Annotated in this window: 104 protein-coding genes, 1 other RNA gene and 1 pseudogene (2 of these 106 only partly in view); 32 read left to right on the top strand and 74 right to left on the bottom strand. The window is 53.8% G+C overall.

Annotated features, from left to right (window positions below; genetic code table 11):
• Positions 1–754, top strand: partial view of an EAL domain-containing protein gene (locus tag G7090_RS05395; RefSeq protein ID WP_166181745.1) — the final stretch only. It extends 815 nt beyond the left edge of the window; the window shows 754 of its 1,569 coding nt (coding positions 816–1,569); its start codon lies off the left edge, out of view; its stop codon occupies positions 752–754.
• Positions 755–786: 32 nt separating this feature from the next.
• Here G7090_RS05395 and G7090_RS05390 read toward each other — a convergent pair whose 3' ends face one another.
• The 6 genes from G7090_RS05390 to G7090_RS05365 form a co-directional block, all read right to left on the bottom strand.
• Positions 787–1,140, bottom strand: coding sequence for a DUF1428 domain-containing protein (locus tag G7090_RS05390; protein WP_106992177.1), 354 nt, complete (start codon positions 1,138–1,140; stop codon positions 787–789).
• Positions 1,141–1,199: 59 nt separating this feature from the next.
• Positions 1,200–4,286: a beta-galactosidase gene (locus G7090_RS05385; RefSeq protein WP_166181744.1), complete on the bottom strand. Its 3,087-nt coding sequence runs from the start codon at positions 4,284–4,286 to the stop codon at positions 1,200–1,202.
• Between the two features lie 104 nt (positions 4,287–4,390).
• A complete protein-coding gene (locus tag G7090_RS05380; protein WP_166181743.1) occupies positions 4,391–5,464 on the bottom strand; it encodes a LacI family DNA-binding transcriptional regulator in 1,074 nt (357 codons plus the stop codon).
• A 116-nt stretch (positions 5,465–5,580) separates the two neighbouring features.
• Entirely contained in the window at positions 5,581–6,840 is a 1,260-nt protein-coding gene (locus G7090_RS05375; protein WP_371811807.1) for an amino acid permease, read from the bottom strand.
• 383 nt (positions 6,841–7,223) lie between these two features.
• The gene (locus G7090_RS05370) at positions 7,224–10,190 is read right to left on the bottom strand and encodes an autotransporter outer membrane beta-barrel domain-containing protein (RefSeq protein WP_166181742.1); all 2,967 of its coding nucleotides are present in this window, start codon (positions 10,188–10,190) and stop codon (positions 7,224–7,226) included.
• Positions 10,191–10,671: 481 nt separating this feature from the next.
• Complete coding sequence (locus G7090_RS05365; RefSeq protein ID WP_166181741.1) at positions 10,672–11,280, bottom strand: YitT family protein; 609 nt, start codon at positions 11,278–11,280, stop codon at positions 10,672–10,674.
• Between the two features lie 84 nt (positions 11,281–11,364).
• On the opposite strand from G7090_RS05365, the gene G7090_RS05360 reads away from it, so the two are divergent.
• A complete protein-coding gene (locus tag G7090_RS05360; RefSeq protein WP_166181740.1) occupies positions 11,365–12,786 on the top strand; it encodes a PLP-dependent aminotransferase family protein in 1,422 nt (473 codons plus the stop codon).
• A 126-nt stretch (positions 12,787–12,912) separates the two neighbouring features.
• On the opposite strand, the gene G7090_RS05355 is transcribed toward G7090_RS05360, so the two are convergent.
• The 3 genes from G7090_RS05355 to ffs form a co-directional block, all read right to left on the bottom strand.
• Positions 12,913–13,131 carry a hypothetical protein gene (locus G7090_RS05355; RefSeq protein WP_032616855.1) on the bottom strand — a complete coding sequence of 73 codons (219 nt, stop codon included), beginning with the start codon at positions 13,129–13,131 and terminating at the stop codon, positions 12,913–12,915.
• Positions 13,128–13,379, bottom strand: a complete 252-nt coding sequence (locus G7090_RS05350) for a hypothetical protein (RefSeq protein ID WP_142488453.1) — start codon at positions 13,377–13,379, stop codon at positions 13,128–13,130. Before G7090_RS05350 ends, G7090_RS05355 begins: the two co-directional genes overlap by 4 nt.
• Positions 13,380–13,684: 305 nt before the next feature.
• Positions 13,685–13,781: signal recognition particle sRNA small type (gene ffs, locus G7090_RS05345), an RNA gene on the bottom strand.
• A gap of 176 nt (positions 13,782–13,957) precedes the next feature.
• Here ffs and G7090_RS05340 point away from each other — a divergent pair.
• Positions 13,958–14,272: pseudogene (locus tag G7090_RS05340) on the top strand (MGMT family protein); the annotation flags it as partial.
• 33 nt (positions 14,273–14,305) lie between these two features.
• Here G7090_RS05340 and G7090_RS05335 read toward each other — a convergent pair.
• The gene (locus G7090_RS05335) at positions 14,306–14,875 is read right to left on the bottom strand and encodes a YbaY family lipoprotein (RefSeq protein WP_106992170.1); all 570 of its coding nucleotides are present in this window, start codon (positions 14,873–14,875) and stop codon (positions 14,306–14,308) included.
• Positions 14,876–15,083: 208 nt separating this feature from the next.
• Here G7090_RS05335 and tesB point away from each other — a divergent pair, with 208 nt between their 5' ends.
• Positions 15,084–15,944, top strand: coding sequence for an acyl-CoA thioesterase II (gene tesB / locus G7090_RS05330; RefSeq protein ID WP_166181739.1), 861 nt, complete (start codon positions 15,084–15,086; stop codon positions 15,942–15,944).
• Between the two features lie 97 nt (positions 15,945–16,041).
• Here tesB and amtB read toward each other — a convergent pair whose 3' ends face one another.
• The 5 genes from amtB to G7090_RS05305 all read right to left on the bottom strand — a co-directional run bounded on the left by amtB (position 16,042) and on the right by G7090_RS05305 (position 21,941).
• Positions 16,042–17,328 carry an ammonium transporter AmtB gene (amtB, locus tag G7090_RS05325; RefSeq protein ID WP_166181738.1) on the bottom strand — a complete coding sequence of 429 codons (1,287 nt, stop codon included), beginning with the start codon at positions 17,326–17,328 and terminating at the stop codon, positions 16,042–16,044.
• Between the two features lie 33 nt (positions 17,329–17,361).
• Positions 17,362–17,700, bottom strand: coding sequence for a P-II family nitrogen regulator (gene glnK / locus G7090_RS05320; protein ID WP_032616849.1), 339 nt, complete (start codon positions 17,698–17,700; stop codon positions 17,362–17,364).
• A 196-nt stretch (positions 17,701–17,896) separates the two neighbouring features.
• Positions 17,897–19,675: a SmdB family multidrug efflux ABC transporter permease/ATP-binding protein gene (locus G7090_RS05315; protein WP_166181737.1), complete on the bottom strand. Its 1,779-nt coding sequence runs from the start codon at positions 19,673–19,675 to the stop codon at positions 17,897–17,899.
• Positions 19,668–21,440 carry a SmdA family multidrug ABC transporter permease/ATP-binding protein gene (locus tag G7090_RS05310; RefSeq protein WP_166181736.1) on the bottom strand — a complete coding sequence of 591 codons (1,773 nt, stop codon included), beginning with the start codon at positions 21,438–21,440 and terminating at the stop codon, positions 19,668–19,670. The genes G7090_RS05315 and G7090_RS05310 overlap by 8 nt, the downstream gene beginning before the upstream one ends.
• A gap of 42 nt (positions 21,441–21,482) precedes the next feature.
• Complete coding sequence (locus tag G7090_RS05305; RefSeq protein ID WP_106992153.1) at positions 21,483–21,941, bottom strand: Lrp/AsnC family transcriptional regulator; 459 nt, start codon at positions 21,939–21,941, stop codon at positions 21,483–21,485.
• A 116-nt stretch (positions 21,942–22,057) separates the two neighbouring features.
• Between G7090_RS05305 and G7090_RS05300 the strand changes: the two genes are divergently transcribed.
• Positions 22,058–23,104, top strand: coding sequence for a PLP-dependent cysteine synthase family protein (locus G7090_RS05300; protein ID WP_166181735.1), 1,047 nt, complete (start codon positions 22,058–22,060; stop codon positions 23,102–23,104).
• Between the two features lie 40 nt (positions 23,105–23,144).
• Here the strand turns inward: G7090_RS05300 and cof are convergent, their stop codons facing one another.
• A complete protein-coding gene (gene cof, locus G7090_RS05295) occupies positions 23,145–23,963 on the bottom strand; it encodes an HMP-PP phosphatase (RefSeq protein ID WP_106992151.1) in 819 nt (272 codons plus the stop codon).
• 101 nt (positions 23,964–24,064) lie between these two features.
• Here cof and G7090_RS05290 point away from each other — a divergent pair, with 101 nt between their 5' ends.
• Positions 24,065–25,765: an SgrR family transcriptional regulator gene (locus G7090_RS05290; protein WP_166181734.1), complete on the top strand. Its 1,701-nt coding sequence runs from the start codon at positions 24,065–24,067 to the stop codon at positions 25,763–25,765.
• 66 nt (positions 25,766–25,831) lie between these two features.
• Positions 25,832–26,527 (top strand): 7-cyano-7-deazaguanine synthase QueC, encoded by a 696-nt coding sequence (gene queC, locus G7090_RS05285; RefSeq protein ID WP_166181733.1) that lies wholly within the window; start codon positions 25,832–25,834, stop codon positions 26,525–26,527.
• Between the two features lie 54 nt (positions 26,528–26,581).
• On the opposite strand, the gene G7090_RS05280 is transcribed toward queC, so the two are convergent.
• The 9 genes from G7090_RS05280 to bolA all read right to left on the bottom strand — a co-directional run bounded on the left by G7090_RS05280 (position 26,582) and on the right by bolA (position 36,923).
• On the bottom strand, positions 26,582–26,980 hold the full coding sequence (locus G7090_RS05280; protein WP_166181732.1) for a YbgC/FadM family acyl-CoA thioesterase: 399 nt from the start codon (positions 26,978–26,980) through the stop codon (positions 26,582–26,584).
• Positions 26,981–27,076: 96 nt separating this feature from the next.
• Positions 27,077–27,436, bottom strand: a complete 360-nt coding sequence (locus tag G7090_RS05275; protein WP_166181731.1) for a helix-hairpin-helix domain-containing protein — start codon at positions 27,434–27,436, stop codon at positions 27,077–27,079.
• 148 nt (positions 27,437–27,584) lie between these two features.
• Entirely contained in the window at positions 27,585–29,456 is a 1,872-nt protein-coding gene (gene ppiD, locus G7090_RS05270; RefSeq protein ID WP_166181730.1) for a peptidylprolyl isomerase, read from the bottom strand.
• 211 nt (positions 29,457–29,667) lie between these two features.
• The gene (gene hupB, locus G7090_RS05265) at positions 29,668–29,940 is read right to left on the bottom strand and encodes a nucleoid-associated protein HU-beta (protein ID WP_002444653.1); all 273 of its coding nucleotides are present in this window, start codon (positions 29,938–29,940) and stop codon (positions 29,668–29,670) included.
• A 210-nt stretch (positions 29,941–30,150) separates the two neighbouring features.
• The gene (gene lon, locus G7090_RS05260; RefSeq protein WP_106992145.1) at positions 30,151–32,505 is read right to left on the bottom strand and encodes an endopeptidase La; all 2,355 of its coding nucleotides are present in this window, start codon (positions 32,503–32,505) and stop codon (positions 30,151–30,153) included.
• 184 nt (positions 32,506–32,689) lie between these two features.
• Positions 32,690–33,964 carry an ATP-dependent protease ATP-binding subunit ClpX gene (gene clpX, locus G7090_RS05255; RefSeq protein WP_032616836.1) on the bottom strand — a complete coding sequence of 425 codons (1,275 nt, stop codon included), beginning with the start codon at positions 33,962–33,964 and terminating at the stop codon, positions 32,690–32,692.
• Positions 33,965–34,091: 127 nt separating this feature from the next.
• The gene (gene clpP / locus G7090_RS05250) at positions 34,092–34,715 is read right to left on the bottom strand and encodes an ATP-dependent Clp endopeptidase proteolytic subunit ClpP (protein ID WP_032616835.1); all 624 of its coding nucleotides are present in this window, start codon (positions 34,713–34,715) and stop codon (positions 34,092–34,094) included.
• Between the two features lie 260 nt (positions 34,716–34,975).
• Positions 34,976–36,274, bottom strand: coding sequence for a trigger factor (gene tig, locus G7090_RS05245; protein ID WP_106992144.1), 1,299 nt, complete (start codon positions 36,272–36,274; stop codon positions 34,976–34,978).
• A 331-nt stretch (positions 36,275–36,605) separates the two neighbouring features.
• Positions 36,606–36,923 carry a transcriptional regulator BolA gene (gene bolA, locus G7090_RS05240; RefSeq protein WP_039032378.1) on the bottom strand — a complete coding sequence of 106 codons (318 nt, stop codon included), beginning with the start codon at positions 36,921–36,923 and terminating at the stop codon, positions 36,606–36,608.
• Between the two features lie 304 nt (positions 36,924–37,227).
• Between bolA and G7090_RS05235 the strand changes: the two genes are divergently transcribed.
• From G7090_RS05235 to G7090_RS05200, 8 genes are all read left to right on the top strand, one after another.
• Entirely contained in the window at positions 37,228–37,806 is a 579-nt protein-coding gene (locus G7090_RS05235; protein WP_106992143.1) for a lipoprotein, read from the top strand.
• Between the two features lie 45 nt (positions 37,807–37,851).
• Positions 37,852–39,327, top strand: a complete 1,476-nt coding sequence (gene ampG, locus G7090_RS05230; RefSeq protein WP_166181729.1) for a muropeptide MFS transporter AmpG — start codon at positions 37,852–37,854, stop codon at positions 39,325–39,327.
• A 476-nt stretch (positions 39,328–39,803) separates the two neighbouring features.
• Positions 39,804–40,751 (top strand): cytochrome o ubiquinol oxidase subunit II, encoded by a 948-nt coding sequence (gene cyoA, locus G7090_RS05225; protein ID WP_106992141.1) that lies wholly within the window; start codon positions 39,804–39,806, stop codon positions 40,749–40,751.
• A gap of 16 nt (positions 40,752–40,767) precedes the next feature.
• Positions 40,768–42,759, top strand: a complete 1,992-nt coding sequence (gene cyoB / locus G7090_RS05220) for a cytochrome o ubiquinol oxidase subunit I (RefSeq protein ID WP_166181728.1) — start codon at positions 40,768–40,770, stop codon at positions 42,757–42,759.
• On the top strand, positions 42,749–43,363 hold the full coding sequence (locus G7090_RS05215; RefSeq protein ID WP_032616828.1) for a cytochrome o ubiquinol oxidase subunit III: 615 nt from the start codon (positions 42,749–42,751) through the stop codon (positions 43,361–43,363). The genes cyoB and G7090_RS05215 overlap by 11 nt, the downstream gene beginning before the upstream one ends.
• A complete protein-coding gene (locus G7090_RS05210; RefSeq protein ID WP_106992139.1) occupies positions 43,363–43,689 on the top strand; it encodes a cytochrome o ubiquinol oxidase subunit IV in 327 nt (108 codons plus the stop codon). Before G7090_RS05215 ends, G7090_RS05210 begins: the two co-directional genes overlap by 1 nt.
• 11 nt (positions 43,690–43,700) lie before the next feature.
• Entirely contained in the window at positions 43,701–44,588 is an 888-nt protein-coding gene (gene cyoE, locus G7090_RS05205; RefSeq protein WP_106992138.1) for a heme o synthase, read from the top strand.
• 366 nt (positions 44,589–44,954) lie between these two features.
• Complete coding sequence (locus G7090_RS05200) at positions 44,955–45,281, top strand: hypothetical protein (RefSeq protein ID WP_166181727.1); 327 nt, start codon at positions 44,955–44,957, stop codon at positions 45,279–45,281.
• A 236-nt stretch (positions 45,282–45,517) separates the two neighbouring features.
• Here G7090_RS05200 and G7090_RS05195 read toward each other — a convergent pair whose 3' ends face one another.
• From G7090_RS05195 to G7090_RS05115, 17 genes are all read right to left on the bottom strand, one after another.
• Positions 45,518–46,519, bottom strand: a complete 1,002-nt coding sequence (locus G7090_RS05195; RefSeq protein ID WP_166181726.1) for a hypothetical protein — start codon at positions 46,517–46,519, stop codon at positions 45,518–45,520.
• A 7-nt stretch (positions 46,520–46,526) separates the two neighbouring features.
• Positions 46,527–47,462, bottom strand: coding sequence for an ACP S-malonyltransferase (locus tag G7090_RS05190; protein ID WP_166181725.1), 936 nt, complete (start codon positions 47,460–47,462; stop codon positions 46,527–46,529).
• A gap of 10 nt (positions 47,463–47,472) precedes the next feature.
• Positions 47,473–48,834: a hypothetical protein gene (locus G7090_RS05185; RefSeq protein ID WP_166185092.1), complete on the bottom strand. Its 1,362-nt coding sequence runs from the start codon at positions 48,832–48,834 to the stop codon at positions 47,473–47,475.
• Between the two features lie 23 nt (positions 48,835–48,857).
• Positions 48,858–49,604, bottom strand: coding sequence for an outer membrane lipoprotein-sorting protein (locus G7090_RS05180; RefSeq protein WP_242685376.1), 747 nt, complete (start codon positions 49,602–49,604; stop codon positions 48,858–48,860).
• Positions 49,605–49,655: 51 nt separating this feature from the next.
• A complete protein-coding gene (locus G7090_RS05175) occupies positions 49,656–50,900 on the bottom strand; it encodes an ABC transporter permease (RefSeq protein WP_371811832.1) in 1,245 nt (414 codons plus the stop codon).
• Positions 50,901–50,966: 66 nt separating this feature from the next.
• A complete protein-coding gene (locus tag G7090_RS05170) occupies positions 50,967–51,617 on the bottom strand; it encodes a hypothetical protein (protein WP_166181722.1) in 651 nt (216 codons plus the stop codon).
• 31 nt (positions 51,618–51,648) lie between these two features.
• Complete coding sequence (locus tag G7090_RS05165) at positions 51,649–52,308, bottom strand: ABC transporter ATP-binding protein (protein WP_166181721.1); 660 nt, start codon at positions 52,306–52,308, stop codon at positions 51,649–51,651.
• An 18-nt stretch (positions 52,309–52,326) separates the two neighbouring features.
• Entirely contained in the window at positions 52,327–53,295 is a 969-nt protein-coding gene (locus G7090_RS05160) for an ATP-binding protein (RefSeq protein ID WP_166181720.1), read from the bottom strand.
• 7 nt (positions 53,296–53,302) lie between these two features.
• Positions 53,303–54,517, bottom strand: a complete 1,215-nt coding sequence (locus G7090_RS05155) for a beta-ketoacyl synthase N-terminal-like domain-containing protein (RefSeq protein WP_166181719.1) — start codon at positions 54,515–54,517, stop codon at positions 53,303–53,305.
• 4 nt (positions 54,518–54,521) lie between these two features.
• Positions 54,522–57,080, bottom strand: a complete 2,559-nt coding sequence (locus G7090_RS05150) for a beta-ketoacyl-[acyl-carrier-protein] synthase family protein (protein ID WP_166185089.1) — start codon at positions 57,078–57,080, stop codon at positions 54,522–54,524.
• Positions 57,081–57,178: 98 nt separating this feature from the next.
• Positions 57,179–58,339 (bottom strand): aminomethyltransferase family protein, encoded by a 1,161-nt coding sequence (locus tag G7090_RS05145; protein WP_166181718.1) that lies wholly within the window; start codon positions 58,337–58,339, stop codon positions 57,179–57,181.
• Between the two features lie 36 nt (positions 58,340–58,375).
• Positions 58,376–58,657 (bottom strand): acyl carrier protein, encoded by a 282-nt coding sequence (locus G7090_RS05140; RefSeq protein WP_166181717.1) that lies wholly within the window; start codon positions 58,655–58,657, stop codon positions 58,376–58,378.
• A 21-nt stretch (positions 58,658–58,678) separates the two neighbouring features.
• Entirely contained in the window at positions 58,679–59,227 is a 549-nt protein-coding gene (locus tag G7090_RS05135; protein WP_166181716.1) for a 3-hydroxyacyl-ACP dehydratase FabZ family protein, read from the bottom strand.
• Between the two features lie 3 nt (positions 59,228–59,230).
• Entirely contained in the window at positions 59,231–59,986 is a 756-nt protein-coding gene (locus tag G7090_RS05130) for an SDR family NAD(P)-dependent oxidoreductase (RefSeq protein WP_166181715.1), read from the bottom strand.
• A 19-nt stretch (positions 59,987–60,005) separates the two neighbouring features.
• Positions 60,006–60,374, bottom strand: coding sequence for a holo-ACP synthase (acpS, locus tag G7090_RS05125; protein ID WP_166185086.1), 369 nt, complete (start codon positions 60,372–60,374; stop codon positions 60,006–60,008).
• A gap of 19 nt (positions 60,375–60,393) precedes the next feature.
• Positions 60,394–62,040: a ShlB/FhaC/HecB family hemolysin secretion/activation protein gene (locus G7090_RS05120; protein WP_166181714.1), complete on the bottom strand. Its 1,647-nt coding sequence runs from the start codon at positions 62,038–62,040 to the stop codon at positions 60,394–60,396.
• 57 nt (positions 62,041–62,097) lie between these two features.
• Positions 62,098–64,761 carry a filamentous hemagglutinin N-terminal domain-containing protein gene (locus G7090_RS05115; RefSeq protein ID WP_166181713.1) on the bottom strand — a complete coding sequence of 888 codons (2,664 nt, stop codon included), beginning with the start codon at positions 64,759–64,761 and terminating at the stop codon, positions 62,098–62,100.
• 891 nt (positions 64,762–65,652) lie between these two features.
• Between G7090_RS05115 and G7090_RS05110 the strand changes: the two genes are divergently transcribed.
• Together G7090_RS05110 and G7090_RS05105 are read left to right on the top strand one after the other, a co-directional pair.
• On the top strand, positions 65,653–65,985 hold the full coding sequence (locus G7090_RS05110; RefSeq protein ID WP_166181712.1) for a hypothetical protein: 333 nt from the start codon (positions 65,653–65,655) through the stop codon (positions 65,983–65,985).
• 183 nt (positions 65,986–66,168) lie between these two features.
• Positions 66,169–67,530: an MFS transporter gene (locus tag G7090_RS05105; protein WP_166181711.1), complete on the top strand. Its 1,362-nt coding sequence runs from the start codon at positions 66,169–66,171 to the stop codon at positions 67,528–67,530.
• Positions 67,531–67,559: 29 nt separating this feature from the next.
• Here G7090_RS05105 and G7090_RS05100 read toward each other — a convergent pair whose 3' ends face one another.
• The gene (locus G7090_RS05100) at positions 67,560–68,051 is read right to left on the bottom strand and encodes a YajQ family cyclic di-GMP-binding protein (protein ID WP_106992136.1); all 492 of its coding nucleotides are present in this window, start codon (positions 68,049–68,051) and stop codon (positions 67,560–67,562) included.
• 129 nt (positions 68,052–68,180) lie between these two features.
• On the opposite strand from G7090_RS05100, the gene panE reads away from it, so the two are divergent.
• Both panE and yajL read left to right on the top strand, forming a co-directional pair.
• Positions 68,181–69,092 carry a 2-dehydropantoate 2-reductase gene (panE, locus tag G7090_RS05095; protein ID WP_166181710.1) on the top strand — a complete coding sequence of 304 codons (912 nt, stop codon included), beginning with the start codon at positions 68,181–68,183 and terminating at the stop codon, positions 69,090–69,092.
• On the top strand, positions 69,055–69,648 hold the full coding sequence (gene yajL, locus G7090_RS05090) for a protein deglycase YajL (RefSeq protein WP_166181709.1): 594 nt from the start codon (positions 69,055–69,057) through the stop codon (positions 69,646–69,648). Before panE ends, yajL begins: the two co-directional genes overlap by 38 nt.
• A gap of 95 nt (positions 69,649–69,743) precedes the next feature.
• On the opposite strand, the gene thiI is transcribed toward yajL, so the two are convergent.
• A complete protein-coding gene (gene thiI, locus G7090_RS05085; protein ID WP_166181708.1) occupies positions 69,744–71,192 on the bottom strand; it encodes a tRNA uracil 4-sulfurtransferase ThiI in 1,449 nt (482 codons plus the stop codon).
• 192 nt (positions 71,193–71,384) lie between these two features.
• Here thiI and xseB point away from each other — a divergent pair, with 192 nt between their 5' ends.
• The 4 genes from xseB (at position 71,385) to G7090_RS05065 (ending at position 75,454) form a co-directional block, all read left to right on the top strand.
• Positions 71,385–71,627 (top strand): exodeoxyribonuclease VII small subunit, encoded by a 243-nt coding sequence (xseB, locus tag G7090_RS05080; protein ID WP_032616819.1) that lies wholly within the window; start codon positions 71,385–71,387, stop codon positions 71,625–71,627.
• The gene (ispA, locus tag G7090_RS05075; protein ID WP_142488423.1) at positions 71,628–72,527 is read left to right on the top strand and encodes a (2E,6E)-farnesyl diphosphate synthase; all 900 of its coding nucleotides are present in this window, start codon (positions 71,628–71,630) and stop codon (positions 72,525–72,527) included.
• A gap of 24 nt (positions 72,528–72,551) precedes the next feature.
• Positions 72,552–74,414: a 1-deoxy-D-xylulose-5-phosphate synthase gene (dxs, locus tag G7090_RS05070; protein ID WP_106992132.1), complete on the top strand. Its 1,863-nt coding sequence runs from the start codon at positions 72,552–72,554 to the stop codon at positions 74,412–74,414.
• Between the two features lie 65 nt (positions 74,415–74,479).
• Positions 74,480–75,454, top strand: coding sequence for an aldo/keto reductase (locus G7090_RS05065; protein ID WP_106992131.1), 975 nt, complete (start codon positions 74,480–74,482; stop codon positions 75,452–75,454).
• 106 nt (positions 75,455–75,560) lie between these two features.
• Here the strand turns inward: G7090_RS05065 and thiL are convergent, their stop codons facing one another.
• The 5 genes from thiL to nrdR form a co-directional block, all read right to left on the bottom strand.
• The gene (gene thiL, locus G7090_RS05060; RefSeq protein ID WP_166181707.1) at positions 75,561–76,532 is read right to left on the bottom strand and encodes a thiamine-phosphate kinase; all 972 of its coding nucleotides are present in this window, start codon (positions 76,530–76,532) and stop codon (positions 75,561–75,563) included.
• Positions 76,533–76,610: 78 nt separating this feature from the next.
• Complete coding sequence (nusB, locus tag G7090_RS05055; RefSeq protein WP_106992129.1) at positions 76,611–77,030, bottom strand: transcription antitermination factor NusB; 420 nt, start codon at positions 77,028–77,030, stop codon at positions 76,611–76,613.
• A gap of 21 nt (positions 77,031–77,051) precedes the next feature.
• Complete coding sequence (ribE, locus tag G7090_RS05050) at positions 77,052–77,522, bottom strand: 6,7-dimethyl-8-ribityllumazine synthase (RefSeq protein WP_039032362.1); 471 nt, start codon at positions 77,520–77,522, stop codon at positions 77,052–77,054.
• 90 nt (positions 77,523–77,612) lie between these two features.
• The gene (gene ribD, locus G7090_RS05045) at positions 77,613–78,716 is read right to left on the bottom strand and encodes a bifunctional diaminohydroxyphosphoribosylaminopyrimidine deaminase/5-amino-6-(5-phosphoribosylamino)uracil reductase RibD (protein ID WP_166181706.1); all 1,104 of its coding nucleotides are present in this window, start codon (positions 78,714–78,716) and stop codon (positions 77,613–77,615) included.
• Positions 78,717–78,720: 4 nt separating this feature from the next.
• The gene (nrdR, locus tag G7090_RS05040; RefSeq protein ID WP_032616812.1) at positions 78,721–79,170 is read right to left on the bottom strand and encodes a transcriptional regulator NrdR; all 450 of its coding nucleotides are present in this window, start codon (positions 79,168–79,170) and stop codon (positions 78,721–78,723) included.
• A gap of 153 nt (positions 79,171–79,323) precedes the next feature.
• Here nrdR and G7090_RS05035 point away from each other — a divergent pair, with 153 nt between their 5' ends.
• Both G7090_RS05035 and G7090_RS05030 read left to right on the top strand, forming a co-directional pair.
• The gene (locus tag G7090_RS05035; RefSeq protein ID WP_166181705.1) at positions 79,324–79,863 is read left to right on the top strand and encodes a DUF3251 domain-containing protein; all 540 of its coding nucleotides are present in this window, start codon (positions 79,324–79,326) and stop codon (positions 79,861–79,863) included.
• Between the two features lie 259 nt (positions 79,864–80,122).
• Positions 80,123–81,007, top strand: coding sequence for a nucleoside-specific channel-forming protein Tsx (locus G7090_RS05030; RefSeq protein WP_106992126.1), 885 nt, complete (start codon positions 80,123–80,125; stop codon positions 81,005–81,007).
• Between the two features lie 157 nt (positions 81,008–81,164).
• Here G7090_RS05030 and G7090_RS05025 read toward each other — a convergent pair whose 3' ends face one another.
• The 7 genes from G7090_RS05025 to queA form a co-directional block, all read right to left on the bottom strand.
• Positions 81,165–81,845, bottom strand: coding sequence for a YafY family protein (locus tag G7090_RS05025; protein ID WP_166181704.1), 681 nt, complete (start codon positions 81,843–81,845; stop codon positions 81,165–81,167).
• A 25-nt stretch (positions 81,846–81,870) separates the two neighbouring features.
• Complete coding sequence (locus G7090_RS05020; RefSeq protein WP_106992124.1) at positions 81,871–82,236, bottom strand: VOC family protein; 366 nt, start codon at positions 82,234–82,236, stop codon at positions 81,871–81,873.
• Positions 82,237–82,377: 141 nt separating this feature from the next.
• Complete coding sequence (gene secF, locus G7090_RS05015) at positions 82,378–83,349, bottom strand: protein translocase subunit SecF (RefSeq protein ID WP_106992123.1); 972 nt, start codon at positions 83,347–83,349, stop codon at positions 82,378–82,380.
• A gap of 10 nt (positions 83,350–83,359) precedes the next feature.
• Positions 83,360–85,207 (bottom strand): protein translocase subunit SecD, encoded by a 1,848-nt coding sequence (gene secD, locus G7090_RS05010; protein WP_106992122.1) that lies wholly within the window; start codon positions 85,205–85,207, stop codon positions 83,360–83,362.
• A 25-nt stretch (positions 85,208–85,232) separates the two neighbouring features.
• Positions 85,233–85,565: a preprotein translocase subunit YajC gene (gene yajC, locus G7090_RS05005; protein WP_032616800.1), complete on the bottom strand. Its 333-nt coding sequence runs from the start codon at positions 85,563–85,565 to the stop codon at positions 85,233–85,235.
• Between the two features lie 22 nt (positions 85,566–85,587).
• Positions 85,588–86,715 (bottom strand): tRNA guanosine(34) transglycosylase Tgt, encoded by a 1,128-nt coding sequence (gene tgt, locus G7090_RS05000; protein WP_106992120.1) that lies wholly within the window; start codon positions 86,713–86,715, stop codon positions 85,588–85,590.
• A 53-nt stretch (positions 86,716–86,768) separates the two neighbouring features.
• Positions 86,769–87,839, bottom strand: coding sequence for a tRNA preQ1(34) S-adenosylmethionine ribosyltransferase-isomerase QueA (queA, locus tag G7090_RS04995; protein ID WP_166181703.1), 1,071 nt, complete (start codon positions 87,837–87,839; stop codon positions 86,769–86,771).
• A 91-nt stretch (positions 87,840–87,930) separates the two neighbouring features.
• Between queA and acpH the strand changes: the two genes are divergently transcribed.
• Positions 87,931–88,512 carry an ACP phosphodiesterase gene (gene acpH / locus G7090_RS04990; RefSeq protein WP_166181702.1) on the top strand — a complete coding sequence of 194 codons (582 nt, stop codon included), beginning with the start codon at positions 87,931–87,933 and terminating at the stop codon, positions 88,510–88,512.
• Between the two features lie 127 nt (positions 88,513–88,639).
• Entirely contained in the window at positions 88,640–89,242 is a 603-nt protein-coding gene (locus G7090_RS04985; RefSeq protein ID WP_106992117.1) for a peroxiredoxin C, read from the top strand.
• A 43-nt stretch (positions 89,243–89,285) separates the two neighbouring features.
• On the opposite strand, the gene G7090_RS04980 is transcribed toward G7090_RS04985, so the two are convergent.
• The 7 genes from G7090_RS04980 to phoB form a co-directional block, all read right to left on the bottom strand.
• The gene (locus G7090_RS04980) at positions 89,286–90,671 is read right to left on the bottom strand and encodes a DUF3999 family protein (RefSeq protein WP_166181701.1); all 1,386 of its coding nucleotides are present in this window, start codon (positions 90,669–90,671) and stop codon (positions 89,286–89,288) included.
• Positions 90,668–93,283 (bottom strand): DUF2339 domain-containing protein, encoded by a 2,616-nt coding sequence (locus tag G7090_RS04975; RefSeq protein WP_166181700.1) that lies wholly within the window; start codon positions 93,281–93,283, stop codon positions 90,668–90,670. The genes G7090_RS04980 and G7090_RS04975 overlap by 4 nt, the downstream gene beginning before the upstream one ends.
• A gap of 91 nt (positions 93,284–93,374) precedes the next feature.
• The gene (gene malZ / locus G7090_RS04970) at positions 93,375–95,192 is read right to left on the bottom strand and encodes a maltodextrin glucosidase (protein ID WP_166181699.1); all 1,818 of its coding nucleotides are present in this window, start codon (positions 95,190–95,192) and stop codon (positions 93,375–93,377) included.
• Between the two features lie 131 nt (positions 95,193–95,323).
• Positions 95,324–96,697, bottom strand: a complete 1,374-nt coding sequence (gene proY / locus G7090_RS04965) for a proline-specific permease ProY (RefSeq protein ID WP_106992113.1) — start codon at positions 96,695–96,697, stop codon at positions 95,324–95,326.
• A gap of 80 nt (positions 96,698–96,777) precedes the next feature.
• Entirely contained in the window at positions 96,778–98,097 is a 1,320-nt protein-coding gene (gene brnQ, locus G7090_RS04960) for a branched-chain amino acid transporter carrier protein BrnQ (protein ID WP_106992112.1), read from the bottom strand.
• Positions 98,098–98,506: 409 nt separating this feature from the next.
• Positions 98,507–99,802: a phosphate regulon sensor histidine kinase PhoR gene (gene phoR / locus G7090_RS04955; RefSeq protein WP_166181698.1), complete on the bottom strand. Its 1,296-nt coding sequence runs from the start codon at positions 99,800–99,802 to the stop codon at positions 98,507–98,509.
• 21 nt (positions 99,803–99,823) lie between these two features.
• Positions 99,824–100,513, bottom strand: a complete 690-nt coding sequence (gene phoB, locus G7090_RS04950; RefSeq protein WP_032616792.1) for a phosphate response regulator transcription factor PhoB — start codon at positions 100,511–100,513, stop codon at positions 99,824–99,826.
• A gap of 194 nt (positions 100,514–100,707) precedes the next feature.
• Here phoB and sbcD point away from each other — a divergent pair, with 194 nt between their 5' ends.
• Together sbcD and sbcC are read left to right on the top strand one after the other, a co-directional pair.
• Positions 100,708–101,913 carry an exonuclease subunit SbcD gene (gene sbcD / locus G7090_RS04945; RefSeq protein WP_166181697.1) on the top strand — a complete coding sequence of 402 codons (1,206 nt, stop codon included), beginning with the start codon at positions 100,708–100,710 and terminating at the stop codon, positions 101,911–101,913.
• Positions 101,910–105,041, top strand: coding sequence for an exonuclease subunit SbcC (gene sbcC / locus G7090_RS04940; protein ID WP_166181696.1), 3,132 nt, complete (start codon positions 101,910–101,912; stop codon positions 105,039–105,041). The genes sbcD and sbcC overlap by 4 nt, the downstream gene beginning before the upstream one ends.
• Before the next feature lie 91 nt (positions 105,042–105,132).
• On the opposite strand, the gene mak is transcribed toward sbcC, so the two are convergent.
• Positions 105,133–106,038 (bottom strand): fructokinase, encoded by a 906-nt coding sequence (mak, locus tag G7090_RS04935; RefSeq protein ID WP_166181695.1) that lies wholly within the window; start codon positions 106,036–106,038, stop codon positions 105,133–105,135.
• A gap of 124 nt (positions 106,039–106,162) precedes the next feature.
• Here mak and rdgC point away from each other — a divergent pair, with 124 nt between their 5' ends.
• Entirely contained in the window at positions 106,163–107,074 is a 912-nt protein-coding gene (gene rdgC, locus G7090_RS04930; RefSeq protein WP_106992793.1) for a recombination-associated protein RdgC, read from the top strand.
• A 57-nt stretch (positions 107,075–107,131) separates the two neighbouring features.
• Here the strand turns inward: rdgC and ppnP are convergent, their stop codons facing one another.
• The 5 genes from ppnP to G7090_RS04905 all read right to left on the bottom strand — a co-directional run bounded on the left by ppnP (position 107,132) and on the right by G7090_RS04905 (position 109,903).
• Positions 107,132–107,416 carry a pyrimidine/purine nucleoside phosphorylase gene (gene ppnP, locus G7090_RS04925; RefSeq protein WP_106992107.1) on the bottom strand — a complete coding sequence of 95 codons (285 nt, stop codon included), beginning with the start codon at positions 107,414–107,416 and terminating at the stop codon, positions 107,132–107,134.
• A gap of 72 nt (positions 107,417–107,488) precedes the next feature.
• Complete coding sequence (locus G7090_RS04920) at positions 107,489–108,166, bottom strand: AroM family protein (RefSeq protein ID WP_166181694.1); 678 nt, start codon at positions 108,164–108,166, stop codon at positions 107,489–107,491.
• A 243-nt stretch (positions 108,167–108,409) separates the two neighbouring features.
• Positions 108,410–108,601 carry a protein YaiA gene (yaiA, locus tag G7090_RS04915; RefSeq protein ID WP_106992105.1) on the bottom strand — a complete coding sequence of 64 codons (192 nt, stop codon included), beginning with the start codon at positions 108,599–108,601 and terminating at the stop codon, positions 108,410–108,412.
• A gap of 46 nt (positions 108,602–108,647) precedes the next feature.
• A complete protein-coding gene (aroL, locus tag G7090_RS04910) occupies positions 108,648–109,172 on the bottom strand; it encodes a shikimate kinase AroL (protein WP_106992104.1) in 525 nt (174 codons plus the stop codon).
• Positions 109,173–109,444: 272 nt separating this feature from the next.
• Entirely contained in the window at positions 109,445–109,903 is a 459-nt protein-coding gene (locus tag G7090_RS04905; RefSeq protein WP_166181693.1) for a YaiI/YqxD family protein, read from the bottom strand.
• Between the two features lie 86 nt (positions 109,904–109,989).
• On the opposite strand from G7090_RS04905, the gene proC reads away from it, so the two are divergent.
• Positions 109,990–110,799: a pyrroline-5-carboxylate reductase gene (proC, locus tag G7090_RS04900; RefSeq protein ID WP_106992102.1), complete on the top strand. Its 810-nt coding sequence runs from the start codon at positions 109,990–109,992 to the stop codon at positions 110,797–110,799.
• A 14-nt stretch (positions 110,800–110,813) separates the two neighbouring features.
• Here proC and adrA read toward each other — a convergent pair whose 3' ends face one another.
• The 5 genes from adrA to G7090_RS04875 form a co-directional block, all read right to left on the bottom strand.
• Positions 110,814–111,929, bottom strand: coding sequence for a diguanylate cyclase AdrA (gene adrA / locus G7090_RS04895; RefSeq protein WP_166181692.1), 1,116 nt, complete (start codon positions 111,927–111,929; stop codon positions 110,814–110,816).
• Positions 111,930–112,019: 90 nt separating this feature from the next.
• Positions 112,020–112,340, bottom strand: a complete 321-nt coding sequence (gene psiF / locus G7090_RS04890) for a phosphate starvation-inducible protein PsiF (RefSeq protein WP_106992101.1) — start codon at positions 112,338–112,340, stop codon at positions 112,020–112,022.
• Between the two features lie 315 nt (positions 112,341–112,655).
• Positions 112,656–112,916 (bottom strand): anti-adapter protein IraP, encoded by a 261-nt coding sequence (iraP, locus tag G7090_RS04885; RefSeq protein ID WP_106992100.1) that lies wholly within the window; start codon positions 112,914–112,916, stop codon positions 112,656–112,658.
• A gap of 238 nt (positions 112,917–113,154) precedes the next feature.
• Positions 113,155–114,378: a multidrug efflux MFS transporter gene (locus G7090_RS04880; RefSeq protein ID WP_166181691.1), complete on the bottom strand. Its 1,224-nt coding sequence runs from the start codon at positions 114,376–114,378 to the stop codon at positions 113,155–113,157.
• Positions 114,379–114,511: 133 nt separating this feature from the next.
• Entirely contained in the window at positions 114,512–115,231 is a 720-nt protein-coding gene (locus G7090_RS04875; protein ID WP_166181690.1) for an extensin family protein, read from the bottom strand.
• Positions 115,232–115,337: 106 nt separating this feature from the next.
• On the opposite strand from G7090_RS04875, the gene ddlA reads away from it, so the two are divergent.
• Positions 115,338–115,343: the 5' end (the start) of a D-alanine--D-alanine ligase gene (ddlA, locus tag G7090_RS04870; protein WP_166181689.1), read on the top strand. Its footprint extends 1,095 nt past the window's final position; the window shows 6 of its 1,101 coding nt (coding positions 1–6); the start codon lies at positions 115,338–115,340; its stop codon lies off the right edge, out of view.

The following is a 115,343-nucleotide window of genomic DNA, read 5'->3' as shown; positions in this document are numbered from 1 at the left end:
GCATCGCCTGCTGGACGCCATCAGTGCCAGAGAGTTTCAGGTTCATTTCCAGCCGATTGTCACACTCAACAGCGGCAAGCTGACCGGGGCGGAAGCGCTCGCCCGCTGGCCTCAGCCGGACGGCAGCTATCTCTCTCCCGATATTTTCGTCTCCCTGGCTGAGCAGACTGGCCTGATGAATCAGCTGACCACGCTGATTATCGAAAAAGTGTTTGAGGAGATGGGGGAGTGGCTGCGCCAGCATCCGGACCAGCATATTTCGATTAACCTTGCCCCGGCGGATTTGATCTCGGGGACGGTGCCTCCGCTGCTGAGCCGTCTTCTGAATCAGTGGCAGATCCCGCCCTCGCAGATTGCGCTGGAGCTTACCGAGCGTGGATTTGCCGATCCCACCGTCAGTGCCCCGGCCATTGCCGGCTTCCGGCGCGCAGGACACTCTGTCTATATTGACGATTTCGGCACCGGATATTCCAGCCTCAGCTATCTGCAGGATCTGGACGTCGACACCCTGAAAATCGATAAGTCATTCGTGGACGCGCTGGAGTACAAAAACGTGACGCCGCATATCATTGAGATGGCCCGATCGCTCAATCTGGCGATGGTGGCGGAAGGGATTGAAACCGAAGGCCAACTGACATGGTTGCGCCGCCACGGGGTGCAGTACGGTCAGGGCTGGTTTTACAGTAAAGCGCTGCCGAAAGAGGCCTTTATTCAATGGGCGGAAAATAATCTCGACCCGGAATCACACGCATAGTACCCGGCGGTGCGTGCCGCCGGGCACCAGGCTTACTCGTCCAACAGCGGCGAGAAACCGCCATAAATCATCCGTTTACCGTCAAACGGCATCGATTCGCCAAATTCTTTCATTCTGGGATCGTTCATCATCTTCTGATTCGCCTCGTCGCGAACCGCTTTGGAAGGGTATTCGATCCAGCTGAAGACCACTTCTTCGTTCTCTTCCGCCTTCACCGCCAGGCGGAAGTCCGTTAATTTGCCGTCGGGTACGTCATCGGCCCAACACTCTACGATGCGAAGCGCGCCAAACTCTTTGAACAGCGGCGCGGCTTTCGCTGCCAGCTCGCGATAAGCCTCCTTATTATTCGCGGGAACGGCAACCACAAAACCATCGACATACTTCATCAGATAAACCTCCGAAGTGAATGTGCGGCCACATGGTGTGACCGCATCAGCGATTAAGTTTAGTTCTGTTGCCAGCTAAAGGTGTAACGCACCTTTTTCCCCTGCAGGATAAACTCCGGCGACACGCTGGGGCTCCAGGAGTCGTCGCCCCCGACGCCCATATGAAACGCATCCAGGCTCAGCCAGCAGCCGGGCTCTTCCCGTAACAGATGGTGATGGGAGGTCTCGCGCAGCTGCGTCTGGCTGTAACGACTCACCCCAAAGTGGAAGCCGCCGTCCAGCTGATGCCGCCCCAGCGTCAGCTGGCGGGTGTTGCAGCGCAGGCCGTTTTCGGTCGGGAAAATATAAGGGGTATGTAGTGCCGCCAGCGGCAGCTCCCAGCGTCCCTGGCGGGCGGCAAGCTTGCGGTCCGGGTAGTTCTCATATGGCCCAAGCCCGTGCCAGATCACGCTCTGCGGCGCCTGCGCCAGCTGACAGCTCAGCCCGATACGCGCGGGCTCCGGCATGTCGCTCGCCACCTGCACCTCAACATCGCCATGCAGCACGCCATGGCTGTCGATGCGCCAGCATTTGCGGCTCAGGAACAGCACCTGATTGTCATGCTCCCAGGCGTGTAGAGTAGCGATCGTCACCGCCTGCGCCAGTTGCTCGCCAGTGCACTCCAGCAGACGTGGTTTAAGGCTGTACATCCCCGCCGCCTTCCAGCGCTCCACCCAGGCATTGGGATCGATGCGGGTCGCTTCGCTGACGCCGATATCATTATCCAGCGGGGCGCGGGTAAAGTTGTCGGTCAGCGGGGCGAGCAGCGTCGCCTCCCCTTCCCGCCACCACTGAGTCAGATCGCCGCTGGCGCAATCAAACTGCCAGCGCTGCTGCTGATGGGTCACCACCAGCGCGTCATCTTCACGGGTGAACTGAGGTGCGACCCCTTCAGCTTTCGGCGGTACGATCGTTAACGGGGCGGGAAGCGACCACTGATCCCAGGCGCAAAGATGATTTTCTTCCGACCACGGTGTGGCCGCGGGCTGGAATACCTCAACATTCAGCCACAGCTCGCCCGGTGCCGCCGCCCACTGCGGAAGCGCGATCTCCAGTCGTTGCGTACCTTGCGCCGGGATAGTGAGTGCCACCACCTCAGAGGCCAGCACCTCGCCCTCCCGCACCACCGACCAGCGCAGCTGCTCGTTGTCGGTCTCGCGGAAGAGATAATCACTCTGCACCTCCACCACCAGCGGCGAGCGGCTGACCAGGGTAAAAGTGAAGAATTGCTGGGCGCGCTGGGCCTCATACAGGGCCGGATGCGGGGTGCGGTCCGGGAAGACCAGCCCGTTCAGACAGAACTGGCGGTCATTAGGTTTATCGCCAAAATCGCCGCCGTAGGCCCAGAACGGGTTGCCCTGTTCGTCATGCTTCGTCAGGGCCTGGTCCACCCAGTCCCAGACGAAACCGCCCTGCAGGCGAGGATGCTTGCGGAAGGCCTCCCAGTATTTGGCGAACCCGCCAAAACTGTTGCCCATCGCATGGGCGTATTCGCAGAGGATCAGCGGACGCGTCTCATCCGGCATGCCGATCCACTTTTTAAGGGACCATTTCGGTACCGCCGGGAAGGGCTGATCCTGATCGACGCGGGCATACATCGGACAGACGATGTCGGTGGCCGCGGTGTTGGCTCCGCCGCCCTCATACTGCACCGGGCGGGTGGGATCCGTCGCCTTTACCCAATGGTATAGAGCATCATGGTTAGCACCGTGGCCGGACTCATTGCCCAGGGACCAGATAATGATCGATGGGTGATTGCGATCGCGTTGCACCATGCGGGTAACGCGTTCGCTCATGGCCGGCAGCCAGCGGGGATCGTCCGCCAGCCGGCTCATCGGCACCATGCCGTGGGTTTCGATGTTGGCCTCATCCACCACGTACAGCCCGTAGCGATCGCACAGGCGATACCAGAGCGGGTGGTTAGGATAGTGCGAGCAACGCACGGCGTTGAAGTTGTGCTGCTTCATCAGCTCGATGTCGCGGCGCATGGTAGCTTCGTCCATCACCTGCCCGTGCTCAGGGTGATGTTCATGGCGGTTAACCCCCCGGATCAGCAATGGTTTGCCGTTGAGCTTCAGCAGCCCGTTGCTGATTTCCACCCGGCGGAAACCGACGTCGCAGGCTTCAACGTCCAGCACCTGGCCCTGCCCGTTGCGCAGCACGAGGGTTAACCGGTAGAGGGCGGGGATTTCCGCGCTCCACAGGGTGGGTTGATCCACCTTGAGGGAGACATTGACCCGCTCCTGCCAATGGCCGCGCTCGTCGACAATGGCCGAGCCCGGCGTGCCGGTGGCGCTGGCGATACACTCCCCTGCCCGCCACAGATTGACGTTGACCTCGCAGTCCGCGTAGTCGGCTCCGCCGAGGGTCAGCCCCAGCTGGAGCTGGGCCCGGTCATAGTCGGCGTTTAGCTCAGTGACAACATGATAATCGGCAATATGGGTGTCAGCTTTGTGCAGCAGGGTGACGTCGCGGAAGATGCCGCTCATCCGCCACATGTCCTGATCTTCCAGATAGCTGCCGTCGCACCAGCGAAGCACCATCACCGCCAGGCGGTTGCTGCCCGGACGCAGGAACGAGGAAACATCAAACTCCGCGGGCAGACGGCTGTCCTGGGAGTAGCCGACCCACTGCCCGTTGCACCACAGATAAAACGCCGAGTTGACGCCCTCAAACACCAGCCGCGTCTGCCCGCTTTCCAGCCAGCTTTCATCCATATCGAATGTGAGCGAGTAACAACCGGTGGGGTTTTCGGCCGGAACAAATGGCGGATTGACCGGGATCGGATAGGTGACGTTGGTGTAGATCGGGGTATCAAAGCCCTGCATCTGCCAGTTGGAGGGAACGGGCATTACCACCGCATCCGCGCAGTCCTCCTGCGTCCAGCTATCGGGAACCTGCTCGGGCGCAGTAAAATAGCTGAACTGCCAGTCGCCGTTTAGCGAGCGGACGGAAGAGGAACTTCCCTCCTCCCGCGCGGACTGCTCGTCACGCCAGCCGCTGAGCGGCGCATGGGCAGGGAGGCGATTCCATTGGGTGACACCGGGATTTTCCCAGTCACGACGCGTAATAAGAGTGCTGAGAGTCAGCGGAGCAGGATGGGACATAATTACCTCTTTGCGAAGCGCTCACAATTTTCAATTACAATGCCCTGTCAGGATAACAGGGTAAAGCGGGAGAGCGTGATGAAGCGATGGCGATCACAAAAGCGTTAACGGCGCGCCAGCTGTTCGGCCAGTATAGCCAGAGATTTTAGCTGCTGGGCCAGATCGTCACTGCCCTGCGGGAGCCCTTCCCGGGCGGTGGAATGTCGCTCGACCAGGGTAACAGGGAGACGGGTTTGCGCAGGAGCCTGCCCGGTATTGCCCTGCTGCGCCAGCAGCCACTCAACGCTGCGCAGCCCTGCCTCGCGAAACGCCTGACGAACGGTGGTCAGCGGCGGGGTAAACCAGGCGCTGTCAGTGGTATCGTCAAACCCCACCACCGAGAGCTGGCCCGGCACGGCAATGCCCTTTTCGGCGCAGGCGCGCATCACGCCGAGCGCCATCTGATCGTTCGCCACCAGGATCGCCTGCGGAAGCGTAGCCCCGGCCAGCAGCTGATGGCCTTTCTCGTAACCCGAGGCCGCACTCCAGTCGCCCTGAGCGAGGGCAAAGGGTTCAACGCCCGCCGCCTCCAGAGTCGACAGCCAGCCCGCAAGACGGGCCCGCGCCGAAACGGAACTTTGCGGCCCGCCGAGCAGAGCGATCCGCTGATGCCCCAGCGCGAGCAGATGCTGCGCACCGAGGGTTGCCCCCTGTTCGGCATCGAACACCAGGCTGTGCACCCGGGCGCCAGGCGAGACATCAAGAAACAGCACTGGTACCGGAACGGCCTGCGCCTGCAGGCTTTCGGCCTGCTCGTCCTCCAGCGGCACGTTAACCAGCAACCCCTCCACGCGCTGGGCGAGCAGCTCCTGTACCGCCGCCAGACACTGCTGAGGATGTTCGACCATCGAGATCAATACGCTTGCTCCGCACTCGCCTGCGCGGGTCTTGACCGCAGAGGCAATCTGCGAGGGGGCATGCAGGGCCAGATCGGTAGTGATCAGCCCCAGGGTGCGGGTACGTTTGCCGGCCAGCTGCTGGGCTCCGCGGTTGGGAACATAGTGCAACTCGGCCATCGCCTGCAGCACTTTTTCCCGGGTCCGGGCGGACACATGCGCCGCGTCATTGATGACCCGCGAGACGGTTTGATAGGAAACGCCCGCCAGGCGGGCAACATCGTAAAGGGTTATGGCTTTCATGCGCGTCGCGTTGCAGTGACTGATGCGCGTATTCTGTCATAACCCACTGTGTAAAACAGCATCCGCAGCGCGACCCTCCTCTCTGGGATAGCGTCCACCGCTGCACGGTCCCGTAATCAGAACATGGAATAGATAAGTGCGGAAACGGTGAGCAGCCCGCCCAGTATGACCGTTATCGTCGCCATGCCCCGCAAATTATGCAGTTCATCACGCGTGTAAATCAGATACGCAGGGATCAGGAAAAGGAAGATCGCGATAAGCGGACCGCATACGGTTTCAATCAAATTTATTACATCGGGGTTAACATAAACGACAGCAAAGGATACGGCAAACATGGGAACAAACGCGATAAGCTGACTTTTTGTCTTGTCCGCTCCGGTTAAGCTGGCAGTCAAATCAGTGAACGTTTCAGCTACCGGGAGGCTAATACCCAGGAAGGATTTGGTCATACCCAGAACGGCAATTAAAGGCGCGACAAAGAAAACGATCCCTGATCCACTGTTCCCATCCATTACCGATAAGACGTTGAGATTCTGCGCTTTCGCCGAGACGAAAGTTTCCTGCGGCGTGCTTAAGACGCAGCTCAATACAAAGAAAATAATACTGAAGAATATCAGCCCATAAGCCAGGCGTACTACCCTGACCGATTTTTCTTCGCCGCCATTACCTTTCTCGCGGTAGTGGGCTGCCAGAGGCGAAATCATCGGCGTCGAGCAAAACGCAAAGGTGATCAGGGGCAGAGTGAGCCAAAGATTTTTTATCGTTTCACCAGTCGGGGCATTATTTGTGGCTTTAAGCGCATCCGTGATGTTTGTGAGATGCCAGCCGGGTATCTGAATGGCCGCAATAGCCACGATGGTCAGGGCGAATGGCAGTGCGAGCGCGCTCAGTATATTGACCACTTTTTCCCGGCCTTTGCTCAGCACCAGGAACAGGCACGTCAGCACGATAAACGTCAGCAAGGCACGATTCACCTGTGCGAAGTGAAAATGGACGGTGAACAGATTGTCGAGGGCATTAACAAGTGAGATTGCATACACCAGGGTGACGGGAAAATGCGCCAGGCAGAAATAGGCCCGAATCGCCTGCTGTCCTCTGGCACCAAAAAAAGTACCAAACATCGGCAAAGATTTATCCGCCGTAGTATGGTCGCGCATAAAGACACGACAGATAAGAACGTGCGGCACCATAGAAAGCGGAAACGCCAGCACCAGAAGCATAAATAACACCAGAGGTCCGCGCGTACCGATTTCCACCGGCAGGAATAACGTCCCCGCGCCCACCGTGGCACCGTATATTCCCAGCATCCAGACGGTATCTTTCAGGGTCCATCGCGTTCGGGATAATGCTGAATCCTGTACTAAATGAATAGTCATACTTACACCTTAAATGAAAATGAGTCAGAAACGGGACAGGCAACAGTGAAACTCCTGGGCTCCACAAATAAAAAATCCATTAAAATCATTGCGGTGCATGCATAAAATGAGAGATATTCTTCTGGTTAGCTAAAAATGCTATCAATCGTTCAGAACAGGATCAAGTTATAATTTGGGAAGGGGTATTGTTAGCGGCATTTATTTAACAAGAGGTTAATACCCTTTGTGAAACTGTAAAATTAAAAGTGTTGGATGTTATAAATTTAAATATAAAAGCGAAGGCGCACCTACACTTTTTATTACATTAACCTCACGAGACGCCCTGATGAAATTAAACGGCACCATGGAAACCATGATGCCGTTGGGATAATTTCTCTACCACATTAAAAATGGTATTTGATTCCCAGTGAACCCCGACTTTCACTGTACTTGTTATGTCCGACCTGATGGCCGGCATCAACCCACAGGGACAGCCGATCGTTCATCTGACCTTCAACACCCAGGCGCGCTTCAAGAAGATTTTCGCTCCCCATCATGGCATTCTGTTCGCCGTTCATCCTGACGCCAAACGCGCGGGTATTATGTATCCAGTTGGTTTCGACGTACGGCTTAACCTTGTTCGACATCCCTTTTTCAGGCCTGGCCTCCATCCAGGCGCGAATCCCCAGTTGAGTCATCACATTCCCGTCCCCAGTACTGCTGACACGGGTACCCTGTTCTTCCTTCACATCGTCGGCTTTGACGTTCATCAACACGGCCTGCCCTCGAGGCTCCAGCCAGTAGCTAAAGTTTTCTGATCGACCAACCGGCAGTGAATAACCCGCTTCCAGCGAGGCGGTAACGCCGCGGGAATGGTATTTTTCAGTACGCATTACGTGGCCGGAGACTTCATTGTCGAACCAGTTATAAAGCATCCAGCCATCTAACCAGGCCCCGGTGCGTGTGGCCTCGTCGGCAAACCAGGTCGCGTAGAGCCCAGCGCTATAGCCATTGACTTTACCCCGTGAGGTGTAGCCGGTAACCTGTGACCGCGACTTGCTGTTGCTACTGCTGTAGCCTGTCATCAGGCCCAGTCGCATACTGTCCTGCCCCGTAGTGCTCCAGCGTGCGACGTCTCCTCCAAGCAACAGAGTATAGTTATTGCTGCGGCTGATAAGCTGTCCGCCCCCCTCCTCGAAACGCGTGTGCGAGGCGTTATTACGCATCCACATTGTGGTGTCGTGGCGATCGCCAGTGACGGGATCAACCCAGGTTTGCTCGCCCTGACGGTCATGAAGACGCGTCATAAAGAGCGTGTTAGCCGCAGCGATGTTGGCGATATAGCTACCGCTCTCAGGGCGATAGACTTTTGTGTAATCGTAGCTTCCGGCACTCCCGATACTGTTTCCGGCCTCCTCTTCGGCAGGCACATCAGCGGGTTGCTCGGGCGTAGCATTATTGCCCGTGTTAATGGATTCATCGCCAGGTACGGCTGCCCCCTCTTCACCTCCGTCAACGGCTTCTGCCGGCGGCGTCACCGGTGTTGCCGGGGTATCCCCAGAACCAGATTCGTTTACCTCTGTCTCCGTCCCGGAGGCAGGCGGCTCGGCTTCTTCGGTTGCGATATCATTCACGCTGTTACTCAGATACCAGTTATTGCCCTTCTGAACCAGAGCGTAGTCGTAAAGGCCAATCCCAACGCGACGATCCAGAGCGAACTGTCCGCTTGACGTACCACCCACCGAAATCAATTCGATGCCCCTATCTGTGTGGTCACCGTGGCCGTAAATGTTATTGAACTTCACGCTGGTTTTACCGCTGGTATCGCCGTTAACAATCATCCGGTCTCCCGGTGAGTCATTATCGCTGTTAAGGGTGACATTCATCACCAGCGTGCCGCCATTACCACTGTAGTTACCGTCTATCGTCAGGGTTTTAAACTGTGATGAGGAGGTGTTCAAAAAGTTAATTTGACCATCGTTAAGTGCCAGGCTGGAGAGGGTCGAACTGCCGGTCATATCCCAAAGGCTGTTTGCCCCGTTCAGTGCGAGATTGACGCTGCCGCCATGAAGGGTAGATACCGTACTGTACAGATATGAGTTATCCGCGGTGCGTAAATCTATAGCGCCGTTATCGGCGATGATATTTCCCCAGGCCGTTAAGATTTGATCCCGCATCGTTATGCGACCGCCGTCCCGGGCAAGAAAGGTGGTCGCGATATCTGCATTACGCAAATCACCCAGCGTCACGCTGCCGTTCAAATCAATGGTGCTGTTGCCCTCTGCGCCGATATAGATTGCAGAGGAGGGTTTTTCAGACGTGTTGTCGATGGCCGCCGTAAAGGCACCGTCAACCACAATGCGGGAAGTCGCATCCGCCACGTTATTTTGCGACATCAGAAAACGGTCGGTATCGTTAACAGCGGCATCGCTGTACATCGTTATCCAGCTGTCGCTCAACTGTACGAGGGCGCCGTCGCTGGCAACAACACCCGTCACACCCTTTTCGCCCCCCTCATAGCGGTATAACGTTACGGCGGTTCCGCCCTGTAAAGCGATATTTGCCCGCTCACCGCTGGCAGAAACTGCGGTTAATGTGCCATTACCCGATACGGTAAGATCGGTATAATCGCTCGCGCTTATAATGCCATTATCTGCGACCATCCCGTTAATAGCGGCATTAGTGCTTTCGCTATTGATGACAATGGATGACTTATTAAAAGCAATATTCTGTCCTACCGCCTGAATGCCGGTCGCATCTCCACTTGTCACAACATTAAGTCCGAGATCACCCAGTCGCACGTTGACATCCTGTTCAGTATTACAGGATGTGCCCGTACTGCATGCGGCTAATACTCCTACCGCATTACCGGAAAAGTTATTAAGCGTCAGCCGGGTGAGCCCGGAAAAGTCAATAAAGGAGCCTGTAACATTATCGGCTGGGGCAATAGTATTAATGCCATACATTTTTGCCATAGCGCTACCGTAATTTTCGTCACTCCCGATAATATCTATATCACGTGCAGTTATTGTGCCGCCGCCTTCTACAGTAAGGATATTCGCACTATTAAAGGAATTAACGGTGGAGCCCTCACCGAGATCGATAGTAGACCCTTGGGTATAAACAATATATCTGGCTAAGGTGGAGGAGATATCACTGCTGTCAATCGTTACACTACTATTCACTTTGATGTCGCCATCATTGACTTTAATTGTTGACGCCGGGGCAGTAACCGACTGATTGAGAGACCAAATTGCCGAGACTCTTTCCTCATCGGAAATTTCCATCTCAGTTGCAAAAACCGAAAAGGGTAAGAGTGAGCAAGATATCATCGCCGCGAGAGGTTTTTTACGAAAATCAACGTAACGCATCTACTTTATCCATATAGTATTGTGAAACCTTCCCCTGCAATTAAATAAATCCACAGGCTTTTATCACAAAATTTAAATTTACCATCATCAAGAGTTTATTAAGCACTCATGGCGCTTCATTGCTTTTATTTTTAAGGAACTCGCCGTCTTAAACCTGACTGCTTTAATGCTCTCCTTAAGCAATGAATTATAACCATAGATGCTGTGTGGTCTTTCGCAAGCTCGACTATCGTAAATTCGTGTACACTGTTTTCAATTGAAGTGATGTACTAAAAACTTTTTACAACTAATAATGAGTTGTCGTATAAATTATGTGAATTTATGAATGAGGAAATCACTGCCAATCTGTTTTTAGTTTCAACCTAAAAAAACAGAAAAAGCCCGGACATTTTTAATGTTCCGGGCTGGCTGAGTTTTCAATATTATTACTACAGCGGCGCTCTATTATTCTGCTGAGATCCGAAAAGACGCGGTCGCAATATCAGACAACGCGCTCAGGCTGTGGAACTAACGTACGCGGCTTCTGACGAAACCACGGCAGACAGATCTGGATCAGCGGGCCGATGCTTAAGGCATACAGTACGGTCCCCACGCCAAATGTGCCTCCCAGCACCCAGCCCAACAGCAGGACTGAAACCTCAATCGCCGTACGCACGCTGCGAACTGACCAGCCGGTACGAGCATTGATCCCGGTCATCAGGCCATCGCGCGGCCCGGCGCCAAACCCGGCCCCGATGTACATCCCGGTCGCCAGCGCATTGACGATCACCGCGCTGATCAGCAACAGGCTGCGTGCCACCAGGGAGTCGATAACCGGGATAAACGTCAGCGCGACATCGGCAGCCAGGCCAATGACAATCACGTTACTGATGGTGCCGAGACCTGGGCGCAGTCGCAGCGGGATCCACAGCATCAGCACCAGCACGCCGGTGAGGATGATGACGGTGCCAATATCCATTTCCAGCAGTTTTGCCACTCCAATATGGAAGACATTCCACGGATCGGCGCCCAAATCCGATCGTATAAACATCGCCGTTGACAGCCCATACAGGCTTAATCCGACGTAAAGCTGAAGTAATCGACGTAACATGATCTTTCTCCGGTTAGCTATGCTTTCATCATTACCTGAAATGGCACTATGATTAATGTCCAGTTTTGAAAAAGTGGACTGCTTATGTCATCGCGTCGATTTGGAAGCCAGTCATTAGTTCGCCTGTTGGGCCACTGGCAGCAGGAGACCTCCCGTACCCCGCTGTGGCGTCAGCTTGCCGATGCGCTACGCCTGCTGATCCTCGACGGCAGGCTGGCGCTGGATACACGCCTGCCGGGCGAGCGCGAACTGGCCTTAACCCTGGAGGTGAGCCGTACCACCGTCAGCAGCGCCCTTGCGCATCTGCGTGATGAAGGCTACCTCGAAAGCCGCCATGGCAGCGGGTCGCGAGTGATCCTGCCCGACAGCCGTACGCCCCCCACCCGCGCCAACGCCAGTGCGGCACTGGATCTCTCTACCGCCGCCCTGGGTGCCGGGCCAGAGATCCATCAGGCCTATACCCACGCCCTGACCGCCATGACGCCGCATCTGACGCAAACCGGCTACGATCAGCTGGGGTTGCTGGCGCTACGTGAGGCCATCGCCGCGCGCTACACCGCACGCAGTCTGCCTACCCGGGCGGAAGAGGTGATGGTGGTTAACGGTGCGGTCAGCGGGCTGGCGCTGGTGCTGCGGATGTTCACCGGACCCGGCGATCGAGTGGTGGTAGATCACCCCACCTACCCGCTGGCTATCGCCGCCATTCAGGGGGCTTCCTGCCGGCCGGTCGGCGTATCGCTGCCGGAGACCGGGTGGGATATTGACGGTTTTGCCGCTACCCTCGCCCAGACCGCGCCGCGCCTGGCGTACCTGATGCCCGACTTTCACAATCCCACCGGCCGCTGCATGAACGCGGGCAGCCGGGAGGCTATCGCCGCCATTGCCGCCCGGGCCCGTACCACGCTGGTGGTGGATGAAACCATGGTTGATCTCTGGTTCGATGCCCCCCCGCCGCCGCCGCTGGCCTCTTTCTGCCCGAACGGGAATGTCATTACTCTCGGCTCGGCGGGAAAAAGTTTCTGGGGAGGCCTGCGTCTGGGCTGGGTTCGTGCTCCGGCGCGCACCATCGCGACGCTGGCACAAACCCGCGATACGCTCGATCTCGGCTCGCCGCTGCTGGAGCAGTTGGCCACCCTGTGGTTGATTGAAAATGGCGACGCATTTTTACCCGCCCGGCGGCAGATGCTGCGCGAGCGACGGGATCGCTGTGGGGTGTTACTGCGGGAACACTTCCCGGAGTGGCGTTTCCAGATGCCGGAGGGTGGGCTCTCCTACTGGGTGGAGCTGCCGGATATGCTGGCAACCCAGCTGGCCACCCGCGCCGAAGCGGCTGGTATTCATCTGGGAACCGGGACGCGCTTTGGCCTTTCTGGTGCCTTTGACCGCTATCTGCGGATGCCCTTTTCGCTGGAGCCAGCGGAGCTGGAAAGTGCGCTGATGCGGATCAAGCCACTGTGGCTGGCGCTGAATAAAAGCGGGCAATCATTCAAACGGCCCCTTGTATAACGTCTGCAACAGCAATAGTTATTACCGGAAAAAAGTGAGCGAGCGCACAAATAACCACGCCGACGAGGTGATTTAAAAATGTCTGACTGTAATCGTTACAGTCAGACATTTTCAGCAGGGAAGAAGTCAGTGCTGAGCAGGGATAGGAAAACCTTTCAGGGAAATAACAAAACTATCGCCTTCTTTCTTTATTTTCGCGCCGGTATCACACCAGTCAGACGCAATTCGAAAGAACTCATCACTGCCAACATCCCAGCCCAGGCGGACATGTTTGACATAGCCAGAGCGCAGAAGCGTGCAGGCTTCCGAGTAGCTGCTGGCGGTTGATTGCTGATGTTGTTTCATTTTTTCTTCTTCAGAATTTTTCTTAATGCTTTGATTTCTTTAGGAGTAAAAGGTGCTACGTTCTCTTCTTCCGTATGTTGATTGTCGATATCCTCTTCCGTTACTCCCGCCTCGTCTGCTACAGCAAAGGCCATTTGCAGCAGTTTCTCTGTGGTAACGCTAAGATTCTCATTATTCACTTCTGCGTAATGACGAAGCTTCTCTTTCAGCGCTTCGTCAATTTTTACATTCAGCACGGCAGTGGTCATGGTGGCTACATCCTTGACATCAATTTATTAAATTAATACACGAAGTTATCATTATTATCCAGATATATATTGCCTGCTTATATATCATAAAAATGTCACACTTACCCTGCACGCCATTTATGACAGAATAATGACAACCACATTTCAGTATGATGACAATTAAGAAAATAAACAGGCTGGCTGAGAAATATATAATGTACTTACTGTTGCTATGGGTAAAAGCGTCGACGTCGGGCTGATGGCCTGAGAAAGCTGAATGCGGAGTGGATACGAGAAGTTTTGCCGAAAGCAGAAATGGGTGGGGGCCCTGCCAGCTACATCCCGGCACACACGTCGTCTGCCCTGGCTGCTTCCTTCCGGACCTGACCTGGTGAACAGAGTAGCGTTGCGGGAGAACCAACAGGGCCCCCATTGAGAGCGTTGTTAACCAACGCGCTGGCGCATTATCACTGTACCAGATAGCAATTGCAAGTTAACCGCGTCCGGGTGATGTTTTATTGCGCAAAGCGTTTACAGAGTGCACGTTTTCTTCCTGTCTTGCCGGGTAATCTCTATCATGCTCTCAACACAGGAGCACAAAAATGGACGAACACGACGCTTTTCCCCAGCGGGTCTGGCAGATAGTAGCCTCGATTCCCGAAGGTACCGTCACCACTTATGGCGAAGTGGCACGACTGGCGGGTTCTCCGCGCGCAGCACGGCAGGTAGGTGGTGTGCTTAAGCGGTTGCCGGAAGGAAGCACCCTGCCCTGGCATCGGGTGGTGAACCGCCACGGCGCGATCTCCTTAACCGGCCCCGATTTACAGCGTCAACGTCAGGCGCTGCTCAGCGAAGGGGTTCAGGTATCAGGCAGTGGGCAGATTGATTTGCAGGCGTACCGCTGGCGGTATTAAAAAGCCCCTCTCAGGCGAGAGGGGCTGGAGAGATTAAAGCTGAGTAGGCGCCGGGGTGGCCGTAGACGGGCTCACCTGAGTTGGCGAGGTGGAAGGTACGGTAGTTGGCGCACCGCCACCAGGCTGCAACGGCAGCGAGGTCTGCTGCACAGGCACCAGGACCAGATCGGCTTTAGTACCACCCTGATTGATTACCGGTTTCACGATGTCAGTCATCAGCACAACTTTATCGTTAATGGTGATCGCGGCACTCAGCAGGATCCGCGCGTTAGGCTGCACATCCGCCGGGTTAAACGGCAGTTCAAACTTGAACGGGGCCTGTTTACCTTCGGTACGGGTCGCCCGCTGTGCTAACACTTTAGATGGCGAGTCAGCCAGCGAAGCATCAGACAGGGTGACGGTTAATACCGCATCTGGCGGCAGAGCCACTTTCTGACGGATCCAGATGGTCCCGGAAACATTAGGCTGCTGAATAGTTGGCTGCGTCGCCACGCCAGCAGTATTTGGGTTTGGCGCTGGCGTCTGGATGTCTGCACTTTTATCCGCGCAGGCAGAAAGAGCAACCGCTACCGCTAAACCACTTAACACGTGCACGAGTTTCATTGAGTTCTCCTTATCATCAATGCACCAGCGGGATCGATACCGCCAGATGAGTGGTTAATACCAGGTTAACGAGAGTAAGTGTGGCACACATCAATTATTTATGCCTGGAATCTCCCTGTTATTCAGATTATTGCACCCATCGGACCACTTCCAATTCTGCGTTATACTCTGCCTATCTTTCGCCACGGCGTTTTAATTGAGGACGACTATGAGTCAGGCACTAGACAATCTGCTGACATTATTAAACCTGGAAAAAATTGAAGAAGGACTCTTTCGGGGACAAAGCGAAGATCTGGGCTTGCGCCAGGTATTCGGCGGTCAGGTTGTAGGGCAGGCCCTCTACGCAGCTAAAGAGACAGTACCTGCAGAACGCTTTGTGCACTCCTTTCACAGCTACTTTTTGCGCCCTGGCGACAGCCAGAAACCGATCGTTTATGACGTGGAGGTTCTGCGCGACGGCAACAGCTTCAGCGCCCGCCGCGTGGCGGCAGTGCAGAACGGCAAGCCGATCTTCTATATGACCGCGTCGTTCCAGGCCCCGGAGCCGGGCTATGAGCATCAGAAGACAATGCCCCCTGCCCCGGCGCCGGACGAATTAAAGTCTGAAACGGACATTGCCCGTGCGCTGGCGCATCTGCTGCCCCCGCAGGTTAAAGAGAAGTTTCTCTGCGACAAGCCGCTGGAGATCCGCCCGGTCGAGTTCCATAACCCGATGAAGGGCCATACCGCCGAACCGGCGCGTCAGGTCTGGATCCGCGCCAATGGCACAGTGCCGGAAGATTTCCGGGTCCATCAGTATCTGCTGGGTTACGCGTCCGATTTCAACTTCCTGCCGGTTGCCCTGCAGCCGCACGGTGTGGGCTTCCTCGAGAAAGGGATGCAGGTTGCCACTATCGATCATTCGATGTGGTTCCACCGTCCGTTTGATATGAACGACTGGCTGCTGTACAGCGTGGAGAGCACCTCGGCTTCAAGCGCGCGCGGGTTTGTTCGCGGTGAGTTCTATACCCAGGATGGGGTGCTGGTGGCGTCGACGGTGCAGGAAGGGGTGATGCGCAACCGGGGATAATGGATCGTGCGGTCTGATGCCCTCACCCTGACCCTCTCCCACGGGGAGAGGGAACAAACACTAAAAACGGCAACCAAGGTTGCCGTTTTGCTGTTTATCAGGCGTTATACGCATTCTCGCCGTGGCTGTTGACGTCCAGACCTTCGCGCTCCTGCTCTTCCGGTACGCGCAGACCCACCGTCATATCTGCCAGTTTGTAGCCGATAAAGGCCACTACACCCGACCAGACCACCGTGAGGCCGATACTTTCCAGCTGCACCAGCACCTGATGACCCATGGTCACGCCTTCTGCGTAGCCGACACCGCCCAGTGAGGTAGAGGCGAAGAAGCCAGTCATAAGGCAGCCAACGATGCCGCACACGCCGTGCACGCCAAACACATCACAAGGATCGTCCACACGCAGAACACGTTTCAGCGCAGTGACGCCCCACAGACCCGCCAGGCCCGCCACGATACCGATGATCAGCGCACCGCCAACACCGACAAAACCACAGGCCGGGGTGATGCCAACCAGACCGGCAATGGCTCCGGAACAGGCACCCAGCAGGGAAGGTTTACCGCGTACTGCCCACTCGCCAAAGATCCACGAGAGGATTGCGCCCGCCGTGGCCACAACGGTGTTCACGAAGGCCAGCGCCGCGATTTCGTTTGCTGCACTGGCAGAACCGGCGTTAAAACCAAACCAGCCGAAGTAGAGGATCGCGGTGCCGGTAAAGACCATCGGCAGGTTGTGCGGTTTGAAGGCTTCTTTGCCAAAACCGACGCGTTTGCCGATCAGGTATGCCCCCACCAGACCCGCCACTGCGGCGTTAATGTGCACCACGGTGCCGCCGGCAAAGTCCAGTGCGCCATGGGAGGCCAGCAGACCGCCACCCCAGACCATATGCGCCACCGGCACATAGGAGAGCGTCAGCCATACCACCACGAAGATCAGCACCGCGGAGAAGCGAATACGTTCCGCCAGCGCCCCGACAATCAGCCCAACGGTGATACAGGCGAACGAGCCCTGGAACGCGACGTGGATGTACTGATAGAAGCTGCCCATTACCGCGGTCAGCTCGATATTTTTCAGCATCGCCCAGTTAAAGCTGCCGAAGAAGGCGTTGCCCTCCCCGAAGGCCAGCGAGTAGCCGTAGACCACCCACAGAACGCACACCAGCGCGAAGGTGACCGTCACCTGGGTGAGCATGGAGAGAACGTTTTTACCGCGGATCAGGCCGCCGTAAAACAGCGCAATCCCCGGAATGGTCATAAACAGCACCAGCGCGGTGCAAATCATCATAAAGGCGTTATCGGCTTTGTCTGCCACCGCCGGTGCAGCCATTGCCAGCCCCGGCAGCAGTGCCAGAGACCCCAGACCTGCTTTGAGTGTTGTTGTGTTCATTTTCTCGATCCCTATCACTGTGTGCCTGATGTTTTACAGTGCCGCTTCGTCAGCTTCGCCGGTACGAATGCGAATAACGCGCTGCAGCTCAGCAACGAAAATTTTGCCGTCGCCAATTTTGCCGGTGTAGGCTGCTTTACTAATCACGTCGATAACCTCATCCAACTGATCGTCGGCGATCGCCACGTCAATCTTCACTTTTGGCAGGAAGTTGACGCTGTATTCGGCGCCCCGGTACAGCTCCGCATGACCCTTCTGTCGCCCAAAGCCTTTCACCTCGGTGACGGTCAATCCCTGAATACCCATTGAAGAGAGTGCTTCACGCACGTCTTCGAGCTTGAATGGTTTGATGACCACGGTAACCAGCTTCATATATCCCTCCAGTCAGAATTCGGTAATGGCTCGCGAACTGATTAGGTATTGCAAGGGATGTGCCAGAATTGAAAAAGGAGGAAGGACGAGGCGTGACGACGTGATGGCGAAAAAAAACGCACCATGACAGTGCATGATGCGTTTCATTTTTGCACCAACCGATTCAGCGGCTGGCAGGTTGCTTAATTTTAGTGCATCAGGCGCTGAGCGACTCATCCCGCGAGCTGGCGGCCAGCTCTTCACCGGCCAGCTGCAGTTGATACATCTGCCAGTAACGCCCTTTCGCCTCAAGCAGTTGCTTGTGGGTGCCGCGCTCTACCGCCTGGCCACGATGAAGCACCAGAATGGTATCTGCCTCGACAATGGTCGACAGACGGTGGGCAATCACCACCAGGGTGGTCTGTTCACGCACCGCGGCCAGCGCCTGCTGGATCGCCTGTTCGGTGCCGGAGTCGATGCTGGCCGTGGCCTCATCAAGGATCAGCACCTGCGGCGTATCAATCAGCACCCGGGCCAGGGCCAGGAGCTGTTTTTGCCCGACGGAGAGGTTATTCCCCTGCTCGCCCAACCGGGTGTGAATGTTGTCGTGCAGGCCGCGCGCCAGCTCTGCCAGCTGCACTTTCTCCAGCACCTCCCACACTTGCTCCTCGCTGAACGGTCGCCCAAGCGTGACGTTAGCGAAGAAGGTGTCGGCCAGCACCACCGGATCCTGTTGCACCATCGCCACCCCTTTACGCAGCACGGCGTGGCTCAGGGTCGTGAGAGGACGTCCGTCGAGACGAATTTCCCCTTCGGTAAGCGGGTAGTAGCCCATCAGCAGGCTGGCGAGGGTACTTTTACCGCTGCCGGTATGGCCCACCAGGGCGACAAAACTCCGGGATGGCACCTTCAGATCGATATCCTGCAACACCAGCCGATCGTCGCGATAGGCAAAGGAGACATGATCAAATTCAATGGTGCCGCTTTGCAGGTCGCGATCGTCATCGCCGTAGGCCTGACGCGGCCGATCCATCAGCTCAAAGACGCGTTCACCGGCGACCACCGCCTGCTGCAGCATCGACTGCTGAGTGGTGAGCTCAATCAGGGGTTCGTTTAGACGGCCCAGATAGCTGATAAAGGCGTACAGCACCCCGACCTCAATAGTACCGCCTGCGGCGAAACCAAACTGCATCAGCAATCCGCACAGCACCAGCGCCGAGAACAGGCTGAGCAGCGGACGCAGAAGAAAACCGTCCAGCCGCAGGGTCTGCATGCGGGCCATATAGTGCGAGCGGCTGGCTTCGCCCATCCGCTCGCCAAAGCGCTCCTGCTGGCGGAACTGCTGGATGACGCTCATGCCGTTGATGACTTCGTTAAAGCCGTCGTTGATATCCGCCAGATAGGCGCGCACGCGACGGACAATCGGCGTGCTGTAACGCTGGTAGATCAGCATAACAATCATTACCGCCGGGAAGATGGCCATCGCCACCAGCGCCATGCGCCACTCGAGGCTGAACATCGCCACCAGCATGGCGCCGACCAGCGCGGCGCTGCGCAGCACCGTGGCCACCACCGTGACATAGAGATCGCGGATCACTTCCGTATCGTTGGTGACGCGGGAGATGATCTGCCCGACGGGCTGGGTATCGAACGCGCTCAGCGGCTGGCGCAGGGCGGCATCCATCACGTCGGTCCGCAACTGCTGTACCACCCCGACGGCGGCCTGGTTAAACAGCAGCGACTGGGCGTAGTGCAGCCCGGCCGCCAGCAGCTGCAGGCCGATATAGGCCACCGCCAGCCCGGCCACCAGACCGAGCGGGAGATAGTTTTTCGCCACCATGTTGTCAATGAAATAGCTGATCAGCAGCGGGCCGGTCACTTCGGCAATGGCCGCAATCCACAGCAACACCACAGCCAGCGAGAGCGGTTTGCGCCACGGCGAGCCATACGCCAGCAGGCGTTTAAGGGTCGGCCACAGCTGGGAAAAACTACGCATCGGCGGCCTCCTCATTCATATCCGGCACGTCATCCAGCGCCGCTTCCAGTTGTTGATAGCGATACATATCGCGATACCATCCCGGCTGGTCCGCCAGTTGGTCATGCTGCCCGCGCTGGGCAATATGCCCGTGCTGCATCACCAGAATTTCGTTCGCCTCGGTCAGGGCCGACAGACGATGGGCGCTGATGATCACCGTGCGCCCTTCTCCCCACTGTCGCAGGTTATGCAGGATCTGGTGTTCAGTGCGACCATCGACGGCGGACAGGGCATCGTCGAGGAGCAGGATTTCGGCATTGAGCAGCAGCGCGCGGGCAATAGAAATACGCTGCTTCTGCCCGCCCGAGAGCATCACCCCGCGCTCCCCCACTTCGGTTTCATAGCCCTGGGGCAGGCGCAGGATATCATCATGCACGCTGGCGAGACGGGCAACGTGCTCGATCGCTTCCCGGGTGGCTTGCGGGCAACCCAGCGCAATATTATTGGCGACGGTGTCGGAGAAGAGGAACGGCGTCTGACTCACCACCGCCAGCCGGCTGCGCCAGCTATCCAGCTGCAGCCGGGTCAGGGGGATGTCATGGAAGCGGATCTCGCCCTGGTCAATATCAAAGTGGCGCTGGATCAGCGACAGAATGGTGCTCTTTCCGGCGCCCGTTGGGCCGCAGATGCCCAGCATCTGCCCGGGTTGCAGCCTGAAGCTGACGTTTTCGAGGATCACCTGCTCGGTGTGCGGATAGGTAAAGGCGCGGACGGCGACATTCAGCTCACCGCGGCCCGGCGGCACCGGCTCGCTGCCGTCATTCACCACCGGCGCCTCGGCAAGCATGGCGCGGATCCGGGTGTAGGCCGCACTGCCGCGCTCGACGATATTAAACATCCAGGCCAGAGCCAGCATCGGCCAGATCATCAGCCCCAGATACATGGCAAAGCTGGTCAGCTGGCCGAGGGTCAGCGAGCCGTTAATCACCATCCAGCTGCCGCCGCCGATAGCCAGTAGGTTGGCGGTGCCGATGGCGATATAAATGGTGGGATCGAAGCGGGCGTCGATGCGGGCGACGCGCAGGTTTTTGGCCCCGGTATCGGCGGCATCGGCGGCAAACAGCGCCGACTGGCGATCTTCCAGGCCGAAGGCTTTGATCATCCGGATACTGGTCAGGCTCTCCTGGGTACGGTCGTTGAGCGAGGAGAAGGCCGCCTGCGCCAGCTTGAAGCGTTCATGCAGCTGGTCGCCGTAGCGTTTGATCGCCAACGCCATAATCGGCATCGGCAGCAGGGCCAGCAGCGTCAGCTGCCAGCTGATTTGGGTGGACATCACAATCAGCACCGCGCAGCCCATCACCAGCGAATCCACCAGGGTCAGCACCCCTTCCCCGGCGGCAAAGACCACGCGATCCACATCGTTGGTGGCACGGGCGATCAGGTCCCCGGTGCGATGGCGGAGATAAAATTCCGGATGCTGGCGGCTAAGCTGGCGGTAAAAATCTTCCCGCAGCTCCACTGCCAGCTGGTAGGAGGCCCCGAACAGCAGCACGCGCCAGACATAGCGCAGCAGATAGACCACCACCGCCGTCAGCACCAGCGTGCCGATCCACATCATCACCCGTGCGGTGGTGTAATGCTGTTCCGTAACGCCGTCCACGACATAGCCCACCACTTTCGGCGGGATGAGCTGCAGAACGGCAATGATAATAAGCAGAGCCACTGCACCGAGATAGCGTTGCCACTCCCGGCGAAAGTACCAGCTTAACTGAGCAAATAATCGCACGCGGTCTTTTCCTGAGGATCGTATTCCGGCCAGGCCGGGAAGTTATTCAATGGGTAAGGCGGTGGTGTATTTAATCTGTTCCATCGCAAAGCTGGAGGTGACATTCGACAGACCTGGCACGCTGTTGACCAGCCGTTTGTAGAAATCATCATAGCGTTTCATGTCCGCCACCTGAACGCGCATCAGGTAGTCGTATTCGCCCGCCATGCGCCAGAAACCCAGCACTTCCGGCATTTCCGATACCACGCTGACGAATCCACAGTACCAGTCGCTGCTGTGATGCTGCGTTTTTATCAGAACAAAGGCCGTCAATCCAAGCCCCAGTTTTTCGGGATCGAGCAGCGCCACGCGTCCCAGCAGGATGCCTTCATCTTCGAGTCGCTTGAGGCGTTTCCAGCAGGGCGTGGTGGTCAGATTAACGGCATCCGCCAGTGCCTGCAAAGAGAGGGTGCAGTCGCTTTGCAGTAAGGACAGCAGCTTACGGTCAATTTTATCTAGCATACCCACCCCCGCAGAGAAAATTTTTCTCCTTACATTCTATTTTAAAGGTCAGATAGCAACAATTTTTTCTGTGCTTTTCGCTATGCTGGGCACAAAATGACAAACGGATTACCGCGATGAATAGCACCTGGGTTAAAAACGCCATCAGTGAAATTAACGCCGATTATCAGCGCTCGGCGGATACACACCTTATTCGCCTGACTCTCCCGGGTTTTGCCGGGATTCAGCTCTATCTGAAAGACGAAAGCACCCACCCGACCGGCAGCCTGAAGCACCGTCTGGCGCGCTCGCTGTTCCTGTATGGGCTGTGTAACGGCTGGATCAATGAAGGCACCACCATCATCGAATCGTCCTCCGGCTCAACCGCCGTCTCTGAGGCCTATTTTGCTCGCCTGCTCGGTCTGCCGTTTATCGCCGTGATGCCCTCCTGCACGGCGAAACGCAAAATCGAACAGATCGAATTTTACGGCGGACGCTGCCATTTCGTCGAAAGCGCCTGCGAAATTTATGCCGCTTCCGAGATGCTGGCCCGGGAGCTAAACGGTCACTATATGGACCAGTTTACCTTCGCGGAGCGGGCAACGGACTGGCGCGGCAATAACAACATTGCCGACAGTATTTTCCGTCAGATGCAAAATGAGCCCCATCCGGTGCCGGCCCATATCGTAATGAGCGCCGGGACCGGCGGCACCTCGGCTACCATTGGCCGCTATATTCGCTGCCAGGGGTACGATACCCGCCTGATGGTGGTGGATCCGCAGAACTCGGTGTTTCTCGATTACTGGCAGCAGCGCGACCCCGCCCTGCGCAGCCCGGTAGGCAGTAAAATAGAAGGGATTGGCCGTCCGCGCGTCGAGCCGTCGTTTATTCCTGACGTGGTGGACGAGATGCTCCGGGTACCGGATGCCGCCAGCGTCGCCACTGCCCACTGGCTGGGAACCCAGCTGGGTCGTAAGGTCGGGGCCTCTACCGGGACCAATATGTGGGGCGCATTGCAGCTGGCCACACGGATGCGTGACGCCGGGGAAACAGGCTCGATCGTTACCTTGCTGTGCGACAGCGGCGAGCGCTATCTGGACACCTACTACAACGCGGAGTGGGTGAAAGCCAACATTGGTGACGTGACGCCGTGGCTGGCGGAGATTGCCCGGCTGGTAAAATAAAAAAAGCCAGACTGTCGTCTGGCTTGCTGGAAGGGTCTCACTATTCGGGGGAATAAGGAAGATCAGGTGTATCCAGCCAATGGGTTAAAAAGTGGGACACGGCCTCGTTGCGGCAGTGTCCGATAACCGGTAAATGCGAGAGCTCAGCGATCAGCTGCGGCATCGCATTGCCCATGATCAGGCCGCGGCCTACGCTGCCCAGCATCTCGCGATCGTTCATCGCATCGCCAAACGCCATACACTCCTGCATCGTTAAGCCCAGATGATCGCTCAGCACCGCCAGGGCGGAACCTTTGTTGCACCCGACCGGCAGCACTTCGAGGCAATCTATTGCCGAGAAGGTCAGGTGCGCGCGGTTGCCCAGCGCCTCGTTAAGCTGAATGCGCAGGCGGCAGAGATCGTCGTGATCGCTGCAGAAACAGATTTTGGTCACCGCGTGCGCCGGAATACGGCGCAGATCGGTCAGTTGATACTGGAAGCCGCTGTAGACGTGCGCGTCCAGCAGCGCCGGGATCGGTTTACCGGTCAGCCAGCCAGTATCATTAAACACGTGAATGCTGGCCTGGGTATCCCAGGTGGTATGCAGCACCTGCTCCGCCACGTCCGGCGCCAAATCCTGACGATAGAGCACCTCGCCTTCCAGGGAGTGAATGCGCGTCCCGTTGCCGGTAATCAAAAACGCATCGAGGGCAAGCGCGCCCATCAGGTGGCGCATCTCCAGCACATGCCGTCCGGTGGCGAAGGTGAGCGTAATGTCGCGCTCATGCAGTCGCTTAAGCGTGCTCAGCGTCTTGTCGCCTAAACGGTGGTCCGGCATTAACAAGGTGCCGTCCATATCAAATGCAGCCAGCCGCGCCATGGGAACTCCGAAAATGTGAGGAGGTTAACTTGTGCATCAGTATTGCGTGATATATACGGAAGTAATACTGAATAGATGGAAATTATTGTTCCGGGTTTACTATGCGCCAGCTTAATCGACTTAATCAGTACCAGAGACTGTGGCAGCCCTCAGCTGGTGCGCCGCAGCAGGTGAGCGTGGCCGAACTGGCCAGCCGCTGTTTTTGCAGCGAACGACATGTGCGCACGCTTTTGCGTCAGGCCCAGGAGGCGGGCTGGCTGAGCTGGCAGGCACAGTCCGGGCGCGGTAAGCGCGGCGAGCTGCGCTTTCACGTCACGCCAGAATCGCTGCGCAATACGATGATGGAGCAGGCGCTCAAAAACGGCCAGCAGCACAACGCGCTGGAACTGGCCCAGCTGGCACCCCAGGCGCTGCGTGCCCTGCTGCATCCTTTTCTCGGCGGGCAGTGGCAGAACAATACCCCGACGCTGCGCATTCCCTATTACCGGCCCCTCGATCCGCTCCATCCGGGCTTTTTGCCCGGCCGCGCCGAGCAGCATCTGGTCGGGCAGATCTTTTCCGGCCTGACGCGGTTCAGCGACACCAGCAGCGAGCCGGGCGGCGATCTGGCGCATCACTGGGAGATCTCAGCCGACGGGCTGCGCTGGCACTTCTATATTCGCTCCACGCTGCACTGGCATAACGGGGACAAAGTCGAGGCGGCTCAGCTCCAGAGCCAGCTGGCGCGGCTGCTCACCCTGCCCGCGCTGCGCAAACTGTTTAACAGCGTGAATCAAATTGCGGTGACCCACCCGCAGTGCCTGACCTTTGTGTTACATCAGCCGGATTACTGGCTGGCGCACCGTCTGGCAAGCTATTGCAGTCGTCTTGCTCACCCTGAACAGCCCCTGACGGGGAGCGGACCGTTTCGGCTGGCGATATACGACGCGGATCTGGTCCGGCTCGAGAGCCACGAGCAGTATCATCTGGGCCATCCGCTGCTGAAAGCCATCGAATACTGGATCACCCCCCAGCTTTTTGACCAGGATTTAGGCACCAGCTGCCGCCATCCGGTGCAGATCGCCATTGGCGAGCCGGAAGAACTCGCCAGCCTGCGGCTGGTCAGTAACAGCATCAGCCTCGGCTTTTGCTATCTCACGCTGAAGCAGAGCGGCAGGTTAAGCGAGGCCCAGGCCCGCAGGCTGATCGACATCATTCATCACACCTCGCTGCTGCATACCCTGCCGCTGGACGAGAATCTCATCACCCCGACTCAGGAGTTGCTCCCGGGATGGTCTATCCCCCGGTGGCCGCAGGCGCAGACTATCGCGCTGCCGGAGACGCTGACCCTGATCTATCACCTGCCGGTAGAGTTACACACCATGGCGGAACAGCTTAAACGCTACCTGGCCCACGAAGGCTGCCAGCTGACGGTGATTTTTCATGACGCGAAAACCTGGGATGGCTGCACCGCCCTGGCGGAGGCCGATATCATGATGGGCGACAGGTTGATTGGTGAGGCACCGGAATACACCCTGGAGCAGTGGTTACGCTGCGATGCGCTCTGGCCGTATCTGCTCAGCGCCCCGCAGTTTGCGCACCTGATGGCGACCCTGGATGCGGTTCAGATTCAACCCGACGCCGCGGCGCGCCATCTGGCATTAAAAGAGGTGTTCGCACAATTAATGGAGCGTGCTGTCCTGACGCCGCTGTTCAACTATCAGTATCAAATCAGCGCCCCGCCGGGGGTGAACGGCATCCGCCTGAATCCGCGCGGCTGGTTTGATTTTACCGAGGCCTGGCTGCCCGCCCCGAAAACGTGAAGAAGCTGGTCGCCGTCACGGGCAGACGTTACCATACGTTTTTATCCGTCAAAGTTGGGAAGATTAATGAAACGTGCCGTTGTCGTGTTCAGTGGAGGCCAGGACTCCACCACCTGTCTGGTTCAGGCTCTGCAGCAATATGATGAAGTCCATTGCGTGACTTTTGACTATGGTCAGCGCCATAGCGAAGAGATTGAGGTCGCGCAGAAACTGGCGGTGAAACTCGGCGCACGGGCGCATAAGGTTCTGGATGTCACCCTGCTGAATGAACTGGCGGTGAGCAGCCTCACCCGCGACAGTATTCCGGTGCCGGACTACGAACCGGACGCCGAGGGGATCCCGAATACCTTCGTGCCGGGACGTAATATCCTCTTCCTGACCCTGACCGCCATCTATGCTTACCAGGTCAAAGCCGAGGCGATCATTACCGGCGTGTGCGAAACCGACTTCTCCGGCTACCCGGACTGTCGCGACGAGTTTGTGAAAGCCCTCAACCATGCAGTGAGTCTGGGGATGGCCAAAGATATCCGCTTCGAAACGCCGCTTATGTGGCTCGATAAAGCCGAAACCTGGGCACTGGCTGACTACTGGGGCAAGCTGGATCTGGTGCGTAACGAAACGCTGACCTGCTACAACGGCATTCAGGGCGATGGCTGCGGTCAGTGCGCCGCCTGTAATCTGCGTGCCAACGGCCTGAATCATTATCTGTCGGATAAAGTCGGGGTGATGGCGGCTCTGAAAAAGAAAACCGGTCTTAATTAATCCGGGCCAGCCTGCCGGGTGAAGGATCTGCTTCGCCCGGCATCAAAAGCGGGCTTATGTTATTAACAGCTCCAGCTTCTCACGCAGTTCCCCTTCCAGCGGCAGCGCTTTCTGCGTTTTCAAATCGATGCAGACAAAGGTAATTAACGCATCTGCCACCACCTGCCCTTCCGGTTCCAGCGTCACCACCTGACTTAATATCCCACTTTTGCCGTTTAGCTGCTGAAGCTGGCTGTTGACGGTGAGAAGATCGCTGAGCACCGCAGGACGGCGATAGTTAATGTTGATATTCGCCACCACAAAGGCGATACGCCGCTCGGTCATCCACTGAAAGCTGTCGCTGTTTTCCAGCCCTTCCCAGCGCGCCTCTTCGAGAAACTCGAGATAACGTGCGTTATTAACGTGTTGATAAACATCAAGGTGATAACCGCGTACTTTGATTTGGGTCTGCATAGCGCAATAGCCTTCAGGGTTGTTATTTGTAAGAGTCAGAGGTCATAACTGGTATGACCTCTTTATCCTGGCAAATTTTTGCCACTGTGCAAGTTATTACAGCGTCAGATACGCAAGATTCCGCTCCACCAGCGCACCGCCCATACCGGGGACCTGCTTGAGATCGTCGAGGGTTTTAAACGGGCCGTACTCTTCCCGGTAGCTGACAATTGCCTGGGCTTTCTTCAGCCCCACGCCGTTCATCACCCGCGCCAGTTCCTCCGCCGGGGCGGAATTAATGCTGATCCGCCCCTTCTCCGCTTCCGCCGCTTTCGACTGCTGGGGTGGGGGCGGTGCATCAGCCTTGCCTTGTGCGACCTGCGTTTTGGCGGCTGGTGTCGCCGCCAGCGCGCAGTGGCTCATCCCGGCAGACATAAGGGCAAGCGTAATAAAGAGGGCTTTGATTCCATGTTTCATGCTGTTTTCTCCTTGTTTGTTGACAGCCCACTCACCATAAACGGGCCGCTTTTCCGGAACAAACAGCAGATTGCAGAAATGGAAAAGGCCGCGAAAGCGGCCTTTTGGTGTTGCAGTACGTTGCTCAGATTTGCGAGCAGCGCCGTAATTACTGCTGGGTCATGATATCGCCCAGCTTAATTTTGGCTTCTTTACGCAGGTTGCTCATCAGGGCTTCGAAGGCAATTTGCGCATTGTTCTGGGTGATTCCCTGAACCATCGCTTGCTTCTGCGCTTCTGGCATGGTGCCCGCTTTCACTTCGTCCAGCGCCAGAACCACCACGTTGCCCTGCATATCGTTGGCGATACCGAAGCTCGGCTTGTCTTTTGCCGGCAGGCTCAGACCAAATGCCGCCTGGCTGATCGGATCCTGACCAGTACGGCTCAGGGTCCTGGCCTCACCAAAGCTCAGGCCAGCCGCTTTCAGCGCCTCGTCACCTTTACCCGCTTTCAGCTCAGCCAGCAGCTTCTCAGCATCCAGCTTCGCCTGTTGCACGGCTTTATTATGTTTCACCAGCGCAGCGATCTGATCTTTCACCTCGTCCAGCGGCTTGATCGACTCTGGCTTGTGCTCAGCCACGCGCAGAACAAAGGCGCGGTCGCCGTCGACGGTGATGATGTCAGAGTTGCTGCCCGGGGTGCCGTTTTCGCCCACCAGACCACCGTTGAAGATAGCATCCGCAACCGGTTTGAAGTTCAGCTCTTCCGGCAGATTGTCACGACCAAACCAGCCGGTAGTGACCGCTTTCGCACCTGCTGCCTGCTCTGCGCCTGCCAGTGATTCGTTATCATTGCTGGCCGCGTCGCTTACCTTCTGCTGCAACGCATAGAAGCCATCCAGCGCTTTCTCCTGCTTCACTTTCGCCGCGATGTCATCACGGACGTCAGCCAGCGGTTTGGTGGTCGCAGGGGTGATATCATCCAGACGCACAACCAGGAAACCAACAGAGGATTTGATCACTCCAGAAAGTTGACCTTTCTCTTTCAGGCCGGCATTTTTCAGCTCGTCCGGCGTGGTGCCCTCTTCCAGCCAGCCCATGTCACCGCCATTTTTGGCAGAGATGATGTCGGTGGATTTCGCTTTCGCGACCGTGGCGAAGTCAGTGCCCTTGTTCAACTCATCCAGCGCCGCTTTGGCGTCGGCTTCAGTTTTGGTCTGAATGACGCTGAAACGGTTACGCTGTGGCTGAGTGAACTGATCCTGATGCTGATCGTAGTAAGTCTGGATCTCGGCATCGGAAGCGTTTTCCTGCATCGCCGCTGCATCCAGCTTGATGTAGCTCACGCGGAACTGCTCCGGGGCGGTGAAGTTATTTTTGTTCTGCTCGTAGTAGCTTTTCACCTCTTCGTCGCTCGCCTGCTGTTTAGCAGCCAGGGCGTTAACGTCGAAGGTGGCTTCGCGCACGACGCGCTGCTGAGAAACCAGCGTTGCTAGTTCATCCGCTTCGCCTTTGAGCATGAAGTCGGTGCCCACTACGGCGTTGATCAGCTGCTGAGTGGTCAGCTGGTTACGCAGCGCCTGAGCATATTGATCCGGCGTCATCCCCATCTGATTCACGATCGCGTTATAGCGGGTGTTATCGAATTTGCCGTCATTCTGGAAAGCCGGGGTGGAGAAAATGGCTTTCTTGACCTGATCGTCGCTGATGCTCAGACCGATCTCACGGGCGTACTGATCCAGCAGCGCTTCGTCGATAAGACGGTTCAGCGTCTGCTGACGCAGGTTTTTCATGTACCCTTCATTCGCCGCCAGTTCAGAGAACTGTTCGCCCAGCTGTTGCTGCATGCGGTTACGTTCACCGGCAAATGCATTTTCAAACTGCCCACGGCTGATTTCCTGGTCGTTCACTTTTGCGGCGTAGTTTGCACTACCGCCAATCAGGTATCCGCTCACGCCGGTCAAAATGAACGACACGATAATGATACCGAAAATAATCTTGAGCACGAGACTGTTAGCAGCCGTGCGTAAGCTGTCCATCATGGTGTAACCACACTCCGCTGTAGGTGACTGGTGACCTGACGCTGGCGGAAATCCTGACCGCAGCGCATAAAGACGTATTGTGACAAGAAACCGGGGCGATTGTCAGCCCACAACTCGCATAAACTCACATAAATCAGGCCTGGACAAACAAAAAAGGCACATCAAATGATGCGCCCTTGTACTTTTCAACTTCCCTGAAGTAAGAAAGCGATCAGTTTACTGCGTCTTTCAGCGCTTTGCCGGCGCGGAAGCCCGGAACTTTAGCAGCAGCGATGGTGATCTCTTTACCGGTCTGAGGGTTGCGGCCAGTACGGGCAGCACGCTCTTTAACAGCAAAAGTACCAAAACCTACCAGCGCCACGTCGTCCCCAGCCTGCAGAGATTCGGTAACAGAAGCAATCAAAGCATCTAACGCACGTCCAGCCGCAGCTTTGGAGATGTCAGCACCCGCAGCAATTTTGTCAATCAGTTGAGATTTATTCACTCTTCTCTTCCTCTCTTTATAATTTATATCGCGTCTGAATCCTTCACAACGCGACCGCGCAGCAGTTATATCAGGCCTGCCATGACCTTACAACACCCGTTGTTGATGGCTGGCCCAATCAGCAATCTAAATTAGCTATACAAAAAAAGGCTGGCAAGCCCGAAATCGCTCACCAGCCTTGTTTTTATTGACGCTCTTTGCGCGAGGTCACTATTTTGCGGTCACAACCTGCATTCCGTAAGGCTCATTCTGCAGTGCAAGGGTCAGAACTTCCTCAATTCGTTTCACCGGATGAATATCCAGATCGGCGATAACGTTATCCGGAATCTCTTCCAGATCGCGCTTGTTCTCATACGGGATGAGGACCGTTTTAATGCCGCCACGGTGTGCAGCCAGCAGTTTTTCTTTCAAACCGCCAATCGGCAGAACCTGGCCACGCAGGGTGATTTCACCGGTCATCGCCACATCAGCACGCACCGGGTTGCCGGTCAGGCAGGAGACCAGGGCGCTACACATCGCGATACCCGCGCTTGGACCATCTTTCGGCGTTGCCCCTTCCGGCACGTGAACGTGAATGTCGCGTTTTTCGTAAAAGTCCGGATTGATACCCAGTTTTTCCGCACGCGCGCGCACCACGGTCAGCGCAGCCTGAATGGACTCCTGCATCACTTCACCCAGCGAGCCGGTGTAGGTCAGCTTACCTTTACCCGGTACGCAGGCGGTTTCAATGGTCAGCAGATCGCCACCCACTTCCGTCCACGCCAGACCAGTTACCTGACCGACGCGGTTTTCGCTGTCCGCACGGCCATAGTCGTAACGCTGAACCCCGAGATATTCGTGCAGATTGTCGCCATTAATTTCAATGTGCTTCAGCGTCTTGTCGAGCAGCAGCTGTTTCACCGCCTTACGACACAGCTTGGAGATTTCGCGCTCCAGGCTACGCACGCCCGCTTCACGGGTGTAGTAACGAATAATGCCGATGATCGCACTGTCATCAACGGTCAATTCGCTCTCTTTCAGTGCGTTACGTTCAATCTGCTTCGACAGCAGGTGACGACGGGCAATGTTCAGTTTTTCGTCTTCGGTGTAGCCAGAAAGACGGATCACTTCCATACGATCCAGCAGCGGGGCCGGGATGTTCATGGAGTTGGAGGTAGCCACGAACATCACATCGCTGAGGTCGTAGTCCACTTCCAGGTAGTGATCGCTGAACGCCACGTTCTGCTCTGGATCCAGCACTTCAAGCAGGGCTGAAGCCGGATCGCCACGCATGTCGGACGACATTTTGTCGATCTCATCCAGCAGGAACAGTGGGTTTTTAACCCCTACTTTTGCCATTTTCTGGATCAATTTGCCCGGCATGGAACCGATATAGGTTCGACGGTGACCGCGGATTTCCGCTTCGTCACGCACGCCGCCCAGCGCCATACGGATGTACTTACGTCCGGTCGCTTTGGCAATGGACTGGCCCAGAGAGGTCTTACCCACCCCCGGCGGCCCGACCAGGCACAGAATTGGGCCCTTGAGCTTATTAACACGGCTCTGAACCGCGAGATACTCAAGGATGCGGTCTTTGACGCGTTCCAGGCCGTAGTGGTCGGTATCCAGGATCTCCTGGGCCTGACGCAGGTCTTTTTTGACCTTGCTGCGGGCATTCCAGGGAACCTGAACCATCCACTCGATATAGCCGCGAACCACCGTCGCTTCCGCCGACATCGGAGACATCATTTTCAGCTTCTGCAGTTCTGCTTCGGCCTTCTCTTTTGCCTCTTTTGGCATTTTCGCCGCGTCGATCTTGCGCTTCAGCGCTTCGTTTTCGTCCGGCGCGTCGTCCATCTCACCGAGCTCTTTCTGGATGGCTTTCATTTGCTCATTCAGGTAGTACTCACGCTGAGATTTCTCCATCTGCTTTTTCACGCGGTTGCGAATGCGTTTCTCAACCTGCAGCAGATCGATTTCAGACTCCATCATCGCCATCAGATATTCCAGACGTTCGTTAACGTCGGACATCTCCAGCACGGACTGTTTGTCAGCCAGCTTCAGCGGCATGTGCGCAGCGATGGTGTCAGCCAGACGTGCAGGATCGTCGATGCTGTTCAGCGACGTCAGCACTTCTGGTGGGATTTTTTTGTTCAGCTTGATATAGCCTTCAAACTGACTGATCGCGGTGCGAACCAGCACCTCCTGCTCACGCTCGTCAAGCTGAGGCGAGTCCAGGTATTCGGCTTTTGCTGCGAAGTGTTCGCCATCATCAGATAGCGTGGTAATACGCGCACGCTGCAGCCCCTCGACCAGCACCTTCACGGTGCCATCAGGCAGCTTCAGCATTTGTAAAATAGAGGCCACGGTCCCGACGGTGAAAAGATCGTTTACACCCGGCTCATCCGTTGATGCTTCTTTCTGCGCAACCAGCATGATTTTTTTATCATGATCCATGGCGGCTTCAAGGCAACGGATAGATTTTTCCCGCCCTACAAATAAGGGTATGACCATGTGCGGATAAACCACCACATCGCGCAACGGCAATACGGGGATTTCAATGCGTTCAGAACGCTCAGGATTCATAGAGCTCTCTCTTAGTTTAGTGTCCGCCAGGTAATCAGGTTGCAGGACTGTGCTTCATGCAACCATTAACATGTAATCCAGTATATGGGGATGATTCCCACACATTCAACGCCATGTTTACGGAAAAATAAAAGGGGGGATTAAATCCCCCCTTTTTGATTAACTGCTTGTATGCTCTGGCGAATTATTCGCCAGAGGCCTGCTGGGCTTCCGGCGTGCCGTAAATCAGCAGCGGCTTGCTTTGACCAGCAATGACGGACTCGTCGATAACCACTTTTTCGACCTCTTCCATTGAAGGAAGATCGTACATGGTATCGAGCAGGGCAGCTTCAACGATTGAACGCAGACCACGTGCACCGGTTTTACGTGCCATTGCTTTTTTAGCAATCGCATCCAGCGCTTCATCGCGGAACTCCAGCTCAACGCCTTCCAGATTGAACAACGCCTGGTACTGCTTGGTCAGGGCATTTTTCGGCTCTTTCAGGATCTGAATCAGCGCGTCTTCACTCAGTTCTGTCAGGGTGGCGACAACCGGCAGACGACCAATGAACTCAGGGATCAGACCAAACTTGATCAGATCTTCTGGCTCAACCTGGGTCAGCAGTTCGCCCTCTTTCGCTTTTTCAGACTTCGCCTTCACCGTCGCGCCAAAGCCAATACCCGAGCCGGTTTCAACGCGGTTAGCAATGACTTTATCCAGGCCAGCAAACGCACCGCCACAGATAAACAGGATCTTGGACGTATCAACCTGCAGGAACTCCTGCTGAGGATGCTTACGACCGCCCTGAGGTGGAACAGCGGCAACCGTCCCTTCGATAAGTTTCAGCAATGCCTGCTGCACGCCTTCACCGGACACGTCACGGGTGATCGACGGGTTATCGGATTTACGCGAGATTTTGTCGATCTCATCGATATACACGATACCGCGCTGGGCTTTCTGAACGTCGTAATCGCACTTCTGCAGCAGTTTCTGGATGATGTTTTCCACATCCTCACCCACATAACCGGCTTCGGTCAGGGTGGTGGCATCCGCCATGGTAAACGGAACATCCAGCAGACGCGCCAGGGTTTCTGCCAGCAGAGTTTTACCGGAACCGGTTGGGCCGATCAGCAAAATGTTACTTTTGCCCAGCTCAACGCCGTTGCTGTTATCCCCGTTACGCAGACGTTTGTAGTGGTTGTACACCGCCACTGCCAGCACTTTCTTCGCCTGTTCCTGGCCGATGACGTAGTCATCAAGATGATGACGGATTTCATGCGGCGTAGGTAACGCGCTGCGCTCACGGTGTGGTGCGACTTCTTTAATCTCTTCGCGGATGATGTCGTTACATAAGTCGACACATTCGTCGCAGATATACACGGATGGCCCGGCAATCAGTTTGCGCACTTCATGCTGGCTTTTGCCGCAAAAAGAGCAATAAAGCAGTTTGCCCGATCCATCTTTGCGTTTATCTGTCATGAGTCAAAACCTCTTTTTAAGTTCTTTGTGCCGCACATGACGACGCAAATGCCATTCTCAGACGCAGGCTGCTGATTAGCAAAATGCCGCCCTACCATAGTATAGCGGCACACCCGCGCCGTGGGCATCAATTACGGTGGGTCAAAATGGAGTCGACTAAGCCGTACTCTACTGCCTCTGGTGCGGACAGGAAGCGATCGCGCTCGGTATCACGCTCGATCTGCTCTAATGATTGACCCGTATGATGAGCCATAAGTTCATTCATGCGCCCTTTTACCTTCAGGATTTCACGGGCATGAATTTCAATGTCTGTTGCCTGGCCCTGGTACCCGCCCAGCGGCTGGTGAATCATTACGCGCGAGTTCGGCAGGCAGAAACGCTTACCTTTCGCCCCTGCGGTCAGCAGGAATGCGCCCATCGATGCTGCCTGGCCCATACAAATGGTGCTTACATCAGGCTTGATGAACTGCATGGTATCGTAAATGGACATCCCGGCAGTGATCACGCCACCTGGGGAGTTGATGTACAGGTAAATGTCTTTTTCCGGGTTTTCCGCTTCCAGAAACAGCATCTGCGCTACGATCAGGTTCGCCATGTGGTCTTCCACCTGGCCGGTCATGAAGATAACGCGTTCTTTAAGCAGACGGGAGTAGATATCAAAAGAACGTTCACCTCGAGAGGTTTGTTCAATAACCATTGGCACCAGCGCCATATGGGGTGCAAAGTTATCTCGTTCGCCACTGTATGACATTTCCGTCTCCTGGATAAAAAATGAAAATACCTGCTGTACTGATTGTAACCTTGTGGACGGATTATCAGCCAGTCTCTTTAATACTGCTTCCCCACTAATGGGGGCGGCTCAGCCCTATTTCAAGCATAACAATCTTTTGTTTTAACGCTAACACTGAAAAGGCGTTTTATCACGCTTTGGGATTTATAACCGTGATAAAAAAAACCCGCCGCCGGGAGGCAACGGGTTTTTTGCTCAAACTTTAAACGAAGCAGGCAGAATTAAGCCTGTTGGTTCATCAGTTCGTTGAAAGAAGTGGCTTTTTCAGACACTTTCGCTTTGGCCAGAACGGCTTCAACAGCCTGCTCTTCCAGAGCCACGTTGCGCATGTTTTCCATCAGCTCTTTGTTGCTGCCGTAGAAAGCAACCACTTCTGACGGATCTTCATAGGCAGAAGCCATCTCTTCGATCAGGCCTTTAACACGCTCTTCGTCAGCTTTCAGCTCGTGGGTACGAATCACTTCGCCCAGCAGCAGACCAACAACAACGCGGCGTTTAGCCTGCTCTTCGAACAGCTCACGTGGCAGTTCCAGAGCTTGTTTCTCGTTGCCACCGAAACGCTGTGCAGCCTGGCGACGCAGAACGTCGATTTCGCTGTCGATCAGGGCCGCAGGGATTTCGATTTCGTTCGCTTTAACCAGACCGTCGATCGCCTGAGACTTAACGCGGTTACGCACGGCGCCTTTCAGCTCGCGTTCCATGTTTTTACGCACTTCTGCACGCAGACCTTCAACAGAACCATCTTCAACGCCGAAACGTTTGATGAAATCTGCAGTCAGTTCTGGCAGTTCGCGGTCTTCAACTTTCTTCAGGGTAATCGCGAATTTCGCTGCTTTACCTTTCAGGTTTTCAGCGTGGTACTCTTCCGGGAAGGTCACGTCGATAGTGAACTCTTCGCCTGCGCTGTGGCCTTTGATACCGTCTTCAAAGCCTGGGATCATACGACCCTGGCCCATTGCCAGTACGAAGTCAGAGGCTTTGCCGCCTTCGAACTCTTCGCCGTCTACTGAGCCGGAGAAGTCGATGGTGACGCGGTCTTCTGCATCAGCAGCGCCGTCTTTGTCTTTCCAGGTCGCCTGCTGCTTACGCAGGGTGTCCAGCATGCCGTCAACGTCGGCTTCAGTCACTTCAACGACTGGTTTTTCAACTTCGATCGCGTCCAGACCCTTCAGCTCAACTTCAGGGTAAACTTCGAACTCTACCGCGTAGGTGAAGTCTTCGCCCATTTTGTATTCGCCCGGAACATAGGTCGGGGAACCGGCTGGGTTGATTTTTTCTTTGATGATCGCGTCAACGAAGTTGCGGCTCATCAGGTCACCCAGCACGTCCTGGCGAACAGAAGCGCCATAACGCTGAGCAACGACATTCATCGGTACTTTTCCCTTGCGGAAGCCGTCAATACGGACTTTCTTTGCTACGTTGACCAGCTCGCTTTTTACAGCGTTTTCGATGCTGTCAGCAGCGATTGTAATCGTTACACGGCGGCCAAGGCCTTGAGTGGTTTCAACTGAAACTTGCATCTTGTTACCTCAAAAAAATCACAGTGCTCGGTCAACTCTGAATTTGCCTCGCAATACCGGGATGCTCTCTTAGCAGATTCACATTCCCTGTCGCCAGAATCATCCCGAAGACATTCATATTAAGACGCGGCATTATAGCGGCATCACTTTAGTGAGTCGAGAACGGTTGGCGCATGTTGCTGCGGCTTTTTTCACAATTTCAGGCTATTTTCGGCCTTAAAATCGCGCCACCGGCTCAAAACCCGGACAAAACAAAACGGCCCGCAGGCCGTTTTGACGTAATCTTTATGCAACATACTGGAAAAGCTCCCGCTGTTGCAAACAGGATTTATTACGCGATCGTCCCGGCCCCGCGGCACGGTGGCGAGGCGAAAATCGTATCCTGCAGTCCCTTCCACTCTTTGATCGTATACGTGTGTAATGCCAGCGCATGGACCGTGGTTGAGAGCTCTTCCGTCAGGGTTCCGTAAATCATACGGTGACGATTGAGAAAACGCTCACCAGCGAAACGATCGCTGACCAGCACCACTTTGAAGTGGCTCTCAGAGCCTGCCGGTACGTTATGACGATAGCTTTCGTCGACGACTTCGAGGAACACAGGTTCAAACGCCGCCCTTAACTTATCTTCAATCTGTTCACGTATCATCATGAAATTACTCCTCCGACAACGCTGAGATGTCACCCATCCCTTTAAATGTTAGCCGCTTTTACCGCTTGCATAACAAGAAGACAACAAAAATTTAGCTTTCATCTGATTTTCTCATTCAAGCGTATGAAGTCCTATAAGGGGGGAGTCGTTTTGTCGGTCGAATAACGGAAAAGCGTTTCAGGTGGTCAGTTTTCAGACAAGGCGATGAATTTACATGCGTTGACCACTTCCCCTTGCCGTTGGCGATGTTATGATGGCGGCAATTTTTTTCTATATATGCTTACGATTCGCTGAGAGCCTGAACATGTTAAAAAAACTCCTTTTCCCTATGGTCGCCCTGTTTATGCTGGCCGGCTGTGCAACCCCGCCTACCACCATTGATGTTTCTCCGAAGATCACTCTGCCACAGCAGGATCCAAGCCTGATGGGCGTCACCGTGAGCATTAACGGCGCGGATCAGCGTAAAGACCAGGCGCTGGCGAAAGTGACCCGTGATAACCAGCTGGTGACCCTCACTGCTTCACGCGATCTGCGCTTCCTGCTGCAGGAAGTGCTAGAGAAACAAATGACTTCCCGCGGTTACATGGTTGGCCCAAGCGGTGCGGTTGATCTGCAGATTATCGTCAATAACCTGTACGCTGACGTTTCTCAGGGCAATGTGCGCTACAACATCGCGACCAAAGCCGATATCGCCATCATCGCCACCGCGAAGAACGGCAATAAGATGAACAAGAACTACCGCGCAAGCTACTCTGTTGAAGGTGCCTTCCAGGCCACCAACAAGAATATCGCTAATGCCGTCAACAGCGTGCTGACCGACACCATCGCCGATATGGCGCAGGACACCAGCATTCACGACTTCATCAAGCAGAACGCACGTTAATCCTGCCTGCTGACCCGACCTCCGGTCGGGTCAGTTTGCCTGCTCATGTCCAGTCAATACTTACGTATTTTCCAGCAACCTAAATCAGCTATCCTGCTGATCCTCGGTTTCGCCTCCGGTTTACCCCTTGCCCTGACATCCGGCACGCTACAGGCGTGGATGACCGTAGAGAATATCGATCTTAAAACTATCGGTTTCTTCTCGTTGGTGGGCCAGGCCTATGTCTTTAAGTTCTTGTGGTCGCCGATGATGGACCGCTACACCCCGCCATTCCTCGGCAGGCGTCGTGGCTGGTTGCTGATGACCCAGGCATTGCTGATGCTGGCGATTGCCGCCATGGGCTTCCTCGAACCTGGATCGCAGCTGCGCTGGATGGCTGCGCTGGCGGTGGTGATTGCCTTCTGTTCAGCATCCCAGGATATCGTTTTTGATGCCTGGAAAACCGACGTTCTCTCTGCCGAAGAGCGTGGCACCGGGGCTGCGATAAGCGTTCTGGGCTACCGTCTGGGAATGCTGGTTTCCGGCGGGCTGGCCTTATGGCTGGCGGATCGTTACCTCGGCTGGCAGGGCATGTACTGGCTGATGGCCGCGCTGCTCATTCCCTGCATGATCGCCACCTTCCTCGCCCCGGAACCGAGCGATGTTATCCCGGTTCCTCGCTCCCTCGAACAGGCGGTTGCCGAACCGCTGCGCGACTTCTTTGGCCGTAACAATGCCTGGCTCATTCTGCTGCTGATTGTGCTGTATAAGCTCGGGGATGCGTTTGCCATGAGCCTGACCACCACCTTTTTGATCCGCGGCGTGGGCTTCGATGCCGGCGAAGTAGGGGTGGTAAATAAGACGCTGGGGCTGATTGCCACCATTATCGGCGCGCTGTATGGCGGCGTGCTGATGCAGCGCTTAAGCCTGTTCCGCGCGCTGCTGATCTTCGGCATTTTGCAGGGGATTTCTAACGCCGGTTACTGGCTGCTCTCGATTACCGATAAACAGATGCTCAGCATGGCGGCGGCGGTGTTCTTTGAAAACCTGTGCGGCGGGATGGGAACGGCTGCGTTTGTCGCGCTGCTGATGACCCTGTGCAACAAATCCTTCTCCGCGACACAGTTTGCCCTGCTCTCTGCGCTCTCGGCCGTGGGCCGGGTCTATGTCGGCCCTATCGCTGGCTGGTTTGTGGAAGTGCACGGGTGGGCTGAGTTTTATCTCTTCTCGGTCTTTGCGGCCATTCCGGGATTGCTGCTGCTATTAATATGTCGCCGCTCGCTGGAATATACCCAGCAGACAGAACATTTTATGGTCAGGACGCATTTCCCGTCGGCCTATCGCTTCGCATTAAGAATATTGCTGGCGGGATGTGTGATGCTGGCCCTGTGGCTGGTGGTCCTGATCGTTAACGCCACGACCACTCTCGCCCTTCCGTTTGCCCTGCTGCTGCTGGACATCGGTGCGCTGCTGGCGCTGACCGGGATCCTGACAGGGGGTCTCCTCGACTACCTGGCTATGCGTGAGAGCCAAAAGGTGTAAAACCATAAAAAAAGGTTATTTTACGTTGTAATCACCCTGGTAAATTATAACGGCGAATAAATTCGTTCCCGCAAAATAATATTTGTTGTTTCGTGCCTCTTAGAATTTCGGAAATTATTGGAACAAGGAACAGAGGATATTTTTCGTTAACCGATTCAGCAAACGAAACATTAATTTTACGTTTTTTAGTTGTCTCTTTATTGATAATTATTTGTTAATGATTTGTGTTTTTTTAGCAATGGTTATACCAATTGCCCTTTTTACCCTCCCTACAGAGTCTGTTTCGTTATAAAGCCCATCTGGCGGTGCTTGCGTCTGAAAAACGGCTATAATTTGCAACATCTGTGACTTCCCTGGCAGAACCCGGTAACACGTTCCTGACACAGGTCTAATGATGTTTACAGTAATGTAACCTTCCCGTAAAATGCCCCCACACTTTAAACGCCACCAGGTCCCCGTGGAATTGAGGTCGTTAAATGACACTTAGGAAATACAATAAATGTTTGGGATGGTTGTCGTTATTTGCAGGCACTGTTTTACTCAGTGGCTGTGATTCTGCGCTGCTAGACCCCAAAGGACAGATTGGACTGGAGCAACGTTCGCTCATTCTGACGGCTTTCGGCCTGATGATGATCGTCGTGATTCCCGCCATCTTGATGGCTGTTGGTTTCGCCTGGAAGTATCGTGCGAGCAACAAAGATGCGAAGTATAGCCCTAACTGGTCACACTCCAATAAAGTGGAAGCTGTGGTCTGGACGGTGCCGATTCTGATCATCCTGTTCCTTGCCGTACTGACATGGAAAACCACTCACGCGCTCGAACCTGCAAAACCGCTTGTTCACGATGAGAAACCGATTACGATCGAAGTCGTCTCCATGGACTGGAAATGGTTCTTCATCTACCCGGAACAGGGCATTGCTACCGTAAACGAAATCGCCTTCCCGGCGAACGTCCCGGTGCAGTTCAAAGTAACGTCTAACTCCGTGATGAACTCCTTCTTTATCCCGCGTCTGGGCAGCCAGATTTACGCGATGGCCGGTATGCAGACCAACCTGCACCTGATCGCGAATGAAGCAGGCACCTATGATGGTATCTCCGCCAGCTACAGTGGCCCGGGCTTCTCTGGTATGAAGTTCAAAGCCATTGCCACTCCGGACCGTGCCGCTTTCGACCAGTGGGTTGCTAAAGCGAAACAGTCTCCGAACACCATGTCTGACATGGCTACGTTCGACAAAGTGGCAACACCTAGCGAATACAACAAGGTGGAGTACTTCTCTAACGTGAAACCGAATTTGTTCAAAGACGTTATTGGCAAATTTATGGACCACGGCAAGAGCATGGACGTGACCCAACCTGAAGGTGAGCATAGCTCGCACGAAGGGATGGAAGGCATGGACATGAGCCACGCGGAAACCTCTCACTAAGGGGCCGAGGAAGAAAATGTTCGGAAAATTAACACTGGATGCAGTGCCGTACCATGAGCCGATTATCATGGTTACGATTGCTGCCATTGTCATTGGTGGCGCAGCCTTAGTTGGCTTAATCACTTACTTCGGTAAGTGGAGCTATCTGTGGAATGAGTGGCTGACTTCGGTTGACCACAAAAAACTCGGTATCATGTACTGCATCGTCGGTATCGTCATGTTAATTCGTGGCTTTGCTGATGCAATCATGATGCGTAGCCAGCAGGCGCTTGCCTCCGCTGGCGAAGCAGGCTTCCTGCCGCCGCACCACTACGACCAGATCTTTACCGCGCACGGCGTGATTATGATCTTCTTCGTGGCGATGCCGCTGGTTATCGGTCTGATGAACGTTGTCGTTCCGCTGCAAATCGGCGCGCGCGACGTTGCGTATCCGTTCCTGAACAACCTGAGCTTCTGGTTCACGGTTGTCGGTGTGATTCTGGTTAACCTCTCTCTGGGCGTAGGTGAATTCGCACAGACTGGTTGGCTGGCTTACCCACCGCTTTCGGGAATTGAGTACAGTCCTGGCGTAGGTGTTGATTACTGGATCTGGGCGCTACAGCTCTCCGGTGTCGGTACTACCCTGACCGGTATTAACTTCTTCGTGACCATCCTGAAGATGCGTGCACCAGGTATGACGATGTTCAAGATGCCAGTATTTACCTGGGCATCTCTGTGCGCCAACATCCTGATTATCGCGTCATTCCCAATTCTGACTGTCACCGTCGCGCTGCTGACCCTGGATCGCTATCTGGGCACCCATTTCTTCACCAATGATATGGGCGGCAACATGATGATGTACATCAACCTGATTTGGGCATGGGGTCACCCTGAAGTGTACATCCTGGTTCTGCCGGTCTTCGGTGTGTTCTCCGAAATCGCAGCGACCTTCTCACGTAAGCGTCTGTTTGGTTACACCTCGCTGGTGTGGGCAACCGTGTGTATTACCGTCCTGTCGTTCATCGTCTGGCTGCACCACTTCTTCACTATGGGTGCAGGCGCAAACGTAAACGCCTTCTTCGGTATCACCACCATGATTATCGCGATCCCAACCGGGGTTAAGATCTTCAACTGGTTGTTCACCATGTACCAGGGCCGTATCCAGTTCCACTCAGCCATGCTGTGGACCATCGGCTTCATCGTCACCTTCTCCGTAGGTGGGATGACCGGCGTACTGCTGGCTGTACCGGGCGCTGACTTTGTACTGCACAACAGCCTGTTCCTGATTGCGCACTTCCATAACGTTATCATCGGCGGCGTCGTCTTCGGCTGCTTCGCTGGCGTAACCTACTGGTGGCCAAAAGCGTTCGGCTTCACGCTGAACGAAAAATGGGGTAAACGCGCGTTCTGGTTCTGGATCATCGGCTTCTTCGTGGCATTTATGCCGCTGTACGTGCTGGGCTTCATGGGTATGACCCGTCGTCTGAGCCAGCAGATCGATCCGCAGTTCCACCCAATGCTGATGGTTGCAGCGGTGGGTGCAGCGCTGATTGCCTGTGGTATCGCGTCCCAGCTGTATATGTTCTACGTCTCTATTCGCGACCGCGATCAGAACCGTGACCTGACCGGTGACCCATGGGGTGGCCGTACGCTGGAGTGGGCAACCTCTTCTCCTCCGCCGTTCTATAACTTTGCCGTTGTGCCGCACATTCATGAGCGTGACGCATTCTGGGAAATGAAAGAAAAAGGCGAAGCGTATAAGCAACCAGCGCATTATGAAGAGATCCATATGCCGAAAAACAGCGCAGCGGGCATGGTTATCGCCGCCTTCGCTACGGTATTTGGTTTCGCTATGATCTGGCACATCTGGTGGCTTGCGATCGTCGGCTTTGCTGGCATCGTGATCAGCTGGATTGTGAAGAGCTTTGATGAGGACGTGGACTACTACGTACCAGTCCGTGAAGTTGAAATTCTGGAAAAACAGCATTTCGACGAGATTGCTAAAGCGGGGCTGAAAAATGGCAACTGATACTTTAACCCACGCGACTGCCCATGCGCATGAACACGGGCACCACGATACAGGGCCGATGAAAGTTTTCGGCTTCTGGATCTACCTGATGAGCGACTGCATCCTGTTCTGCTGTCTGTTCGCAACCTATGCCGTTCTGGTGAACGGCACAGCGGGCGGCCCGACCGGTAAGGACATTTTCGAGCTGCCGTTCGTACTGGTTGAAACCGCACTGCTGTTATTCAGCTCCATCACCTACGGCATGGCTGCCATTGCCATGTACAAGAACAACAAGAGCCAGGTTGTCTCCTGGCTGGCGTTGACCTGGCTGTTTGGTGCTGGATTTATCGGGATGGAAATCTATGAATTCCACCACCTGATTGCCGAAGGTTTCGGTCCGGATCGTAGCGGCTTCCTGTCAGCGTTCTTCGCGCTGGTCGGTACCCACGGTCTGCACGTAACCTCTGGTCTGATCTGGATGGCGGTTCTGATGTTCCAGGTATCCCGTCGCGGCCTGACCAGCACTAACCGTACCCGTATCATGTGCCTGAGTCTGTTCTGGCACTTCCTGGATGTGGTGTGGATCTGTGTGTTCTCTGTAGTCTATCTGATGGGGGCGATGTAATGAGTCATTCAAACGATCATGGCGCTTCCCACGGTAGCGTAAAAACCTACATGACAGGTTTTATCCTGTCGATCATCCTGACGGTGATTCCGTTCTGGATGGTGATGAACGGTAGTGCGTCTAAGCCGGTTATCCTGGGTGCAATCCTGGTGACGGCGGTGATTCAGATTCTGGTGCATCTGGTTTGCTTCCTGCACATGAACACTAAATCCGATGAAGGCTGGAACCTGACGGCATTTATCTTTACCGTGATTATCATCGCAATCCTGGTAGTCGGCTCCATCTGGATTATGTGGAACCTCAACTACAACATGATGGTTCACTAAGAGCGGCGAGTATGTTTAAGCAATACCTGCAAGTCACAAAACCTGGCATCATCTTTGGCAACCTGATCTCGGTGATCGGAGGGTTCTTGCTGGCCTCGAAAGGCAGCATCGATTACACCCTCTTTATCTACACGCTGGTTGGGGTGTCACTGGTTGTTGCGTCCGGTTGTGTATTTAACAACTACATCGACAGGGATATCGACAGGAAGATGGAAAGGACAAAAAATCGGGTGCTGGTAAAAGGCCTGATGTCCCCTGCCGTCTCGCTGGTGTACGCCACCTTGCTGGGTATTGCTGGCTTTATGCTGCTGTGGTTCGGCGCCAACCCTCTGGCCTGCTGGCTGGGGGTGATGGGTTTCGTGGTGTATGTGGGCGTCTACAGCCTGTATATGAAACGTCACTCCGTCTACGGTACGCTGATTGGTTCACTCTCCGGCGCTGCGCCGCCGGTGATTGGCTACTGCGCGGTCACCAACGAGTTCGACAGCGGTGCGCTGATCCTGCTGGCTATCTTTAGCCTGTGGCAGATGCCGCACTCCTACGCCATTGCGATTTTCCGCTTTAAGGATTATCAGGCAGCGAACATTCCGGTACTGCCGGTGGTGAAAGGCATTTCCGTTGCCAAGAACCATATCACGCTCTACATCATTGCCTTTGCGGTTGCTACGCTGATGCTCTCACTGGGCGGTTACGCTGGGTACAAATATCTGGTGGTTGCTGCGGCGGTGAGCGTCTGGTGGCTCGGTATGGCACTGCGGGGTTATAAAGTGGAAGACGACAAAGTCTGGGCACGCAAACTGTTTGTGTTCTCGATTGTCGCTATCACGTCTCTGTCGGTGATGATGTCCGTCGACTTTATGGTGCCGGATTCACATAATCTGCTGACTTACGTCTGGTGAGTATCATCATCGCGCCATGCGATTGAGATAACTTTCACTACAGCGTAAATCTCAAGTGAAGCATGCTTCACTTTTCAAACACTTCACAACGTCAGGTTGTGGAGTGTTTTTTTTTGCCCGGCAAAAGCAAAATGAAGAAATCATCATTCATGAAAAAATAGCTAAATCTTAATTTATCTAAACAAACTTCACATAATGAATTTATATGTTATGAATTGACCTCCATGCTTCAGCTTATTTATAAGCCATAAAATTAAGTTACCTTAAAAAATATTCAGTATTATCTCTTTTAACACTACTGCTATCATGGCCAAAGGTGAGCAAATTTGCTCGCCCTCACCTATTCATTAACATGGAAATAAAAAAATGAAAGAATTAAATCTAAACGAAATGGAAGCAGTTTCAGGTGCAGGTATTCTGGATGTTCCTTGTGCACTGGTTAGCTATACCGTACAGTCTGCGCTTGGTCTGGTAAAAGTGGGGGTTGAAACCGCCGCTGCGGTGGCATTGAACACCGTTCAGACAGCTATTAACATCGGTATTAACTCTGCCAGCAGCAACCCAGAAAGCATCTTCAGTGTTATTCAAAACAGCTGCAACTCCCTGAACTATACAACATCTGGTATTTGGTCAGACTTTGTTTATAACGCAGCGACCGATTGGGGACAAGTCTCCTACGCACTGAACAAATAATAGTATCTGGCCAGTTGAATTTGGACTGGCCACCCTCTCATTTCACCAATGTTTCTCCCTTCCTCTTAGTCAGTGATCAATCCTGTTTAATAGCGTAACAGGTATTCGAAAAATCCTTTACAGGTTACAAAACCAGCTGAAATTTAAACGATAGCGATAAGTAGTGAGCTCCCGCTACGCAGTTGCTCACCACGTTGCGGGAGTAGGCGAAGTGGCAGTGGTGGAGAATTAATTACTTACCAATGGGCCCCCTTCTTCTCGATACCGTCGCAGCGCAAGAACATGTCACAGGACGTCATGAAATCATTGTGCCAGAGCCAATATACGTGCAGATAAAAATAGCTTGCTGCAGGCAGTATGCACAGTAAGAAATAGATAACGAAAGTTATGGTCCAGCCTGCTAGCGTTAAAATTATACCCACTATCACTATCCACACGGACTCGACAATCAGCAGTAGAAATAACCTGATCCATAAGGGTTTCTCATACAGCGTAGGGGCTGGCATTGTCTGGGATAAACTGAAATCGAACTCTTTCAGGAATAGTCGGCCCATAAACTGGTAACGTCTGGAGGGCAGCGCGAACAACAGGTTCATAACCAGCACGATGGCGCAGAGGATCAGCATCGCCACCATCAAACGAGCTGAAAAGTAGCCCTCTGATAACGAGAAATCATCATGCATGTGTAATGGACTGACAATTAGGCCACTGATCAGAAAAGTAATGAAGACATTAAAGCAAACATAGTGATGTAATGTTCGATATTTCAACTTATTAGCGACAGCATGCTTCATCTGTTTAACATAACTTTCTCTGGCAAATCTAAACACCAGGTAGATCAGCAGTGGCGACATGATTGCAAGCGTTAGCATCGCGTATACAGGTGTGAGAAGTAATACGCAGCTGCTTACTGCCAGGTAGAATACCCCCCAGCATAGAACGTTGATGACAACCGGATTCCAGAGAAGGATTTCATAGCGTGAGGCTGATTTACCATGAAAATATGAGAAATCAATATTCTTTATTCCACATTTGTAAGCCCAATAATGTTTTAATTCATAGAGGGACTTAAACAGGATCAGTGACAACAGAGTACTAATACCCCATACATCTTCCAGCGTTACGTTATAGCCGATATTCTTCCAGTAAAATGCAAGTAACAGTAGAGTAACCGCGTACAGAAAAGGGATAAGCTTTTTATCCTGGAAACGAATAAATGTTAAATAATCAGGGATCATAATGGCCTCATTGTATTCCGGTAAGCTGCTTACAATGAACAACTGTTTCTGGCATAAACTGAGAGAAATCACTGAGTATCTGCCCCAGGTAGGGCTTATTGCTTATTTCCATAAACGTCACTGGCCTGGATAGCTGTAAACAAGCCGACATTGTTTTTGTCCATTGCACGGTATGGGTCAAATGTAGCGATAGATTTTCCTTGATTTGCTCCGGGCTGAACTCTGCCTGCCCGGTCACATTCATTAGCACCGCATATTCTGGAGGTGTAATGTCGACCCCACGAAGGAAATCACGCATCTGCTGAACGCCTTCAGTCATCAAACGGGTATGCCAGGCGCCGCTAACGCCCAATTTTACCGCCTCAAGGCCAGAATCCAGCAACACTCGGGAGAATTGACTCAAATCAGAAATCGTACCGCCGATGACCTGCTGCCGCGGGCTATTATCACAGCTAATATCTACCGGTAGTGCAGAAGATGAAATCAGGTTTCTCATGGTCCGGGAATCAACCCCTTTTACCGCCAGCATAGCCCCCTTATGAACTTTACTTAAATTGTTCATAATCTCTGCCCGGGCGTGGATCATTTTGAACAATGTTTCCAGGGTCATCGCACCCGCAGCATAGAGAGCGCTGTATTCACCTACACTGTGCCCACAGGACGCCACTGTTGTGGCATTTTCAATTTTTTCAGCGCAAAGACTGTGTAAAGTAACATTAATTGCCGTAACGGCAATCTGTTGAACGGTGGTCTGCACCAGACGATTCATTGGGCCTTTCTGGCATAAACGCCGAATATCCATCCCTGTGATATCGCTGGCACAATCCCAGATATGTTTTGTCGTTGTGTTCAGATCCCAGACATCGGCACCCATACCAATAACGGGGTTGCCCTGGCCGGCAAAGAGAAGAACCAGCGGTTGTGTTGAATCATGTATTACCATAAAAATATCCTTATAAATGGTATTTAAAGCCTGCATAAACGCCGATAGTTTCGCCAAAAAGCGCAAATTCAGAAGTCTGGCTGCCAAGGGCGCTATACAACCCGGTATAGACTTCAGCTTTATCGTCCATACCCGTCAGGGGTTTAACATAGTGGGTACCGATTAGAGCACTTTGATCCACGATGTTCATAACCAGATAAGGTTGAAGCGTAGAGCGATCGTCGTTTCGAAAACTGGCATACGCATTAACATAGTGCTTGCCTTGTAACATTCCTTTGTTTGATGTATTGCTGATTTCCGATCCCATTAAATACTTATAATTATCAAAAGCTCTATCAATTAACGCATAACCGGTATTATTGTTCAGATAGCGGATGAATTCAGTTTGCTCACGCCATTGAGATTTAGAATAACCTTCGCTTTGTAAATAGTACTCGAGACCGAAGACGCTCAGCCGGTCCGTTGTATATTGCCCGCCTATTTCAAACTCCAGGCCTCTTTTATTTTCTATGGAGTAGAGCGATGAAGGAAACTGCCAGTCCTGAACTTGAGCGCTTTTTTTGCCAGAAAAATGTCGCCACTGCTGGGCAGTGTGCAATGCGACTTCAGCATTAAGTATAAATTGCGACGTAGCAGTGTAACTGTTCGCTATCGCAATCGAGGGGGAATCACCCAGCAGGAGGTTTACAGAAGGCGTATGATTTTTGAATCGGTAATCGGTATAGCTCAACAGATAGCGTTCTGAACTGTTAGATCGCTCATTCGCAGACCAGTTGCTGGATGATTCATAGTATTTTTTTATACTTGCAAGCTTAGGTGCTACAGTGAGACTAAGGGCATAGTGACGGAACTCTTTTGATAAACGCCCTCCCCAGATTGACTCATTGTAAACCGACTTCATGCCCGTGTCATAAAGCCGGGTAGGCTTAAACGCAGCATAAAATGTGGTTAGAAGCGTTGCAGGCGATCTTAAAAAAAACGTGCCTTGTGGCGTGCTGAGTTTCCCCCCTTCAATTCGTACGCTATCAGAAAAAGCGTATGTCAACCGAAGCTGATCAATGAGAAGCTTTGAACGATTAGTGTCTTTCTCAAACGCCCCCACGCTAAGTGAGGGGTAATAACCCAGAGCATAAAATGAAAAATCCAGATCCAGGGCATCCTTAATCAGAGCACATGCGCTGCTAAGCTTCAGGCTGATATCATTGTAAACGTTATCTGCAGTATAGGGATTACTGCCTTTGATCCGCCATACTGAGCTCTTCTTGTTTACATACGAGGCTTGCGCTGTAAGAACAACATCAGCGTTGCCTTTAAGATCATCGCCAGAAATACAGTCGGCCTGTACACCTGTTGTTATTAATGAGGCTGACATCCCCCAAAATAGTGCAGGCAATCTCACTTTATGCCTCTCTGGATTGATTCTTTGGTAAAGTGAAATTCAGGTAAAGATTCAAGTCGCACATCACTGTATTTCATTACCGAATAACCTTTATTATGCCGTGCATTCTGCACGACTATTTCCGTTGGCCGAGACTTACCTAACACTAACTGGTAGTTTTGATACAAGACAGTCTTGAGTAATTTATCATCCAGTGAGTAATACGACGCTTTATAAGGCCGATACTCTCCATCCTTCTCAACCAAATAGATTACTTTTGGGTATGTCACTTCATCGAATTTACGAACCAACGATAGCCTGTAACAGATTTTGTCCCCGCACGGTTCTTCACCTACTAGCGTCGAATTATAAGCATATTCAAAATTAGTCACTATAACGTCACCATTAGATATTTGCCCCATTAGCCGTTGTGTACGGGATATTGGTATAGGGCGACGCAGTTCAGGCGTATAGAACCAAAGCTGATACCAGTCAGATAACATTACCTTTCCTTTATCACGTGGAGGATAGATAAATCTGGCCAGTGAACGAGCATCGGCCTGAACACCGTTTGCAGGTTTCATAAAGCGCATCGATATATCCAGAACCTGCTTATTAACCGGTTCTGATTCGCCATCCTTAAACTCAAGCACCGTCACGGTGTATCGGAAGGGTTCATTTGGGGAACGGACCTCATCCGATAATCTAATGATATCAAGCACATTTATACCTGCGGCATCGGACAAGGCATACGATGAATACATGCAGGCTAAAAGAACAAATAACTGAAATACATTCTTTTTCATCTTTTATCCTTAAGAAAATTTAAATGCATCAGTAATATTAAGCCGCGCTGCACGGAATGCAGGCAATATTGAAGCCAGAGAAGCAGTTAATATGGGTAACACAAGCGTTATCCAGACCAGTTCAACATTGTTAGTTTCAATAAACGCAGTATATCCAATGGACTGACCTGGAGAGGGTGGCATTGCAATGCCATATAAATTAATCATGGCTGCAAGGGCATAACCCACAATCAAACTACCCAGGGCTCCTGTAATTCCTATGAAAATACCTTCCAACCAGAATAGTTGAGTAACATGCCAGGATTTTAATCCAATGGCTCGCAAAGTCGTAATTTCCCGGGTTCGCTCTGTGATGCTCATCGTCATTGAATTACCGATCATGAATACCACGATGAGCGCCACGATAAGCTTGATGAAAAAATAAATACCTGACAACATCCCTTCAACCTGCTGATAGAAAAGAGACATCTCCTTCCAGTCTTTAACAATTAAAGGTAAATTATTTTTGGCGATATAATCTTTTAATTTAACCATGAAGGCCTCAACATCATCATTATTAAGCAGAATAAGTATTCTGCTTACGCCATCGGTCTCCATGATGCGCTGTGCGGTAGCCAGCGGGACTTTTATGGCCGTATCATCATAATCTTTTATCCCGGATTCAAATACACCGCGTACTTTCAAAGATAAGGCTCCTTGCCCGCCTGCGGTGTTGACGACCATAACATCAAGCCAGTCTGCATATTGGGCATTGAGTGTCCTGGCCAGACCACTGCCTATGGTGATTTCATCGTGTTTTACGCGCGATAAATCACTACCAGAGACAATTTTATCAAAGGCGCCTAATTTTAATGCGGGCAGAGGCTCAACTCCTTGTGCCGAAAAATAGGTAGATGTTTCATTCTCATAATGAGAAATAATACCAGCAAATTCTAGCTGCCCTGAGATCGTCGAAATATCTTTTGCTAAGTTAGCATCAGTTAATATTCCACGTTTAAGTTCTGAGTAATTATTAATGAGCGTCTTGTTTTTGTTCGCCGTATCAAAATAGCCATTATTGTAAATCTGCACATGGCCAATATTGGTACGGATTGTCTGTTCTTTCAGGATCCAGAAAGAATAGTTAATAAAGCCACCATATAAAAAAATTGCGACGCCACCTAAAATTATGGCGGACAAAGTCGAAAACGTTCTTCTGCGATGCCTGAAAAGATTAAGTAATGAAAACTTGGTGTCACGAAAACGTGTAGCCATGCATAATAAAACGTATGCAATGATAAACACGACGATGCAATTGATAAATATCATATCCTTTGACATTTACTCACCTTTAACCAATGGAACAATGATATTTGTTACCTCATCTATATCCCAGGGGGGAGTATTACCTGAGGTGATATCGATTTCTGCACCTTCATCACTGGCTTTGATTTTTTGCAGAAACTGGCTTGCCAAATTAGTCTCACCGCAATTTATAAGCGACCTATAATTCATTGCATTGATATTAGATATCAGCCTGGCACTGAACTTATTATTTTCACTTAACAAAATATCCGCGTCAGAAACTGTAATAACACAGCGACCAAGATTTGCGGGTAAATAAGCATCAACCCTGGCACGCAAATATCTTACACGGGGATCTTTTTCATTTAAATCAACTGCCTCATCGAGATAGAAGAACCCAGTCTTGGCATATTCAGAAGCGTTGATGATATCATTTACAGTTTTAAAGTAATCAGCCTGCTTCAACATTCCATAAGCATAAAAAATAAGCGAAGTGACATTCCCGGTATGCTTATACTCCTGTAACAAATCCTCAGTCGTATTTGCTAATGCCACCGGCTGCGTCGGGAATTGATTTCGTAAAACATTTTCAACAACAGGAACATGAGACGAAACCGCGCTGGCATTACTGGCGACGGCAGAGATGCACAAACAAAGCAGCCTAAAAAATTTACTGAGCTGAGTCATAGGCTAATGCTCCATCCCTGATCTCCACCACTCACCGGGCACGCTCCTTTAACTGGGTAGAATGCGTTGAAATGATAAAGGTTGTACCTGTTTCATGATTGATTTTGACTAAGAGATCCATTATCGCGTCCCCTGTCGCCTGATCAAGATTACCGGTCGGTTCATCTGCAACGATAACCTGAGGTTGATGCGCGAGCGCTCTGGCAATAGCGACGCGCTGCTGCTGCCCGCCTGACAACTGGCCAGGCTTACGATCGCGAAAATCGGCCAGTCCTACGCTGTCAAGGAAATGTAAAGCACGTTCTTTAGCCGCGTTTGTAGCAAAATGCCCATTTAGTACCAGCGGATAAAATACATTATCAAACGCATTCAGCACCGGTATCAGATTGAAAAACTGGAATATAAAACCTAAATGCTTGCTGCGGATTGTCGCCAGGTCGTTCTCTGGAAGCTCACTCAGCAGTTTATTAAGAAATAGCACATAGCCCGCTGATGGCTTATCGATACCTGAAAGTATATTAAGCAAGGTACTTTTGCCGCTACCTGAAGGTCCACATAATGCCAGAAACTCACCATGAGCAATTTCAATATTTATATTTTTGAGCGCATCAACTTTATTTTCTTTAAAGCCATAGCTCTTATAAATGCCATTTAAAGAAATAGCAGAAAGTTCCTTTACATTGGATCGCATTCTTCTCCACCTGCCCGGTTAGTACCAGGTATCAAAAAAATTATAGCCGCCCACTTCATCCGGTAAGATTGTTCTCATCTTTCCTTCACGCAAACAATGGTCTGAGATATATTGCCAACCTAATGCGGGAGTCAGGCAACCACTACTACCGTAGAGCTGGACAAGATCGATCGTCTTTGCATGCGGATTCGATGTGGGTGAAATCTGGTTATACCTTCCGGCATAGCAAAGCAATTCATTATCTGAACCCGCAAATTGTTCTCTATTGTGCAGCTTATTGTTCCCATCAGCCACATATGAGCCGCAACTTATCTTCAGGGCACTTTCTCTCTTACTAAAGATAAAGCATCCAATGCGCTCAACGGATATATTAATACATGTTGATCTCTCGGTTTTTCTGATACGCTCTGTATCCATGCACTCAGCTGTAAATTCCAGTAATGGTACCGCACGATAAGCACCGCAAACGATCACAAACTCGAAGCTATCCCAGTTCAGATAATCTTGTGCCATACGCATCGCTTGTAGAAATGCGTTTTTCTCGCCACGTATTTTGCAAGTGGCATCACTTACAGAGAATTTCTTAATCAAATTTTTAGGTAGCGTATCAATTACAGAGGTATGTAGCGCACTAATATTTTTCTCAAACGAAGCAGATTCCCCCCATGAATCCACATAGATAAATGCGGTACGGGATTTGAGTAAATGCATGCGCTCTTTTGTTAGCAAGCCATAAAGTGCTTGATTCGATGCTTTCTCCATTGCATCGATATAGGGCATATAGTGCGGCTTGCGAACCACTTCCCTTATATATGCGTCTGGCATTGTTCCAAAGCGTTTAAATCCCCAGCCGTTTGCGCCTGTGTTTTTTAGGGCGTTTTTATAGGAGTAGGATTCCCAGACATTCAACCAACTCGGATAGTAAAGATGTAATGGCTCTTCAGGCTCTACGAAAGAATAGGATGATAAGTACATAAAATTTTCCATAATCCGTTTAGTCCTTATCCGTGTTGGTTAGCAAAACAGCGATCATAGACCCATCAACACCCATCCCCGTTTTCAGAAGATGAGTTTTATTATGCTGAATGGCCGTTTTACCCTGAAGGACATGGCGAGCAATATCTTCTGTAATATCATCATTTTTGATCGGCGTGATTATTTCGCGGTGGGTTAACGTGTAATCTCCGATGATCAAATCAATCAGGCCAGACCCGGTTGCGGTATAACCGATTTGGCCTTTATAAGCCAGGACAGGAAGTATTCTATCGCCCGCCAACAGACTGATGGTTTTCGCCTCTATGCAATCGCTCATCTCTGCCCCGTTACCATGCGGGATAAAAGCACACAGATCGTCTATTTCTATCTCTGAGTCCTTAAGGAGTTTATTGATTAACTTCAACATACTGGTGCTTTGCCAGGAGGCATCAAAACTTCTGCTGGCATTAATCTGATTATAAAGCGACTTTATTCTCACTCCCCCGCTCACATATCTGGCCTGGCGGTAATGGCTGCTTTCAAGCAGTAAGACACTATAGCCCTCAGCAAAGTTAACGCCTTTGCTATTTCGACCAAACGGCTGCACAATGCTGGAGTCGAGCATCGACTGGGTTGAAAGAAACCAGATATCCTGAGTTTTTATTTTTGAGATATTGATTACGAGCGCCAGATCAATCCCCCCACGCTCGATTGCCTGACTACTTAAATGTATAGCTGTCAGGGCCGAATTACTGGTGCAGTTCAGATTCGGAGGAAGATACTTCAGGCTATACCTTTTCGCCAGAGTCCTGGACAAATTATCCTGAGACATATTCGCTACGCATAAATGGGCTATTGAAGGTGTACATTTAATATCTTCAACATCATTCTGATCATAAAAAGCTTTATAATCCATCCAGTCTACGCGTGGACCAATGCCTGTCAGGTAAACTCTGACATTCTCTCCAGCCAGGCACGACTCATCGAGACCGGCCTGAAGAAGAGCGTTATCAATCAGGCGGTACAGCAGGTCAACATCGCTGTCTTTGACCTGCTGCAGTTTTGCGACCTGCTTGTTTCCATTAAAACCGCATTTGATAGCTTCAGTATCAGATTTGAACCACGGAGACAGTAGTACACGTTCGCCGCGTTTCAAATTATTTATTAACTGTGTGCTGCTATCTGCAAACGGTAAATAAACACTATAGCCAGAAATAATAGACGTCCTGTCCACTGGCTTATCCCTTAATCACGAATGCATAATAATTTCCACCTTCAGTTGCTCCGACTAACAATGCATAGCCGATAGCAATGTTCTGTGGATGGCGCACAAAATTAATGCGCTCGTCTACAAAGGTTTGGGTGTAAGGAATAGCAGGTACCGATTGTTTCTTAATGCAATCAATAAGCACCATCAGGTTAAGCAAACCAGCGGATGAAGCAACAAAGCCAAAGAAGGCGTTGTAATTCACCACAGGAATATGCGGTTTTTCCTGATGGAAAGCGTCATAGATAGCATCAATTTCAATTTTTGCGCTTTCTGCGCTGCCATTACTGGTGCCACAGACCAAGTCGATGTCTTTAGCATTGATGCCGGCATCCCTCAGCGCACGTTGAATCGCGAGCGACATAGCATTGGCTTTCTCGTCCAGTCGAGCAGCATCAAAGTAGCTGTTGCTACATGATTTGCCATAGCCTGCGACTTCTGCAAGCACTTCGGCACCGCGCGCAACTGCAGCTTCGGGATCTTCCAGTAGTAGCATGCAGGCACCTTCACCGGGAACATACCCTTTCGCCTCTTTAGCATAGATTTGGTAATCACGAGCATCAGAAGTCATATGGATTTTTTGCGTGACCGCATCCATATACAGTGACATCGAAGGGAAATATTCATCTGCCCCCCCTACAATGACTTGCGGTTGAAGCTGCTGGCGAATAATTTCATAGCCATAGGTTAATGCCCCCAGAGCCGCGTTTTCGCCTGTAGCAAGGGTGGTTGTATAGCCTTTTACGCCTTCAGAAATGCCACAAAACGTCGCAATCGAATTCATCAGCGAGCCTGGGAATTCTGACGTGCGCACTTTTCCTGGATCCGGTTTGAGGCTTTGCAGGTATTTATACGTTGTTTCTTGCGGGCCACGGGACATGCCCATCACCATCCCAAGTTCTTCTCCGTCACGCTTAATCCGGCGCTTCGCCTTATTTAATGCTTCTGACAGTGCGATCAGTGCAAAAGTCCCGCCGCGAGTGGCTTTACGCGGATCGAAGCGGCGTAAATGCTTACGTGGTTCAAGTTCAGTGACCTGGAAAGTTTTAAAATTCTCTTCCTCATCCGGAAGCTTGTTCGCATTAATGGCATACTCATTGCCAAACAGCTCTGTGAACTGGTTTGTTTTTACCAGCACAGCCAGCAGTTCTTTGACTTCCTGAAGCGTATCTTCAGGGAAAACGGTGTCACCCAGATCAATCGCTTTGTCGTTCTTCCAAATACGTTCCAGTATTTCATTAATTTGATGCCCAATGGCAGTGACAGCGCCAATGCCTGAAATAGCAACCCGCTTAGCATCATAGGAGGTTACGGGAACAGAACATGGTTTAGTGCTCACAATCATGCAGCAGTTATTGCCGCCGAATGCGTAGTTATTTTTCATAAAAATATTGATGTCTTTCTGCCGGAAATCGTTCGCAACGTAATCCAAATCGCAGTTAGGACGTGCTACAGAAAAGTTTAACGTAGGCAGAACATTTTTCTCAGGTAGCGTAACCAGGCAAGCAATAAGTTCCACAATGCCTGCTGCCCCTATGTTGTGACCAAAATAAGATTTGGTAGAGCTAATTAACAGCTTCTCAACATTGGGGAAGACTTTTTTCATCGCCAGCGTTTCGATCTGATCGTTCGCTTCTGTACCCGTGCCGTGCGCGTTGACATAATCGATCTGATCCGGCGTAACGCCTGCATTCTCCATGGCTTTAAGCATGACCTGCACTGCACCGCTGGCCCGCGGGTCCGGGCCGGTTTCATGATACGCGTCGCAGGAGGTAGCATACGAGAGAATCTCACCATAAATGGTAGCGCCACGCGCAATCGCGTGATCGTAGTCCTCGAGCACAACCGCGCCCGCGCCTTCTCCGATTGACATACCTGAGTTACCAGAAAAAGGCGAGCAGGAGTCAGGATGCATGACATTTAGTGCGTAAAAGCCAGCAAAAGTCGGCAAGTAAATAGGTTCCGTACCGACGGCCAGCATGGCTTTACTTTTGCCATTCTGAATATAATCAAAAGCCATGCCGACCGCGTTCGGGCTGGCAGTACAGGCTGTTGCAACCAGCTCAACCCCACCTTTAATACCTAAAAGAGTAGAGACGCTTGAGCAACAGGAAGAAAATCCGCCAGAATAGAGCGCCTTACGTAACGAGAAGTCCTGAATACGCTGCTCAAACAGAGGAAGAAAGGCTTCGGTACCGGCAGAGGATACCCCGACAATTAACCCCATCTCCTCAAGGCAGTTGGCCGTACTGGCCAGACCCGCCTGATGCAGCGCATCTTTACCTACCTTATAAGCCCAAAGAGCAGCGTTATCCAGGGAGGCAACGATCTCCTCAGGTAGTTCAGAGTAGTCGATATCATGCAGCACTTCAGCAGCCCTGGCATTTTCAAACCAGGTTGAAAAACGCTCGCTGTCAGCAACACCGTTCTTTTTCTCCAACAATGCCTGCCGGAAGTCCTGAATATTTTCTGCAAGGGAAGAAAGAATACCCATGCCTGTAATAACGACTCTTTTTCTGCTCGTCTTCATCATTTCCTGCTGCTCTTTATAATTTATTTTTTCAGACAGAATTGTACCGTCAGAATAAATAATGATTAACACGGTCTACCCGTAAACTGTTATCCAGATTAAAGCGCGTTTTTCGCTTTTGTAACGTCAACGTAACTGTGTGCAGTTGGGTTAACCAGTAAACTCAAGTTATAAATAAAAGGCATAGATTGCGTTTTTGCTGCAACATCACCTTGAGCAGTGCTTATGGTAAAACCGTTAATATCAGACAGTGCAAATTCACGACAAATTAATGCTATTGCAATATAACTTTGCAACGCCGGAGAAAAAACAGCATTGATTACAACACCAATTTCCTGGCCATTAGCGAAGATTTTATCATTTGCATTTAAACAAGCACATTCTTCCGTAGGAATAACACCTACAACTTTACGTTCCGCTGTCTGCAAAGACAATTGTTCTACTGCCGCTTTGCCAATAAAATCTTCCTTGTCATACTGAATAGCCCATTGCATTTGTAGTTCGACAGGATTACGTGAATAATTGGCAAACAGGCTCTCATCCCAGCCTGTGTTTTCCATACGAACCATTTTCTGATAATCCAGGCCGCCAGTTTTAAGGAGATATTTCTCTCCGACTTCCTGTAATTTATGCCACAATTCAACCAATGAACGCTGTGGGCCAATCATTTTATAAGCAAATTCACCGTGTTTTCCACAGCGAAACACCATCAGACCATCATCGGTACTCATATATTCATGATAGGGTAAACCAATGACGTCAAATCCGTAAACCTCCGCCATAACCTCCCAGGAGTACGGCCCCTCAAGCATAATCACGCCCCAATCATCAACGTCCATTGATTTGATTTGTGGGACTTCCTGAATATCTAATTCCTCTGACTTCTCCAATGCCGAATTAAGGATATCAATGATATTCTGCACTGAGATATTCTCAGAAAGAATATAGTACCCCTCAGACGTGCAAAGCGTATAGATATCACCCAAGATGGTGCCATCTTCATTCAACATAAGAGAGTAAATCCCCTGCTCATCGCGAATGATTGAAATGTCAGCAGATGCAATATAATTGATAAGGGACCAGGCATCATCCCCCATCACACTCACGATAGACATATGCGAGTAATCAACCAGTAGCACGTTCTCCCTGATCGCTTTATATTCTTCTAAAATATCGTGATAAGCAGAGGGCACGGTTCTGTTGTTGTAAACGCCCATTTTTGCATTGTTGTTATAATGTACATCTGAAAGTAACATCATAAAATATCCTTATTTTATAAAAGTCTGAATGAATAATCAGGCGTTCTTTTTGTTGATAATAAATGTAGCCAGACTATTGATACTTCTCATATAAGACGGATCGTCGCCCTCTTCTACCTTGATGTTAAAGGCTTTGTCCAACATAACGATAATCTCCGTTGCATCCACGGAATCAAGCTTGAGCCCATTACCGAAAAGTGGGGTATCATCGTCAATCTGATGCTCATCACGCTGAATATTCAAACGCTGAATAATTTCGGTCTTAATAGTAAAAAGCACTGCTTTACGCTCGTTGATTTTCTCATTAATGTTTGTCATGAAATTCACTCCATTGATTGATTACAAAACTTCCCTAAAATTAATGATAGTACCCTGACTGATGATTTTTTTTCCTACGTTGGCGGTAACTGCGTAATGTTTAAAACCGTTATTGTCGGAAAATGCCAGTTTACTTAGTACCTCTATGGTATCACCTGGGTAAGCAGAGCCCTTAAACTTCAAATTTTGCGCAGCCAGAACCCCCCTGACTTTAGCCCGATGTGAATGTATTATCTCGAGTATGTCAGGTTGATCTATACGAGCGTGTATATCTCGTAACGTTCTACATTCCTCACCAGTTTTCACATGATGAATATCACAAACATCAGTCAAAAAAGAATAATATTCACTGGCTTGGCCAAAAATCTCTGAAATGATGGCCCCAGGCATGATGGGGTCTTCAGGGAAATGCCCAAGCAAATAGGGATCGTTATAACTAACATGTTTTACAACTTTAATAAAACCGTTCTCGCCATATTTATAATCGACTATTCTGTCAACCATCATCAAGGGTTGTCGCCATCCCCCCATGGCGAGGAAGGTTTTTGAAGGAATTGAGTATTTACACATACTTTAACGCATCACCATACCACCATCTATAACGATGGTTTGACCAACAATATAACTGGATGCGGCTGAACTAAGATAAACGATAGTGTTTGCCACTTCTTCACATTTTCCAAGACGCTTCAGCGGAATTGAGTTAATGATTTCGCGCACGACTGTCCGTGAAACCTTTTTAACCATTTTCGACTCAATCATTCCTGGCGCAACAGCATTTACACGGACACCTCGTGGTGCAAGTTCAGCTGCAAGGGTACGCGTAAAACTTAATATCGCACCTTTGGATGCACTATAGTTAATCTGACCAACGCTCGGCACAAGTGCAGCAATAGAGGCAACGTTAACGATTGTTGGGTTTTCTGATCCACGTAATAGCATCAATGTCTGTTTTGTCAGACAGAAGAGGCTAAGTAAATTAGTATTTATTACCGAACTAAAGTCATCAAAGCTCATTGATGCAAAGAGATTATCTTTAACGATACCGGCGTTATTTACCAGTACATCCAGTCGTCCTACCTCACTGGAAAGTCGGTCGCACAGGTCAGTAATCTCTTCCGGATTAGCCAGGTCGCACTGTAATATATGCAACCTTACGCCACCTGCATGTCCCTCTTTTAACTCCTTCAATTGTGTAGGATTAGACTTATAGAGTGCAAATACGGTGCATTCCTGCTCCAGAAATTTAGCACATATCTCAAGTCCAATATCACCACTGGCACCGGAGACTAGCACTATTTTATTAGCGAGGTCTTTATATTCAAACATATCAGTTTTGTACCTTGAGTTAATAAATAATGGTCGCCGCGATTGCATATGTACGGCAATGAGAGATACTAAGAGATACATCCATAATTCTCTGTTCCTCAAGGATTTCCTTCAACTTCCCTGACAGTATAAATTGTGGGCACCCATACTCATCATGAGTGACCTCTATATCATGAAAGCGAATTCCATTGCGAAACCCATACCCTATGGCCTTTACAATAGACTCTTTTGCTGCCCAGAATCCTGAGGCACGTTCATAATCTGGGTTGGCAATATTGATTTTTTCAATTTCATTGTTAGTAAACACGCGTTCAAGAAAACCAGACCGTTCGTTGTCAATTGCCTTCTTGATCCTTGCGACTTCCACAATATCAGTACCAATACGCATCATTTATTTGCCGCTATGGTTAAAGTTGATAACCCAAATTAAAATTCAGAATATATTTATCAACATCCATTTTTTTGGGGTAAAGAAAAGGAGCAGACAGTGAGAAATCATATTCCAGTGCCTTTACGCCACCTTTGATGCCAGCCACGCCCCCCAGGATTTTCTTTCCACTGAGGTCCTGTGTCGCGCCATCACCCACAATCTGTCCATAATCAGTACCAACGTAAGCAGTGATATTCTTATAACCAGTAATCATGTTTAACGTATTCTGTATATAAAAACCATTGTTCCCATCAATGCCAGCACTGTTTTCGAATCCACGAACGCTCCAGCGATTCCCCACCGTGAACTTATCTTGTAATGTCAGATTATCTGGGGAGTACTGTACACCCAGATTGAAATCGTAATAAGCATCAGTAGGTAAAGAAGTAAGCCATTTCATATAATTCACATTTAGATTCACAATCTGGCTTTGTGAACTTACATCCCCGCTGAGCATATCAGGCGTTTTCGAACCTCCTAGCGCTGGCATAAAACGTTGCCAGCTCAAGCTAGAATCTAACGTTGAACCGGAAAAATGTTGTTTATAGTTCAAACCTAAACGCAAATTACTCATATCTCGTTTTTGTAAAACGAGTTCTGTTCCTCCAAAGGTATAATCATATTTACGTCTGATGACCTCAGCGAAGGCAGACAGTTTTGAATTCGCATCTCGACGAAGCATTCTGTAACCCTTGAGACTTAGGTACTCTGTTTTACCTATATAATCAAAAGCATAACCACCAATATCAATTCCTTGCTTAGACTTACTACTACTATAAAAAACGCTAAATTTAGAATATCCAACGGGGAAGCTATAGTAAGTACTTATATTTTTATACCCGCCGGTTTGGCTACTTGTGCCTGCGAGATAAAACAGATCGCTTATTCTGGCTAAGTTATAAAGGTACCCCGTGGTACTAATAAGTTGATCCCCGGTACTTTTATCACCAAAATTATTGTATGACGTTCTGAAATTCCATTTCTTTACTCTTTGGGGATTAATCTCGACCTTACTGGTCCCATTTACATCACCAGGCAGGATCTTAATTTTAACATCCACCCCTGGCGTACGTTGAATATTCTCGAGTCCCTGCTCAATATCTCTTATATTAAGAATATCGCCTTTACCAAAAGGAAGAAACGATTTATTAATATCATCATCAGCAATGATGACCTCCGAAATACGTCCTGGTAGGATCTTCAGGAGCAGCTTTTTTGATAATAAATCCTGCGAGGGTGTTTCTACCCGAGTAGTGACATATCCTGAATTTATGAAATAATCTTGTACCAGTATCGCAGTTTTTTCAAGTCCCTTGACCCCAAGACACTTTCCGCTGACTTTATTTTTAATTTTTTTGATTCCACCATCATTTAAAAAATCGTTTTCTAATACTAGTTCATCGATCTTAAAACATGGCGTTTCTTGCGGAAACTCGCTATCAAAAACAGGTTTCTCTGTCACTTCAGAAAAAACATCTTTCTTTTCTACTTTGCTTCCCTGAAAAGATGTACTGTCATTATTTTTTTGTTCTTTGATAAGTCGCCCTAACTGTCCATCCGCTGCGGACTCGAAGCTGATGATTAAAAGAATAACAGTAACACTTAAAAGAGATCGAATTTCCATTTCTCATCCTGAGAAGGTAAAAGCAGCAATTACTCACTGCTTTTACCGGTGACTTAATTATTTACCGACGACAGTACCAAAGATATTCACAGTATTTGCACTATTCTGGAATCCCTTTGCTCCGCCCACTACGGCCCAAAAACCGGTGTTTACAAGATTTTTAGCATTAACGATCGCGTTGCCAGAAGTATACAAATTACTGTAGTTGTAAATGTTATTAGTTACGGCTAACTCCAGTCGAGAGTCAGCAACTAAGTTACTGTAGTTAGTAACGTTTTTTGCATTAACCTTTGTTGTGTATCCAGTGATATTACTCCCGATATTGTTAACTAAATCATTGTCGCTAGTAATGGTCAGGGCACGTTTAGACACAATATCCTTATTATTGGTAATTGATTTGCTTTTAACGGTTACATTACCATCAGCATTAATAGTATGATTATTTTTCAGGATACCTTTGGTATTTACAGTAACATCACCTGCTCCGCTGATCCATCCATCATTATGATAATCACCATTAATATTGATTAAAATATTCTTATCGGATGCGATGATACCTGATGCGGTGTTGTTATCAATTGAACCGTTACTTTTAAGCGATAAGGCGTTAGCATCGATGCGCAAATCGTCAGCAGCAAAAATTGTTGAATAATTACCACTTACTTTATTCGCATTGATCGTCATGCTGCCGGCATTTGCCGCAATTTGAGCCTTGTTACTGACCAGATCACCAGACAGATTAATATTAATATCACCGCTCTCAGCAACAATACGGCTATTATCACTGTTCACGCTTTTCGCGATAATATCAACACCCTCACCGCCCACTAGTCCACCTGTCTGATTGTTGAAGCCAAAATATTGACCAACGTAGTAAGCAAACCTATCCCCATAACTGGTATCGATATGATCAGCGGCTTTGATGGACAGGACTTTATCAGCAACAATCATCGAATATTTATTATCCACATCCGAACCAGACTCGATGTTAATATTTTTTGCAAGTATGATAGAACTGTCGTTGCTGACATGTTTAGCTTTGATGGATACGTCCCCCTCAGTTGAGGTAACAATACCCAGTTGACTATTGAAAGTATCAGTCAGATCTATATCAACGCCCTTAATTCCATTAATACCAGACTGGCTGGTCTGCAGAGAGCGGCCCTTGACTGAAATGTTTTCACTACTTTCAATTTTGCCCTGATAGTTATCAATATCTCTGGTTGTCTCTAACAGGATGTCCTTAGAGGACGCGATTTTTCCCAAACGGTTAAAAATGTAATCTGCAGAAATATTAATACCATTTCCTGCAATAATACCTAAAGATTCAGCACCGGTGGTATCGGCCGACATATTATTATTATTATAAATTGCCTTGGCCGTTTTCAACTTGACTGCGCCGACATTTGAACGAATTAGCCCAGTCTCGTTTGTAATGTTGCCGGAGCTTTCCACTTCAATGTCACCATATGAATCGATGACACCACCGCTATTATTAAGCGATGTATTTTTCAGGCCCACGTAATACCCATGAACCTTACCATTTCCGTTTTCAAATGTACCGGTCTCAAGGGCAACCACTGCCGCCTCAATACCTGCGTTTTTACCTTTGCCTGAGTTTGTCAGTTTTTGCTTATTAGTATTTACTGCCAGGGTATTGCCTGCGGCTAATTTACCATTGGTATTATTTAACGCACCGCTAGAAATGTAGGTATTTGATGTAGATGAGATGCTGCCAGAACTCGTATTGGTAATGACGTGTTTTGCAGTATCGATTGCAATCCCTTTACTGCTGGTGATTTCACCGGAAACGTTATCCAGCTTGCCATTGGTATTGATCGCGATATCACCGCTGGATTTAATCGTGGCGTTATTATTGATAAGCTTGCCATTACTCGCAATCCTCAGGCCCAAATCACCACCTGCAATGGTACCTTCGTTACGTACGCCCATACCGCTTTCTGTACTGATAAGGCTAATGCGATCGGCGTACATACCGCCCAATCTGGAAACATCCACCCCATAAGAGTTTGCGCGTCCTGAAGATTTCACCTGGCCTGTGACATTTCCATCCACATCTACTGCATTGTTACCAGCAACAACTGAAAGCTCGCCAACTTCAATAGCGCCAATCACCTTCACACTACGCGCCAGAATCTCGGTGGGAGATTCACTTTGCAAGCCGCCAACCGTAATATTGCCACCGTTTACAGAGTAACCGGTTAATTCGCCCTCTTTCAGACGAGGGGTACCGGTCGTTAACGTGGCTTTGGTGGCATTGATAAAACCACCGCCCTGAGTCGTGATACCATTCGGGTTAGCAATGATCAGATGAGCAGCGTCACCTGCAACTTCTATCATACCGTTGATGGTACTCGCATTTTTTGAAGTAACTTCATTCAGAATAACTTTTGCTGTTCCACCCGCGAGGTTAGAGTTAGCTGCAATTTGTCCGCCGATCACTGTATTCGTCGCGGTAGAAGAGTTGTTGAAAATCACCCCTTCTTTACCGACGTTCAGAGTTTCATAAACGTTATGCGAAAGCCCCTTACTGTTAGCTTCATTGATATTCACAACATTCACGCCATTAGCCGCTGACGTGACGTTGCCTCCGATAATAGAAATATCAGCTGCCTGCGCCATAACTGGCATAAGCACCAACAATGAAGCTGCCACAGGGTTTAACTTTAATGAACCAAACTTATTTTTACGATTTTTCATATAAACCTATTTTTGATAGTGTTGATTGCACATAGTCAAAAGTAAAAACACAACGCGCAAACATTGTTATTCATTATTGTCATTCACTTTTGACCCTCTTTAGCGTACTCATTATATTTGTGCGCTAAATTCTTAATTAGTAAACATCTGAATAATCACGGATGCCTTACACAAAGAATTAATGCGAAAGCAATCTTTTATTCATACATTGAAAGAGCGCATCTATGAGGATACTGAGGCTGGAAGCATGTGCGCGCAGCGGGGAAAAGACGACATTTTAAATTTAAATAAAAACATAAGACACTCCTTGTACTTGATGCTTTCACTCAGTGAAAAATCCCATTCCGGCTGCAAGCTATTGATATTCCCCTATCTACCTGCTGCGTTATGTTCGAGCGTCTCTCGCTCGCTATCCAAACCTGCTCATCTGACTCACAAGGCTTTAATACACGCGCTAGTTTTCCGTTTAACCTGATGAACGAAAAGTGAATTTTTCCTCCATAACATTAAAGCCTTACTTCAACATGTCTCAAATCGGCCTTGAGACATGTTTTTATGCGCTTTTGCATTAGAAAGAGTGAATAAGTATTACTACGCTTTTATTATAATAAAATAATTTAGATTTACAGAATCAATGATTAGTATCACTACAGAGGAAAAATAAGGGCAGGGGATTTTTGTCACACTATTCATACCTGCACAACATAACCCACCACTATCCTTTCATCTCTTCTAATTCATGTCGGAAATACCAAGCTCACCCTAAACTAATTATCATATAAATATAAAAGAATTCATCACGCTTCATATTTTATATTATATCTAAAATGATATTCTTATGACGCCAGGTATTAAGCTGGCTACAGTAATTATTTTTTTAAAGGAATAGAAATGAAAGAATTATCAGCATACGAAATGGAATATATTTCCGGTGGATTTAATTTAGCCAAAGCTGTGACAGGCTTTACTGAATTTGTCTTCAATTCAGGCGTTGGTTTTGGCAACTTCGTCGTCACTTCAGGGACTGCATTTGGTAACTTCGTTGTAGACAGCGCAGCGGCATTCGGGACATTTGTGCTCGGCGGTTCAAACTGGGAGACTTTTGTCACCACCGGCTCAAACAACTGGAACGGCTTTGTAAACACTGCCGGGAATAGCTGGAACACTTTCGTTGACAATGCAGCATCCGACTGGAATAGCTTCCTGCAAGGCGCCGCTGAGTAATTTGTTTTAAATCTATTAATGGGTAGAGCATCATCTCTGCCCATTTCTGCCTTAATTGCCCTCATACTCTTATCCGCTTAACAGCACAAATCATTAACAGCAGCAATATTTGTTTATGCTCACTCTGTTTACCCCACCCCTGTCTCGCACTACACTGGACGCGCTTTTTAGACAGAGGTGGTAATGAACGATTATAAAATGACGCCGGGCGAGCTACGCGCCACCTGGGGTTTGGGGACAGTTTTTTCGTTGCGTATGCTCGGCATGTTTATGGTCCTGCCCGTTCTGACCACATACGGCATGGCATTACAGGGAGCAAGCGAGGCGTTAATTGGTCTTGCCATCGGTATTTATGGCCTGGCGCAGGCGGTCTTTCAGATCCCCTTTGGCCTGCTCTCCGATCGTGTCGGTCGTAAGCCGCTGATCGTCGGCGGGCTACTGGTGTTTGTTGCCGGTAGCGTGATCGCCGCCCTCTCCCACTCTATCTGGGGCATTATTCTCGGTCGCGCGTTGCAGGGCTCGGGCGCCATCGCTGCCGCCGTCATGGCACTGCTGTCGGATCTAACCCGCGAACAGAACCGTACCAAAGCGATGGCCTTTATTGGTGTCAGCTTCGGCGTCACCTTTGCTATCGCGATGGTGCTGGGTCCAATCATTACCCATGCGCTCGGGTTAAACGCCCTCTTCTGGATGATCGCCGTGCTGGCGACCGTCGGCATCGCGCTGACGATTTGGGTGGTGCCAAACAGCAAAAATCATGTGCTGAACCGTGAATCGGGGATGGTTAAAGGCTGCTTCAGCAAGGTGCTGGTCGAACCGCGTTTGCTGAAGCTCAACTTCGGCATCATGTGCCTGCATATCCTGCTGATGTCCACCTTCGTCGCCCTGCCCGGCCAGCTGGCCGCCGCCGGTTTTCCGGCGGCTGAGCACTGGAAAATCTACCTCTTCACCATGCTTATCTCTTTTGTCTCCGTGGTGCCGTTTATCATCTACGCCGAAGTGAAGCGCCGGATGAAGCGCGTCTTCCTGGGCTGCGTTGCCCTGCTGCTGATCGCCGAAATCGTGCTCTGGGGTTCCGGCCCGCACTCCTGGGAGCTGGTCGCGGGCGTGCAGCTCTTCTTCCTCGCCTTCAACCTGATGGAAGCCCTGTTACCATCGTTAATCAGTAAAGAGTCTCCGGCAGGCTATAAAGGCACGGCGATGGGGATCTACTCCACCAGCCAGTTTATCGGCGTGGCCATCGGCGGCGCGCTGGGAGGCTGGGTCGATGGCATGTTCGATTCACAAACCGTATTCCTGGCGGGTGCGCTGCTGGCAACGGTCTGGCTGCTGGTGGCCAGCACCATGAAAGAGCCACGTTACGTCAGCAGCCTGCGGGTGGAAATTCCGCATGATGTGAAGGTGAGTGAGGGCTTAAAACAGCGTCTTGAAGCCAAAGAGGGCGTCAGTGAGGTATTACTGGTGCCGGAAGAGCGCAGTCTGTACGTTAAAATCGACAGTAAAGTGACAAACCGCTTTGAAGTTGAGCAGGCGCTTAAAGCCTGAAAAAAAGCCCGGCATCGCCGGGCTTTTTCTTAATCGCGGAAGTTTTTGAACTGGAACGGCTGGCCGAGATCGCCGCCACGCACCAGCGCCATCACACCCTGCAGATCGTCGCGGGATTTCCCGGTAACACGAATCTCTTCGCCCTGGATCTGCGCCTGCACCTTCAGCTTGCTGTCTTTGATGAGCTTAACGATTTTCTTCTGCATCGCGCTCTCAATGCCCTGCTTCAGTTTGGCTTCAACAAACCAGGTTTTGCCGCTGTGAACGAAGGTCTCCGGCACATCGAGGGAGGTCCCTTCGATGCCGCGCTTCAACAGCTTGGCACGCAGAATGTCCAGCAGCTGGGTGACCTGGAAATCGGACTCACTCAGGATCTTAATGGTCTTATTTGCGTCGTTCAGCTCAAAACTTGCCTCAACGCCACGAAAATCGAAACGTGACTCAACTTCACGGCTGGCATTGTCCACGCCGTTACGTACTTCCTGGATATCAACTTCGGAAACAATATCGAAAGATGGCATCTTTTCTTCTCCCTTCACTTTTGTTGCGTTGCATAATACCCGCTACGGGGCATAACTCAACAGAAGCTTAGTTGTCGACGCTATACTACATGTTGTAACACCTGGCGCAGTTGCAGGTGAGGAGGAACGATGAAAATTACCGTGCTCGGATGCGGGGCACTGGGACAACTTTGGCTCGCCGCACTTCGCAAACAGGGACACGAAGTCCAGGGCTGGCTGCGCGTGCCACAGCCCTATTGCAGTGTAAACCTGATTGAAGAAGACGGGAGTATCTTTAACGAATCTCTTATCGCCAACGATCCGGATTTCCTGGCCCAAAGCGATCTTTTGCTCGTTACCCTGAAAGCCTGGCAGGTCTCTGATGCCGTGCGGACGCTGGCATCCACCCTTCCCCCTACGTCACCGATAATGTTGCTTCACAACGGGATGGGGACCATTGAAGAGCTTAAAAGCGTTCCCCAGCCGCTGCTGATGGCCATCACCACCCATGCGGCCCGCCGTGACGGTAATGTGATTGTTCATGTCGCCAGCGGGATGACCCACATCGGCCCGGCCAGAGCGCAGGAGGGGGACTACAGTTATCTGGCGGATCGTTTCCAGCAGGTACTGCCGGATGTCGCTTGGCACGATAACATCCGCCCACAGATGTGGCGCAAGCTGGCGGTAAACTGCGTGATTAATCCGCTGACCGCCCTGCTGGATTGTCCAAACGGTGAGCTTAAAAACCATCCGCAGACCATCGCCACGCTGTGTGCAGAGGTCGCGGCCGTCGTGGAGCGCGAGGGCATCCACACCTCGGTGGACGATATTCGCTATTACGTTGACGAGGTCATAGAGCGCACCGCCCAGAACATCTCTTCGATGCTGCAGGATATCCGCGGGCTCCGGCATACCGAAATTGATTACATTACCGGTTACCTGCTAAAACGCGCCCGCGCACACGGTATCAGCGTGCCGGAAAATGTCCGTCTGTACGAACAGGTTAAACGTAAGGAGAGTGAGTATGAGCGCGTCGGCACTGGTATGCCTCGCCCCTGGTAGCGAAGAGACCGAAGCGGTCACTACGATCGATCTGCTGGTTCGCGCCGGGATTAGCGTCACGACAGCGAGCGTCGCCAGCGATGGCAATCTGATCATCACCTGCTCGCGTGGGGTAAAGCTCGTGGCAGATGCCCCGCTGGTAGAGGTGGCCGACGGTGATTACGACGTGATCGTTCTCCCGGGCGGTATCAAGGGCGCGGAGTGCTTCCGTGACAGCCCGCTGCTAGTCGAAACCGTCAGGCAGTTCCACCATTCCGGGCGCATCGTCGCCGCCATCTGCGCGGCCGCCGCCACGGTGCTGGTGCCGCACAATATCTTCCCGATTGGCAATATGACCGGTTTCCCAACGCTGAAGGATAAGATCCCCGAAGAGCAGTGGGTGGATAAGCGTATGGTCTGGGATCCACGCGTAAACCTGCTCACCAGCCAGGGGCCGGGCACGTCGATTGATTTTGCGCTGAAGATTATCGAGCTGCTGGTCGGGCGCGAAAAAGCCTATGAAGTGGCCTCTTCGCTGGTGATGGCGGCGGGGATCTATAACTATTACGAAGCGTAATGCGTAAAAAAGCCGGGTGGCGGCTGCGCCTTACCCGGCCTACAAAGAGCACGAACCTGTAGGCCCGGCAAGCGCAGCGCCGCCGGGCATTTTAACTACGGGCGATACACCTTCACATTGGTAAAGCCCTGCTCGCGCAGATAGAGCGCCTGCAGACGGCTCATCACCCCGCGCTCGCACCAGAGCAGATAGGTTTTGTTCTTGTCCAGATCGCCAAATTTGGTGCTCAGCTTGTAGAACGGCACTGATGCCACTTCCACACCTTCCGGCGTAAACGGCTTCGCATCCTGCTCGTCAATCGAGCGAATATCCAGCAGCACATCGTCCGGGCCAAAACCACTGACGGTTTCGACCTCCACAACGTCCTGCTCGGTCTGCTGGGCGATTTCACGGATATCGATGTTAGAAGCTTCAGCCACCACTTTTTCAAGGATGCTGAAATCGAAGTTCTCTTCTTCCGCTTCGATCTTCGCCTTCACCGCTTTCACGGTCGGGCTCTTGGAAATCACCCCGCAGTATTCCGGCATGGTGCGGGCGAAGTCTTCGGTACCGATCTCACGCGCCAGGTCGATAATGTGCTCTTTATCGTGGGAGATCAGCGGACGCAGGATCAATGTATCCGAGACGTTGTCGATCAGACGCAGGTTGGTCAGGGTCTGGCTGGAGACCTGGCCCAGCGCTTCGCCGGTGACCAGCGCCTGCACGCCATAACGCTCAGCCACTTTAGAGGCTGCACGTACCATCATGCGCTTCAGCACCACGCCCATCTGGCCGTCGTCAACTTTCTCGAGGATCTCGCCAACCACCGGCTCAAAGTTGATCGCCACAAAACGCACGCGGTGGGAGCTGCCGAAGCGGTTCCACAGATAATGAGCCACCTGACGCACGCCGATTTCATGCGCCGCGCCGCCGAGGTTGAAGAAGCAGTAGTGCACGCGGCAGCCGCGACGCATCAGCATATAGCTGGAAACACCGGAGTCGAAACCGCCGGAAATCAGCGACAGCACGTCTTCCTGGGTACCGATTGGGAAACCGCCGATACCTTCATAGCGGCCTTTCACCAGCAGCAGGCGGTCGTTTTCGATTTCCAGATTAACGGTCACTTCCGGATTGTTCAGACGCACGCGCGCCGATTCAACGTGCTGATTCAGCCCGCCGCCGACGTAGCGTTCAACTTCAATAGAGCTAAACTCATGTTTACCGCGACGCTTGGCGCGCACGCAGAAAGTTTTGCCTTCGATCTGATCGCGATACTGCGCCAGCGCTTTTTCGAAGATGTCGTGCAGGGAGGTGAAAGGAACATCTTCCACTTCCAGAATATGGTGGATCCCCGGGATGCGGGTTAAGGCATCACGAATGTCCAGGCGCTTGTTTTCATCTTTAGCGCGGACTTCAACATGATCCCAGTGACGCACGACGGCCAGCGTCTCGTCGTAGTGCTTCAGAACGTTACGAATGTTCCCGGTTAAAATTTTAATAAAGCGCAAACGCACAGATTGGCTTTTGATGGTGATTTCAGGGAACAATTTAATGATAAACTTCATGGCGGCAATGTTTCTTTGGCAAGCGATAAGGCTTGTAATGGAAAAGTACAGCAGCCCACATTTCCAGGGCTGCATCCAGGCGCGGAAGTATACCACCATCGCGTGGCTCCTGCGCACATTGCGCGTTATTTGATAATTACCCTGAGTCCGATACCATATCAGGGATAAAAAACTGAGAGTCAGACATTCACTATGCCGAAGAAAAACGATGCACCCGCCAGTTTCGAAACTGCGCTGAGTGAACTGGAGCAAATCGTTACCCGTCTGGAAAGCGGCGACCTGCCGTTAGAAGAGGCGCTTAATGAATTCGAACGTGGCGTGCAGCTGGCGCGCCAGGGCCAGGTTAAGCTGCAACAGGCGGAACAACGCGTGCAGATCCTGCTTTCCGATAACGAAGATGCCGCCACGACCCCCTTCACACCGGATGCCGAGTAGATGGACTTTTCGAACCAGCTTCAGGCGTGCGTCGGGCGTGCTGACGATGCGCTGCGCCGTTTTATCGCTCCCCAGCCTTTTCAGAACACTCCACTGGTTGAGGCCATGCATTATGGCGCACTGTTAGGCGGCAAACGCCTGCGTCCTTTTCTGGTGTATGCCACCGGCGGAATGTTCGGCATCAGCGCCGATACGCTGGATGCGCCAGCCGCTGCGGTCGAGTGTATTCACGCCTACTCGCTGATCCACGACGATCTGCCGGCGATGGACGACGACGATCTGCGTCGCGGTCAGCCGACCTGCCACATTAAATTTGGCGAAGCGAACGCCATTCTGGCGGGCGATGCCTTGCAAACCCTGGCGTTCTCGATTCTGAGCGATGCGCCGATGGTGGAAGTGGCGGATCGCGATCGTCTGGCGATGGTCTCCGAGCTGGCAATGGCCAGCGGTGTTGCCGGTATGTGTGGCGGTCAGGCGCTGGATCTGGAGGCAGAAGGCCGTCAGGTTAATCTGGAACAGCTGGAGCGAATTCATCGCCACAAGACCGGGGCGTTGATTCGTGCAGCCGTTCGTCTGGGCGCGCTGAGCGCGGGTGAACAGGGTCGCAAAGCCTTGCCGGTTCTGGATCGTTATGCAGAAAGTATCGGTTTAGCCTTCCAGGTTCAGGATGACATTCTGGATGTCGTGGGCGATACTGCAACATTGGGTAAACGTCAGGGTGCCGATCAGCAGCTTGGCAAAAGTACCTATCCCGCCCTTCTGGGCCTTGAGCAAGCCCAACAAAAAGCCCGGGACCTGATTGCGGATGCCCGTCAGTCGCTAGAGCAACTGGCCGCGCAGTCACTGGACACCTCGGCACTGGAAGCGCTAGCGGACTATATAATCCAGCGTGATAAATAACGAAAACACCACGATGAGTCTCTGATGAGTTTTGATATTGCCAAATACCCGACACTGGCGTTGGTTGACTCCACCCAGGAGTTACGTCTGTTGCCGAAAGAGAGCCTGCCGAAGCTGTGTGACGAGCTGCGTCGCTATCTGCTTGACAGCGTAAGCCGCTCCAGCGGCCATTTCGCCTCCGGGCTTGGCACGGTGGAACTCACCGTGGCGCTGCATTATGTCTATAACACGCCCTTCGATCAGCTGATCTGGGACGTGGGTCATCAGGCTTATCCGCACAAAATTCTCACCGGTCGTCGTGATAAAATTGGCACCATTCGCCAGAAAGAGGGCCTGCATCCGTTCCCATGGCGCGGCGAGAGCGAATACGACGTGCTGAGCGTCGGTCACTCTTCCACCTCCATTTCTGCCGGGATCGGTATTGCCGTTGCCGCCGAAAAAGAGAATAAACAGCGTCGCACCGTCTGCGTCATTGGCGATGGCGCGATCACCGCCGGGATGGCCTTTGAGGCGATGAACCACGCGGGCGATATCAAACCCGACATGCTGGTGGTGCTCAATGACAACGAGATGTCGATTTCCGAAAACGTCGGGGCGCTGAATAACCACCTGGCGAATCTGCTCTCGGGTAAGCTCTACTCCAGCCTGCGCGAAGGCGGTAAAAAAGTTCTCTCCGGTGTACCGCCGATCAAAGAGCTGTTGAAGCGCACCGAAGAGCACATCAAAGGCATGGTAGTGCCGGGCACGCTGTTTGAAGAGCTGGGCTTTAACTACATCGGCCCGGTAGATGGGCACGACGTGCTGAGCCTGGTCTCGACGCTGAAAAACATGCGCGACCTGAAAGGCCCGCAGTTCCTGCATATCATGACCAAAAAAGGCCGGGGCTACGAACCGGCCGAAAAAGACCCGATCACCTTCCACGCGGTGCCTAAATTCGACCCGACCAGCGGCTGCCTGCCAAAAAGCAGCGGCGGGATGCCGAGCTATTCAAAAATCTTCGGTGACTGGCTGTGTGAAACCGCCGCTAAAGACAGCAAGCTGATGGCCGTGACCCCGGCGATGCGCGAAGGCTCCGGGATGGTCGAGTTTTCCCGCAAATACCCGACGCAATATTTTGATGTTGCCATCGCCGAGCAACATGCGGTGACCTTTGCCGCAGGCCTGGCGATTGGCGGTTACAAGCCGGTAGTGGCGATCTACTCCACCTTCCTGCAGCGCGCCTATGACCAGGTGATCCACGATGTCGCCATTCAGAAACTGCCGGTGCTGTTCGCCATTGACCGGGCGGGTATTGTCGGCGCCGACGGCCAGACGCACCAGGGGGCGTTCGATCTCTCCTTCCTGCGCTGTGTCCCGGATATGGTGGTGATGACCCCAAGCGACGAGAACGAATGCCGTCAGATGCTGTTCACCGGCTATCACTATCAGGATGGCCCTACCGCCGTGCGTTATCCTCGCGGTAACGCCGTGGGCGTGACCCTGGAGCCGCTGGCAAAACTGCCGATTGGTAAAGGCGTCGTCAAACGTCGCGGTGAAAAGCTGGCGATCCTAAACTTCGGTACGCTGATGCCGGAAGCGGCAAAAGTGGCGGAATCCCTTAACGCGACGCTGGTGGATATGCGCTTTGTGAAGCCGCTGGATGAAGCCCTGATTCTGCAGATGGCATCGCAGCATGAAGCCCTGATCACCCTGGAAGAAAATGCCATTATGGGTGGCGCAGGCAGCGGTGTGAACGAAGTGCTGATGGCGAAACGTAAAGTCGTGCCGGTGCTGAACCTTGGCCTGCCGGATCACTTTATCCCGCAGGGTACCCAGGACGAAGCGCGCGCCGACATCGGTCTGGACGCCGCAGGTATCGAAGCCCGCATCACCGCCTGGCTGGCATAATCCCTCCCCTTTCCGCTCCTGCTATGCTTAACGGTACGTTTTAAGTAATCAGCAGGAGTGGAACCATGCAATACAATATATTAGGAAAAACAGATCTTAAGGTTTCCCGACTTTGCCTGGGCTGCATGACCTTTGGCGAGCCGGACCGGGGTAAGCACGCCTGGACGTTGCCGGAAGAGAGCAGCCGCCCAATCATCAAACACGCTCTCGAAGGCGGCATTAACTTCTTTGATACCGCTAACAGCTACTCCGACGGCAGCAGCGAAGAGATCGTCGGCCAGGCCCTGCGCGACTTTGCCCGCCGTGAAGAGGTGGTGGTTGCTACCAAGGTTTACCATCAGACAGGCGATCTGGCAGAAGGCCTCTCCCGGGCGCAGATCCTGCGCTCTATTGATGACAGCCTGCGACGCCTGAACATGGAGTATGTCGATCTGCTGCAAATCCACCGCTGGGATTACAACACGCCGATTGAAGAGACGCTGGAAGCGTTGAATGACGTGGTCAAAGCGGGTAAAGCGCGCTATATCGGCGCCTCGTCAATGCATGCCGCCCAGTTTGCCGAAGCCCTGGCGCTGCAGGAACAGCACGGCTGGGCGCCGTTTGTCACCATGCAGGATCACTACAACCTGATCTACCGCGAAGAAGAGCGCGAGATGTTGCCCCTGTGCTATCAGCACGGCGTGGCGGTGATCCCGTGGAGTCCGCTGGCACGCGGGCGGTTAACCCGTCCGTGGGGCGAAACCACAGCCCGCTCGGTATCGGATGAGTTTGGTAAAACGCTGTATGAGGAAACCGAAGCCAATAACGCGCAGATTGCGGAACGGGTAGCGAGGATTGCCGAGGAGCTCGACGTGACGCGCGCTCAGGTGGCGCTGGCGTGGGTGTTAAGTAAACGAGGGGTTGCCGCACCGATTATCGGTGCCTCGCGCGAAGAGCAACTGGATGAGCTGATCAACGCCGTGGATATCACCCTGACGCCGGAACAGATTGCCGAACTGGAAACGCCGTACAAGCAGCATCCGGTGGTGGGATTTAAGTAATAAAAAAGCCGGGTGGCGGCTTCGCCTTACCCGGCCTACGAAGCGTGCATAGTGCTGTAGGCCGGGCAAGCACAGCGCCCCCGGCACAAACCGCACAATGCTAACATCACGCGAAGTGATCGTACCCTTTCCAGTCGAGCGTCACCGGCGCGCCGTTCTGCACGAACTGCATCCCTTCGCTTTCCGGCATGATCTGGCCGATACAGGTAAACCCGGCACCCAGATTGGCTAACGCCACATCCAGCGTCCCGCGATTCAGCTCAGGCACGGTAAAGCACAGCTCATAATCTTCACCGCCGGAGAGCGCCCAGCGCAACGCCTGCTCAGGCTCAACATGCCTGCGCATCGCCTCAGATAGCGGGAACAGATCGAGGTCGATCCGCGCGCCCACGCCGCTGGCTTTCAGAATATGGCCCAGATCGGAGATCAGGCCATCCGAGAGATCGATAGCCGAGCTGGCGCGATCGCGCAGCGCCTGGCCGTGCAGAATGCGCGGGGTCGGACGCAGATGGCGTTGCACAAAATAGGCCGCGTCATCGGCACGCTCTACGGTTAGGCGATTCTGCAAGACAGCCAGGCCCGCGGCGCTATCTCCCGGTGTACCGGTGACGTAAATCCAGTCGCCCGGTTTCGCGCCAGACCGTTTGAGTGCGCGTCCATTAGGCACATAGCCGTGGATCGCCAGGGTCATCGACAGCGGACCGGCGGTAGTATCGCCACCGATCAGCTGCATATCGTAATAGTTAAGCTGTTCAAACAGCGCGTCGCTAAAGGCCTCAAGCCAGCTTTCATCGACTTTTGGCAGGGTCAGAGCCAGCGTTAACCACGCCGGATCGGCCCCCATCGCCGCCAGATCGCTCACGTTCACCGCCAGCGCTTTATAGGCCAGATCGGCAGGATCGATATCCGGCAGAAAATGGTGACCAGACACTAAGGTGTCGGTGCTGATTGCCAGCGTCTGTTTTTCGGGGATATTAAGAAGTGCACAATCGTCGCCGATGCCGGTTTCCACATCGCGACGCGAGCTTCTGACTCGGTCAAAATAACGGGCAATCAGGGAAAACTCGCCACATGCCATGCGTTATGCCTCAGCAAAGAAAATAAAAAAACCGGAGCCCGTACCGCCCAAAGGCGATACGAAACTCCGGCTTGCGGATCACTTTTTACGGGGACGGATCGCAGGTGCAGCTTTATCCAGCACGCCATTCACAAATTTGTGACTGTCTTCAGCACCGAAGGTTTTCGCCAGCTCGATCGCTTCGTTGATGGCCACTTTGTAAGGCACATCATCACGTTTAGCCAGTTCAAACAGGGCGATACGCAGCACCGCTTTTTCAACCTGACCCAGCTCTTCGAGCAGACGGGACAGGTACGGCTTCATCAGACCGTCGAGATACGCGCTATTAGTCGCCACTCCCGACAGCAGTTCACGGAAGTACACGACGTCAACGTCTTTGACGTCTTGTTCCGCCAGGAACTGGTATTCAACATCAGCGATGTCGTTCTGGGACAACTGCCAGGAGTAAAGTGCCTGAACGGCACATTCACGGGCGCGGCGACGAGCAGCAGGTTTCACGGAATTCCCCTTACAAAAAAATCAGGCCTTGATGGCTTTCAATACATTGATCATTTCAAGCGCGGTCAGTGCAGCTTCTGCACCTTTGTTACCGGCTTTGGTGCCAGCACGTTCGATGGCTTGTTCAATACTTTCAGTGGTGAGTACGCCGAACGCGACAGGAATTTCTGCATCCTGTGCCACGTGCGCCAGACCGTTGCTTGCGCCACCGGCAACATATTCAAAGTGAGCGGTACCGCCACGAATCACTGTACCCAGCGCAATTACCGCATCGTATTTGCCGGTTTTCGCCAGTGCGCCCGCTGCCAGTGGCAGTTCGTAAGCACCCGGAACCCAGACAACGGTAATGTTTTCGTCTTTCACCTGGCCGATACGTTTCAGGGCGTCAATAGCACCATCCAGCAGGCTGTCGTTGATGAAGTTGTTGAAACGCGCAATGGTGATGGCGACGCGAGCGTCCGGGGTAGCAACGGCTGCTTCAATAATGTTCATACTCTTCCTTAACGGGTTCATTTGGTGGCCCCGCAGGGGGGCGGATTTTATCATAATATTTTGCGCACTGCTTCCCTATTTAGGCAAGCCTTACGCGGTGGTCAGGTGGAGACAGAGATCCGGTCCAACCGGGCGTATCTCGCTAAAGTTAAATGCTGGCGCATCCGCCAGCGTTTCCAGCCCTGGTAACACGCACAGGCCTCGGGCGTCGCTGCCTAACAGTTTAGGCGCCAGATAGACAATCAGCTCATCCACCAGCCCGGCCTGCAACAGCGCGCCGGCCAGCGTCGGGCCCGCTTCTACCCAGATACTGTTGATCTGCTGTTTGCCCAGCAACATCATCAGCACCACTAAATCCACGTGCCCATTGTGCTCCGGCACCAGAATGCTGCGCACACCTTCGGGCCAGCAGCGCTCATCTTCCTGAGTGCGGGCAAACCAGGTTTCCCCGGGCTGCTGCACAATGCGGTGCTCAGGGGTAACCTGGTTCTGCCGGTCGACCACAATGCGCAGCGGCTGGCGCAAATTCTCTTGCGGGTACAATTTCTGGGTGTCGGCGTTCAGCTCATCCCAGCGCACGGTCAATGCCGGATCGTCGGCCAAAACGGTGGCATGGCTGGTGAGAATAGCATGGCTTTGCGCGCGCAGACGTTGCACATCGCGCCTTGCCTGCGGGGAGGTGATCCACTGGCTTTCACCGCTGGCCATCGCCGTGCGGCCATCCAGTGAGGCGCCCAGCTTCAATTGAATATAGGGAAAACCGGTACGCATCCGCTTGAGGAAGCCTTTGTTCAGGCGCTCAGCTTCACTCATCATCAGGCCATGGCTGACCTCAATCCCCGCCTGCTGCAGGCGATACAGGCCGCGACCGGCGACCTGCGGGTTGGGATCCTGCATCGCCGCGACAACCCGGGAGACACCGGCCGCTATCAGCGCATCGCAGCACGGCGGCGTACGCCCGTGATGGCTGCAGGGTTCCAGCGTGACGTAGGCGGTGGCACCGCGCGCCTTCTCGCCGGCCATACGCAGGGCATGCACTTCAGCATGCGGCTCACCGGCACGATAGTGAAAACCTTCCCCGACGATCTCGCCATCTTTAACGATAACGCAGCCGACATTGGGGTTGGGATGGGTCGTAAAACGACCGCGCTGCGCCAGCTTCAGCGCTCGCGCCATGTAAATCTCATCCTGCATATGCTTAATCCTGTAGGCGGGCGATCTCTTCCCCGAACTCTTTAATGTCTTCGAAACTGCGGTAAACAGAGGCAAAGCGGATATAGGCCACTTTATCGAGCTTTTTAAGCTGTTCCATCACCAGGTTGCCGATCATTTTGCTCGGCACCTCACGCTCGCCGGTGGCGCGCAGCTGGGTTTTGATGTGATTAAGCGCCATTTCGACGTCATCTGCGCTGACTGGCCGTTTTTCCAGTGCTTTTAGCATCCCGCTGCGCAGCTTTTCTTCGTTGAAAGGTTCACGGACGTCATTACTTTTCACGACGCGGGGCATCACCAGTTCTGCCACTTCAAAGGTGGTGAAACGTTCGTTACACACCAGGCACTGACGACGACGGCGTACGGATGAGCCCTCTCCCACGAGACGGGAGTCGATTACTTTGGTATCCACGGCGAGACAGAATGGGCAATGCATACGGTGTCCTGGCTATCGGGTTGACTGAGCTCCATTTTACCCTGAACTGGGCTGACAACAAAGAAGGAGCGTTTTTGAGATAAAGGATCTATACGCGGGGCAGCGTCGTTGACTACCCTTAGCAGAATCCGTTATTTCAGGGAAATAATTGCCATGACAAGACGTTACCTACATGTTTTGCTGCTGGGAAGCCTTTTTAGCCTCAGCGCCTGTGCACAGCAAAGCGAAGTGCGCCAGATGAATCAGAGCATCAGTTCACTGAATACCACCATGAACAAGCTCAACCAGGAAACCGTCAAGATCACTCAGCAGAATGCGCTGAACGCTAAATCGACCAGCGGCGTCTATCTGCTGCCAGGGTCGAATACCCCTGCCCGGCTGAACAGCCAGATTGGTACGCTGAAGATGTCACTGGTGAACGCGGCGCCGAACGCCGACGGTACCCGCGCCACGCTGCGTATCCAGGGGGAATCAAACGATCCGCTGCCAGCATTCAGCGCCACCGTGGAATGGGGCCAGATCCAGGGCACGACCGACAGCTTCCAGGAAGTGAACGTCCAGACCCAGCTGATTAATGCTCCGGCCAGCGTGCTGGCACCCAGCGATGTTGACATTCCGCTTCAGCTAAATGGCCTGACCCCCGATCAGCTCGGTTTCATCCGTATCCACGATATTCAGCCCGTCGCGCAATAATCCCCCTGCGGAACGTGTTACACGTTCCGCCCTCTTTATTTACAAACATTGGCAACAGAAATGTTTGCTATTACAATCCGCTCCGTTAAAAATACGCAAACGTGAACGCAATCGATTACGTATGTGAGAGAACTGTGAAACAACACATATTTTTGTGAGCAAGGATTCCTATAATAGGCTCCCAGAAATACGAAATATTTAGAAACGCAATTCGCGCCTTTTTCACTCCCGTAAGGGATTTCAAATCAGTGGCATCATTATGAAAAAAACATTACTGGCAGCCGGTGCAGCGCTGGCACTTTCTTCAACTTTCGCTGTGCAGGCAGCAGAAAACGACAAACCAGAATACGTTTCCGACTGGTGGCACCAGAGCGTTAACGTTGTGGGCAGCTACCACACCCGTTTTGGACCGCAGATCCGCAACGATACCTACCTGGAATACGAAGCGTTCGCTAAGAAAGACTGGTTTGATTTCTATGGTTACATGGATGCACCGGTCTTCTTCGGTGGTAACACTGATGCGAAAGGTATCTGGAACCACGGTTCCCCACTGTTCATGGAGATCGAACCGCGCTTCTCCATCGATAAACTGACCGGCACCAGCCTGGCGTTTGGTCCGTTCAAAGAGTGGTACGTCGCAAACAACTACATCTACGACATGGGCCGCAACAAGTCTGGTCGTCAGAGCACCTGGTACATGGGTCTGGGTACTGACATCGACACCGGTCTGCCGATGAGCCTGTCCATGAACGTGTATGCCAAATACCAGTGGCAGAACTACGGTGCAGCGAACGAAAACGAGTGGGATGGCTACCGTTTCAAAGTGAAATACTTTGTGCCAATCACCCAGCTGTGGGGCGGCAACCTGAGCTACATCGGCTTCACCAACTTTGACTGGGGCTCAGACCTGGGCAACGACGACTTCCGTGACCTGAACGGTAAGAAAGCGCGCACCAATGACTCCATCGCCTCCAGCCACATCCTGGCGCTGAACTACGATCACTGGCACTACTCTGTTGTGGCGCGTTACTGGCACAACGGTGGCCAGTGGAACGACGACGCCAGCCTGAACTTCGGCGACGGCGACTTCAGCGTCCGTTCTACCGGCTGGGGTGGTTACCTGGTTGTGGGTTATAACTTCTAATCCTGTAGTTATGCCGGGTGGCGAAATAAAAGCAAAACGGCAACCTTCGGGTTGCCGTTTTTTATGTTTGCGCCCTCTCCCGTGGGAGAGGGTCGGGGTGAGGGCATCAGGCCGCACTAACCGTAGGCCGGGTAAGGCGTAGCCGCTACCCGGCATCTTATTGCTTCACCTTCCTCAAAAAATCCGCCAGCGAACGCTCCGCACTTTCGCTAAAGCGTCTGTCCGTTATCGTGATATTCAGACACCTGTCGAGCCGGAAACAGCGGTAGTCATCACGCCGTTCGCACCAGGCCGCCAGCAGCCAGTGCTCGCCCCAGAAGAACAACCCCAGCGGCTGAACGTCCCGGGAGGATAACTGCCCACTCTCATCCCGATAGTGCAGGCCCAGCACCCGCTGAGCGGAGATCGCCTGATGGATCACATCGAAGCCGCTGCGGGAGTGCGGCTGAAGGGCAATGTCCGGGGCGTAGATCCGGGTCTGCTCGGCCTTGCGACGGCTCTCCTCCGGCAGGATCGCCAGCACCTTTTCCTGGGCCGATTCCAGCTCACGCGACAGCGACTCCCCGCCCCAGGTTTTCAGCAGGCGGATCGCCACCATCAGCGCCTCGGACTCCTTGTTGGTCAGCATCAGCGGCGGCAGGTCGAAGCCCGTCATCAGGCGATACCCGCTTCCCGCCTCCCCTTCCACCGGCACGCCAGAGAGCGACAGATCCCGGATATCGCGATAGACCGTGCGTTCCGACACGCCGAGCCTGTCCGCCAGATGCGCTGCGGTTGTTAGCCGCCTGCCACGCAGGATCTGCACAATCTGGAACAAGCGGTCGGCGCGTCGGGTCATGGGTTCTTCGCTTTACAGGTGAATATCAGGCGGGTTGATGAAGTCCAACCCGGTTGCCTTCGCTGTCGGTAAACAGCGCGATGGTGCCAATACCGCGCGGCAGCTCAAGTGGGCCAAACACGCATGCGCCGCCAGCAGACGAAACGCGATCCAGCGTGGCCGCAAGGTTGTCAGTATGCAGGTAAATAATAGCGCCCTGCGACGAGGGTGTAATGCCGTCAAATTTTGCCAGCGCGCCGCCGGTGGCCGGATCCTCATGGGGGAAAATGGCCAGCTCGGCAACGTCCATTTGCTCGCGCTTCAGCGTCACCTGCAGCACCGGCTCGTAAAATTTGATGGCACGATCCATATCCGCGACCGGAATTTCAAACCAGTTAATCACACTTTTCATACATCCTCCTGCCTGTTGTTTAGGTTCAGAAGGAGTCTACGCCAGGCCTCCTGACAGCATACTGTCAGGAGTGTTTGTCAGGAGCAGGCAAAAAAAAGCCCGGCCATAAGACCGGGATTTCGTCACGCATCAGACAATGCCTTACGGCAGAATGGACGGCTGATCCGCCCCTTCTTTTTCCACTTTCTGCTGAAGCAGGTGCTCGCGCTTCATGCCAAGTTTCAGTGCCAGCGCGGACGCGACGTAGATGGATGAAGCCGTACCGATGGAAACACCGATCAGCATGGTCAGCGAGAAGCCTTCCAGAATCGGGCCGCCGAAGAGATACAGCATCAGGATCACCATCAGGGTGGTCCCGGAGGTGATCAAGGTACGGTGCAGCGTCTGGGTCAACGACACGTTAAAGATCTCGTACGGCGTACCGCGACGGATCTTACGGAAGTTTTCACGGATACGGTCCGATACCACGATACTGTCGTTCAGCGAGTAACCGATAACCGACATCAACGAGGCCACAATGGTCAGGTCGATCTCGATATGGAACAGCGACAGAACGCCCATGGTGATCACCACGTCGTGCGCCAGGGCGATAACCACCCCGGCCGCCAGACGCCACTCGAAGCGGAAACCGACATATACCAGGATGGAGATCAGCGCCACCAGTAGTGCCATCGCACCGGTCTGGGCCAGATCCGCACCCACGCTCGGGCCGACGAATTCAATACGCTTAACGGTTGCGGTCTGGCTGGTTGTTTCGTTAATCACGTTAACAACCTTGCTGCCCAGCTCCTGGCTGCCGTTGGCATCATGAACCGGCGGCATACGCACCATGATGTCGCGGCTGCTGCCGAAGTTCTGCAGCAGCGGCTCTTCGAAGCCCGCCTTCTGCAGCGACTCACGCATCTGGTCCATATCGACCGGTTTTTCCAGGTTAATCTCAATCACCGTACCACCGGTGAAATCGAGCCCCCAGTTAAAGCCCTTCACGCCCATAATGGCGATGGACAGAATCAGCAGAAAACCTGAAATGCCGAAGGCCCAGTAGTCCCAGCGCATAAAGTCCCAGACTTTACGGCCGTAGTTCAATTGTTCAACAGTATATTCCTGTGCCACAACGCACTCCTCAGATAGACAGCTTTTTAACGCGCTTGCCGCCGTACAGCAGGTTCACGATGGCACGGGTGCCGACGATAGCGGTAAACATTGAGGTCGCCACACCGATACCGGTAGTGATAGCAAAACCTTTAATGGCACCAGTACCGACTGCGTACAGGATAAGAACCTTGATAAGCGTGGTGATGTTCGCATCGAAGATGGAACTGAACGCACCACGGTAACCTTCGTCGATCGCCTGTTGTACTGAACGCCCGTTGCTCAACTCTTCTTTGATACGTTCGTTGATCAGTACGTTAGCATCGACCGCCACCGCAAGGGTTAAGACGATACCTGCGATCCCCGGCATGGTCAGCGTCGCCCCCGGCAGCAGGGACATAATGCCGACGATCAGCACCAGGTTCGCAATCAACGCGCTTGTCGCAATCAGACCAAACTTCTTATAGAAGAAGATCATGAAGATGATGGAGATCGCCAGACCGGCCAGACAGGCTTCAAGACCCTGAGTGATGTTCTGCATACCCAGAGTTGGACCGATGGTCCGCTCTTCAACAATCTGAATCGGCGCAATCAGCGCACCGGCACGCAGCAGCAGCGAGAGCTGACGTGCTTCGTTCGGGTTGTTGATACCGGTGATACGGAAGCTATTACCCAGGCGAGACTGGATGTTGGCGATGTTAATCACCTCTTCCTCTTTCACCAGGATGGAGCGACCGTTCGCATCTTTTTTACCGCTGTCTTTGTACTCCACGAACAGGGTCGCCATCGGTTTACCGATATTGTCCTTGGTGAAGTTAGACATGATGTTACCACCGGCGCTATCAAGCGAGATGTTAACCTGCGGCTGGTTGTATTCGTCCTGGCTGGAGGTCGAGTCGGTGATGTGGTCACCGGTCAGGATCACCCGCTTGTACATCACAACCGGCTGGCCTTCACGGGTCTGCTTCACTTCAGAGTCGCCCGGAACGCGGCCTGACGCGACAGCGGACTGATCGACGTTGGTGTTCACCAGACGGAATTCGAGGGTCGCGGTTGCGCCCAGAATCTCTTTCGCACGCGCGGTATCCTGGATACCCGGCAGCTCAACCACGATACGGTCAGCACCCTGACGCTGTACCAGCGGTTCAGCAACACCAAGCTGGTTAACACGGTTACGCAGGATGTTGATGTTCTGCTGAACCGCGTATTCACGCGCTTCTTTCAGACGTTCATCGGTCATCACCGCACGCAGCTGGTTGCTGCCCTGAGAGGAGAGGACGAGGTCGCGATGACGCTGGGTCAGGTAATCCATCGCCTGATTACGGGCAGTGCTGTCGCGGAACGCGATGCTCATCCCGTAATTATCTTCCTTACGCACGGTGGTGTAAGGGATGCCTTTTTCGCGCAGATCGCTACGCAGGCTGTCGATGTTTTGTTCCTGGAGTTTGCCAAGGGCGGTTTCCATATCCACTTCCATCAGGAAGTGTACGCCGCCACGCAGGTCGAGACCGAGTTTCATCGGCTCCGCGTTGATAGAAGCTAACCAACGCGGCGTTGCAGGAGCAAGGTTCAACGCCACGACATATTTATCACCCATCACGCCCATCAGCGCTTCACGAGCGCGGAGCTGCGTGTCGGTGGAGTCGAAGCGAGCAAGAATAGCGCCCTCTTCCAGTGCCACAGACTTAGCGGTAATTTTTTCTTCTTGTAAAGTTTTCTGGACCTGGATCAGCGTTTGCTCACTGGCGGCGACGCCGCGCGCGCCAGTGATTTGAACAGCCGGATCCTCACCATACAGGTTGGGAAGCGCATACAGCAGGCCGACGACAATGACGACGACCAGCATGACGTACTTCCACAAAGGATAACGGTTTAACACGGCAGTTCCCTTTGGGAAAAGTTAATTACAGCGCTTTCATGGTGCCTTTCGGCAGAACGGCAGCAACGAAGTCACGTTTAATCACTACTTCAGTAGTATCGTTCAGCGCGATAACGATGTAGCCGTTATCGGCAACTTTGCTTACACGACCTACCAGACCACCGTTAGTCAGCACTTCATCGCCTTTCGCGATGGAGTCCATCAGCTTTTTGTGCTCTTTGGTGCGCTTCTGCTGTGGACGCAGGATCATGAAATAGAAGATCAGACCGAACACCACCAGCATCAGAATCAGAGACATCGGGCTGCCCTGCGCCGGTGCACCTGTTGCCGCTACCGCATCAGAAATAAAAAAGCTCATTAAAATTCCCTCATTAAATAAATTAATCAACGTTCAAAGGTGGGACATCCCGACCCTGTCGTTGGTAAAAATCGGTCACGAAGCTCTCTAATTTACCCTCTTCGATAGCCTTGCGTAAACCAGCCATTAAGCGCTGGTAATAGCGAAGGTTATGAATCGTGTTGAGACGCGCGCCCAGTATTTCATTACAACGATCAAGATGATGCAAATAGGCACGAGAATAATTGCGACAGGTATAGCAATCGCACTCGGCATCGAGCGTGCTGGTGTCGCTTTTATGCTTCGCATTACGGATTTTTACCACGCCGTCGGTCACGAACAGATGACCATTACGGGCGTTGCGGGTCGGCATAACGCAGTCGAACATATCAATGCCGCGACGTACGCCTTCAACCAGATCTTCTGGTTTGCCGACGCCCATCAGGTATCGAGGCTTATCTGTTGGAATTTGCGGGCAAACATGCTCCAGAATACGGTGCATATCTTCCTTCGGTTCCCCCACAGCCAGACCGCCGACAGCGTAGCCATCAAAACCTATCTCTACCAGACCTTTAACAGAGATATCACGTAAATCTTCGTAAACGCTTCCCTGAATAATGCCGAACAGCGCATTTTTGTTGCCGAGGCCATCAAAGCGGTCGCGGCTGCGCTTCGCCCAACGCAGCGACATCTCCATCGAGCGTTTGGCGTAATCCCAGTCTGCCGGGTATGGCGTACATTCGTCGAAGATCATCACGATGTCGGAGCCGAGATCGTATTGAATCTCCATCGATTTTTCCGGATCGAGGAAGATCGGGTCGCCGTTGATAGGGTTACGGAAGTGAACGCCTTTTTCAGTGATCTTACGGATATCACCGAGGCTGAAGACCTGGAAGCCGCCGGAGTCGGTCAGGATTGGGCCTTTCCACTGCATAAAGTCATGCAGATCGCCGTGCAGCTTCATCACTTCCTGACCCGGGCGCAGCCACAGGTGGAAGGTATTGCCGAGGATAATTTGCGCGCCCGTGGCTTCGACTTCTTCCGGCGTCATCCCTTTGACGGTGCCGTAGGTGCCAACAGGCATGAAGGCTGGCGTTTCGACTACGCCGCGATCGAACACCAGACGGCCACGGCGTGCGCGACCATCGGTAGTATCAAGTTCAAATTTCATTTTTTCTCCAGCGTCAGAAAAACAGTCCGGCGCGTTAGACCAGTGCCGCGGCGTTATTCCCCGACACGTTCATTCAAAGCTTGCGGATTGTACGTGATAAACATCGCGTCACCGTAGCTAAAAAACCGATATTTTTGTTCTACCGCAGCCTTGTAGGCGTTCATGGTGTTTTGATAACCAGCAAATGCCGACACCAGCATGATCAAGGTTGACTCCGGCAGGTGGAAGTTGGTCACCAGCGCATCGATCACTTTGTATTGATAGCCCGGGTAGATAAAGATTTGGGTGTCGCCAAAGAAGGGTTCGATCAGATCGTTTTTGGCAGCCTGGGCGGCGCTCTCCAGTGAACGAACCGAGGTAGTGCCGACGGCAATTACTCGGCTCCCACGGTCTTTCGCCGCCATCACTGCATCCACAACCTCCTGCGGCACTTCGGCGTACTCGGAGTGCATGATGTGATCTTCGATGCTGTCGACACGCACCGGCTGGAAGGTGCCCGCCCCGACGTGCAGGGTCACAAATGCCATCTCAATGCCTTTTGCCCGCAGTTTTTCCAGCAAAGGTTCATCAAAGTGCAGGCCTGCGGTCGGCGCCGCTACCGCGCCAGGTTTCTGGCTGTAGACGGTCTGATACAGCTCGCGGTCAGCCTCTTCATCCGGACGCTCAATGTACGGCGGCAGCGGCATGTGGCCAATGGTGTTCAGAATATCCAGCACCGTGCGCTCGTCATTAAACTCGACTTCAAACAGCGCATCGTGGCGCGCCACCATGGTGGCGTTGATGCTCTCGTCATCGCCCAGCAGCAGCTCCGCGCCCGGCTTTGGCGCCTTGGAGGCGCGAATATGTGCCAGAATACGTTTATCATCGAGCATTCTTTCGACCAGCACTTCAATCTTGCCGCCGCTGGCTTTGCGGCCGAACAGACGGGCCGGAATAACGCGGGTGTTGTTGAACACCAGCAGGTCACCCGGGTTGAGCTTGTCGAGCAGATCGGTGAAAGTACCGTGCGTCAGCGCACCCGTCGGCCCATCCAGCGACAATAAGCGGCAGCTACTGCGCTCAGGCATAGGATAGTGGGCAATCAGGGACTCGGGTAATTCAAAGGAGAAATCGGCGACGCGCATGGCATATACTCGTGACTTAAAAACAGGCGGCTTAGTCTAGTGCTCACACCTCTTTGCTGCAACAACTAGCCGACTCCGGATAACGAATCGCATGAATTTTCTCGCTCACCTGCACCTCGCCCATCTCGCTGACAGCTCGCTTTCCGGCAATTTGCTGGCCGATTTTGTGCGCGGCAATCCCGCCGAGGACTACCCCGCTGACGTGGTGGAGGGCATTTTCATGCACCGCCGGATCGACGTCATGACTGACAATCTGCCCGAAGTGAAAGAAGCCAAAGCCTGGTTCCGCCCGGAAACCCGCCGGGTCGCCCCTATTACGCTGGACGTGATGTGGGATCATTTCCTCTCCCGCCACTGGGAACAGCTCTCCCCGGAGATGCCTCTGCCAGCGTTCGTGCGCTATGCCCACGCCCAGGTGGCGATTATCCTTCCGGACTCTCCGCCGCGCTTTGTGAATCTGAATAACTACCTGTGGTCAGAGCGCTGGCTCGAACGCTATAGCGAGATGGACTTTATTCAGCGGGTGCTGAACGGCATGGCCAGCCGCCGTCCGCGCCTCGACGCTCTGCGCGACTCCTGGAAGGATCTGGATGCCCATTACGACGCACTGGAGACCCGCTTCTGGCAGTTCTATCCGCGGATGATGGAACAGGCGAAATATAAGCAGCTTTAATATAAATGTGATTGATAGGTAAAAGCTGGGTTAACGATTGTCAGCGCCTCTTTGTCTTTAGGGCGAACACTCTCTATACTGGCCCGCGTTGCGTTCCAAATAACCTTAGTAATCACAGGAGAATCACATGGTTCTGGTAACTCGTCCGGCCCCGGATTTTACAGCAGCAGCTGTACTGGGCAGCGGTGAAATCGTTGAAAACTTCAACTTCAAACAGCACACCAACGGTAAAGCCACCGTTCTGTTCTTCTGGCCAATGGATTTCACCTTCGTTTGCCCGTCTGAGCTGATTGCTTTCGACAAGCGTTACGAAGAATTCCAGAAGCGTGGCGTGGAAGTGGTTGGCGTCTCCTTCGACTCTGAGTTTGTACACAACGCATGGCGTAACACCCCTGTCGACAACGGCGGCATCGGTCAAGTGAAATACGCGATGGTTGCGGACATCAAACGCGAAATCCAGCAGGCTTACGGTATCGAGCATCCGGACGCGGGCGTTGCCCTGCGTGGTTCCTTCCTGATCGACGCTAACGGTATCGTGCGTCACCAGGTGGTGAACGATCTGCCACTGGGTCGTAACATCGACGAAATGCTGCGTATGGTTGACGCGCTGCAGTTCCACGAAGAGCACGGTGAAGTGTGCCCGGCTCAGTGGGAAAAAGGTAAAGAAGGTATGGCCGCGTCTCCAGCAGGCGTTGCTAAATACCTGACCGAAAACGTATCCAGCCTGTAATCGGCACGGTTTACGAAAAAGGCCCGCAAATGCGGGCCTTTTTTTATGCCTTACGCTGTGTCTCCCGCCAGATGCGCCAGGCCATGCCTGCCAGCAGAATCACGCCCGCAATCAGTACGCCCCACACCAGCAGTGCGGTCATCCTGCTCTCCCGCTCGGCCGCGGAGGTGGCGGTCAGACGCCCCTCGCCGCCTAACGCGACATTATCCTGAATATCAGCCTGCGGCAGGTTTGCCATATCATAGGTTTTGCGCAGGTCGGCAGGGATCAGCATGTCGGGCTCCACTTTTGCAGGCTTTGCCGCCCCGTTGCCCCAGGCGAGCACATACGGCGCTTTCCCCTGCGCGTTGAACACCAGCTCATAGCGGTCGCGATGCCCCATGACGCCCGGCAGGTATTCTGGCAAACGCGCATTCAGCGTCGTGATTTTTACCGCCTGCACCAGCCCCCCGTTAAGCGAAACCGGTGGAGACATTTTCCCTTCCAGACGGTAAAGGACCTCTTTTTTCAGCGGGTGCCATGCGTCTTTTTTGCTACTCCGCCACGCGATCTCCACGGGAAGGATGCCATCGCCATTCAGTGAGATGCTGACAGCACTCAGCGGCTGCGGTCGCGTCCAGTGCCACTGGACTTCACTTGTCGATAACTGTTCTCCTTCCCCTTCCAGGCTGATCTCTTCCGGGGCCGTCTGCGCAGGTGCGCTAATTGCGTTTACGCCGGTCAGGGTTATCTTCTGGCTTTGCGTATTCAGCACCACCATGAGATAGCGATTCGCATCGGGAGATAAAACCATATCGGTATCGATCCGGTCGAGCTTAAGGCGATCCTGGCCGCTGACCACGTCCAGCAGAGGCATATCCTGGCGCAGGGTATACCACTGCTTAAGATCCTCGCTGTAATAAACCGACGCCGTTCCCTGCCACGGCGTCTGAGGGCTATTCCAGAGCAGCTGCAACTGGGACAGGGCCATCTCGCCCGTCGCCTGCTCCGGCAAAGTCAGCAGATAATGTTGCCCGGCTGCGGCGGCTTTTTGCCCCTCCAGCACAATCTCTACGCCGTTTCGGGAGCGGAGCAGGATTTTATCGCTATCCTCATCCCCGCGCGCAGGTGTGAGCGGCGAGGCGTCCAGAGTAAAGAGGCGAAGTGGTGTGGATTGCGCTGACGCTTGCGGACGCGTTACGGTGACCAGGCTGAAGGGAACCGGCTCGCCCGACTGATTAAAGACACGGACATCATGCAGATCGGGTGACGTGCTCTGCTCATAGACGGCGAGCGGGAGCGCGACCCGATACCACTGGGAAGGGGCGGACGTATCCAGTGAACGACCAAAGGCATAGTCCCGGGGCGATTCCGTTTGTCCCTCGTCGCAAAGCGCCGGGCCGGAAAGCACCAGCAGCGCGCTATACGCCACCGCTTTCATCCATTTCATTTTTCATCTCCTGTTTTGGGCGGCAGCGGTGAGAAATAACCTACGATCAGTACCAGGATTGCCACGCCGATAAACGCCACCGCGCGCGACAGCCCGCCTCCGCCCGCGCTGTCTACCAGCATCAGTTTAACCATCACGACACCCAGCAGCGCAGCGCCGCAGAGCCACTCCTGCCGGGAAGCCCGACGGGTGGCATGGATCATGACCACCAGCGCGCTCAGCATCCAGAACAGGGCAAAACAGGTCTGGACAAGCCGGGAATCCCACAGCGATTCCATATTCCAGGCCACGTCGCCATACCAGGCCAGCGCGCGCATTAGCGCACCGTTAAGCCACCAGAATCCAAACGCCATAAGCGCGACGGCAGGCCACGGGCGGGCTTGCGAAAGCAACGCAGGGTAGTAGCGATCCACCGCCCGATAAAAGATCACCAGCCCCAGCAGCGCGAACGCGGCCCCTTCCTCAAGCGGGTTCACCAGCGGTAGCCAGGTCTGGCGATAGACCACGCCGTCCTGGAAATTGGTCACGACCAATAACACCAGCTGCGCCACGACAACAGGGATCGGTGCCAGGCAGGCGTATAGCGCTGGCCACTCCCGGAACGGCCACCCGCGACGCCGTACCGCCGCAGATAGCGCCATAATTAAACCGCCACCCGCGGCCATCGCCAGTCCACTGCCCCAGGCCGCCATCCCCCACGGCAACGACCGGGCAAACCAGTAAAGCTCGGCGGCCAGCGCCACTAAAATCATCCAGAACAGCGACAGATGCAGCCCCATCGCGATGCGCGGCTGGAGCCTTTTACCGTCGCGCCGCAGCAGCATCAGTGCGGCAGGAAGCGCAACGCACCAGGCCAGATTTGACCAGTCAGCGGCAAAGACCTGCTGATGCCAGAGCTGATAAGCCACCATCAGCAGCATCAGCGGCCACAGCAGCCATTTGCTGGCATCCAGCTCCCGCCACGCCAGACGAGCGGCCGCCTGCCGCCAGCCCAGGACCGAGACGGTCGAGAGCGCCAGCACGCCTGCCAGAACGGATAATTCCTGCTTCAGCATCAGCTGCGACGCCCCCAGCAGCGCCACTATCCAGAACAGCAGCCCGCCGGCCAGCAGTACCCAACTGACGGGCAGAACGATTTCCCGCCACAGCCAGGCCGCAGCCAGCCAGCAAAGGCTGAGGACGGCGAAGATAAGCAGCAGGCTCAGCGATGTCACACCGTTCGTTTGCGCCCACAGCGCGCTACCCAGTGCCAGCACCAGCAGCGCCGTCCCGCTATAGCTCATGCGCCGCTGCTGCTGTTGCACGCCCAGCCAGAGGATACCCAGCCCCTCCAGCCCCCAGGCCATCGCCGTCCAGCGAGCCGACAGCGCCAGCGGAATGGCGAGCGTGGCAAACCCGCCGCCGATCGCCAGCGCCGCCATGACCAGCGGCCGTCCGAGGGAGGGATAGCGCCGTAGCGCGAGGAACGCCAGCGAGAGGTAAAACGCACCGTACCCCAGCGCGCTGAGCGCCGGGCCGTAGGTCCAGTGCTGAGTCATGCCGTACTGCATTCCAAAACCAACCAGCGGCGGGGCAAACAGCAGCACGCCGTCAATAATCTGCTTCCCTTTCTCCTGCGCCCGCAGCGACAGCGCCACGCTCAGTACGCCGAATATCAGCGTGTTGGCAATCAGGAACAGCTGGCAGATCCCATAGTCTTCAGGCCGGTAGTCGTTCAGCCCCCAAAGGCCGCCGACGCCGAATGTAAACAGCAGCCCGAGCAGATTCAGCTCGCGCCAGTGCTGCCAGATGCTGATCGCGAGAATGCCGATGGAAAGCAGAAGGTAGAAAGAGAACAGCGCCACAAAGCTGCCGCCTCCGGTAGACAAGAGCAGCGGCGCAAGATACCCACCGAGACTCGCCAGCATAGCGAGGCTCAGCGCCCTCTGCAGCACCGCCAGCCCGACGCTCGCCGCGCAAATGACCACCAGCAGTGCAAAGGCCAGCGTCATCGGCAACATCTGCCAGAGCCGGAAGGCGCCAAAGACGGTCAGATAGAGGATGCCTGTCGCCCCACCCTGGAGGATCAGGGAATAGACGCGCTGTTTGTGCCGCAGCCGCCACCCGAAGACCAGCAGGACCATAGCAAACAGCGCCGTCGCGGCCAGGCGCAGCTCAAGCGGAAACAGGGAGTGCTCGACGGTATAGCGCAGGAGAAATGAAAGGCCGAGAAAGAGCAGCAGGATCCCAAGCTTCGCCAGCGGATTGCCCTGCATGAACCAGCGCACCAGCGACGTCAGTATGCCGCCAAAGGCAGAAGGCTGTTTTGCCGCGGGCGCAGGAGCCGGAGCAGGTGCTGCCGCGGCAGCGGGAATATTCGGGCGCCAGGGGTCGACAGGCGCGGGCGCGTCGTCAACCACCGGCTCGGCCACGACCACCGGCGCAGCAGCCTGTTCAGGATCCGGCGCTTTTTCTGTCACGCCGCGCTGCTCAAGGGCCTCAATGCGCTGGCGCAGCCGGGCGATCTCCTGTTTCGCCGCCGTGCTTCGATTAAATCCGATAACCGCAAGCACGGGCGCAACCACCAGCGCAAAAATCAGGAACAGACAGCCAAGGATGTAAAGCTCGTCCATGTTTCCACCTTCACCGTTAACAATCCGTTAAGATTGACACAAATCGTTGCATTTACGCCATCTTAAAAGGTGGGAACCGTTCCGCCCGACATTAACTGCCGAACCAGACCGCAGCGGAGATCGCAGGAAGCGTGAGCACGCCGTCCTGGAACGTCGCTTTACCCTCTTTGCTCTTCCACGTTTTACCCGCCAGCAGCGGTGAATCTTCCAGCACCACTTCGCAGGCCTCGCCCCGGTTAATCGCCACCAGCACGCGCTGTTGATTATAGACGCGAACAAAGACCACCACGTTATCGTGGGCGTAGACCACCTGGCAGCCGCCGTAGCGCAGCGCCTGGCTCTGTTTACGCAGTTTGATCAGCCGCTGATAGAGCGTGAACAGCCCCTGGTCCTGCCTTTCGGCCTCCCACGGGAAGGTCTTGCGGCAGAACGGATCGTTATTGCCGTCCAGCCCGACCTCGTCCCCGTAGTAAATGCACGGCACCCCAGGCCAGGTAAACAGCCAGGTCACCGCCAGCGGCAGGCGCGCCACGTCTTTGCCGAGCAGCGACTTAAAGCGGGCGGTATCATGGCTGTCGAGCTGGTTGAACATGCGTAACTGCTGCTGATGCGACAGGCTGGCGCGGTAGTTATCCATCCATTTCATGCAGGTCTCCGCGTCGATCAGCTGCGGATCGTAGGAGATATCGGTGTTAGCGAGGAAGCCCCACACCGGGAAGGTGAAACCGCGATAGTTCATCGCCGAATCTTCCGCATCGGCCTGCAGCCACTGGCGGGCATCACCAAAGTGCTCGCCAAAGACGAAGGCGTCGGGCCGGGCCTGCTTCGCGGAACGGGTGATCCCGTTGACGTGCTGCAGGTTATGGCGTGCTCCGCCCCCTTCCCCAAGCATATGCACCACATCCAGCCGCCAGCCGTCCATATTCCACGGGGCTTTCAGCCAGTGGCGGACGATGCTGTCTTCGCCGCCGTAGATCTCGTCCACCAGGGTGGGTGACTGATAATCGAGCTTCGGCAAGCTGGCGTAGCCCAGCCAGTCGAGGGCCCGGCCTCCGTCGTCAAAGCTGTACCAGTCCCGCTGGGGCGAGTCCGGGTTATGGCAGGCGCCGCCCGTCCCGCGGTTATGGCGGTCGAACCAGGCGTGAGAATCACCGCTGTGGTTAAACACGCCGTCGAGGATCAGGCGCATCCCTTCCCGGTGGGTATTTTCCCGCAGGCGTAACAGGGCCTCGTCGCCGCCAAACTGCTCATCCACGTGGCGGTAATCTTCGGTGTCGTACTTATGCACGCTGGGAGCGACAAACACCGGGTTGAGGTACAGCGCCGTGACGCCGAGTTTTTTCAGATACGGCAGCTTCTCGCTGATGCCATCGAGATCGCCGCCGTAAAAGGTTGAGCCCCCCGCCTGGGCGCTAACCGGCTCATCCCATTGATGGAAAATCGTCTCGTGACCGGCGGCATGGTGAAAGTAGGTTTTGTCCCGCTCCGGGTTGCGCTGCTGGCTGCGGGCGAAGCGGTCCGGGAAGATCTGGTAAAAGACCTGCTCGACCACCCACTCCGGCCCGGCATCCGGGTAATCGACGGCGAACTGCTCCAGGCGGGCGGGTGGGAAACGGCTGAACCCCTGCGGGGTAAACCACAGCTGGCGGTTATGCCAGAGCATTTTAAAGCTGTAGCGGTGCCGCGGCTGCCCTTTCGTTGTGTCGATAGTGGCCCGCCAGGCGGTGACGCCGGGCTGTGGCTGGCTGCGCAGCTTGTGCATCGGCAGCGAGGTCTCTTCATTATCGAATTCAGCGCGCATCGTTACCCGTTCAGGCAGGTTCTCGCCCGTCAGCCACAGCGTGATGACGAGTTTATCGTTGTTTTGCTTAACAAATGGGGCAACCGGCAGGTGCCATGCATTCAACATCTTTTATCCCCTATCCCAGAAATGAGGTCACCTTGCCACAGGGTAGTTGATGTTCACTCCTCACGATGAGGTTTATTGGGGGAGGAGGAAGGGGGAGGAGAAAAATGCCCGGCATTTGCCGGGCATTCTGATTACTGCGCTTCTGCTAACTGACGCTCGCGGCGGCGTTTAAACACCCAGCCCACCAGCAGCAGGGCAATCCACGCGAAGCCGACATACAGCGAGATGCGGGTTTCCGGGTGGTAACCAATCAGGCCGATAATAAAGACCAGGAAGATCAGGCCAACCACGGTCGTTGCCACCCCGCCCGGGACTTTAAACTTCAGCGCTTTCACCTCATCCGGCGACAAACGACGGCGGAAGCCAATCTGCGACATCAGAATCATGATCCACACCCAGACGGTGGCAAAGGTCGCAAGCGACGCAATCACCAGGAAGACGTTCTCCGGCATGATGTAGTTCAGATAGACCGACAGCAGCAGCGCCACGGTCATCACCAGCACCGTCACCCACGGCGTGCCGCGGCTGGAGGTTTTGGCGAAGGCCTTCGGCGCACTGCCCTGCTCCGCCATGCCGTGCAGCATACGCCCGACGCCGAAGACGTCGGCGTTGATGGCGGAGAGCGAGGCGGTCAGCACCACAAAGTTCAGGATGCTGGCGGCAAAGGTAATGCCCAGATGCTGGAAGGTGAGCACGAACGGGCTGCCGTTGGTGCCGACCTGGTTCCACGGATAAATGGACATGATCACAAACAGCGTGCCCACGTAGAAAATCAGAATACGCATCGGCACCGAGTTGATGGCGCGCGGAATAGACTTCTCAGGGTCTTTCGCTTCACCGGCGGTAATACCGATGATTTCGATCCCACCGTAGGCGAACATCACCATCTGCAGCGACATCACCATGCCGATCCAGCCGTTGCTGAAGAAGCCGCCGTTGCTCCACAGATTGTGGATCCCGGTCGGTTGTCCGCCGTTGCCAATCCCCCAGATGATGATGCCGATACCGGCGGCAATCATGATGATGATGGTGGCAACTTTGAAGAAGGAGAACCAGAACTCCAGCTCGCCGAACACCTTCACGCTCATCAGATTGATGGCGCAGATGATCAGCACCACGCTGAGTACCCAGACCCAGTGCGGCACCGTCGGGAACCAGACGCCCATATAGATGCCGAAGGCCGTCACGTCGGCGATGGCCACAATCAGGATTTCGAAGCAGTAGGTCCAGCCGGTGATATACCCGGCCAGCGGGCCTAAGTTTTCCTGAGCATAGCGGGAGAAGGAGCTGGCTGACGGGTTATGAACGGACATCTCCCCCAGGGCACGCATGATGATGTAGGCGGCAACACCGCCAATAAGATATGCCAGCAGAACGCTGGGACCGGCCATTTTGATGGCATCTGCCGAGCCATAAAAAAGACCGGTGCCGATTGCAGAACCCAGCGCCATAAAGCGGATGTGGCGGGCGCTCAATCCACGCTTGAGTTTGTTAGTGCTTTCCATTTTTTGACTTGCCAATTGAGACTAAAAAAAACAAAAAACCACGGGGCATTACGCCCCGTGGTTTAACTTTCAGCCGTTGCTTAGTGCGCGTTCGAAGTAACCTGACGCCCTGCAGCACGATCCCAGATAATAGCCAGTACCAGTGCCACAACGGTAGGCATCAGCCACGCCAGACCCTGTTCAGACAGCGGCAGACGCTGTGTCCAGGCGGGCAGCATGGCGCTGATTGCCGATGCCTTAATGCCGTCAAGCATACCAAAAAGCAGACTGATAAACATGGCCGGGGCGATAATTCGTGTGGAATTATTCCACCAGCCACGGGTGAAGCTCAGCACAACCAGCACGATGCACGGCGGGTAAATGGTGGTCAGCACCGGAATAGAGACCTGAATCAGGTGGCTCAGACCCAGGTTTGACACCGCCATCGAGAAGCCGCCGAGGATAAACACCAGCGTACGATAGGAGAGCGGAACATACTGAGCAAAGAACTCTGCACAGGCACAGGTCAGGCCAACCGCAGTCACCAGACAGGCCAGGAAGATCAGGATAGCCAGCATCATGCTGCCCGCACCGCCAAAGGTGTGCTGCACGTAGGCATGTAAAATAGCTGCACCGTTCGCGCCCTGGTCAACCAGCACGCTGCTGTCGGAACCCAGACGGAACAGCGCCAGATAGAGCAGTGCCAGGCCCGCGCCCGCCATCAGGCCAGCCCAGACGGTGTAACGGGTCAGCAGACGTGCTTCGGTCACGCCACGGGAACGCGCGGCGTTAACGATCACGATCCCGAACGCCATCGCGCCCAGCGTATCCATGGTCAGGTAGCCGTTCACAAAGCCGTTAGAGAAGGCCGCGTTTTGATAGGCTTCGGTAGCCGAGCTCAGCGGGCCAGCCGGCCAGACAATCGCCGCGACCGCCAGCACCACCAGCGCCAGAATCTTCAGCGGGGCGAGGAAGTTGCCCACGGTATCCAGCAGTTTACCCGGGTAGAGCGACACCAGGATCACGATAGCAAAGTAGACCAGGCTGTAGATAAACAGCGGCAGCGGGCCATCACCGGTTAGCGGGGCAATCCCCACTTCGAAGGAGACGGTCGCGGTACGAGGGGTCGCGAACAGTGGACCGATCGCCAGATAGCAGACGACGGCCAGCATCACCCCGGCCACTTTACCAATCGGCGCGCTGAGGCTATCGACGCCGCCGCCAACTTTCGCCAGCGCCACGACGGTCAGAACCGGCAGGCCCACAGCGGTGATCAGAAAGCCGAGCGCCGCGGTCCAGACATGTTCACCCGCCTGCAGGCCAACCATAGGTGGGAAGATGATGTTGCCTGCGCCAACGAACAGCGCAAATGTCATAAAGCCCAGTGCGATGATGTCACGCGATTTCAATTGATGGGTCATAGAACCTTACTGCCTGTGGATGTGGTGTTGAAAACGTTGAATTTTTCGCTATCCCATGCGGAACAAAACAGCGGAAAAAATGTGCAATTTCAGCGGGAAATGCTCCCCTGCTGCCGTGGTCAGGAATATTTTTTCGATTTACCACGCAAATACAGTCTGTCCGACAACATCAGGAGGGCAATTTAAACGCTTATAACGTTTAAAGGCAATATGGGATCGCAAAACCAGAACAATATACCAGCCTGAAAGTCAGACCTGAAACATTACACCAATTATAAGAAAAACCCATGGCTAATCATGCGAACAAAAAAGCAACAGGCGTATAAAATTTATCCGCGCTTCGGTTGACTGCAAAGCAAACAGGCCAGCTTACGCTGGCCTGTGGCAATATCTGATTACAGGTTGGCTGTCAGGCGCTGTTACTGGCAATCAAACGTTCCGGGATCACGAAACTGAAACGCGTACTTTTGCCCGGCGTGCTGACAATATCGAGACGGCTGTCGTGATGATTAATGGCGTGCTTGACGATAGCCAGCCCCAGACCACTGCCGCCGGTCTGGCGGGAACGGGCTTTATCCACCCGATAAAAACGCTCGGTAAGACGGGGAATATGTTCCGGACCGATACCCGGGCCATCATCCTCGACGCTGAACTCCGCCCCCGTGGGCGCATGCTGCCAGCGCACGGTGATGTGGGTCCCCGCCGGGGTATGATTCACCGCGTTATAGACCAGGTTGGAGATGGCACTGCGCAACTCATCGTTACTGCCGCGCACTTTGAGGCTGTTATCCACTTCAAAGGTGATCTGGTGCTGCTGCTGGCTTAAGGTTTGCGCCTCACGCTCTAACATCCGCAGCATCATCGGCACATCAATGGTTTCGTTGAGCGCTAAGGTTGGCGCGGCCTCAATGCGGGAGAGGGTCAGGAGCTGTTTCACCAGCCCTTCCATCCGTTGCGTCTGCTCGCGCATGGTCTGCAACGCTTTTTCCCGCGGTGCGCCCTCCAGGGTCTGCTCCTGCATCATCTCCAGATAGCCCTGCAACACCGTCAGCGGCGTGCGTAATTCATGGCTGACGTTGGCGAAGAAGTTGCGCCGTGCCCCTTCCAGCTGGTGCATCTGGGTCACATCGCGCGCCACCATCAGCCACTGTTTGTCGCTGTAGGGCATCACGCGGATCTCCAGATGGCGACCGGTGTTCAGCACCAGATTGTGCGGGCGGGTGAAATCGCGTTTTTTCAGGTACTGCGCAAACTCAGGGTAACGCAGCAGGTTGAGGATGTTCTGTCCATTATCGTCCGGCCAGCGCAGGCCCAGCAGCTGTTGCGCCAGTCCGTTACACCAGAACATCGCCCCCTCTTCGGTGGTGAGCACCACCGCATCCGGCAGGGATTCCGCACCGCTGCGAAAGCGTTTGATCAGGCTGCCCAGCTCGCGTCGGCGTTTTTTATTACGCATCTGCATCTGGTGCAGGCCATACAGCAGCGGTTCCCAGCTGCCGCTTCCCGGCGGAGGGGTCATGCTTCTGTCAACCCACAGCCACCATGACAGGCGGAGCAGATTCCAGAAGTGCCAGACCAGCAGTCCAGTGACTGCCGCCAGCAAAAACCAGGGTAGATAACCGAAAAGGGCCCCGAGGATCAGGGCCGGGATACAGCAAAGAATCAGTTCAAAGCAGAGCCTTTTCCATGACAGACGTTCCAGCACGCGTCACACTCCTGTCATTGTTCAGAAACGGGTTGAGAAACGATAACCCGTGCCGCGGACGGTCTGTACCATGCGATCGTGACCGCTGGTTTCCAGGGCCTTACGCAGACGACGAATATGTACATCCACCGTCCGGTCTTCAACGTATACGTTAGTGCCCCAGACATTATTGAGCAACTGCTCGCGGCTGTAGACGCGCTCCGGGTGGGTCATGAAGAAGTGCAACAGTTTGAATTCGGTAGGCCCCATATCAAGGGGATTTTCACCGGTCATGACGCGGTGCGAAGTAGGGTCCAGGCTCAGGCCCTGCATCTCAATCACCTCTTCCACCGCCATCGGTGAAATACGGCGCATCACGGCCTTGATACGCGCCACCAGCTCTTTCGGAGAGAAAGGTTTGGTGATGTAGTCATCCGCGCCGGTCTCAAGGCCGCGAACACGATCTTCCTCTTCGCCGCGCGCGGTCAACATCATCACCGGGATATCGCGGGTTAAGGCTTCACGTTTGATATGTTTGATGAATTGCAGACCTGAGCCGCCGGGCAACATCCAGTCGAGCAGGATCAGATCGGGCCAGGGTTCGTTGAGCTGATTCACCGCGCTGTCGTAATCTTCGGCTTCTACCGGTTGAAAGCCATTTTGTTCGAGCACAAAGCAGACCATTTCACGAATGGGTGCTTCATCTTCTACGACCAGAATACGTCTCGCCATACTTAGCCCTGTCTTATTTAGGTTACATGTTTGTAATACGGCGTCATTATGCGTCAGATTTATGACAGATTTATGAAAAACCTGCCCACCAATAAAGGCAAGCCGTTGTTTTCTGGCTGCCCTGATTGTAGCGGTTATCTTCCTTCCCCTGAATGTTTATAATCCTGCTTACTTTTTTTTGCCACGGATCTGTTATGCGCATACTTCACACCTCGGACTGGCATCTGGGACAGAACTTTTACAGTAAAAGCCGCGCCGCCGAACATGAAGCCTTCCTCACCTGGCTGCTTGAGATGGCAGAATCCCACCAGGTGGACGCCATCCTCGTGGCCGGGGACATCTTCGACACCGGATCGCCGCCAAGCTATGCGCGAGAGCTGTATAACCGTTTCGTGGTCAACCTTCAGAAGACCGGCTGTCATCTGGTGATTGTGGCCGGCAACCATGATTCCGTGGCCACGCTGAATGAATCCCGTGAAATTCTGGCCTTTCTTAATACCACCGTGGTCGCCAGCGCCGGCCACGGGCCGCAGATCCTGCGCAAACGCGACGGGACGCCCGGCGCGGTGCTGTGCCCGATCCCGTTCTTGCGCCCTCGCGACGTGATGAAAAGCCAGGCGGGCCTCTCCGGGATTCAGAAACAGCAGCAGCTGTTAGAGGCCATCACCCACTATTATGCCGAACAATATACCGCCGCCTGCCAGCTTCGCGGCGACAGCGTCCTGCCGATTATCGCCACCGGGCATCTCACCACCGTCGGGGCCAGTAAAAGTGACGCGGTACGTGACATCTACATCGGGACGCTGGACGCCTTCCCGGCACAGCATTTCCCGGCGGCGGACTATATTGCGCTGGGCCATATTCACCGCGCCCAGAAGATTGGCGGCTGCGATCACATTCGCTACTGCGGCTCCCCTATCCCCCTCAGCTTTGATGAAACCGGCAAAAGCAAAAGCGTGCATCTGGTGAGTTTTGACCAGGGTAAGCTCAGCGCTGTCGACGCCCTGGAGGTGCCCATCACCCAACCGCTGGCGGTGCTGAAGGGCGATCTGGCGGCCATCGCCGCCCAGCTTGAGCAGTGGCGCGGCGTGGCGCAGACGCCTCCCGTCTGGCTGGATATCGAAATTGCCACCGAGGAGTACCTGCACGACATGCAGCGTAAGATTCAGCACCTGACGGAAGATCTGCCGGTAGAGGTGCTGCTGGTGCGGCGCAGCCGCGAGCTGCGCGAGAAGCTCCTCGCCAACAGCCTGCGTGAAACCCTCAGCGAGCTGCGGGTGGAGGAGGTGTTTGAGCGCCGCCTGGCGCAGGAGACCCTCGATGACGCCCGGCGGGCCCGGTTAAACGAGCTGTTCAGCCATACGCTGCACGCGCTGGATAACGAGGAGGATAACGCATGAAAATTCTCAGCCTGCGTCTGAAAAACCTCAACTCGCTCAAGGGCGAATGGAAAATCGACTTTACCGCCGAGCCTTTTCTCAGCAACGGCCTGTTTGCCATCACCGGCCCGACCGGCGCCGGGAAAACCACCCTGCTGGATGCCATCTGCCTGGCGCTCTATCACGAGACGCCGCGCCTCAACACCGTCTCGCAATCGCAGAACGATCTGATGACCCGCGACACCGCCGAGTGTCTGGCGGAGGTGGAGTTTGAGGTGAAAGGCGTCGCCTACCGCGCCTTCTGGAGCCAGAACCGGGCGCGCAATCAGCCGGACGGCAATCTGCAGGTGCCGCGCGTGGAGCTGGCCCAGTGTGAAGACGGCAAAATCCTCGCGGATAAAGTGAAGGATAAACTGGAGCTTGTCGCCTCGCTGACCGGGCTGGACTATGACCGCTTTACCCGCTCGATGCTGCTCTCCCAGGGGCAATTTGCCGCCTTCCTCAACGCCCGGCCGAAAGAGCGCGCCGAACTGCTGGAGGAGCTGACCGGGACCGAAATTTACGGCCAGATCTCGGCGATGGTGTTTGAAAAACATAAAGCCGCCCGCAGCGAGCTGGAGAGGCGTGAAGCCCAGGCCGCCGGGGTGGTGTTACTCAGCGACGAGCAACAGCAGCAGCTCCAGCAAGGTTTGCAGGTACTTACTGACGAAGAACAACAGCTGCTGGCCCAACAGCAGGCCCAGCAGAAAGCGTTTAACTGGCTGACCCGCCACGATGAACTGCTGCGCGAGCAGCAGCGGTCGATGGCCGCGCAGCAGCAGGCGCAGCAGGCCCTGACCGACGCCACCCCCGAGCTGGAAAAGCTGCATCTGGCCCAGCCCGCTGCCCTGCTGCGCCCGCAGTGGGAACGACAGCAGGAGCAGATCGCCCGCCTGGCGCAAACGGAACAGCAGATACTGGATGTGAATACTCGCTTACAGTCCAGCGAGGCGCTGCGCGCGCGGATCCGCAACGGGGCGCTGCGCGTACAGGATCAGTTGCAGACCGAATTCACCACCCTGACGCAATGGCTGGCCGACCACGACCGCTTCCGCCAGTGGGGTCAGGAGATGGCGGGCTGGCGGGCGCACTTCACCCAGCTAAACCGGGATAAAACGCAGCTCGCGACGTTGACCCGGCGTATCGCGGAATTACGCCAGAAGCTGGCGGGCCTGCCGGAAAACACCCTGACGCTCACGGCAGAACAAGTTGCCGCCGAAATGGCGCAGCAAACTCAGGCCCGCGCGGCGCGCCAGCGTCTGACCACTCTCCATGCCCGCTATCAGCCCCTGCAAAAGCGGCTCAGCCAGAATAATGAGAGCGTGCAAAAGGCGCAGGGCGATCTGGCAAAACTCAATGAAACGCTGACGCTGCGCCGCCAGCAGTACAAAGAGAAAAACCAGCACTATCTCGATCTAAAGGCCTTATGCGAGCAGGAAGAGAAGATCAAAAAGCTGGAGAGCTATCGGGCGGAACTGGAGGCCGGCAAACCCTGCCTGCTTTGCGGGTCCACCGAGCACCCTGCCATTGCACAATACCAGGCGTTAGCGCTCACGGAAAACCAGCTTCGCCGGGAGGCGATGGAGAAAGAGGTCGCCACCCTTAAAGAGGAGGGCCTGCTGGTGCTGGGCCAGGTGAACGCCCTCACCACACAACTGCAGCGGGAAACTGACGAGGCGCAGACGCTGGTCCGGGACGCGCAGGCGCTCACTGAAGAGTGGCAGCAGGTTTGCACCTCCCTGAGGGTGAACCTGAATATTCAGGATGATATTGCCCCCTGGCTGGATCAGCAGGAGCAGTACGAACAGCAGCTATACCAGCTTAGCCAGCGCCTGACGCTGCAAAGTCAGCTCAACGAAGAGGAAGCCCTGCAACAAAGCCATCTCCAGCAGCTGGCGGCAGCGCGCACCGCGATGGAGCAATCTCTTCAGGCGTTGTCGCTGGCGATGCCCGAAGACGGCGCAGAGCAGGCCTGGCTCGCTGAACGTGAACAAGCGTCGCAGCGCTGGCAGGCGCAGCAGTCTCAGCATAGCGCCCTGCGGGACCGCATCACTGCCCTGACACCGCTGCTGGAGACCCTTCCAGCCACGGAATCGGCTGAAGCAGAAAGCGTTATCCCGGAAAACTGGCGCGAGATCCATACCGAGTGTGTGTCGCTGCACAGCCAGCTTGCCACCCTGCAACAGCAGCGCAAACTGGAGAGCGAACGCCTGCAGCATGCCGAAGCGCAGTTTGCCGCCGCGCTGGCCGCCAGCGTCTTTGCCGATCGCGAGGCGTTTCTCGCCGCCCTGCTGGATGACGATACCCTCCACCGCCTGGAGCAACGCAAGCAGACCCTGGAGAACCAGATCCAGCAGGCGACGGCGCTGCTCCAGCAGGCCGGTCAGCGGCTGAACGAGCATCTGGAACACCGCCCCGAAGGAGTGACCTCAGAAGCCCCGGTTCTTCAGGAGCAGCTACAGCAGCTCGCGCTCCGGCTTCGCGAAAACACCACCCGCCAGGGGGAGATCCGCCAGCAGCTCAAGCAGGACAGCGATAACCGCCTGCACCAGCAGGCGCTGATGCAGGAGATTGAGGCTGCAGCCCGGCTGGCGGATGACTGGGGGTATCTCAACGCGCTGATCGGTTCTAAAGAGGGCGATCGCTTCCGTAAGTTTGCCCAGGGCTTAACCCTCGACAACCTGGTGTGGCTCGCCAACCAGCAACTGACCCGCCTGCATGGTCGCTACCTGCTGCAACGCAAGGCCAGCGACGCGCTGGAGCTGGAGGTGATGGATACCTGGCAGGCGGATGCCGTGCGCGATACCCGTACTCTCTCCGGCGGGGAGAGCTTCCTCGTGAGTCTGGCGCTGGCGCTGGCGCTCTCCGACCTGGTGAGCCATAAAACGCAGATTGACTCGCTGTTCCTCGATGAGGGCTTTGGCACCCTCGACAGCGAAACGCTGGATACCGCCCTGGATGCGCTGGACGCGCTGAATGCCAGCGGCAAAACCATTGGCGTCATCAGCCACGTCGAGGCGATGAAAGAGCGCATTCCGGTGCAGATCAAAGTGAAGAAGATTAACGGGCTGGGGTACAGCAGGCTGGATAAGGTATTTGCGGTGGATTAACGGTGCGGTCTTTACCCCTCACCCTGACCCTCTCCCCACAGGGGAGAGGGAACAAACACTAAAAACGGCAACGTACGTTGCCGTTTTGCTTTTATTCTGGCCACAACCAGGCCGCGCCGCGTACGCCGCTGGAGTCGCCGTGCACCGCTTTGCGGATAGGGGTTTCGAATTCACCGCCAAACACCCACTGCTTCACCAGCTGCGGAACGGTGGTATACAGACGATCCACGTTGCTCATTCCACCGCCCAGCACAATGACATCCGGGTCAAGGATATTCACCACGTGCGCTAGCGATTTGGCCAGCCGCATTTCGTAGCGGCTGAAGGCCAGCTCCGCGACGGCATCCTGCTCTTCCACCAGGCGCATGATCTCGTTGCCTTTAAGCGGATGCCCGCTCAGACGGCGGTAATCGGTAGCGAAGCCGGTGCCGGAGATAAAGGTTTCGATACAGCCCTGTTTGCCGCAGTAGCACGGCACTTCAGCGCGGTACTTCAACTCATCCTCATCCATCCACGGCAGCGGGTTGTGCCCCCACTCCCCTGCGGTGCCGTTGCCGCCGCTATGGGCGCGGCCGCCAAAGGCCACCCCTGCTCCGCAGCCGGTGCCGATGATCACCGCAAATACCGTCTGCGCGCCCGCCGCTGCACCATCAATGGCTTCCGACACCGCGAGGCAGTTGGCGTCGTTCGCGAGGCGCACCTCACGGTTCAGCCGCTGGCTTAAATCGCGGTCGAAGGGCTGGCCGTTAAGCCAGGTGGAGTTAGCATTTTTCACCACCCCGGTATAGGGCGAAATCGAACCTGGAATGCCCATGCCCACCGTGCCCGTCTGGCCGGTGGCCTTTTCGGCCATCTCCACCAGGCTGGCGATGGTTTCGATGGTCTGCTGATAGTCGTCACGCGGGGTCGGCAGGCGATGGCGGAACAGCTGTTCCCCCTGCTCGCCCAGAGCAATGACTTCTGTTTTGGTGCCGCCGAGATCTATACCAATTCGCACAGGACGTTCCTCATTTTTTTGATTATCAACAGAGTAGAAGCCTGCTACCCGATTAGCAATGCAAGCGATGCGACAATTCGCTATCATGCCCGCTGAATTAAACGACAAGACCGTGGAAATTATCATGCTGTGGTTCAAAAATTTGATGGTTTACCGTCTCAGCCGCGACATCGAGCTGCGCGCCGACGAGATGGAAAAACAGTTAGACCTTTACGCATTTACCCCGTGTGGCAGCCAGGACATGGCGAAAACCGGATGGGTTCCGCCTATGGGATCACAAAGCGATGCGCTGACCCACACTACCAATGGTCAAATCATCATCTGTGCGCGTAAGGAAGAGAAGATCCTGCCGACGCCGGTGGTGAAACAGGCGCTGGAAGCCAAAATTTTCAAGCTTGAAGCCGAACAGGGCCGTAAGCTGAAAAAAACCGAAAAAGATTCGCTGAAAGATGAAGTTCTTCACTCGTTGCTGCCGCGTGCCTTTAGCCGCTTCAGCCAGACCATGATGTGGATCGACACGGTTAACGGCCTGATTATGGTCGACTGCGCCAGCGCCAAAAAAGCAGAAGATACGCTGGCGTTGCTGCGTAAAAGCCTCGGTTCGCTGCCGGTGGTGCCGCTGACGATGGAAAACCCGATCGAGCTGACCCTCACCGAGTGGGTGCGGGGCAACAGCGTTCCGCAGGGCTTCCAGCTGCTGGACGAAGCCGAACTGAAAGCGATCCTCGAAGACGGCGGCGTGATCCGCGCCAAGAAGCAGGAGCTGGTCAGCGACGAAATCGCAGTACACATCGAAGCCGGCAAGCTGGTGACCAAGCTGGCGCTCGACTGGCAGCAGCGCATTCAATTCATGATGTGTGACGATGGCTCGATCAAGCGACTGAAGTTCTCCGATGAGCTTCGCGATCAGAACGACGATATCGACCGGGACGACTATGCCCAGCGTTTTGATGCTGACTTCATTCTGATGACGGGTGAACTGGCGGCGTTGATTCAGAGCGTGGTGGAAGGATTGGGCGGCGAAGCACAGCGTTAATGCTTAATACCAGGCTTTATGCCAGAAACAGGAGCCGGGTTAACCCGGCTCTTTTTTTTACAGGTAACGACACAGATAGGACGCAGGCTCAGCTACCTGCAGATGGAACTCGCTGTGGCCGGGTACGTTAAAAACATCGCCCGGGTTATACACTTTCCACTCCGTTTCCCCCGGCAATAATACTTTCAGTGAACCGCTGACCACGGTCATCTCTTCAGGCTGCGCGGTACCGAAGGCATACTCCCCTTCCGCCATCACGCCAACACTGGCACGGCCAGTAATGCTGCTGGTAAAACCAATGGACTTCACTTTACCGGAAAAGTATTCATTACTCTGAAGCATGGACTGGTCCTTATTGTCATTGGATGTGAATCCAATATAGGGGTGACGCTCCATGCCTGTCACGCAAAATCATCAGACCAGCAATTCCGAGGCCAGCCGGGCTACCAGCACGTTTGACAGCAGCACTGGCACATCCAACGTTTTTTGCAGTAAATCGCGGTGGCGTTGATGGAAACCGAGGCAATCGAGCATCAGAACGTCCGCGCCGCGCTCCAGCAGATCGCGTCCGGCGTCGATCAGTTTCGCTTCGCTGTCCCAGAACGGATTCGCCACGGAAAGCAGCGGCGTTTTGACCAGCCCGCGCCACTTGTGCGACTGGTTCTCCAGCAGCTCGGGGATCGGCACGATCACCCCCACCTGATGGCTGTCGACAATCGATCCCACCAGCGGCGGGATGATCCGCATCGGTTCCAGCAGGATCGCATTACGGGCAACGAGCCCGGTGATGGGCGCGGTACTCATCAGCAGGATGACTTCATAATCCTGATTATCGAGCACTTCGATAACGCTTTGCAGGGCACGCTCGATCTTTGGCAGCGAGACATTGCCCAGCTCGCCGTCGCTGAGCAGGGTTGGCAGCTGCGCCTCCCCCGGTTCAGGGGCGTAGTCTTCCATGACCTCTTCCCGGCTCAGCGTACCGAGCAGACTGTGATGCGTGATCTGTTGTTCAGAGATATGCTCCGTTAAGAGCGGGAGTACTTCGCTTACCGGGACTACCCCAATGGTGAGGATCGCCAACGTCGCTTTCATTGTTCTCGCCTTTCTTTACTACCACTACCGTGATCGGGACACAGAGACAGGCTCGCTTCGCTGTACAGTGCGCTGTTCAGAAAAAGTGCTGAAAAGCGTAGCAGTTGATTAACGAGCCGGAATGTAAAGATCCGCGAGCCTGACAGGATGTGTCTGTTAAGCCAGTACATTACCCTCCGTTTAAAGTTATCGCTTTTTAAATAGTGTGATTAGGGTACGGTTTTTTCCGCTTTCAGAATTTGATCAGGCTTTATCGGGATCTTCATAACGCTTTTTGGCATCCTGCGCTTCCAGCTCCGTTTCGTGCTCGCTGATCAGCGAATCGGGTTTCGGGTGGTCGGCGCGCAGCTGATACCAGGTGACAGTCTGGCCCGTCGCACCTTTTTCAACGGCAACAATACGGGCTTCACGTGGATAGGGAGGTCTGGTTGGCATAGTTCATCCTTTTTTTTCATGGCTGAACTAACAGTATAGACATCAGTTAGCTGGCGCATGCTAGATGCAGTGCGGTTACGATATTTTGCACCACCTGAGCCGGTGGCAGAGAGGCATCCACCACGTGGTGAGCCGCTTCGCGATAGAGGGCGTCGCGCTCTGCCAACACGGCGCTCACCTCTTCGCTGATGGGCTTGCCGGTCAGGGTCGGGCGCTGGCCCTCTTCCGGGAAGGCTTCCAGGCGTTCGACCAGCACCGGCACCGGGGCGCACAGGTAAATCACCGTTCCCTTTTCGCGCATAAACTGCCGGTTATAAGCCGATAAAATAATGCCGCCGCCGGTGGCAATGATGCCGGAACCCGCCGTCACCGCCTCGAGAGTGGCCGTCTCGCGGGCGCGGAAGCTCTCCCACCCTTCCTGCTCAACGATCTCAGCAATGCTCTGACCGGCATGGGTCTGCAACCAGTGATCGGTGTCAACAAATTCGCTCTGGCACAGACGCGCCAGTTCCAGGCCGACGGTGGTTTTTCCACAGCCGCGGGGGCCAATTAAAAAAATAGGCTGGGTCATAACCAGGTGTTCCCCTTAAGGCCGCAGGCATGCGGTGGGTGAAGTCGAAAAGAGTGCCATGATACCATTAAGCTAGTACACAAGTAATCGTAAAAAATTTATTACATCAGGCGTGGCGTTAATATGCCATTTCACTCAATGCCAGAAATATCAGGGGATATCCTGTAAAGAAATGATTGCACTTAACGGTGCGCTCACCTTACCTGAACCCACCCGCCGTTGACAACCCCGGAACGAGGTAATAGTGGCCGAATCATATGTCACAGTGATGATTAACTCTGGCGGCGTTTCACTTCCAGCAGCCATTTATCGAGTTCGGCAGCAAACACTTGTCTGTCGCGCTGGGACAAACTGTCCGGCCCGCCGGTCTGGACGCCGCTGGCGCGCAGCGTATCCATAAAATCGCGCATGGTCAGCTTTTCGCGGATGGTGGCCGGGGAGTAACGTTCCCCGCGCGGATTCAGCGCCGCCGCCCCTTTCTCCAGCACTTCTGCCGCCAGCGGGATATCGGCGGTGATCACCAGGTCCCCGGGGCTGCACTGGCGCACGATTTCGTTATCGGCCACGTCAAAACCGGCCGGCACGCGCAGGGTGCGTATAAAGCGGGACGGCGGCACGCGCAGGGTCTGATTCGCCACCAGCGTCATCGGCATCTGCACGCGCTCGGCGGCACGAAACAGGATCTCTTTAATGACATTCGGACACGCATCGGCATCCACCCAAATCGCCATCTTCTCTCTCCGGCATATAATGCTGCGTGATAAAACCTGATAGGCTAAAGTTCCACAATCATAACAAAGTTTAAGAGGGAGACGTGATGGAGAAGAAAATCGGTTTTATCGGCTGCGGTAACATGGGCAAAGCCATTCTCGGCGGTCTGATCGCCAGCGGCCAGGTGCTGCCAGGCCAGATCTGGGTCTATACCCCGTCGCCTGACAAGGTTGCCGCTCTGCACGATCAGTATGGCGTCAACGCCGCGCAAAGCGCCCAGGAAGTGGCGCAGGTGGCCGATATCGTCTTCGGCGCGGTGAAGCCGAACATGATGGTGAAAGTCCTGAGCGACGTCACCTCCAGCCTGAATAAAGATACGCTGGTGGTCTCTATCGCCGCGGGCGTTACCCTCGACCAGCTGGCGCGCGCCCTGGGCCATGACCGTAAAATTGTCCGCGCGATGCCTAACACGCCGTCGCTGGTCAACGCAGGCATGACCTCCATCACCCCTAACGCGCTGGTGACCGCTGAAGAAGTGGCCGATGTGATCAATATTTTCCGCTGCTTCGGGGAAGCCGAAGTGATTGCCGAGGCGATGATCCACCCGGTAGTCGGGGTCAGCGGTTCGGCGCCTGCCTACGTATTTATGTTTATTGAAGCGATGGCCGATGCGGCCGTTCTGGGGGGAATGCCCCGTGCGCAGGCCTATAAATTTGCCGCACAGGCGGTGATGGGGTCAGCCAAAATGGTACTCGAAACCGGCAAGCATCCGGGCGAGCTGAAAGATATGGTCTGTTCCCCGGGCGGCACTACCATCGAAGCGGTGCGGGTGCTGGAGGAGCGCGGCTTCCGTGCTGCCGTCATTGAAGCCATGACGAAGTGCATGGAAAAATCAGAGCTGCTAAGTAAGTCCTGACCGACTGCCGGGCGTCAGGCGGCCACTTCGGTGCGGTTACGTCCGGCATTTTTCGCTTTGTAGAGCGCGATATCCGCCGCTTTAAGCCACTCCTGATAATGCACCATCGACGTCGTGAGCGGCGCTACGCCGACGCTGATGGAGATCTTTACGTGCGGCGGCCCCGGCAGTTGTAAATCTGCCAGCCGCTCGTGTACCCGCGACATCGCCGCAATGGCGCTCTCCGCCGTCGTCCCGCTCATGATCACCGCGAACTCATCCCCGCCAAAACGGCCAATAATATCGCTGGCGCGTAACGTGAGCTGCAGCTGACGGGTGACGGCGACAATCGCCTGATCGCCCACATCATGGCCCCAGCTGTCATTAATCCTCTTGAAGTGATCGATATCGATCAGCAGAAGCGTGGCGCTACGCTGGTAGCGGCGACAGTTTTCATACTCCGTGCGCAGCAACACTTCCCAGTGGCGACGGTTAAAGACCCCCGTCATGCCGTCCAGGGTACTCATCAACTCAAGCCGGCGCTTATGCTCCACCAGACGACTTGTCGTATGGAAGCTCACCCAGGCAAACAGCATGGGGTAACAGACGATCACCGGCAGCGCGAGCCCGATTTCCAGCGGCGTGCTGGCATAGTCCGGCGTGACGTGCGTAAGCTGCAGGGAGACCAGCGCGGCCAGCGCGGTCATTATCACCCCGGGGCCGTACAGCCGAATGCCACCCACGCCAATCAGGTTCATGCTCATCATCATCACCAGCGCCGCGCTGGGCATGGCGTTAACTCCCATCACCCCAATCCAGACCCCGGCCATAATGGCGTCGATCTTTAGGTTAAACATCTCACCGTTCCAGGGATTGGTCGAACGCGCCGCTAATTGCCAGGCCAGATGGGGCCAGACAAACGCCCAGCCAACCAGCAGCAGCCACCAGACACCGTTGACTGGCTGCGCAACCAGCACGCTGGCAATCGGGAAAAAGAGAATGGCCAGACCCGCTGTACGCGGCCAGCGCAACTGACGCGCCAGGCGGAGACCCGAGCGGTGATGCTCATCCGCCGAATATGCCTGACCGATTCCTTCCCGGGAAAAGATTTTGCTGTAAAAGTTTTCATCATTCATGGTTTTTGGGAACACTCAAAAGCATTTTCCCAAATTATAGAAAGGCTTACTTTAGGCTAAGTATGATATTTCGGGTGAGCGTCCGGGCTCGCTCACCCGTTTGAACTAGCCGGTTTTCTTCAGACAGGCGCTCATAAACTTATTTCGATCGTCGCCTTTAAGGGATTGTTGGGTCGCCTGGCTATTACATTCGCGCATCTTTTGTTGCTGAGGATTCAGGCTTTTTTCGCCCGGTTTCGAGGAGGCGTTTTTCAGGCAGTCGCTCATGTAAGTCTTGCGGGAATCGCCCTTCAGAGCCTGGGCGGTCGCCTGTTGATTGCAGGTGGTCATTCGTTGCTGCTGCGGGGTGAGCTGTTTATCCTGTGCCCCTACCGGGGTAAGAGAAAACAGGCCGACAAGCAGGGTAACCAGCAGGGTGATTTTCATAGCACTATCCTTCTGTGGATGATCACAGTAAGTCTGGTTCGTACTGCTGAAAAAACCACCCGGCAGACGTTTTTTTCCTGCCGGTCAGCGGCAGGCTGGGTAATATCACCCTGGCGGCGCGATTATCCAGAACCGCAGTCGATGCCACAGTTTCAGCATAAATGGTGGAAGTACATAAAAGACGAAGTCATGCTATATAATGTGCGCTCTGTTTCACTTATTTTCTCCATGGAGAAATAGATAAAAAATAAAACAGAGCGACTATAGGCAACCGATATGACGGTTCTATGACACAAACTTATGTCATATGACCGTTCAGCTGCGCGGGTGCCGTAACAGCTTTTTTACGTATTGCTGCAGCATTTCGCTGTCCTGGGCCGATACCTGCGTAGCCGGTCGGGCCTCATCCAGCGCGCCTTCCACGCTGTCGATCAGCGCCTGCTGCTCGCTTTTCGCCATCTGGCGTAACAAGGCAGTCACCACAATTTCCAGGGCTTCGACCTGGGCCACCAGCTCTTTCGACTCTTCTTCCTTTTGGGCAAGCTTCAGCAACAACTCAGCAATGAGATTTTTCACAGCGCTATTTCCTTATCACGTTTTTTCCGACGTTATCATTATGCCTGAGGCTTGCAAAGTAGTTAAAAGTACTATTTTTAGCCAAACGCCACACGCCTCATAAATTAATCTGGCTGGCTGTCGGAAAAGTGTGACTTAAATTAAATTCAAACTGAGTCCACAATGCCAAATAAAAGCAGAACCGCCATTTCAAATAAAGAATAATGACAGCCCGGCTTAACTCTATTCTACAGCGGCGCTACAACCTTTTATTCGCCCGCGTCCGGGCTTCCTGCTGGCGTCGATGCCGCATGGCCCATGCCAGCTGGATAATATTGAGCAATACCACCACCGCGGTAGCGGCAAACACCCAGCGGAATCCGGCCATCGCAGAGACCGCCGCCCCCATCAGCGGACCGGCGACGTTCCCCAGATACATAAACGACTGGTTATAGCCGAAGATCCGCCCGGTCACCCGATCGCTGGAGTACTTAATCAGCAGCGTTTGCACCGCAGGCAGCATGGCGCCATCGGCAAAGCCCAGCAGGAAGCGTAGCACCCCGAGCTGGAAGGGGGTGGTGACAAAGGACATGGCGAAGAAAAGCACCACCGCCACGATAAGCGTCGCCATCAGAATGCGGCCGGTGCCGATGCGATCCCCCAGCTTACCGAGACGCGGGGCAGACATCAGCGCCGAGACGCCCGGCACGGCGGCAATCATCCCGCTCAGGAAGGCGATATTGGTGCTCTCCGGCGCCATCGACTGGATAAAGAGCGCGAGGATCGGCCCTACCGAACCGTTGCAGAGCTGGATCACCATGGTGGTGATAAACAGGCTGATCATCAGCCATGGATAGGGTAGCGAGGCAAAGACCGCCTTGCCGCTGAGGCGCTCCGCCTTGCTCACGCTCGGACGCGCCCCCTCTTTAATCAGAAACAGCGTCACCAGAAAACTGATCACCAGCAAGACGGCGGTGATGAGGAACACCGCTCGCAGACCGACGTGGTCAGCGAGAAAACCGCCCATCAGTGGCCCGCCAATCACACCGCTGATCTGCGCCGTCGACAGCGTGCTGATGGCCCAACCGCTACGGTCCCGGGGCACCTGCGATGCCACCAGCGCCATGGCGTTTGGAATATAGCCGGAAGTCAGCCCCATCAGCGCACGCAGCAGAAACAGCTGCCAGACGTTGGTGGCAAAGGCCTGGAGCAGGATCGCAATTGCCATTCCCAGGGAGGCGCGGAGCAGCATCAGCTTGCGCCCTTTACGATCGGCAAGGCTGCCCCACATCGGCGAGACGATAGCGGAAACCAGAAAAGTGACGCTGAAGGTCAGGCCTGACCACATCGATAAGGCCTCGTGGGACGAGACGCCAAGCTGGGACACGTACAGCGGCAAAAAGGGTAAAATCTGGCTGATGGCAAGGCCGGTGAAAAAACAACCAAACCAGACCGAAATGAGGTTAACTTTCCAGGATTCCATAGGCGGATACTGTCTACATTTTGCGTGAATTCACTATCAGATTAGCAAGTTACACTGCGCCGAAAGTTGTCAGGGATGCGCCTGCCGTGACTTCGGTGTTTTATCTTCCCAGTCATCATATCTGTGAAACATGTCACATATTTTGGCCTTTTGTCTGGTGATTTATGCTTTGCGGGCAGTAGCCAAATCCTCGCATCCCCAGATGAAAATGGTTGGCGTGGGCGGCATTGTAGTCCGGCCCGAGGGCATTACCGAAATAGCCGCAGCTGGCACCCAGCAGCGCCCGCAGCCACGGCCCGGAAGCGTCATTTTCCCAGCCGCGCAGAACCGAGATCCGCTGGCCGTTCTCCAGCGTAAAGCCGCTGATATCCAGCGCCTGGGCGGTAGCATGTTCGCTGCGCCGGGCATTGGGCCGATGATAGATATTCCGGCAGGCAAAGCTGCCGAGATGATCAATGCGCGACAGGCTACTGCCCATCATGGTTTGGGTCAGGGGCCGGGCCTGCTGATTGACGAACAGCGCCGAGCTGAGTGCCAGCGGGCAGCTGGCGAGGAAACTGCTGCTGAGGCTGACCTGGCCAAAACTGCGCACGCGCACCACATCACTCAGCGGGCACTCCCCGGTGCTATCGGCCACCATCTGGGTGCGGATCAGCTGGCGCGCATTGGCCTGCGCCAGCAGGATTTCACAATGCTCAGGGGTCAGGCGACGCAGCTTAAACTGGGTCAGAGTGCCGGGGGGATCGTCGAGGGAAAGCGGTGCAAAGGGGTTGTAATACGACGGCAGCCAGCGGTAGCCCGCGATGGCCGCAGCAATGACTGCAATACAGATAATCAGGCTTTTCCCTTTCACTCATCCTCCTGAAACAATGTGCCAAAACATTATGGCAGAAGGCGGCGAATTCCGCCGGGCATCGTGATAGGGTAAGCGTTTTGAGTCAGAGTGGATGAGCGAAGTGATGGCG

The organism is Leclercia sp. 29361 (genome assembly GCF_011290365.1).
GTDB classification, from domain to species: domain Bacteria; phylum Pseudomonadota; class Gammaproteobacteria; order Enterobacterales; family Enterobacteriaceae; genus Enterobacter; species Enterobacter tamurae.
This window is presented reverse-complemented; position numbering and strand designations above follow the sequence as displayed.

What these genes read in the sequence shown, in the direction of transcription:
- G7090_RS05215 (WP_032616828.1), top strand. Translation starts at nt 42,749, where the DNA reads ATGGCAACTGATACTTTAACCCACGCGACTGCCCATGCGCATGAACAC.
- cyoA (WP_106992141.1), top strand. Translation starts at nt 39,804, where the DNA reads ATGACACTTAGGAAATACAATAAATGTTTGGGATGGTTGTCGTTATTT.
- G7090_RS05360 (WP_166181740.1), top strand. Translation starts at nt 11,365, where the DNA reads ATGTCATCGCGTCGATTTGGAAGCCAGTCATTAGTTCGCCTGTTGGGC.
- G7090_RS05020 (WP_106992124.1), bottom strand. Translation starts at nt 82,236, where the DNA reads ATGAAAAGTGTGATTAACTGGTTTGAAATTCCGGTCGCGGATATGGAT.
- dxs (WP_106992132.1), top strand. Translation starts at nt 72,552, where the DNA reads ATGAGTTTTGATATTGCCAAATACCCGACACTGGCGTTGGTTGACTCC.
- bolA (WP_039032378.1), bottom strand. Translation starts at nt 36,923, where the DNA reads ATGATGATACGTGAACAGATTGAAGATAAGTTAAGGGCGGCGTTTGAA.
- lon (WP_106992145.1), bottom strand. Translation starts at nt 32,505, where the DNA reads ATGAATCCTGAGCGTTCTGAACGCATTGAAATCCCCGTATTGCCGTTG.
- G7090_RS05385 (WP_166181744.1), bottom strand. Translation starts at nt 4,286, where the DNA reads ATGTCCCATCCTGCTCCGCTGACTCTCAGCACTCTTATTACGCGTCGT.
- G7090_RS05365 (WP_166181741.1), bottom strand. Translation starts at nt 11,280, where the DNA reads ATGTTACGTCGATTACTTCAGCTTTACGTCGGATTAAGCCTGTATGGG.
- clpP (WP_032616835.1), bottom strand. Translation starts at nt 34,715, where the DNA reads ATGTCATACAGTGGCGAACGAGATAACTTTGCACCCCATATGGCGCTG.
- aroL (WP_106992104.1), bottom strand. Translation starts at nt 109,172, where the DNA reads ATGACCCAGCCTATTTTTTTAATTGGCCCCCGCGGCTGTGGAAAAACC.
- G7090_RS05110 (WP_166181712.1), top strand. Translation starts at nt 65,653, where the DNA reads ATGAAAGAATTATCAGCATACGAAATGGAATATATTTCCGGTGGATTT.
- ppnP (WP_106992107.1), bottom strand. Translation starts at nt 107,416, where the DNA reads ATGCTTCAGAGTAATGAATACTTTTCCGGTAAAGTGAAGTCCATTGGT.
- G7090_RS05065 (WP_106992131.1), top strand. Translation starts at nt 74,480, where the DNA reads ATGCAATACAATATATTAGGAAAAACAGATCTTAAGGTTTCCCGACTT.
- nrdR (WP_032616812.1), bottom strand. Translation starts at nt 79,170, where the DNA reads ATGCATTGCCCATTCTGTCTCGCCGTGGATACCAAAGTAATCGACTCC.
- acpH (WP_166181702.1), top strand. Translation starts at nt 87,931, where the DNA reads ATGAATTTTCTCGCTCACCTGCACCTCGCCCATCTCGCTGACAGCTCG.
- cyoB (WP_166181728.1), top strand. Translation starts at nt 40,768, where the DNA reads ATGTTCGGAAAATTAACACTGGATGCAGTGCCGTACCATGAGCCGATT.
- xseB (WP_032616819.1), top strand. Translation starts at nt 71,385, where the DNA reads ATGCCGAAGAAAAACGATGCACCCGCCAGTTTCGAAACTGCGCTGAGT.
- acpS (WP_166185086.1), bottom strand. Translation starts at nt 60,374, where the DNA reads ATGCGTATTGGTACTGATATTGTGGAAGTCGCAAGGATCAAGAAGGCA.
- G7090_RS05180 (WP_242685376.1), bottom strand. Translation starts at nt 49,604, where the DNA reads ATGTATTCATCGTATGCCTTGTCCGATGCCGCAGGTATAAATGTGCTT.
- G7090_RS05375 (WP_371811807.1), bottom strand. Translation starts at nt 6,840, where the DNA reads ATGACTATTCATTTAGTACAGGATTCAGCATTATCCCGAACGCGATGG.
- G7090_RS05175 (WP_371811832.1), bottom strand. Translation starts at nt 50,900, where the DNA reads ATGGCTACACGTTTTCGTGACACCAAGTTTTCATTACTTAATCTTTTC.
- G7090_RS04985 (WP_106992117.1), top strand. Translation starts at nt 88,640, where the DNA reads ATGGTTCTGGTAACTCGTCCGGCCCCGGATTTTACAGCAGCAGCTGTA.
- G7090_RS05145 (WP_166181718.1), bottom strand. Translation starts at nt 58,339, where the DNA reads ATGATGTTACTTTCAGATGTACATTATAACAACAATGCAAAAATGGGC.
- cyoE (WP_106992138.1), top strand. Translation starts at nt 43,701, where the DNA reads ATGTTTAAGCAATACCTGCAAGTCACAAAACCTGGCATCATCTTTGGC.
- G7090_RS05350 (WP_142488453.1), bottom strand. Translation starts at nt 13,379, where the DNA reads ATGACCACTGCCGTGCTGAATGTAAAAATTGACGAAGCGCTGAAAGAG.
- panE (WP_166181710.1), top strand. Translation starts at nt 68,181, where the DNA reads ATGAAAATTACCGTGCTCGGATGCGGGGCACTGGGACAACTTTGGCTC.
- G7090_RS04920 (WP_166181694.1), bottom strand. Translation starts at nt 108,166, where the DNA reads ATGAAAGCGACGTTGGCGATCCTCACCATTGGGGTAGTCCCGGTAAGC.
- G7090_RS05380 (WP_166181743.1), bottom strand. Translation starts at nt 5,464, where the DNA reads ATGAAAGCCATAACCCTTTACGATGTTGCCCGCCTGGCGGGCGTTTCC.
- ribD (WP_166181706.1), bottom strand. Translation starts at nt 78,716, where the DNA reads ATGCAGGATGAGATTTACATGGCGCGAGCGCTGAAGCTGGCGCAGCGC.
- G7090_RS05100 (WP_106992136.1), bottom strand. Translation starts at nt 68,051, where the DNA reads ATGCCATCTTTCGATATTGTTTCCGAAGTTGATATCCAGGAAGTACGT.
- G7090_RS05305 (WP_106992153.1), bottom strand. Translation starts at nt 21,941, where the DNA reads ATGCTAGATAAAATTGACCGTAAGCTGCTGTCCTTACTGCAAAGCGAC.
- G7090_RS05300 (WP_166181735.1), top strand. Translation starts at nt 22,058, where the DNA reads ATGAATAGCACCTGGGTTAAAAACGCCATCAGTGAAATTAACGCCGAT.
- queC (WP_166181733.1), top strand. Translation starts at nt 25,832, where the DNA reads ATGAAACGTGCCGTTGTCGTGTTCAGTGGAGGCCAGGACTCCACCACC.
- G7090_RS05035 (WP_166181705.1), top strand. Translation starts at nt 79,324, where the DNA reads ATGACAAGACGTTACCTACATGTTTTGCTGCTGGGAAGCCTTTTTAGC.
- G7090_RS05115 (WP_166181713.1), bottom strand. Translation starts at nt 64,761, where the DNA reads ATGAAAAATCGTAAAAATAAGTTTGGTTCATTAAAGTTAAACCCTGTG.
- tig (WP_106992144.1), bottom strand. Translation starts at nt 36,274, where the DNA reads ATGCAAGTTTCAGTTGAAACCACTCAAGGCCTTGGCCGCCGTGTAACG.
- proC (WP_106992102.1), top strand. Translation starts at nt 109,990, where the DNA reads ATGGAGAAGAAAATCGGTTTTATCGGCTGCGGTAACATGGGCAAAGCC.
- clpX (WP_032616836.1), bottom strand. Translation starts at nt 33,964, where the DNA reads ATGACAGATAAACGCAAAGATGGATCGGGCAAACTGCTTTATTGCTCT.
- proY (WP_106992113.1), bottom strand. Translation starts at nt 96,697, where the DNA reads ATGGAAAGCACTAACAAACTCAAGCGTGGATTGAGCGCCCGCCACATC.
- G7090_RS04980 (WP_166181701.1), bottom strand. Translation starts at nt 90,671, where the DNA reads ATGAAATGGATGAAAGCGGTGGCGTATAGCGCGCTGCTGGTGCTTTCC.
- psiF (WP_106992101.1), bottom strand. Translation starts at nt 112,340, where the DNA reads ATGAAAATCACCCTGCTGGTTACCCTGCTTGTCGGCCTGTTTTCTCTT.
- G7090_RS05120 (WP_166181714.1), bottom strand. Translation starts at nt 62,040, where the DNA reads ATGGAAATTCGATCTCTTTTAAGTGTTACTGTTATTCTTTTAATCATC.
- G7090_RS05370 (WP_166181742.1), bottom strand. Translation starts at nt 10,190, where the DNA reads ATGCGTTACGTTGATTTTCGTAAAAAACCTCTCGCGGCGATGATATCT.
- G7090_RS05105 (WP_166181711.1), top strand. Translation starts at nt 66,169, where the DNA reads ATGAACGATTATAAAATGACGCCGGGCGAGCTACGCGCCACCTGGGGT.
- malZ (WP_166181699.1), bottom strand. Translation starts at nt 95,192, where the DNA reads ATGTTGAATGCATGGCACCTGCCGGTTGCCCCATTTGTTAAGCAAAAC.
- phoB (WP_032616792.1), bottom strand. Translation starts at nt 100,513, where the DNA reads ATGGCGAGACGTATTCTGGTCGTAGAAGATGAAGCACCCATTCGTGAA.
- G7090_RS05200 (WP_166181727.1), top strand. Translation starts at nt 44,955, where the DNA reads ATGAAAGAATTAAATCTAAACGAAATGGAAGCAGTTTCAGGTGCAGGT.
- G7090_RS05210 (WP_106992139.1), top strand. Translation starts at nt 43,363, where the DNA reads ATGAGTCATTCAAACGATCATGGCGCTTCCCACGGTAGCGTAAAAACC.
- G7090_RS05150 (WP_166185089.1), bottom strand. Translation starts at nt 57,080, where the DNA reads ATGAAGACGAGCAGAAAAAGAGTCGTTATTACAGGCATGGGTATTCTT.
- G7090_RS04880 (WP_166181691.1), bottom strand. Translation starts at nt 114,378, where the DNA reads ATGGAATCCTGGAAAGTTAACCTCATTTCGGTCTGGTTTGGTTGTTTT.
- ribE (WP_039032362.1), bottom strand. Translation starts at nt 77,522, where the DNA reads ATGAACATTATTGAAGCAGCCGTTGCTACCCCGGACGCTCGCGTCGCC.
- ampG (WP_166181729.1), top strand. Translation starts at nt 37,852, where the DNA reads ATGTCCAGTCAATACTTACGTATTTTCCAGCAACCTAAATCAGCTATC.
- amtB (WP_166181738.1), bottom strand. Translation starts at nt 17,328, where the DNA reads ATGAACACAACAACACTCAAAGCAGGTCTGGGGTCTCTGGCACTGCTG.
- G7090_RS05195 (WP_166181726.1), bottom strand. Translation starts at nt 46,519, where the DNA reads ATGATCCCTGATTATTTAACATTTATTCGTTTCCAGGATAAAAAGCTT.
- G7090_RS05135 (WP_166181716.1), bottom strand. Translation starts at nt 59,227, where the DNA reads ATGTGTAAATACTCAATTCCTTCAAAAACCTTCCTCGCCATGGGGGGA.
- ispA (WP_142488423.1), top strand. Translation starts at nt 71,628, where the DNA reads ATGGACTTTTCGAACCAGCTTCAGGCGTGCGTCGGGCGTGCTGACGAT.
- G7090_RS05280 (WP_166181732.1), bottom strand. Translation starts at nt 26,980, where the DNA reads ATGCAGACCCAAATCAAAGTACGCGGTTATCACCTTGATGTTTATCAA.
- G7090_RS05290 (WP_166181734.1), top strand. Translation starts at nt 24,065, where the DNA reads ATGCGCCAGCTTAATCGACTTAATCAGTACCAGAGACTGTGGCAGCCC.
- G7090_RS05030 (WP_106992126.1), top strand. Translation starts at nt 80,123, where the DNA reads ATGAAAAAAACATTACTGGCAGCCGGTGCAGCGCTGGCACTTTCTTCA.
- cof (WP_106992151.1), bottom strand. Translation starts at nt 23,963, where the DNA reads ATGGCGCGGCTGGCTGCATTTGATATGGACGGCACCTTGTTAATGCCG.
- G7090_RS05335 (WP_106992170.1), bottom strand. Translation starts at nt 14,875, where the DNA reads ATGAAACTCGTGCACGTGTTAAGTGGTTTAGCGGTAGCGGTTGCTCTT.
- queA (WP_166181703.1), bottom strand. Translation starts at nt 87,839, where the DNA reads ATGCGCGTCGCCGATTTCTCCTTTGAATTACCCGAGTCCCTGATTGCC.
- G7090_RS05315 (WP_166181737.1), bottom strand. Translation starts at nt 19,675, where the DNA reads ATGCGTAGTTTTTCCCAGCTGTGGCCGACCCTTAAACGCCTGCTGGCG.
- yaiA (WP_106992105.1), bottom strand. Translation starts at nt 108,601, where the DNA reads ATGCCAACCAGACCTCCCTATCCACGTGAAGCCCGTATTGTTGCCGTT.
- G7090_RS04975 (WP_166181700.1), bottom strand. Translation starts at nt 93,283, where the DNA reads ATGGACGAGCTTTACATCCTTGGCTGTCTGTTCCTGATTTTTGCGCTG.
- rdgC (WP_106992793.1), top strand. Translation starts at nt 106,163, where the DNA reads ATGCTGTGGTTCAAAAATTTGATGGTTTACCGTCTCAGCCGCGACATC.
- G7090_RS05235 (WP_106992143.1), top strand. Translation starts at nt 37,228, where the DNA reads ATGTTAAAAAAACTCCTTTTCCCTATGGTCGCCCTGTTTATGCTGGCC.
- brnQ (WP_106992112.1), bottom strand. Translation starts at nt 98,097, where the DNA reads ATGACCCATCAATTGAAATCGCGTGACATCATCGCACTGGGCTTTATG.
- yajL (WP_166181709.1), top strand. Translation starts at nt 69,055, where the DNA reads ATGAGCGCGTCGGCACTGGTATGCCTCGCCCCTGGTAGCGAAGAGACC.
- G7090_RS05275 (WP_166181731.1), bottom strand. Translation starts at nt 27,436, where the DNA reads ATGAAACATGGAATCAAAGCCCTCTTTATTACGCTTGCCCTTATGTCT.
- G7090_RS05140 (WP_166181717.1), bottom strand. Translation starts at nt 58,657, where the DNA reads ATGACAAACATTAATGAGAAAATCAACGAGCGTAAAGCAGTGCTTTTT.
- G7090_RS05025 (WP_166181704.1), bottom strand. Translation starts at nt 81,845, where the DNA reads ATGACCCGACGCGCCGACCGCTTGTTCCAGATTGTGCAGATCCTGCGT.
- G7090_RS05185 (WP_166185092.1), bottom strand. Translation starts at nt 48,834, where the DNA reads ATGTCAGCCTCATTAATAACAACAGGTGTACAGGCCGACTGTATTTCT.
- G7090_RS04905 (WP_166181693.1), bottom strand. Translation starts at nt 109,903, where the DNA reads ATGGCGATTTGGGTGGATGCCGATGCGTGTCCGAATGTCATTAAAGAG.
- G7090_RS05190 (WP_166181725.1), bottom strand. Translation starts at nt 47,462, where the DNA reads ATGGTAATACATGATTCAACACAACCGCTGGTTCTTCTCTTTGCCGGC.
- G7090_RS05355 (WP_032616855.1), bottom strand. Translation starts at nt 13,131, where the DNA reads ATGAAACAACATCAGCAATCAACCGCCAGCAGCTACTCGGAAGCCTGC.
- tgt (WP_106992120.1), bottom strand. Translation starts at nt 86,715, where the DNA reads ATGAAATTTGAACTTGATACTACCGATGGTCGCGCACGCCGTGGCCGT.
- yajC (WP_032616800.1), bottom strand. Translation starts at nt 85,565, where the DNA reads ATGAGCTTTTTTATTTCTGATGCGGTAGCGGCAACAGGTGCACCGGCG.
- G7090_RS05170 (WP_166181722.1), bottom strand. Translation starts at nt 51,617, where the DNA reads ATGACTCAGCTCAGTAAATTTTTTAGGCTGCTTTGTTTGTGCATCTCT.
- tesB (WP_166181739.1), top strand. Translation starts at nt 15,084, where the DNA reads ATGAGTCAGGCACTAGACAATCTGCTGACATTATTAAACCTGGAAAAA.
- glnK (WP_032616849.1), bottom strand. Translation starts at nt 17,700, where the DNA reads ATGAAGCTGGTTACCGTGGTCATCAAACCATTCAAGCTCGAAGACGTG.
- G7090_RS05160 (WP_166181720.1), bottom strand. Translation starts at nt 53,295, where the DNA reads ATGGAAAATTTTATGTACTTATCATCCTATTCTTTCGTAGAGCCTGAA.
- ppiD (WP_166181730.1), bottom strand. Translation starts at nt 29,456, where the DNA reads ATGATGGACAGCTTACGCACGGCTGCTAACAGTCTCGTGCTCAAGATT.
- sbcD (WP_166181697.1), top strand. Translation starts at nt 100,708, where the DNA reads ATGCGCATACTTCACACCTCGGACTGGCATCTGGGACAGAACTTTTAC.
- thiL (WP_166181707.1), bottom strand. Translation starts at nt 76,532, where the DNA reads ATGGCATGTGGCGAGTTTTCCCTGATTGCCCGTTATTTTGACCGAGTC.
- G7090_RS05165 (WP_166181721.1), bottom strand. Translation starts at nt 52,308, where the DNA reads ATGCGATCCAATGTAAAGGAACTTTCTGCTATTTCTTTAAATGGCATT.
- G7090_RS05130 (WP_166181715.1), bottom strand. Translation starts at nt 59,986, where the DNA reads ATGTTTGAATATAAAGACCTCGCTAATAAAATAGTGCTAGTCTCCGGT.
- sbcC (WP_166181696.1), top strand. Translation starts at nt 101,910, where the DNA reads ATGAAAATTCTCAGCCTGCGTCTGAAAAACCTCAACTCGCTCAAGGGC.
- thiI (WP_166181708.1), bottom strand. Translation starts at nt 71,192, where the DNA reads ATGAAGTTTATCATTAAATTGTTCCCTGAAATCACCATCAAAAGCCAA.
- G7090_RS05390 (WP_106992177.1), bottom strand. Translation starts at nt 1,140, where the DNA reads ATGAAGTATGTCGATGGTTTTGTGGTTGCCGTTCCCGCGAATAATAAG.